Source organism: Methylicorpusculum sp. (assembly GCF_030651835.1).
GTDB lineage: Bacteria > Pseudomonadota > Gammaproteobacteria > Methylococcales > Methylomonadaceae > Methylicorpusculum.
Genome location: NZ_JAUSBX010000004.1, coordinates 1 through 95,584, shown reverse-complemented (window position 1 = coordinate 95,584; position 95,584 = coordinate 1). Strand labels below are relative to the sequence as shown.

The following is a 95,584-nucleotide window of genomic DNA, read 5'->3' as shown; positions in this document are numbered from 1 at the left end:
CCGTGGTATCCGCATCCAGAATCCAAGGCTCACTCAACACCGGTGTATAGACTCGCTGAAGGCTTCCTTGTAACCAAGGAATGACTTCCTCTTCCGGCGCTTTGCTGAAGCTGCGCCGCACCGAGTCTTCGCTGACCACCTTGCTCATGCCCAATAAACCGGGATTGACGCCGTCGCCGCGTAAGGCGTTGATGTGGGCATAACGCTGATGGCCCGACAGCACCGACAAGAGCACCGTACCTAAAACATCGGTTTTAGTCGGGGCATTCGGACTCGTCCACTGTAACGGACAGTTCGACACCCACTCGTCAAACAAGCCACTGACGTGCAGGTAGTCGATAAAAAACGGCAACTGCCCCAACGGCGTTACGGCCGCTTGCGGATTCCATTCGACATGAATCCGCCCGCCAAATGTGTCGACCGTTACGGGTTCGGCTAAGGGTATCAATGCTTTTGATTGGCCATCACCCAATGGGTGAGTCATGATCTCTTGCATAAGCGCCTCATTCTCAATTTATATCAATTACTTGAGATAGTTTAGCAAGTTTGAACTGCTCTTTTTAGGATGATGCAACAAGATATCTTGCATGATTGGCGGAATTTATAAAAATGACGAATTACTACCCCCCAAGAATCCTACGACTACCGGAAGCGCAGTATTACGCGGGTATGGGGCGGACCTTGTTTGATCGTGAAATTCGTCCTTATCTTCCCGAAATTCAAATGGGCAACCAAGGCATTGGTTTTGATCGACTTGACCTGGATCACGCTTTAGATGAATATAAAACCCGCAACGTGAGGGTTAAGGAGCAACCATCATGGCAAGAAACAAACTCCCAGGTTTGTACTGGGACAAAAAAACAGGAAAAGGTGCGGTTGACAAACGCATCGACGGGATCGGCAGAGTTCGCCACCGCTTTACAGCAAGCACGCAAGCAGAAGCAGAAACGGAATATCACAGGGCCATAGCCCAAGCAAAAGTTGTTGCTTCGACCCCTGATCGTAAATTATTTCGTGAAGCTGCAACGAAATATTTGATGGAGGAAACTAAGTCAAGCATTGATCGGGATGCTACATGTCTTGCCAACCTTGATCCTTGGATTGGACATTTGAGGGTGGACCAAGTGCATCAAGGTAGCCTTCAGCCGTACATTGATCATCGCAAGGCGTTGGGTATCAAGAGCAAAACAGTGACTCGAGAACTGGCGGTTGTCCGAAGAATATTGACCCTGGCTTCTCGAGTGTGGCGTGACATGGATAATCAATCTTGGTTGCCGAGCGCTCCATTGTTAAGGATGCCTGATTGGAAGGATGCCGCAAAACCCTATCCGCTTTCTATTGATGAGCAACATAAGTTTTTGCATGAACTGCCTAATCATCTTGCTGAAATGGCTCTATTTGCATTGCATGCTGGAGCGAGAGAAAACATTGTGGCAGAGTTGCGTTGGGAATGGGAAATTCGAATTCCAGAAATTGAATCATCAATTTTTCTGGTGCCTGGTGAATTTACCAAGAATGAAACTGCGTGCCTGATCGTGCTGAATAGTGTGGCCCAGAATGTCATCGAGAGTCGACGAGGCATGCAAAACACTCACGTATTTGGATATCGCGGCAAGCCAGTCGATCGGATGCACAATACTGCATGGAAAAAGGCTTGGGTAAGAGCAGAGTTGCCAGTCGGTTCAGATGTGCTGTCGGGACCACACAATTTGCGGCATACCTTTGCTAGGCGTTTGCGGTTGGCAGGGGTGCCATTAGAAACTCGAAAGGTATTGATGCACCATATAGACGGTGATATTACGATTCATTATTCACCAGCAGAGGTTGAGGAACTTCTGATCGCAGTGGAGAAATTGACTAAGATAGAAGGGGTGACCATGTTGCGGTTAGCATCATGATTTACCCATTGGGTAATTTGATAAATAGCAGACATAAAAAAACCAGCTTCCCGAAAAAGCTAACTGGTTGATTTATCTATGATTTGATGGTGGGTCGTGTGCGATTCGAACGCACGACCATCGCATTAAAAGTGCGGTGCTCTACCGGCTGAGCTAACGACCCAACAAAGATTGCCTATTATAATGATTTATTTTCTTCTTGCAACATTTTTTTACTACTATTGATAACGAGTCGGATCAGACACGCCTGCTTCTTCAAATCCTTTTTTTCGCAATCGGCAAGCATCGCATATTCCACAAGCTAATCCAGATTTTGATGCAGAATAGCATGAGACGGTTTGCTGATAATCCACACCTAATTCAATTCCTTTTTTGATTATATCGGCTTTGCTAAGCGTAATAAGTGGAGTATGGATTCGAATGGGATGCCCCTCTACGCCGGATTTAGTAGCCAGAGTAGCCAGCTTTTGGAAGGCTTCTATAAACTCGGGCCGACAATCCGGGTACCCTGAATAATCAACTGCATTCACACCGATAAAAATATCCGAGCAACCGAGCACCTCGGCCCATCCTAGAGCAAAGGATAAAAACAGGGTATTGCGTGCGGGGACATAGGTTACCGGGATGCCTTCCTGAAGCGAAGTGGGAACGGCAATATGTTCATCGGTCAATGCCGAGCCGCCAATGGCACCCAGATCGATATTAATTGTTTTGTGATCAACTACACCGTATTCAACAGCGATGGTTCGTGCAGCATTGAGTTCGGCATTATGCCTTTGTCCATATTCAAAACTCAGGGCATAACAGTGATAACCCTGTTTTTTAGCCATAGCTAAAACGGTGATTGAATCCAGTCCACCGGACAGTAGAATGATTGCTTTACGTTGCATGATTATTTTCCTTGCGCATCATTCCATAACAGTTTGTGAAGCTGTATTTGGAAGCGGACAGGCAATCGATCTTGTAGAATTTTTTCGGCGAGTTCGGTTGGGTTTTGTTCCCCCATAACCGGTGAAAAAAGCACGTCACAGCGTTCATTTAAGCGATATTGCATCATGATGTCTTTGGACCACTCGTAATCGGAATGGTCCCCAATGACAAACTTGACTTGGTCCGATGAACTCAAATAATCAATATTTTCATAACGATTTTTTGAGATTTCGCCGGAACTGGGGGTTTTAAGATCCATGACTTTCACAACTCGCGGATCCACGCCGGAAACATCAAGCGCCCCGCTTGTTTCAAGCGATACCACAAAGCCTCTATCAAGTAGTTTTGTCATCAACTTATTGCAATTCGCTTGAGCCAGCGGTTCCCCGCCGGTGACAGTGACAAAACGAGAGCTATAGCTTTCTACCTGACTGATGATGTCATCAATAGTCAGCCTTTCGCCTCCGGTAAAAGCATAAGCAGTATCACAATAAACACAACGCAGAGGACAGCCGGTCAGGCGAACAAATACGGTAGGCAAACCTACCGTATTTGATTCACCTTGCAGGGAATAAAAAATTTCAGTGATTTTTAATGAACTCACGCTTAGGGCGCACCGCTTTCAATTTGTTGCATTTTTTTAGCCGCTAAATGGGCTGCCGTGGTTCCGGGAAAACGCGTGGTAATTTGTGAAAAATACTCACCGGCTTTCGCTTTATTGTTTTGCTCAAACTCGATATAGCCTAATTTAAGCAGAGCATCACTCACTTTCGGACTGGCCGGATAGTTTGAAACGACTTTACTGAATGCTTCGCGAGCCAAACTGACTTCCTGGTTGACCTTGTAAGCCTCTCCCAACCAATATTGGGCATTATCAGAATACTCTCCGGCAGGATAGTCTTTTAGAAACGCATTAAGAGCGGTAATAGCCTGGCTGTAATGCCCGTCTTTCAGCGTATCGTAAGCTTCTTGATAGCGCTCTTTCCTGGATTTACCACTCACAGCTGCAGCGGAAGCAGCAGGTGCAGGAACCGCTTCAGTAGCTGATACTGCCGGCTTAACCGGTGCTTGCGCAGTAACTGCAGGCTGGGCAGGAATTACCGGAACAGCTGCTGGGGGAGTTGCACTGGCGGCAGGAGGCTGGGCTTCTGGTGCAGGAGCAGCCTTTTCCGCCGAACCCGCTGATCCTGAGGTTTCCAGCGACTGCATACGTTGATCAAGATCGTCATAGATCGTATTTTGCCGTTTTTTCAGCTCGGTAATAGTGAACGCCTGTTCTTCAACAATACCCCTTAATTGTTGCACTTCCGCCTGCAACTGCTCTACTCGACCGAGCACTTCGTAAAGCGTGTTGGTCGAAGAGGGTTTTGCTGTGCTTGCATTAGCCGCTGGATAAGCTGAATTATCATAGACAGACGGCAAAGGGCGCGATTGCGCCCATACAGCACCACTGTTAAAAAATAACAGAAAGAAGAACAGACGTAATTTCATTATTGCCCCTGATAAACCAATTCTACTCTACGGTTAAGTTGCCATGCCGACTCGTCACTTCCCATCGCAGAAGGTTTTTCTTCTCCATAGCTGACCACTTGAAGCTGACTTTCTGAAACACCTTGAACTTTCAGCATACGGGCAACCGATTTACCACGCTGTTCTCCTAAAGCGATGTTGTATTCCGGAGATCCACGCTCATCAGCATGCCCTTCCAAAACCAGACGTGCCCTGGGATGAGCGACTAAATATTTTGCATGGGCCGCAATGACGGGAATAAAATCCTGCTGAACGTCGCTGCTGTCATACATAAAGTAAATAGTGCTTTTTGATAGCGGATTGGAAGGATCGCTAAATTCAGGCCCCATAAACGAATTAGGAAATTGATTATTGTAGCTGCCACTCCCATAACCACCATCGGAACCACTCCCGTATCCGCCGATTTCAGAACCCGTTATACCGGTTCCTGCACCATAACCGGAACTTGACGCATCAGGTGTGCCGCCTTGAGTTGCATCCAATAAATCAGTGCCTTCTTCGGCATCGGAGCTACAACCCGACAACATCACCGAGGACACCGCTAAAGCAACAAGTAGTTTTGTAAATTTCATATCAATTGTTCTCCAAAAAAGTAAGTCATTAATTTTACTGCAAAATTCATTTCAACCCGGGCAAATTATTCCATTTGCTTAAGCTACTGAGGCGACCAGGCAGGCTCTCTAACCGCACCGCCTTCCAGTGTCAATTTTTGATGGGTACGACCGTCAACCGAAACCGCAGATAATACGCCTCGCCCACCCTGACGAGAGGCATAGAGCACCATACCTCCGCTGGGTGAAAAACTGGGCGACTCATCCAAGCGGCCAGCCGTCAAAACATTAATCGACTTGCTGCCCATATCCATTACAGCGACCCGGTAATCTCCGTGATTCCCATGAACCATCGCCAAGTTTCTGCCGTCACTGGAAAAAGCCGCTCCGGCGTTATAGTCACCTTGAAATGTCAAGCGCTTAGCTCCCCCACCATGGGCGGGCATCATATAAAGTTGCGGCTTTCCACCTCGATCGGAGGTAAACACGATACTACTACCGTCTGGCGACCAGACTGGCTCGGTGTCAATCGAGTATTCGCTGGTCAACTTAGTCAGTGAGCGCGTAGACAGGTTCAGAGTGTAGATGTCGGGACTACCGTCTTTAGATAAGGTCAAAGCCAGCTTGGAGCCATCGGGCGACCAACTGGGAGCTCCGTTGATTCCGGGAAATTCAGCCACACGAGAGCGATTACCCGTCGCCAGCACCTGTACATAAATCGCTGAAGATTTACGTTCAAAAGAAACATAGGCGAGCATTTTGCCGTCTGGCGACCAAGCGGGAGACATCAAAGGCTCATAGGACGCAGCAACCGTTTTGGGATTACTGCCATCGGCATCAGCAACCTGCAGCTTAAACTTTCTCCGTCCGTTGGGTTCTGTAACCGATGTAATGTAGGCGATACGGGTACCGAAATCGGATTTCTTGCCGGTTAATTTTTCGTAAATAAGATCGCTGATTCGATGTGCAGACCGGCGCAGCTCATTAGACGGTACGGTCATCTTATAGCCCATCAACGGCTCATTTTTATACACGTTAAACAATTGGAAATCGATATTATAACGTCCACTTTCCGGGGTGATCTGCCCTATCACCAGATATTCCTGCCCTAATACTTGCCAGTTTTTAAACACCACTTCTTCAGGGCGAGTTGGTTTTGTCAGCATTTGCTCTCTGGCTAGCGTGCGAAAATAGCCGGTACGATTTAAATCGGCATCAACAATAGAGGAGACGTCATCCGGCAAAGGAGTGGCGCCTTGCCAGCCGAACGGAACGATGGCAATAGGCACCGCTTTTTCAGAGCCTTGAGTAATCCTGATGGTTAACTCTTCGCTTTGAGCTGCAACAGCATAAACAGCCAGCAGCAGACCCAATAAAATTTTTCTGATCAATTCAATCACGTTTTACCTCTGTAAAATATTCGCCGCACATCAGGGCAGATTAATGGGGCTCAAATTCAAAAACAAAGTTCTTGAATTTACTGTTAAATAATTCTCTGTCGTTGGGCACTGGCAATGGTGAGGCCCTTTTTACTGCATTTTCAGCCGAACGGTCAAACATGTCATCCCCACTGCTTTTGACGATAGACACACTCATCACCTCGCCCGAAGAAAGCAAACTGACTCGCAAAGTGCATTTCAAATTACCATCAGATGAAGCCGGCCGAATCCAAACTCGCTCAACCTTTTGCTCGATCTCTTTTGCCGCTTTTGCCAGCATGTCTTCTCGTGCTTTCGCTAATTCCGCTTGACGGGCTTTTTCAGCGGCGGCTTTAGCTGCTTCTGCGGCTGCTTTTTCAGCTTCGGCTTTACGTAAGGCTTCAGCTTGTTGCTTGGCCAGTTCGGCTAAACGTACCTTTTCTGCTTCTGCTGCTTTTCGCTTCGCTTCTTCTTCCTGTTTACGCTTTTCTGCAGCTGCTTGTTCGGCTTTTTGCTGGGCTATTGCTTCCTGTTTTTTCTTCTCTGCCGCAGCCGCTTCTGCCGCTTTACGTTTGGCCTCCTCTTCTTGTTTACGTTTTTCTGCAGCAGCCTGTTCAGCTTTTTGCTGGGCTATTGCTTCCTGTTTTTTCTTTTCAGCTGCAGCTGCCTCTGCCGCTTTACGCTTGCCCTCTTCTTGTTTACGCTTTTCTGCGGCCGCCTGTTCAGCTTTTTGCTGGGCTATTGCTTCCTGTTTTTTCTTTTCAGCTGCAGCTGCCTCTGCCGCTTTACGCTTGCCCTCTTCTTCCTGTTTACGCTTTTCTGCGGCCGCCTGTTCGGCTTTTTGTTTAGCTAACGCTTCCTGCTTTTTCTTTTCAGATGCAGCAGCCTCTGCCGCTTTACGCTTGCCCTCTTCTTCCTGTTTACGTTTTTCTACTGCGGCCTGTTCAGCTTTTTGTTTTTTTACTTCAGCAGCTGCAGCGGCCGCTTGCTCAGCTTTCAGTTTGGACTGCTCTTGTTGTTTGCGTTGTTCCGCCACCAGTTGCTGAGCCTTCAGTTTTTCAGCTGCTGCATTTTGTTGCGCTGCTTTTTCCTGTTTTTGTTTTTCTGCCGCAACTTGAGCCGCTTTTTGTTTGGCATCCTGCTCTTGTTTACGTTTCTGTTCAGCTGCCTGCTCGGCTTTCTGCTTAGCCACTTCTTGCTGCTTGAGCTGTTCCGCCACCAGTTGCTGAGCCTTTATTTTTTCAGCTTCTGCTTTTTGTTGCGCTGCTTTTTCCTGTTTTTGCTTTTCAGCGGCAACTTGCGCCTCTTTTTGCTTGGCATCCTGCTCGGCTTTCTGCTTAGCCACTTCTTGCTGCTTGAGCTGTTCCGCCGCCAGTTGCTGAGCCTTTATTTTTTCAGATTCTGCTTTTTGTTGCGCTTCTTTTTCCTGTTTTTGTTTTTATGCGGCAACTTGCGCCGCTTTTTGCTTGGCATCCTGCTCTTGTTTACGTTTTTGTTCAGCCGCTTGCTCGGTTTTCTGCTTAGCCACTTCTTGCTGCTTGAGCTGTTCCGCCGCCAGTTGCTGAGCCTTTATTTTTTCAGCTTCTGCTTTTTGTTGCGCTGCTTTTTCCTGTTTTTGTTTTTCTGCGGCAACTTGCGCCGCTTTTTGCTTGGCATCCTGCTCTTGTTTACGTTTTTGTTCAGCCGCTTGCTCGGTTTTCTGCTTAGCCACTTCCTGCTGCTTGCGCTGTTCTGCTGCCAACTGTTCTGCCTTTAGTTTTTCAGCTTCTGCTTTTTGGGCAGCCTCTTCTAATTTTCTTTTTTCAGCGGTAATTTTCTCGGCACGCTGCTTTTCCTGTTCAGCCGTTTGCCGGGCTAAAGCCTGTGCCTGCTTGAGATTTTCTAACTCGATTTTTTTTAACCTTTCCGCTTCCGCTTGGATGACTGCATCATCAATAATAATTGCATCAATAGCTTCAGGCGCTGGATTTGACTCAGGCGTTACCTGGAAATCGAAACTGAATAAAAATACACTGAGCAGCAACAGATGCAGGGATAACGCCAGCGTAAACGGCCAACCGAATTTGCGTGTATTATTCATGCACTTTATTGCTGATGCTGATAAGGCTGCGTCATTAAACCGACTTTGGGAACACCCGCATTTTTCAGGGCCGCCATGGCCGTAATGACTTTGCCATAATCGACATCCTTATCGCCGCGAATAAATACTTGTATTTTCGGCTTGCTTTGCAAAACGTCTGTCACTTTGCTCAACAACTCTTCCGGTTCAACAGGAATACTGGTTTGGCCGCCTAAATCCACAAAATACTGACCATCCTTATCAATCGACACAATAATTGGCGGATCATTTTTTTGTTCGGTCGCTTCGGATTCGGCTTGCGGCAAATCAACATCCACCCCTGTCTGCAACATAGGCGCAGTGACCATAAAAATGATCAATAAAACCAGGGTAACGTCGATGTAAGGAACGACGTTTATTTCTGCCTTTGGCTTTCTTCTTCCATTTTGCCTGCTACTCATTGACTATGTGCCTGCCTCTGTAACAAAACAACAAACTCGTCGATAAACAATTCATACCGTCCGATCAAACGATCCAGATTGGTCGCAAAACGGTTATAGGCAACTACTGCAGGAATCGCGGCAAACAAACCGATGGCTGTCGCAATCAACGCTTCGGCGATGCCTGGCGCAACTTGAGCCAGCGTAGCCTGCTGCACATTACCTAAAGAGCGGAATGAATTCATAATGCCCCAAACAGTGCCGAACAAACCGATATAGGGACTGATAGAACCGACAGTGGCTAAGAACGGCAAATGCTCATCCAGTCGCTCCAGTTCACGGTTTAACTCAATTTTCATCGCCCGTTGCGCATTTTCCACCTGAAACTGAGGATTAATGCCGCCCATTTGGCGCATTCTGGAAAATTCTTTATAGCCCGCCATGAATAATTTTTCTATCCCTTCAGGCTCAAAGTCATCGGATGCCAGACGCTTGTATAACTCGGTCAAATCAACGCCTGACCAGAACTCTTCTTCAAATTCATCAGCAATGATCGCGGCGCGGTTGAATTCCTTGCGCTTGGTAAATATAAAAGTCCAGGAAATCAGCGATGCAACCACCAGGATCAGCATCACCATCTGAACCAAAAAGCTGGCTTCTTTTATTAGATGAAAAAGGGATAAATCAGCATTCATTCTTAAATTGCTCTATTAAAATTTTAGGTATGGCCTTAGGCCGCATAGTTTCCGGATCAACACAGGCGATGCGCACCAATCCCTTGCACAACACATCTTCACCTCGATAAATAAGCTGTTCAAACAACAAACTGGCTTTCTTTTCCTCAATGATCCCGGCAGTAACCGAGATTAATTCGTTAAAACGAGCCGGTTTCAGATAGTCGATTTGAACGGAACGCACAACGAAAATGATCCGTTCATTTCTAATGAGACTATCTTGCTCGAACCCCGCAGCACGGAGCATTTCAGTTCTGCATCGTTCAAAAAATTTCAGATAATTCGCATAAAACACCACACCACCCGCATCCGTGTCTTCATAATAAATACGAATTGGCCACTCAAATTTTTGTAGGGTCATTGTATAGGAACAATACTTGATTTTTCAATGACATCGGATAAAAACCGAACAAACCGCTTCACTCTTATTTTAGGTAAACACATCATCGGTTTCACCCAGGTGTTTCGGCGGTTTTAGACCAAAATGCAGATAAGCATTCTGAGTAACAACCCGTCCGCGCGGTGTACGCATAATAAAACCTTGCTGCAACAAATAGGGTTCCAAGACATCTTCTATGGTTCCCCGCTCCTCACTGATAGCCGCAGCCAGTGTATCCAGTCCTACCGGTCCGCCGTTGAAATTATCTATCATCATTAACAGCAATTTCCGGTCCAATGCATCAAATCCGTTGGCATCCACTTTCAGCATTAACAGCGCGAGATCAGCTACGGACTGGTTAATAATGCCGTCACCTTTAACCTGAGCATAATCGCGCACCCGGCGAAGCAAGCGGTTGGCGATACGCGGTGTTCCACGGGCACGGCGGGCGATTTCAGCAGCCCCGGCATTGTCGATGGCAATGCCCAACAATGAGGCGGAACGCACCACAATACTTGCCAACTCATCAACGGTATAAAACTCAAGCCTCTGCACAATTCCAAAACGATCACGCAAAGGCGAGGTCAATAAGCCAGCACGGGTGGTCGCGCCTACCAGGGTAAAAGGCGGCAAATCCAGCTTGATTGATCTGGCGGCGGGTCCTTCACCGATCATGATGTCAATCTGGTAATCTTCCATCGCCGGGTACAGCACTTCTTCGACCACCGGGCTCAAGCGGTGAATTTCATCAATAAACAGCACATCATGTGTCTGCAGATTGGTCAGCAAAGCCGCCAGGTCGCCTGCTTTATCAAGCACAGGGCCGGATGTGCAACGGATATTGACGCCCATTTCTGTTGCGATAATCATCGCCAGGGTCGTTTTTCCCAGGCCGGGCGGACCAAAAATCAGCACATGATCCAGCGCTTCCTGACGATTCGTTGCCGCTTGAATAAAAATATCCATTTGAGCGCGCAATTCGGGCTGACCGATATATTCACTGAGTTTTTTAGGCCGGATAGCCCTATCGACCCGCTCTTCGTCGCCACGCCCCCGAGAGCTGATTAAACGGTCTTCCTCAATCATCGGCTTGCGCCTTGCAGAGCCAACCGGATTATCGCTTCACAGGTCTTTCCCTCAACGGGAATGCTACGCACCATTTTTGCCGCATCAACCGGCTTATAACCCAATGCGCACAATGCGCTGATCGCTTCTTGCTGGGGTTTTAATTCGGGTAGTAAAACCGACGCGTCCTGACTATTGGCTGAACCGGGCTCATCACCCAAATCCGGCAAACGGTCACGCATTTCAATGATCAGCCGCTCGGCTGTTTTTTTGCCTACTCCGGGCAGTCGTACCAATGCTTGCGTATCGTTATTATGAATACAGCGATGAAAATCTTCGGCGCTTTGACCGGACAAAATCGTCAAAGCCAGCTTGGGCCCTACACCGTTGACCTTGATCAACGCTCTAAACATCAAGCGGTCGGTTTCGGTGGAAAAACCGAATAAAATATGTGCATCTTCTCGGACGACCAAATGAGTAAACAAGGTAACCGGCGCGCCCAAAGCAGGGAGATTATAAAATGTAGTCATCGGCGCTTCGACTTCGTAACCGACACCATTGACATCAATCACCAATTGAGGCGGGGCTTTGACGACCAGCTTGCCACTCAAAAAACCAATCATCGCCAAACTCCCGAACTTAACCGGCGCTCAGTCTGCTGATAATGAGCATGACAAAGACAGATACCTAACGCATCGCCGGCATCGATCTGAAGAGTACCCTGAATATTTAACAAGATTTTTACCATGTGCTGGACTTGCGCTTTCTCAGCATTACCCTTGCCGACCAAAGCCTGTTTGACTTGCCGTGCCGCATATTCAAAAACCGGCAAGCCTGCAGATTGAACGGCACAAATTGCGGCGCCTCGGGCTTGCCCCAGTTTTAGCGCTGAATCGGCATTTTTATGCATGAATACCGATTCAATCGCCATTTGATCGGGCTGATAATTTTCAACAACCTCAACCAAGCCCTTGAAGATCTGCTTCAATCGATCGGGAAAATAGTCCGCAGTGACTTTGATACTGCCACTGGCTATATACCTCGTTCCGTGCGGTAAATCTTCAATAACCCCGTAGCCGGTTATCCGGGAACCGGGGTCTATACCTAAAATTTTTGTCACGTTCGATTTAAACAGCCGGATAGGAAAGGGTTGATTATTTGTATCTGCTCACCCCCTCCAATTATAGTGGGTGTAGGTGGTTGATTGAAAAGGCTTCTGCAACAGGGGGATGTTGCAGAGAGCTACAGGGACGTATTGATGCGTCCTTTGAAATCAAGCACCTATACCCTTAATTCAAAGCGGGCGAGTAGTTACGATTATTTTATGACTCGAATGAATAAGCCCTTAATCAACAGACAGGTTATTCATTATTTCCTCGCTGATATCTGCATTCGAATACACATTTTGCACGTCATCCAAATCCTCTAGACGGTCAATCAGACGCAACAGTTTCTCGGCATCATTTTGATCCAGATCGGCTTGGGTGGCAGCCTGCATGGTCACTTCCGAATTCTCGGGAACGAAGCCCGAGGCAATCAATGATTCTTTAACTTCAAGATAATTTTCAGGGGTTGTCATCACATCGATGGAACCGTCTTCATTGGTCACAACATCATCGACACCCGCTTCCAGCGCCGCTTCGATAATGGCATCTTCGTCCACCGTATCGGGAAAACTGATAATGCCCACTTTAGTGAACAAATAAGCAACAGAACCATCCGTACCCAAATTACCGCCCGCCTTCGTAAATGCATGACGCACTTCACCTACGGTTCGATTACGGTTATCAGTTAAACAATCAACCATGATGGCCGCACCCCCGGGGCCATAGCCTTCGTAACGCACTTCCTCATAATTGGCGCCATCTTGAACACCCAACGCTTTTTTGATGGTGTTATCGATGGTGTCGCGCTTCATGTTTGCGCCCAGCGCCTTATCGATTGCGGTACGCAAGTTAGGATTGCTGGCAGGATCGCCGCCTCCCGATTTAGCCGCGACAGAAATTTCACGAATCATTTTTGTGAAAATCTTGCCGCGTTTGGCGTCTTGTCCGGCTTTTCTGTGTTTTATGTTAGCCCACTTACTATGTCCAGCCATGCTTCTCTCTAAATCTGTAATAAAAAACCGCGGATTCTACCATTCTGCCCGCAGCTTATCGAATTTAAGTCAATGAAAATTCAAGCGATTGATTCGGGGGTCGATCCGGGTAAATTCCGTAGCGAGGACTTTACCCGGATCAAAAGACAATTATCTCAAATAATCCAAAACAGCCAGCAAAGAGGACTCATTGATGAACAAATCCGCCTGCTCCTGGACAATCGGCCGGGCCACTACCCCGCCGAAACCTATAAAAAAAGCACCCGCCTGCTTGGATTCAAGATCGGTTTTTCCGTCGCCAACCATCGCCAGACGTTGGCCGTTTTGACTTAACTGTTTACAAACCTGGGCTTTTCCGCCGGCTCTGGCCAATGTTGATTCGCGATCAAAGTCGCGATAACTGCCATCTTCGTTAAAAAAGATATCCACCGCAAACACGTGGCTTTCAGGTAAATTGAGCAGTGACGCCATGGGCCATATCGCCTGACGGATTCCGCCACTGACAATATAGACAGACTTACCCAGTGCCGTTAACTCACTGAACAGTGTCTCAACACCGGCAACTTTTTCGCGGATATATTCATCCGCCAACCAGTCAATAGCTTGCTTATCCGGCTTTATCATTTCCAGTCGGTGACCGTAAACGGCCTCTAACGGCAGCTCGCCGTTCATTGCCTGATCGGTCAAACGGGCCATTTCTTCACCCATGCCCGCTCTTTTTGCCAATTCATCTATCCCTTCGATCTTGCTCAGCGTGCTGTCAAAATCAAAACAGATATTGTCAAAACTCATAGAATGACCTGGGCCGCGCGATGAACTGCTGGAATGTCACACAATTGAGCCAGTAAATCATCATTCAACGGCTCTGAAATACTGATTACCGCCATAGCCAGTTCATTATTGGCCCCGCCGACTTCCATCCGGCTAATATTGATGTTGGATTCGCCCAAAACGCTGCTGATAGATGAAATTACACCGGGCTTGTCATCATGGCGGGTAAAAATCAAAGTACCTTCAGGCACGACCTCAACTTCGAACTGATCTACCTGAACCAGACGAGGACGGCGCTCACCCAATAATGTGCCGGACAGACTGACAGATTCATTACCAAAAAATCCGGTCACTTTGACCAGTGATAAAAAGTCATGTGTTTCCTCGGTTTTCGATTCAACGAGCGAAATACCTTGACGCTTGGCTATTTTTTCAGCGTTGACTCGGTTTACCGGCGTTGAAACCTTGCCGGATAAAACGCCAACCAATGCTTCAATTGATACCGGCCTGACATCAACTTCAGCCGCTTTACCGAATAAAGCCACTTCGATACGTTCCAAAGGTTGAGTAGCAAGTCCGGCAAGCACTTTGCCGAGAATATTGGCCAAGCCCATGTACTGGCTTGCTTTTTTCAATTGTTCAGCGGATAGGCGCGGCAAGTTCAAGGCATTGACTGCCTCGCTGGTTTTAAGATAAATCACGGCTTGTCTGGCGATTTCAACACTGACGGCCACTTGAGCTTCTGCTGTAGACGCACCCAAATGCGGCGTAAAAACAATATTGTCCAACTCCAGCAGCGGTGAATTTACCGGTGGCTCGTGTTCAAACACATCCAGAGCGGCTCCAGCTATGCGATTGTTTTTCAAGGCATCATAAAGCGCCGCTTCATCTATCAATCCGCCTCTGGCACAATTGATGATCATCGCTTCTTTTTTCATCATGGCCATTTGTGCGCTGCCGATAATACCTTTTGTTTTTTCGATCAAAGGGCAGTGCAAAGTCAAATAATCGGCACGTTTAACCAGTTCTTCCAAATCGACGGATTGAACGCCGTAACGCTCAAAAATTTCAGGCGTCACAAACGGATCATAAGCAATCACTTCCATGCCCAAACCTAGACCACGCTGAGAAGCAATACGACCAATAGTGCCAAAACCGAGGATAGCCAGCGTTTTATGTGCGACTTCAGAACCCATCAGCTTCGAACGCTCCCATTTTCCGGCACGGATGGAGCGATCGGCAGCGGGTAAATGACGGCTCAGCGATAACATATGGGCAATGGCCAATTCTGCCGTTGTCGTTGCATTGGCATCAGGCGTGTTCATGACAATAATGCCCTGCTCAGTCGCAGCGGCGATATCGACGTTATCGACACCGATCCCGGCACGACCTACGACTTTGAGTTTCGTCGCCGCTTTCAGCACTTTTTCAGTTACTTTAGTATCGCTACGAATCAACAGCGCATCATACTCACCGATAATTTGACACAATTCGTCTTCTTTTAAACCCGTTTGAATATGAATATGGATTCCATCCTGATCATTCAGGTAATTGATGCCTGCTTCAGCTAATTTGTCGGATATGAGTATTTTGTACATGACCAGAAATTTGAAAGAAAGTGAAAGTTAAAGTGCATAGCTTAACAGTTTTGACGGCATTGCAGTAACTCGAAATTAATGTGAATTAGTAAAGCCCGTCTAATAGTCTGTTTACTAAAAAAATCAGTGCATAAGTCTTCATTGATAGTGAGCGCTGCTTAAACAGACGTAATGGCAACCTTCAGCAATTCCCAGTTTGATGATAATAAAGGGTAGGCGAGCTTTGCGGGGATGTCGGCAGCAGGGATGCTGCCGTTAAGCCTCCATGAATGGATCTACGGCCTTCCTCGCAAGGCTTTCGCCTACCCTCCAAGACACATTAAAAGTTCAAACTGGAAATTGCTGGGCAACCTTATCGGTCGTAATTTCTTCAATATTTTCGTGATAAGCTTTTATACTTTTGTTACTTCAAATTTTGGCACCCAATTTCCTTCTCTCTCCGGAAAATAGGGCTGAAGGATAGATACAACCGATTTCTCGTGCGAACACTATAACAATAATAAGCAGGCCTTCCTGGAAACAGATGCCTGCATTTTCACCGCCATACCAAATCCAGAGCAGAGGCACAGCCCTCAACACCAACAAAACGATAGCGTTGGCTGTGTTAAATGCGAAGCTTCTTTTGGATATTGGCGGTACAACTGATTAAGGAGTATGGCATTGCGAACCAAAAGCAGATTTTTTCTAGATTTTATCAAGCTTGCCGGACCTTTTTGGCAATCCGAAAATAAAAACACCATTATTGGTTTTTCGGTGGCATTGGTGGTCTTGACCATCCTGCAAATCGCTATTTCAGTCGTGATCACCATGTGGAGCGCCGCATTATTCGACGCACTGGACCAACAATCAATGACCAAGTTTTTTACCCAGGTCGGCCTTATCGTATTGATTTTTATCGCCAATATGGCGGTTACAGCGTCTCATGTCATGGTTAAACGCCGCTTGCAACTTGATTGGCGCGGCTGGTTGACTAATAAATTAATCGGCCAATGGATGCACAACGGCCGGCATTATCTGATTACCCATATTCCCGGCAAGCACGACAATCCTGACGGCAGGATCGCCGAAGATATTCGCATTTCTACCGAATTAGCCATTGATCTGACTCATAGTTTGCTGTACTGCGTATTGTTGCTGATCAGCTTCACCGAAATTCTTTGGGATTTATCCGGAACCATCACCCTTAACCTGTTTTTGGTCGAAATACCCATAGCCGGACATCTTGTCTGGTTATCCATAATCTATGCAGCCTGCGCATCAACTCTGGGTTGGTGGATAGGCCGCCCCCTTACCAAGGCAACTGACGACAGACAAACGGTGGAAGCTAATTTCCGTTTTGGCTTGGTTAAAGCCAGGGAAAACTCCATGGCCATCGCTTTGATCCACGGTGAACGGCATGAAAACCCTCACTTTCATGCCTTGTTTGGCGACATCATTACTGTCTGGCATCAGCAAACCAACGCATGGGCAAAAATATTGCTATTCAGTTCAGGTTATTCGGTTTTGTCCATGGCCTTTCCTATCCTGGTTTCAGCACCCCGTTATATCCTGGGCAACATCAGTCTCGGAGCCTTGATGCAATCAGCGCAAGCCTTTCAGCACATGGTTTCTGCCTTGTCATGGCCGGTTGACAACATGGGCAGGGTCGCCGAATGGCGGGCCTCGGTGGAACGGGTCTTGGGACTCAATGAAGTATTGGTTCAACTGGAGGAAGAAATAGCTAAACCCGATCCTCACCGCATCCTTATTAAAAAGAATGAACAGTCGATTTTGCGTTTCGACAAACTTTGCCTGTCACGTCTGGATGGCATAGTTTGTATCGAAGGACTGGATGAGGAAATCAACGCAGGCGAACGGATATTACTCGCCGGCAATCCCTATACCGGCAATAAACTGTTCAAAGCCATGGCACGTCTATGGCCTTGGGGCGAGGGAACGATTGAATTACCGGACGACGACCCGATGTTTTTTATGCCGCCCCGCCCTTACTTACCGACAGGTTCTTTGCGTATGGCAATCTGCTATCCTTCCGAAAGCGAAGCCTTCAATCAAGAAGCACTGGAATCAGCTCTGGAACGAGTAGGACTGACTGATCTGATTCCCCAGTTAGATGAAACCGGTGATTGGGAAAAGAACCTGGAGCGTGAGCAACAACAACGACTGGGCATGGTGCGCTTACTGTTGCACCGTCCAAAATGGATCATGATGCAGGAAGCCTTCAATTCGCTTAATCCGGAAGACGAGGTTGAAATGATACGCATGATCATGAGAGAGTTTCCAGACTCAACCCTACTGACGATAACCAAGCAACCGGCCGTCAGAGCATTACATAAACGGCAAATAATCCTGATTTGAAAGGCGTGTTAAGCCCGATTCTTTGAGGTTCACATTCCGCTTCTATCTCCCCTGTTGATTTGAGTCAACGCCAATTCAAATCAGGGGAGGCAGGCGGAATTATTATCAATTAGTCATTTTCACTATCGACCGGCAAGACTTGATAGACTAGTGATAACCCGCATTAACCCTAGGAGCCGCCACTTAACATGCCCTTTAACATCAGGATCATGGGCCTTGCTCTGGCTTTACTCATCACTGCCGCCGTTTTTTGGACATCCAAAAACCAATCTTTGCAGGCACCCGATGTCTCATTTTTGACCATCACCGGCCAAACCCTTCAGTTAAGCTCGTTTAAAGGTAAACCTGTCATTGTTACGTTTTGGGCGACAGACTGCGCTGTTTGCGTTAAAGAAATTCCGGATCTGATTGACCTTTATCAGACTTACCGGGATAAGGGACTTGAAATCATCGCAATTGCCATGTATTACGACCCGCCAAATCATGTGGTTGAAATGTCCAAAGCAAAACAGATACCCTATCATGTCGCTTTGGATTTACGCGCCGAACAGGCACGCGCATTCGGCGAGGTGCGATTGACGCCAACCACTTTCGTAATCGACGCTGACGGAATGATTGTTCAACACATCACCGGCGCATTTAAACCCGCCGAATTATCTCGGCTGATTGAAACCTTATTAGTAACGACTCGCCCGCTTTGACTTGAGGGTGTAGGCGATTGATGTCAAAGAACGCGTGAATACGTTCCTGACGCTCTCTACAACAACCCTGTTGCAGGGGCCTTTTCAATCAACCACCTACACCCAATAAAATTGAAGGGGGTTGAGCCGATACCCCTATTTAAAAGGATAAGCTTATGCTTTGGCTAAAAGCGTTACATTTGATTTTTATGGTGACCTGGTTTGCAGGACTGTTTTACCTGCCCCGTCTGTTCGTCTATCACGCCATGAGTTCCGATGAAATCAGTAACGAACGCTTTAAAGTCATGGAACGGAAATTGTTTTTCGGCATCATGACACCGGGCATGATTGTCACCTTTATATTCGGCATCTGGATGCTGGTTGATTATGCCTGGGTGATGTACTCACAAAACGGGTGGCTGCATGTAAAACTGACGATGCTCGCGCTAATGGTGATTTACCATGTTTATTGCGGCAAATGGCTGCTGGATTTTAAACATGACCGCAATACGCATTCCCATGTTTATTTCCGGTGGATGAACGAAGTGCCCGTGCTGTTTCTGATCGGCATTATCATTTTGGCTGTCGTCAAACCGTTCTGAGCCTGTGATGACCCGCGACAGACCGTCTGTTCTTTGTTTTTCCGGCCATGACCCCAGCGGCGGCGCCGGCATTCAGGCCGACATTGAAACGCTGATCAGTTTCAGCTGTCATGCCGCCAGTGTTATTACGGCACTCACCGAGCAAGACAGCCTCAATGTTAAAAAAATTATTCCGCAAAGACTTGAAGACATTATCAGTCAGGCAAGGACCGTCCTCGCTGATTTTCCGGTTCAAGCCTTTAAAATCGGTTTGATAGGACACCCTGAAACGGCTAAAGCCATTGCCGGGATTTTACAGGACCACCCCCATATACCTGTCGTTCTGGATCCGGTTTTAGCAGCAGGCGGTGGAACGGAACTGGCTACAGAACAACTGTTGGACACCATCAAAACCCGGTTGTTACCGCTAACCCATATCCTGACGCCCAACAGCATCGAAGCTCGGCGGCTATCCGGCGCTGAAGATCTGACTGATGCCGCCATGAAACTGATGAAGATGGGCTGTAAAGCCGTGTTGATTACCGGCACGCACGAAAACACCGATGCCGTATCCAATCAGTTGTATCAGGACGGTGAGATGATAAAATCATTTAATTGCACCAGGCTACCCTATAGCTACCACGGTTCGGGCTGCACACTGGCAGCCGCGCTAGCCGGCCTCATAGCACAAGGCTTGAAGCTTCCGGATGCCGTATCACGCGCCCAAGACTATACCTGGAACGCGCTGCATAACGCTTACCGTCCAGGCCAGGGCCAACACAATCCCGCACGATTATTTTGGACAACCACTTCCTTATGAAACTGCCGTCTAAAGGGCTTTATGCCATTACACAAACTGAACATAAAAGCGCGGAAACCGTAATCCAGGAAGTTGCGGCCGCCATTAGAGGCGGAGCCGTTATCGTTCAATACCGCGATAAACAGCCTACCGATGCCCTGGCGCTAGGTCATGCCTTGCTGGCTTTATGCAGAAGCCATAAAGTCCCGATGATTATCAACGACAGTATTGACTTGGCGGCTCAGCTAGACGCAGACGGCGTCCATTTGGGCAGAGAGGATGGACTGATTGCAAAAGCCCGTGAACGGCTGGGTGATACAGCGATTATCGGGGTCTCTTGTTATAACGACCTGGCACGCGCTAAAGCTGCTGAACAAGAGGGAGCGAACTATGTCGCATTCGGGCGGTTTTTCCCTTCCAATTCGAAACCTTTGGCCGCTCCGGCAGAATTGGCCACGCTTCGCCTAGCCAAACAACAACTGGCGCTTCCCATCGTTGCGATTGGCGGCATTCTCCCCGAAAACGGACGTCAGTTAGTGGCAGCCGGTGCTGATTTTCTGGCTGTGATTGGCGGACTGTTTGACCATGAACCGGAACAGGCTGCACGGACTTATCAGGCCCTGTTTGAATAATTTCCGGAAAAGAAAAAAAGTGATGATCCGATGAACGTTTTAGCGAGTATTTTGCTGCTGTTTTTATCCGCTTGCGCCCCATTAAACGAAGCAGCGCTCGCGCCAACGCAACAAGGCAAACAACTGGCATTTGACCGCAACAAGGGCAATTGCCTCGCTTGTCACGCCATTGAAGACGGAGAATCACCCGGCAACATTGGTCCGGCATTGACTAAACTGCCAACCCGCTTTAAAAACAAACAACAACTCAGGGAACAAATTCAGGATGCCACCGTTTTTAACACTGAAACCAGTATGCCGCCATACGGTCGAAACCGGATTTTAACGGAAGCGGAAATCGACGCCATTGTTGAATACCTTTGGCTCCTGAATTAATCTGTTTACGCGCTAAACAGACCATTGATCGACTCTTTGAGCACGCCAGCATTTTATTATCTTAGCTTACACCCAACCACCATGACTAAAACACCGACACCCAAAAAACCTCTGCTAATTGCTCTTTTGACCACTGCTGTTTTAGCAACCGCAGGGCTATCCTATTATTTTTCCACCTCTCAAGAAATCGGGACGGTGCCGGAACAAATAGTTGCAGATACTGCGAAAAAGTCAGTCGAAAAGCCGGATGTAGCAATGGCTTTAACCGATTTATTTGGTATTTCAGGCCCTGGCGACTCGATCAAAACTGCACCTGATGCATTAACCGGCCTCTGGTTCGAGCAAAGTTTTTCAGTCGAAAATCAACAATACCATGTCGTGTTTACCAAAACCCAGACGGTAGATCCTGAAATAAATGCACCTTTTGACAGTCATGTTCAAGGAGTTATTGTCGGTGCAGCAACCTATGTGTTGAAAGATGATGCATGGCAACTGGTTGGCAAACAAAAGGAAATCGGTGAAATCGGCTCATGGGGCGATGCACCGGAAGTAAAAAATGCAGCCATATTGACGCTATCGCCCTCACAAATCGCCTTTATGATCGACTTTGGCTACGGTATGGGCGGCTTTTTTGAGGAAGGAAAAGTGCTATTTGGTTTTAGCAATAACACGTGGCAGGATCTCGGTTTTATCCAAACCGGTTCAAATAATTCCGGCTCTTGCGACGATACCGAACAAGCGGAAGATCCCGATTCGCCGCTAATGGGGCCTTGCTGGGGCTATACCGGCACTATCACTGCGTTACCGGAAACACACAACAACTTCCCTGACTTATTAATCGTCAAGCAAGGCACCGAAATAACCGAAGAGCAAAAAAAGCCCGTTCCCGCTAAAGATTCGACCTACATTTTTGACGGACAGAAGTATGCAGATGCGACAGGCGACGAGTAAACAGGCATTAAGCCGATAAGGTCAGCATAAAAATCGGACGCGGGTTAGTTGGCAACAAGCATAGCGCTTGCTCCATACCTTTTCTACACACAAAAAAATGCGGCCGTAAAAAGCCGCATTTGGAGAAGGATATATTTGTTCCAGCACTGCTACTGGAACTGTTCTGAAGTTTATCGCCAAGTTAATATTTTCAAATGCGGCTAATTGTCGCAGGCAGTCGATTAACCGACTTGCCCATGATCCGGCTACAGCATGCTCCAGGTAGCTTAGCGACAAGACCATCGGCTAGAATAGCAGGCACTTAAGACGACAGGATTGTCATTACGTCTATCCATTTCACTGATCACAGGTTTGCCCATGCCCGGTAATCGCAGAAAATTCTTGAAACAGGCTTGCATCATCAGCATTTCCTCGCTGTCCGGAACCGGAAGCCTGTTAACTTCGCATGATGCCTATGCCGAATGGCTGGATGATCATTTTGCACCGGGTAAAATCGATAAGACCATTGAACGTCTCTATTCCGGCGCCAAGTTGGTTGAAACCGATAAAATCGAACTAAAAGTACCCCGTATTGCTGAAAATGGTGCTGTCGTTCCCGTTTCAGTAAGCAGCAGTTTGGAAAATGTTCAAAGCATCACGCTGCTGGCCGACAAAAATCCGGTGCCTTTGGTTGCCACATTCATACTGACCCCAGACATGACGCCCTTTATATCCGCTCGTATCAAAATGGCCGAAACCAGTCAAGTCATTGCGATAATCCAAACCGGCGACACGCTTTATATGGCGCAACAGCAAGTCAAGGTCACCATTGGCGGCTGCGGAGGTTAATATGTCCAGCATCAAAATTCGTAGTAAACGCAAAGACGGTAAAACCGAAATCAGAACCCTGATTGCTCATCCGATGGAACATGGCAGAAACCGCGATCCCGTCACCAAGGAATTGATTCCGGCTCATTTCATTAAAACCCTGATCGTTCGTCATAATGATAAAACGGTGGTTACCAGTCACATGGCAGGGAGTATTTCAAAAGACCCTTATTTTGCATTCCTGCTTAACAGCGGTGAAGCCGGAGATAAAATTGAGCTCAATTGGGTGGACAATTTGGGACAAACGGACAGCGAGACTCATATTCTCAAATAATCATGACCTCAACGTTAAAAATCATTGGCGCCGTTTACCTGTTGGTCATCCAGGTTTTTGCTGTTCAGGCTGGACCTGAAGAGGATAGACGCGCGTTTTTTGACCATTACCGGACAATTTATCCTGATTTACCGCTTGATGCTTATGCAGACGGCGTTTATGCCATCGATCAGGATGCACGGGAATCCTGGGAAGCGATTGAAGCATTTCCGCCTTACGAATTGGCGATAGAAAAAGGCAAAATCGCATTCGATCAACCGTTCAAGAATGGCAAAGCGTATGCCGATTGTTTTCCTCATCATAACCAAGGCATTGCGCATTTATACCCGCAATGGAATGCTATAAAAGGAAAAGTGATTACTTTAGCGCTGGCTCTCAACGAGTGCCGCGAGGCTAATGGTGAAGCCTCCCTGCCCTATAGCGATAGCCGTATTGCCGAGCTACTTGCCTATATGGCGGAGAGCAGCCGAGGTAAACCCGTTTCGATTGCCATCCCTGAAAATGATCCTCGTGCTCTGGCCGCTTATGAAGAAGGCAAACGCTATTATTACCAGCGACGCGGCCAGCTTAATTTTGCATGTGCCACCTGCCATGTTCAAAATGTAGGTAAGCAATTGCGCTCGGAAATACTCAGCCCTTCTTTGGGACACACCACCCACTGGCCGGTTTACCGGTTGAAGTGGGGGGAAATCGGCAACCTGCATCGACGGTTTGCTGAATGTCACGAACAAATCAGGGCGCCTAAACCAGCCGAACAAAGTGCTGAATTGCGTCACCTTGAATATTTTTTAAGTTTTATGAGCAACGGCATTCCCGTTAATGGGCCCAGCACACGAAAATGATTGAATCACAACCCAGCTGTACCGATATCTTTGAATCCGGGCTGATGCCTTGCAGCGAAGCTCTCGATCGAATTATGGCGCGCCTGCCCAAAATCTCCGGCTATGAACGCATCCCCCTTCAAAATGCGTGCGGACGAACACTGCACGAACCGGTTATTTCCCATATTAATGTGCCTCCCCATACCAATTCAGCTGTCGACGGCTATGCGTTTTATGCAGAGGACATTCCAAGCAGCAATACGACAGAATTAAACGTTATCGGCCAAGCGTTGGCCGGAAAACCATTTAGAGGCAGCGTTCAAAAAGGGGCTTGTGTGCGCATCATGACTGGCGCTGAATTACCGCCAGGCCTGGATGTCGTAGCAATGCAGGAGCATGTGGGCGTTTTCGAAAACCACATTGAAATAGATAGCCGCCACAAACGCGGACAAAATATTCGCTTGGCCGGGGAAGATTTAAAATGCGGCGAAACCGTTCTAAAACCGGGTAAATGGCTGACCCCAGCGGACATTGGCTTGATGGCCTCCCTTGGATTGACGGAAATCAATGTCAATCGCAAACTTAAAGTTGCGATTGCTTCAACCGGTGACGAGCTATGTGAACCGGGCGACCTGACTTCACCAGGAGGTATTTATGACAGCAATCGTTACAGCTTGATCGCCGCCTTGACCCGGCCGGATATAGAAATCGTCAATTTGGGCATCATCCCGGATAATGCTGAAAAATTATTAGACTGCTTCAATCAGACCGGACGTTTCGCCGATATGATTCTGTCTACAGGCGGTGTTTCGGTAGGTGAAGCCGACTTTACCAAAACGGTATTACAACATTCAGGCCAGGTCGAATTCTGGAAGGTCGCGATAAAACCAGGCCGACCACTGGCATTTGGTCAAATTGACAAAGCTGCCTTCTTCGGTTTGCCGGGCAATCCGGTCGCTGTTCTGGTTACCTTTTATTACTTTGTGTTGCCGGCCCTAGAACAGATGCTGGGCATTACCGACAAGCCTGTCGTGTCCAAATTAAGAGCCAAAGCAAGCGAAAACTTCCGCAAAAAACCAGGCCGGACAGAAATTCAGCGAGGCATTTTAAGCCGGGATGAAGAGGGAAACTGGCGTGTAGCCACCACCGGCAAGCAGGGATCCGGGATTTTACGTTCGATGAGTCTGGCCAATGCGTTTATTGTGCTTGAGCACGAGGCCGGTGATGTTAAAACCGGAGAATGGGTTACCGTTCAACCCTTTGCCGGTTTCTTATAATCAGCAGAAAAAACCGATTGCGAAAGGGGTTACGAATTTAATAATGCGGTTGTGATCAAGATTAGATGACACGTGAACGGTCAAAATGCAGGTGCTATTGAAGCCCATCAAAACAGTTCACACATCAGGCTGATTGACGACTGTCTCGACAGAACTCAGGGTTGACTGTTATTAACGAAATCCGGATCCATAAATATTACTTCGCTTTTATCCATCAGCATTTTGATATGATTATCGGCCCTATCTTTTGCCAAGTCGTCATAAATGATTTGCCTGACGGCATCATAAGAAGGAGGATCCTGAATTCTGGACGATTCACGGAAAAATATCTGCCAGCCCGCCAACGTGTTAACCGGGGTTTCTGTAAAAGTCCCATCATTAAGATTCATAACGGCCTGAGCCATCGGTAAATCCATATCCACTAAGCTCAACCAGGATAAATCTCCCCCCTGTTTAGCGTCAGGGGCAATAGAACTCAATTTGGCCAAATCGATAAACCCGGCTCCCATCTGCAAACTTGCAATCAGCTTTTTGGCATCCTCTTCGGTATTGACAAGAATACGCCGCAGTTTGTATTGCCGCCTATTTTCACCGGTATAACGTTTGGAATACTCCATCTCAATGTCTTGCTCGGTCAGTGGATGAGCCGATAAATAATGATCGAGTGCCAACTCAGCCAGCAGTTGTTTCTCCCTGACCAATCTTCTTTCAGCATACTCCGGCTCCTTTTGCAGCCCTATGTCTATTGCCTCCTGAGCAAGAATGTCCATACGCACCAAAGCATCGAAGGCCTCTTGGTCAGTTATTTTCCCTACCTTATTTTGCAAGGACAATTCTTGTTTTAATGCGGTCAACTCGGATTTCTTCAGCGTTCTGCCATTGATACGAACAAGCGATTCCTTGTCCGGACTAAGCAGGGATTTATAGTCTCTGGCCGGATTCCAATCTTCCTGACACCCGGTTAATAGCAAGAAACCAATGAGTGTTAATGTTTTATTTACTTTCATCCGCCATATTATGAATCAGTCCGAGCACAACTAAAAGTAGGGCTTTCAATTAACTTAAAAAGAACAGCCGAAATGAGCCTCAGACCTTTCGGAACCTCAGAATACACAAACACCTTATAACGCCTGGATCAAACCTTCCCGCCCACGCCTTTAAACTTCTCAACAAAATCGGCTATTTTTTGGAAAACACTCTGCTTTTTTGTCAGGTATTGCGGGTTCAGCGGGCTCATCTTGGGCAGAATGGCATTGAGCTCAGTGCCATTCTCACTGGCAAATTCCCGTTTTAGTGACGTGGTGATGTAACGTCTGGCCGCCTCTGCATTTAGGTTCTCGTCGCTAATCAGTTCTTGTGCCTCACGCAGTTGTTCCGCTTGGGCAAAGGTGAAGAAGGCATCTATCACACTAGCCTTATCGCCAATCTGGTCCAGGTCAGTTTGATTAATAAAATCCACCAGCAAACTCTCTTTGGCGCGGTTTCCGAGGCTGGCACGAATCACTCGCCGCACATCTTCAACCAATGCCGCTTTGTCTTTAACCTTTTTATTGTTCTCAAAAATCAATTCCAGAATGTAATCCAGATTGATTTCTTGCGACTTGAGCAAGTCCACCTCAAACACCACGTCATCCCAATCGATGGTGGATTGTTCTTTCTCAGAGGCTGATTTTTCCCGGCGTAACCAGTCGCGTATATCGTTATAGGTAGAGCGATAATCTTGAATTTTCCGCTCGGCGGGTATTTTGATGGCTTGCAGTGCGGCCAGATCGTCATCGCTTAGATAATGTTGGGCTTTGAATGCCTCAACTACTTCCGGGTCGCTCATATCGACGCTTTGCAAGGCTTTCAGGCTGACAAATTCATCGTAGTTTTGCAGTACGTTCTCAACCCGCAAATATTCGCCAAACAGTTTTGCGAAGGCTTTTTTGTCGGACTCTTTTTCAATGGACGCAGGGTCAGGAAAACGCTGCTCTAACTCCCTCACAACATCCACAAAGCCGCGCCGCGCCTCACCGGTCACTACATCGGTAAAGCCTTCCATGTATTCCTTGTAGCTTTTCTCCAGTACCACGTTTTTGGTGTTTTTATCCCCAAAAAGGGTGATGGCGTCGATGGTCGCCTGCTCCAGATCGCGGAAGGTGACGATGTTGCCAAAGGTCTTGGTTGCGTCATAAATACGATTGGTGCGCGAATAGGCCTGTAACAAGCTGTGGTAACGCAAGTTTTTATCAACAAACAAGGTATTTAGCGTGGGGGCATCAAAGCCGGTCAGGAACATGCCAACCACAATCAGCAAGTCGATTTCCTTAGTCTTAACTTGCTTGGCAAGATCGCGATAATAGTTTTGAAAACCGTTACCATCCAAGCCAAAGTTGGTTTTGAACAGCGCGTTGTAGTCAGCGATGGCCGCGCTCAAAAACTCTTTGGCGCTGCTATTCATGGCTGAAACATCAAAGCTTTCATCCACAATATCGCCCACCGCATCTTGTTCTTCATTAGCCGCAAACGAGAAGATGGTGGCCACTTTCAGCGGCTTGTCGCTGTCTTTTTGCAAATCCTTGAACGACTCGTAATACAGTTTGGCGGCTTCCACACTGCTCACGGCAAACATCGCATTGAATCCTTTGGCCCCAGCCTGCAGGCGATGGGTTTTTTGCCGGAAGTTACTCAGGATGTACTGTGAAATTTCCCGAATGCGCTCGGGATGCAACAAGGCTTGCTTGTTCTCCGCCGCGCTGAGCTTAAGCTCATCCTGCTCGCTTTCGATGGCTTTGAACTGCGGCCGCACATCGTTGTAGTCCACCTTGAACTTCAACACCTTCTCATCGCGGATGGCATCGGTAATCACGTAAGAATGCAGCTCGCGGCCAAACACACTGGCAGTGGTATCGGCACCCAAGGCGTTTTGCGGAAAAATCGGCGTGCCGGTAAAGCCAAACTGATAAAACTTTTTAAACTTCTTCTTTAGGTTAAGCTGCGCTTCGCCAAACTGGCTGCGGTGACACTCATCAAAAATAAACACCACTTGCTTGTTGTAAATGGCTAAGTCGCTCTCACTCTTCATCAGGTTGTTCAGCTTTTGGATTGTGGTGACGATGATTTTGTTGTCGTCCTTATCCAGATTGCGTTTCAACCCGGCGGTGCTGTCAGAGCCATTGACACTATCCGGCGAAAAGCGCTGGTATTCCTTCATGGTCTGGTAATCGAGGTCTTTACGATCCACCACAAAAAACACCTTATCGATAAAGTCCAGTTCCGTCGCCAATCGTGCCGCTTTGAAACTGGTTAAAGTTTTGCCGGAACCCGTGGTGTGCCAGATATAACCGCCGCTTTCGGTGTTGCTCCAGTTTTTGGCCTGATAAGCGCTGTTGATTTTCCACAAAATGCGCTCGGTGGCGGCGATCTGATAGGGGCGCATCACCAGCAAAGTATCACTCACATCAAACACCGAATAATGCAGTAGCACATTGAGTAAGGTATTTTTCTGGAAAAACGTGGCGGTAAAATCTTTTAAGTCTTTAATCAGACCATTATCGGATTTCGCCCAATTCATGGTGAAATCGAAGCTGTTTTTGTTACGCTGGGTGGTATTGGCAAAATAACGGCTATCCGTACCGTTAGTAATCACAAACAGCTGCAAATACTTGAACAGCGAATACTCACTGTTAAAGCTCTCCTTGCTGTAGCGGTGTACCTGATTAAACGCTTCACGAATCGCTACACCGCGTTTTTTCAGCTCGACTTGCACCAAAGGCAAGCCGTTGACCAGCAACGTGACATCGTAACGATTGGCGTGCGAGCCCGTTTGCTCAAACTGCTTGATGACTTGCACCTTATTGCGGGCAATGTTTTTTTTATCCAGCAGGTAGATGTTCTGGATATGGCCATCGTCAAACACAAAGTCGTGAATGTAGTCGTCATGAATCTTGCGGGTTTTATCGACGATGCTATCGCTGGGTCTATCCAGCCAGGTTTCCACAAAACGCAGCCACTCGCCGTCGAAAAACTGCATGTTATTCAAGGTTTGCAAAGCTATGCGTACATTGGCCAGCAGCTTCTCGGGCGTGTTTAAATCGGGCGCATATTCATAACCCTGATTCTGCAAATCCTGAATGAATTCTTGCTCCAAATCGTATTCGCTTTGGTAGCTTTCGTTGACTTTATAGTCCTTGGTGTATTTATCCAGAACGATAAAGTTATTTGATTCGGCAATGATTTTATAGTCGGTCACTGGTTTGATTCTCCATATCCCTGTGCGAGTTCGCTTTCAATCTCTTGCACCGTTGGCAACTGTGACTGCACCGACAAGGGAATATCTTTGGTGATGAACGAACTCACCCCCATGGGTTTGTTGATGTCGCGCAGAGCGTATTCCACATCCAGCTTGTCCTTATCCTTACACAAGATCAGGCCAATCGTGGGCTGGTCATCCTCGGCACGCAGTTGGTCGTCCACTGCGGACAAGTAAAAATTGAGCTTGCCAATGTACTCGGGCTTGAATTCGCCGGCCTTTAATTCGATCACCACATAGCACTTCAGGCGAGCGTGATAAAACAACAAATCCAGAAAGTAATCCTTGCCATTCAAGGCCAAGGGGTATTGCCGGCCAAGGAAGGCAAAGCCCTTGCCTAGCTCCAGCAAAAAGCGGGTGATCTGTGCCACCAGCTGGTTTTCGATATCGCGTTCGACTGCCTGCGGTGCGAGGGTCAAAAAATCAAATACATAAGGGTCTTTCAGGCTCTGTTGCACCAGCTCCGATTGGGGCGCTGGCAAAGTTTGAGCAAAATTGCCGACCGCCTTGCCCGCGCGCTCATGAAAACGCTGCTCAATTTGCCACGCCAGCACCGTGCGGCTCCAGCCATGCTCGATACAGGCCTGTGCATACAGCAAAACCAGCTCCACCGACTTGACCTTAGCCAACAAGGTGCGCACGTGCCCCCATGGCATTTGTCCCACAGGCTGTGGGACAAATTCAAACTGCGGGCTGAAGAAGGCATAAAACTGCCGCATGGCAAACAGGCTAGTACGCGAGAAACCCTTCATGCCGGGGTAAGTGGCCTGCAAGTCCAGCGCCATTTGCTCCACCACTGCCGAGCCCCAAGCGCGCTCGCGTTGCCACGCCTCCAACTGGCGACCGATGTCCCAATACAGGCTCAAAAGCTCAGTATTAACCGCCAACACCGCACGGGTTTGCGATGTTTGAATGCGCTGTTTAATGACTGCCAGCGCCTGACGGTAATCGCTGTGGTGGGTAATCTCGCTCATTGCTCTGTGTCCCTTGTTTGCTGTAGCTTTTTCACTTCACGGTCGAAATCGGAGTCGATGCGTTGCAGCTTGTTAAACTTTTCATATTCCGCAAAGGCTTGCCTGTGTCGAATTTCTCGGGTAGATGCTTTGACATAAGACGCCTTCCTTATGATGCGAGCATGTCGGAAAATTTAATCATTAGTTTCCTACCTGCTGCCAAAAGCCATAGTTGTCTTTCAAATGATCAAGCAACAATTTAACCATGGCTTTCTCTGCCGGCGTTGGTTCTGCAACGATTTCATTGGACAGCGTGCTATGGCTTGTAAAATTAATGATTCTGCTCAAATAGAGCTGCTTGTCATCGGGCAACAGTTCTGACCACTTCGGGTAACCCAGAAAACTGGCCGTTTTCTCGTAAAGATTACGCAGCAGCGTGAAGTGATACTTTTCAACCTTGTTTTCAGTAATCGCCTGCTCAAGGGTTTGCTTTAAATGCAGGTGATAGGAAAAGCTCTTGTTGGTGTCGCCATATTTAACATTCAGATCGAAGGTGCCATCCTCGAAGCGCTCCAGCAGGTAGCAGCCTTCCTTTTTGCCATTTTTAGAAAGGCCAAGTTCGTTATGGAGTACGTTGTAAAACAGCGGACTATGCGTCGTGACGATAAATTTCAGGTCGGATTGACTGGACTTAATCAAGCCCGCCAAATTGACCGCCAACTCAATCAAATGATCTTCATCCAGCGAGCTGACCGGGTCATCAATGAAAACGTATTCCAAATTATTGAAAACATCCGTTGATCGATTATTGACTTCGGCAATATTTAATTCAGAAATCATTTGCTCAATCAGCGAATGAAATACGCTCCAAATAAAATTACTTTCCTCACCCTTGGAAATCTTAATATTTGATTCTTGCTCAAGATTGCCACGCTCAAATGAAAAGCTGACTGCTGAAAAATCCGAACTAAAATGCGGCGTTAATTTTTCATTGGTGTAGTGCTGGAAAATAGCGGTAATGTTTTGATCTTGGCCTTGCTCTTCCAGAACCCATCGAGTGAAAGCATTTGTATGGATTTTTAATTTTGGTTCGGCATCAAGCTGCAAATCATTATCCCAAAAGAACAAATCTTCCGTAAAAGCACTGTAATAAAGGATTTTCTTTTGTGCCAACGCTGATTGCAGCACGTCTTCAGTATCAATTTTTGGCGCAATTAACTCTTTGAATTCGCGTGATAGTCGAGTTTTACCCGTGCCATTAAAGGCATAGATCAGCTGCACCTTTTTATTGGCGTCTTTCAGCTGCTGTGCTATTTCCGTTAGCGTCTTGCTCATGTTATGCCTCTACTTCTTCCGGCTTGGGAAAGTTCAACAGCAAATCGCGATAATACGCGTATTGCCTTTGGCGTAATTCGATTTCGCGAGGTAAGCCTTCGGTGATGGAATTGGTTAGGGCATCGAATTTGTCGAGGATGGCTACGATCCGTTGCTGTACTTCTAGCAAGGGAACGGGCATTTCTAATTTGACAAGGTCAGACTTGTTCACGGCAGGTACCCCGCCTTCTTTTTTCAAGCCCAACAACAATTCGCTTCTTGATTGAAGGAAATAGAAAAGGTACTTGTTTATCAAAACAGTCTTATCTATTGATTGCAATTTGTAGCACAAAGGACCCAGCCAAAATGACTCCCTTTGGTACCCCACGTAGCCAATTCCCCCTTGGCCTCGCGAAGGGGTTGTGACGGTGTCACCTACACAATTGCTTGCCGCGCTGTATCCCGATCTGGATGTTCCAGCATTGATGTAATCAAAGCTTGTCGCGATTTCAAGAATTTCAGGTGGCTTTGATCCGGTGTTTATGTCGACCAGATCCCCCAACGTCTTCCACACCACATCCCCTTCTTCAAAACTCAACAACTGGTCGCGATAGTAGTGGTACTGTTTTTTGCGGGCGGTCAGCTCGGCGGTCAGCTCGGCGGTCAGCACGGTGAAAGCATCCAAAATGCGGACGATTTCACCTTGGATTTCAAGCGATTTTTCTGGGTTTTCTTGGCAGGGGATTGGAACAAGGATTTTGTTCAAAATCGCCTGGGTCAGGCTTGGCCTTCCAGAACCCGTGTCAAGCGACATTAAGTCAATAGTTTTGACAAAGTGATATAGATACTTCGGGATAACCTTAGAAACATCAATATCTGTATAGTAAATCGTGTCAACATTCCAAAATGGAGTTTCGACGTAAAAAATATTCGTGATTGATCCCTTGCGAGGAATCAAAACGGTTGGCTTGTTATACGAATACTCATCGACATAACCCATGATACCGCCGGAGCCATAAACAGGAATATCACCAGAATTCAAACCCTTCCAATCTTTCCCATGTTTTATTTTGGCAATCTGTTCCAAAGGTTGCCATTCGACTCCCGAACCATCCAGCAGCTTGACCAAAAAATCCACGCCGCTCATGCCTTGCCGCCCTCCAGATTGTTAATGCGGCTGTCCTGGGTTAACAGGCGCATCTGCTGGATGGCCGTATTGTTGAGCAGCCGTAAGCGTTCATTCTGGGGAAGTGCCTGCTGGATAAAGTGGGCATTCAGGGTTTCCAGGTTGGCTAGGCAAACCAATTGCGAGACATTGGCATAATCGCGAATATTGCCGTCTTTATCGGGATTTTCATCCCGCCATTGTTTGGCGGTTTTGCCAAACAGCGCTACGTTTAATACGTCGGCTTCCGAGGCATAGACCAAGCTGATTTGCTGTTTGCTGAGTTGGGGCGGAATCAGGTTTTCTTTAATGGCATCGGTATGAATGCGGTAGTTGATCTTGGTAAGTTGGCGCTTAATATCCCAGCCTAGTTGCTGCTGCTCTTGTTCCTTGAGCCGCTGAAATTCTTTGATGAGGTAGATTTTAAATTCCGCGCTGATCCACATGCCGAATTCAAAGGCAATATCGGCGTGCGCATAAGTGCCGCCGTAGCGCCCCGCTTTGGCCTGTATGCCGATAGCCTGGGTTTTTGCCACCCATTCTTTAACGCTAATCTTGTAGCTGTTTAAACCGGCTTGGCTTTTAATTGTGGCGAATTCGCCCCAATTAAAATTTGGGTTGTGAACCCGCTCCCATATCCCAAGGTACTCCAATGTGTTGCGGTTTCTTAGCCAATCTGAAATGAAAAAATCGCCGTCTTTTGAGCGAAGCATGTCCGTCAAGGAAATGTAATGTTCTTGCGTCACCCGAATTTCTTCGTTGAGCACGATGATGGTTTTGGACTTTGACATTATTTACAACTCCTCAGTCTTGAATTCGCTATAGCCTTCATAGTAATAACTCACATCAATGCCCTTCATAAACAAGGCGCGGTCATCAATTTGGTCGGTTAAGGCTGACTTGAGTAATACTTTGATTTCAATGTCTTTGACCACACTGCGCTGCATGGCTGAGAGATAGTCATCTTTATCCACCAAGTTCCAATCGACAACCTGTTTAATTTCTTTTTTAAGCATCAGATCCAGCCAGATGCGGATGGCGCGGCCATTGCCTTCGCGGAAGGGGTGGGCAATATTCATTTCGACATATTTTTCGATGATTTCGTCAAAACTGCCTTGCGGCATGGCGTCGATATGTTTAAGCGAGGGTTCTAAATACATCAGTGGCGCGAAACGAAAATTACCTTTGGCGATATTTACGTCGCGGATAAGGCCGGCAAAGTCATAAATATCTTCAAACAAATAGGCATGGATAAAGCTAAGCCCGGCAAAGGTGCCGATTTCCACTTTGGCAATATCCCCAGAATCAAAAAGCTGCTTGGCTTTTTGTTTGCTGATTTTTTCTTCCGCCTTGGCGAGATCAACCTGATGGGTGATATTGAGTTTATTTTCTAAAATCATTGTTTGTCGCCTTGTTGTTCGATCGCGTTGATTGTCTTATCAAAATCGGATTCGTAGAGTCTATCCTGTACGATGCGGTATTTTTCAAATTCGCTGATTGCGTGCGCTTTGGCGATTTCGGCGGTCACTTTGCCAGCGTCTTGCAAAATCTCCCGATCCGTTGCCGCAATAAAACGATTCAGTCGCTCTTCCCAATCGACCATAGTCATCGGCATTTTTCTTAAAGCCATGTCTTCGGCGACATCCAGATAGGCATTGACCAACCGTTGTAGTTGAGCGATTTCATTGGTGGTCAGGTAATTTTTGGCAATGCTGACATCAAACTTTTGAATCTTACCTTTGGGAGCGTCTTTCCATGAGGTTAAGCCCATTTGGGGTTTTTCGGCATCGGCACGGGTGTAAACCACTTCAGCAGCGGTTTGACCGTGAATGGCCCAGTGCAATTTGTTTTGTACGGTTGCAAAGAATCGTTTGGTAGCTGAAGCTGTCACATCGTAGTCAATCGCGGTGGCGTAGATGTCGGTTATCTTTTGATAAAACTTGCGTTCGCTGAGTCGTATTTCACGAATACGCTCCAACTGCTCCTCAAAATATTTTTTTCCAAGGATAGAGCCATCATTTTTAAGGCGCTCATCGTCCATGACATAGGCTTTGATGGTGTATTCCTTGATGATGCCTGTGGCCCATTTGCGAAACTGCACTGCGCGCTCGGAATTGACTTTGTAACCCACTGCAATAATGGCCAATAGGTTGTAGTGATTGGTGTTGTAATTCTTGCCGTCGGAGGCAGTTATCCGGAAATTCCGGATAACTGCCTCCTCTTGTAGCTCGCTGTCGGCAAAGATTTTTTTCAAGTGCTCATTCACGGTGCGCACATTCACGTCGTACAACACCCCCATCATCTTCTGGCTTAACCATACATCTTCATCGGCATAAACAGCCTCAATTCCTCCTTCGCCGCTGGCGGCAATAAAGGTGAGATATTCCGCAGCTGATGACCGAATGGTGGGCATTTTTTGGTTGGCGTTCATGCTTGAAGCTCGCCACCTTCAATCTCTGCCACGATGGCATCAATATCTTTACGAAGCTTATCGATTTTGGCGACGGTGGTTTTCAGCTCGGCATTGAGCTGCACAATATCCACCACTTCGCGGTTGTCTTTGGCTTCGACATAGCTGCTGACCGACAGGTTGTAATCGTTCGCCGCGATGGCCTCAAAGTTCACCGATTTGGCAAAGTGTTCAACATCCGCTTTGCTATCGAACACATCCATAATTTTTTCGATGTGCTCGTCGGTGAGTACGTTGTTATTGGTTTCTTTCTTAAACAGGCCGCTGGCATCAATAAATTGGGTGGTGGTGTCGGTTTTGTGCTTAGACAGTACCAGAATATTCACGCCAATGGTGGTGCCGTAAAACAAGTTGGGCGCCAGCGAAATCACGGTTTCGACATAGTTGTTATCCACCAGGTACTTCCGGATTTTCTGCTCGGCTCCGCCCCGGTAAAAAATGCCGGGGAAGCAGACAATGGCCGCACGGCCTTTGCTGGACAGGTAACTGAGCGCATGCAGCACGAAGGCAAAGTCGGCTTTGGATTTGGGGGCTAATACGCCAGCCGGGGCAAAGCGTTCATCGTTGATCAGGGTGGGATCGTCTGAGCCTATCCAGTTCACCGAATACGGAGGGTTGGAAACAATGGCATCAAAAGGTTTTTCATCACCAAAATGCGGGTCTAACAAAGTGTTGCCCAGCGCTATATTAAACTTGTCGTAGTTGATGTTGTGCAAAAACATGTTCATACGCGCCAGGTTATAAGTGGTATGGTTAATTTCCTGGCCAAAAAACCCTTCTTCAATGATGTGGGCGTCAAAGTGTTTTTTGGCTTGCAGCAGCAGCGAGCCGGAACCGCAGGCTTGGTCGTAAATCTTGTTGACGCTGGTTTGCTTGTGCATGGCCAGTTGCGCAATCAGCTTCGAGACATTTTGCGGGGTGAAAAACTCGCCACCGGATTTACCGGCATTGGCGGCGTAGTTGGAAATCAGAAATTCGTAGGCATCGCCAAACAGGTCGATGTGGTTGCCTTCAAAGTCACCAAATTCCAGTCCGGCCACGCCTTTAAGCACGGCGGCTAAACGGGTGTTTTTGTCGACCACGGTATTGCCGAGGCGGTTGCTGGTGGTGTCGAAATCGGCAAACAGGCCTTTGATGTCGCGCTCTGAGGGGTAGCCGTTGGCGGAGCTTTCGATGGCGGCAAAGATGGCGGCCAGATCGGTATTCAGGCTGTCATTGGTGTTGGCACTGGCGGCGATGGTGGCAAAGAGCTGGCTTGGGTAGATGAAGTAGCCTTTGGTTTTGATGGCGTCGTCTTTGATGTCCGGGGTGATGACACTGTCGGAAAGCTCCGCATAGTGGATGCTGTCATCACCGCCTTCGATGTAGCTGGCAAAGTTTTCACTGATAAAGCGATAAAACAGCGTTCCAAGTACATACTGCTTGAAATCCCAGCCATCAACCGCACCGCGTACATCGTTGGCGATTTGCCAGATTTGGCGTTGCAGTGCGGCGCGTTGTTGGGTGCTTGTCATTGTAGAATCCTTTTGAAATACGTTTTAATAGCCATCCGGTCATATCAAGCGTGGCATTATAACGAGCAAAGACGCTTTATCTAATCACTTGTTGAAAACTGCAGCAATTCTCAATTTGAAGAGAAAAAAGGGCTGGGGGAAGCTTTTTGAGGATGTCGGCAGCAGGGATGCTGCTGTCAAGCCCCCATGGAAGGGTTTACGGCGTACCTCAAAAGGCTTTTCCCTGCCCAAAATGACGCCGCAAAGATCAAACTGAGAATTGCTGTGAAAAAGGAGTAGCCTAATACTCTGCGGACGCCATAGTTATTATATGAATTCAAGGAAACTTTAAATTTCAAATATCCCATTTCCGAATACCCGACATTTTTGCCTGTTTGTAAGTGGCATTAAGATCGTCATCCGGCTTGATCAACTCAGCAGCCAGTTCAAAATCCATCGCAATTCGCTTAGCGGCCTGCCTGGCTTCTGCCTTGGATTTGAAGGGTCCGGCAACAACCGGGTAACCCTGTTCAGAATAGACCGCACTTGAAGGAATGGGAGGGCCTTGATGATTTAGCATTGATGCTAAGCGGCGCGCTTGTTGAGGGTCGTTAAACGTTGCAACCAGCAAGCGCCAGGTTCCGGGACTCGAAGGCTCCTGTACCGGCTTGACACTGAAGGCAGAGATTCGTTTGGCTTTTATTGCAGCTGAAAACCCCTTATCCGCTAGAGTATCCGCCAAAATGGCCACCGGCACGCCGTCCAGGCGTTGCAAAGCCTTGTCCACCACATCCCAATTGATGGCGCGTCCGGATTGAGATTCTATCTTTTGCAACCGCGTCATTAATGCTTTGATCAGTTTCCTGGTAGCCGAGTCGCTCTTATGTACCGGTTGATAGGCTTGTAAAAATAGCTCATTGCTATCCCAAGCCGTTAAAAACGGCTGGTCGACCACGCGCACCGGGGTCCCAACCGAAGTTTGATTAAACAATTGCTCAACATCTTCGGGATACAACCTGATGCAGCCATGGCTGACCTCCATTCCGACACCGTAGGGTTTGTTCGTGCCATGGATCAAATAGCTCTGAAAGCCCAGTCTCAGTGCATATAAACCTAAGGGATTATTTTCACCCGCAGGAACCACTTTAGGTAATTTGTCGCCTTTTTTAGCATGTTCTTTTAATACCGACTCCGGCACCGTCCAGCTTGGCCGGGCTTTTTTTGAGACTATTTTAGTTTTCCCTGTCGGAGTTTCCCATCCTTCACGGCCGATACCCACGGGATAGGTCAACACTTTGGTGACAGTTTTACCTGGAAAATAAAACATCCGTTTTGCAGCGATATTAAGCACAATCCCCTGTTTCGGAGCATCAGGCAGAATAAAGCGCAAAGGCAAATTTACCGCTGCAGTCGGTTCAGGAATCCAAGGATCAAGATCAGGATTGGCTCGGGTTATTTCATCAAAACCCAAACCGAATTCACGCGCGATGACGGGCAAACTTTCATCTGCTATAACCTCAGACTGAGCTAACTGCCCAATCATCGTTTGCTCTCCGGCAATAGTAAACTCATGCCGGGGAATAAATTGCCATTCCTCTTCTTCCGGAATAGGCGCAATAGTCTGACAACCGCTAAGCACAATGCTGCAGAAAATCAAAAATAAAGGTACCGGTCTAGCCGATATGAAATTTTTAAATTGATTGATACGCATACCTTTTTTACCTAAAAAAATTTCTCAATCCGTATTATTGCAGTCTTATGTTGTTGAAATCTTAATTAAGGTTTTAATCAGGATGCTCATTGTTTTGAACAATCGAATAAACACCAAAAAAGTTTCTCAGTTTTCATAAGGCGATCCAGGCTTGTTAGAGAACTCTGTTTGCATTAATAGTTGCCGTCTTTCGGGCGGGGATGATGCCTCTTGCCTAACGATACTTGATTTTAGAGCGTCATTCCATGGATGAATGACTGCTGTTTAAACCGTATGTTTTTGAACCTATCTTATATTTCAATCACTCACAGCTGCTTTTTAGATTTAATTGAGCATTTTATTGGACAAAAAAATCATACTAACTTGACACATTCGCTTTCTACTGATATGAAGGGCGTCAACTTTAGAATAATAACAATAATCTATAAAGGGGAGAGACAATGGAAACGGGGGCCGATTTTGATACCCATCAGGTATTACTGAATAAACTAGGCAAACTTGAAGAGCAAATTAACTCATTGACTGATGAGCTCCAAAACAAACAATTAAGCAACTTCGAACTTCAAAGAAAAATTGAGGATCAGCATCAGCAAATCGCCGCGCTTGAAGCTCAACTCCAGTCCAATCTATCCCCTCTTTTTCTTAGATCTTACCGTCAAATTAATGGGCAACTGGCGCTCATTCCCAAACATATCGACTGGCACAAAATGAACGAAATCCTGGCACCGGTTGAAAGATTACTGACTGCTGCAAAATTACAGCTCATCCACCTCAAAGGAACATTCAATTCATCCGTAATGATGCCGATGATTTATGAATTGAAGCGTTTTCTGTTTAGCGTGAGCCGGTATTTAGATGAAATAAAACGCTATGTGCCAAATTGGATCAGAGATCCTCTGGAACAAATGATGGACAAATACGCTGAACAAGCGAAGTCAGCTTATGACAAATCGCTTCAGTTTATTGAAACCAGGCTGATCAAACCCCTAATGGAGCTGATAGATATTGCCCTTTTTCATTGCCAGGAATTTTATGCGCTGGCTAAGGAAACGGCCATCGAAACTCAAAAAAATCTGCTTGAAAAAACCCGGGCGTTAACCCGTCATCGCGATGACAGCTCTAAAGACGGTGGCACTATTTCCAGGCAACCGCTTACCCATTTACACGCCTGATTACTTTTACCTTGTCAGAGTCTCAAAAGTCCGCGTCATTCCGACAGGATTGCCAGCCATTCTCAATTTGAACAAAAAAAGGGCTGGGGAAGCTTTTTGAGGATGTCGGCAGCAGGGATGCTGCTGTTCAAGCCCCCATGGAAGGGTTTACGGCGTTCCTGATAAGGCTTTTCCCAGCCCAAAATGACGCCGAAAAGATCAAACTGAGAATTGCTGCGGGATTGCCGGAGCCGTTAGACCGCGTAAGCGAATCCAGGCACAATGGATGAATCGAGGCTGACCGCCCATGGCGTTAATCGTTGGGTTGCAAAAAGCATGCAACCCAACTTTGCCTTTAGCGGACTTAACGCTTATTTTTTGATGCTTTTGTAGCCTTCTTCGGTTTCGCGCATGATTTTTTGTCCTTCTTCAATCATACGACGGCCTTCTTCCATTTTCGCCTGTGCCTCTGCCTGAATTTGCTGGCCTTGATCAACCATTTGCTTGCCTTGTTGCCAGCGGCTACCCAATTGTGCGATGCCCTGACTTTCCCGCAACATCAGATCTCCTGACACAAGTTGGCCATTCACAGGCGGCGGCTGATCCGATGCGCAACCGGTCATCAATAAGGCCAAGCCCAGAATATGTTGACGTTGTATAAATTGAACTTGCTTGAACATGCTTACGACCTCTTAATTAAATATCTTTAAAAATCCGAACGTTGTTTTATTGATTGCTGATTCTAAATAAATTTACTTGAATGAATTATTAACGGCTGAATGAGGGATTCGTTCTACCTGGAATAAGGCAGCCAAATATTGCAAAATGATTCGCCGCTTGCAATCGTTTTTTAATCCAAACTCACTCAAAGCAGCGCTGAATCAGCAGCGGAATAACGTCTCAAAGCTTCTAAAATTGAGTCCGAAGACACATCATTTTCGGTATTGACGCGCAACGTATGCGCCAGCTCTTCTTGAGTCAAAGGCTCAAATGAATGCATCTGCAGACGCATCACTTCAGCGGTCGCCTCGGAAGGATCACTATGCTGACGGCTGCGATGATCAATTCTTTGACTCATCACAGACTCTGAAGCCTCGCACTGTAAAATCAGAAAGTCCGCATCCATAGCGTGGGCTAATTGATAAAAAAGCATGCGTTGTCGGCGTTTAAGAAAGGTGGCATCAACCATTAACGAAAAGCCTTCGGCAAGCACGGTTTCGCCAATCTGGAGAAGATGCTGATAAACCTGATCTCTGGACTGGTCGGAATAAAGTCCCTTACCGGGTTGGTACTGAAGGGTTGGATCAGAAAATGCTTGCATTCGTTTTCGCTCACTATCGGATCTCACCCACAGTGAACCCAGTTGCTCAGCCAAGGCTTTGCAGAGTGTTGACTTTCCGCTTCCTGAAAAACCGCAGGTAATTATTAATACGGGGCGCTTTTTATGACTGAACTGTCCGGCCAGCTTAAAATAACTATGAAACGCAGCCAATGCCTTCTCTTTTTCCAGCGCTGACTGAGCTTGTTGCCGTTTGAACAAGGCCACCTTGGCCAGGACCATGGCCCGGTAGACCAGATAATAACGGAAGAGCCTGATGCCTTGATAATCACCGGTCAGCTGTAAATAATGATTTACCAGCCTGATACCCTGTCTCATCAATCCTGAATGAGCGAGGTCCATGACGACGAAAGCCAGCTCGCTGATTACGTCGATCCACCGCAATAAGGGGTTAAATTCAAGGCAATCAAACACAATCAGCTGTCCTTTATGCAGGGTCATATTGCCCAAATGCCAATCGCCGTGACATTCGCGAACAAACCCTTGAGTTTTGCGAGCTTCGAACCAACTGCGTTTAATGGCTAATTCATTATCAGACCAGGAAGACAGCTCGGCCAGATCAGTCAAATCATGACCGGAACCGAGCAATAAGCGGACTTGCTGAAAATTCTCATCGCTGCGAAAAGCTATCTCCTCAATTTCGCCGTAAGGAGAGGCATTGTCTGCAACCGCAGCGGCAAGATGAAAACGCCCCATTTGTGCGGCCATGTCATCGACTTCCTCATGGCTTAAACACCCTTTTTCAACCCGTTGAGTCAGCACATCACCGCCGTTAAACTGAAGCATCTTAACGGCATATTCAATAGGTTCTCCGGTACCCTCCATTTCAGGCTTTTCAAAAGATCCGGTAATGGCAACTACGCCAAGATACACTTGCGGTGACAGGCGCTGATTGAGACGGAGCTCTTCCTTGCAATAAAAAGCCCGTTTTTCAAGGCTTGAAAAATCCAGGAATCCGAAATTGACCGGTTTTTTGATTTTGTAAGCAAAAGTACCGGTCAGAAAAACCCACGAAATATGGGTTTCTATCCGTTTTACCGATTCGACTTTATGCCGATAAGCGTGCGCTTGGGTCAAGCCATCGATCATCTGCATCAAGGACGTATCAAATTCGGGCAAAGTCATAACCGCTTCATTCAACTGATCCGCTTTTATTATTACGTTTCACGCTGGATCAGTAAAACACTCTGAACGAGCGTTGAATCTGCTCAAACTCATACAGGTAAGGCTGGGCTACGTCACGGTTATTGGCAATGACCAGTAAATCATGCGAAAACACCGACGTGTTATACCAATTGAAACTGCCTTCCAGCACGATGGAATCGTCAATAATGCAGTATTTGGAATGAATCGGCGAGTACGGGACGGCCAGATCATCCTGCCCATAAACCAGACCGACAGCAATTCCGACCGACTTTAGCCGCTGCACGGCAGGCAATAAAGGACGGTTCAACTCATCAGCCATTGACCTTTCGACACCCACTCGCCCCTGTCTCGCCAAGTGACCGTTAAACAAAACATGCACATAAACACCACGGTCATAAGCATGAATCAGCGCATCAACCACACTGTCGCCATGATCCCCCAACAGATCACCCATCAAAAACAGGCTGAGCTTAATGGAGTGTCTGGCGCGATGTATCTCGGCCAGAATAGCATGATGCGGCCGGTAATTTTTTCCGTTCAACATCGTGTGCCTGCCGAATGTATACAGCAAATTGAAATGGCTCAACGGATCAATCCCGTACCGCTGTATCACGCCGCCACGCTGGCTTTGGAAAATATTATCCAGCAAGCGGCAGACGCCCCTGGAATGGAACGTCATGCCCGATTCCCAGTTAGCCCACCAGCGATCAAAGGTAATATTGAACGAACCCAGTATTGCGTCTTCGTCATTAAAAATAACGAATTTGGTGTGCATATCCGGTTCTACTTCTATCAAGTGGTGCTTAGGCGTACAGAAAACGCCGACCAGCTCGATGCGCGAGCGCTTTAATCGCGCATAATTATCGCTGTGGGTTAAGGTCATTTTTCGCCAGTCAACGATGACCTGCACCCATACCCCTTGCTCGCGGGCATGAATCAGATGATTGATAAAGTCATAATCATCAATACAGTCAACGCTCACCTTGATCGTGCAAAACCGATCCGGTTGATGGCGCTTGGCCTGGATGACTTTATCGATATGATCGTGAATAAAGCGCTTGGGATGATAAGGGTGGTAAAGCTGTCCTTTCGTAAATTTAGGCGTGATATTGAGGGCTTCGAAATGGTGGTTGTACCAATCGACATCCGCTTGTAACTCGCCGGCATTCAGTTCGTAGGTACGAAAATGATTCGGGGTCGCCCATTCGTCCGATAGCGCACGGTATTGAGGCTGATCATTTCGTAACTGTTGCCAGTCCATGAAAATATATTCATTTTGCGACGCAATGGAACGCTCATCGATATGCACGACAAACGAGAATTTGACGCAGCTGATATAGCCGAAATGAGAGGAAAACGGCAGAACAACAAAATCCCGGGTCGCACGTCGATGGAAATTCCATTGAATATCATAAGGGTCCGTATCGACAATATAGGTCTCGCAAACATTGTCGCGCTCACGGTAGACTTTGATGATGACTTTAATATTGGCTTGAACACCGTGATACACATCAAAATCAATTTTCCCCCATCGAACGAAAAACTCGTCTTTAAAGTCATTGACGCGTGAGAAATACCCACCCAAATTGCCGTGAACAGGAATGGCGAAATGTTCGGCCAATTGCATATTTACCTCTTGAAATAACTGATCGATGGTTAATCGAAATCGGGTTATAGACCCTTGAAATAAAAAAATAGTCTTGCTTAAACTTTTACTTGGGTTCAAACGTCATGTAATAACCGCAATGATCCGAGACAAAGCCATAATCCTTATCGGTAAATACGGTCCGTCCCGAGGTCACTTTAAGTTCACTGACTTTGTTCATAAAGATATAGTCTATACGGTAATCATCGGCCATGTAATCATGCCAATAGGGATCATTGACCCTGAATACTTTCTCGAACACGCCGTGAGCCGTGGCTTCCAGATATTGATCTTCATACGCATTTGAGTTTACGACAAGATCGTAACCGCTGGATCCGGCCACAATATTAAAATCCCCGCATAACAAAGTCGCCTTGATACGGGCATTATGATTGTGCTGAGCCCAGTCGTTCAAACGATTAAACTGAGCTTCAAATCCATCCTCCAGCCAGCTCAAATGAGCAGAATAGACATTCACCAAGCCGATCAAGGGCACATTGAACTGGCCCATGACCACTTTTCTTGAATGGATGCTGTATGCATCATGACTGTCCGAAACATAACGGGCATCCTGCTTGATAAACGGATATCGGCTTAAAATTGCAACCCCTTCACGGTATTTATCAAAGCCCAAATGCGACCAGTCCGTATAAATATGAAAAGGTTCGGGAAGCCGTTCATTAATAATTTTTGCCGAGTTATTCTCCCAGTCGCCCATGCCGTCATTCCAGGGTTCGGCCACTTCCTGAAGGCAGACAATATCGGCTTTCATATCGTCAATTGCCTTGGCGATTTGTGATAACTTGTAATCCTGATTATCTTCCTGATAGCAATGCAAATTCAAAATCAGTATTTTTAACGGGTCATGGCTGAGAACATAATTGCGTCCGTGATTGTTATCCCAAATAATCTGGTGATCGGTTTCGAAGCTAACCGCATATTCAAGCCGGAAACACTGCCCCGCCCTGATCCAGCCTTTCCAGATCGCAATGCCGTATTGATTTGGATTTCTGGCATTACTTTGCGTCGTTTTATCCCAAAACATCGATTTAAAATGACAGGCGGTTTTTTGCGAATGTTTCCATCGGTCGGTAGACCAGTGAATATAAACTTGACCCTGACCCAATGACTGCCTGACTGCTACCGTGACCGGAATAAATTTCTGCCCGTCCTGAAATCCGCCGGGAAACTCAATATTTAAAACCGACGCATCGGTCAGCAATTGAACACCGGAATCGGCCTGACTCGAATAATTCAAGCCATGATTATTGTCCCAAAATTCCTGGCCTGCAACGCGATAGCGCACTGCAAATTCAATATTTCCGGGCAAAGGCCGCTTGAGTGTTCTTTTGAAATGAGTCTGAACATACCAAAACTCTTGATTTTCACCCGCTGCGCTATGAAACAAAACGGGCAATGTCTGCCACACACCGTCTTCACCGGCCCAAATGACTTCTACGGCTTTATCGTAACCGGCATTTTCAATGGTGATAAAAAACGACAGCGTTTGCTGTACCGTTTTTTTGCTTCGGCCGAAAACATTACTTACATAAATCAGCTTGATTTTGTCCATTGACTTGTCACTCGTTTTTTAAATGCTTAGCTTAAAGAAGCGCTGAAGCCATGATACAACAACACAGTAAGAGAAAAACTAAAAAAATGAGCTTAAATAATCAATGCTAAATTTCTATTAGGACCAACAAACGCTAAACTAACAGGCAACCAAGACCCGCTGGTTTATTTATTTATTCCTTACAACAAATCACTGAAAGCTATCGTGACAACCTTATTCCCACTGCCTCAAAATCATCCGCAACGCTTTGTACTGCATAACGAAGTACATGCCCGCGCCTCTCTGACCCTGGAATTACCGATCAGAGCCAGCCATCTCGCCTTGTTATTGACGAGTGAGGAAAAACAGCGTGAACGCGAACATTTGAGCAAACTGTGCCAGCGCTACGGCAAACCAAGCCCGGAAAAAGACGCCGATCACCTCAGTGCAACCTTCGATAATTTTCAAATCCGCTGGGAACAACACGGTGAATTCAGCACCTATACTTTTTATGTACAAAACATCCCCAGCGATCCGTTTTCAGAACCCGCACTTAAACAGGTCCCATTGGATTGGTTGTCCGGATTACCCGGTCAGCTAATGGTCGCCGCTCATGCGGCGATTAAATCGGCACCGGCTCCCGATAAGCATGAGGAAACTGATTTATCCCCGATTGCCGCGCATTTTTCCAATAACCCGGTCGTAGGATCCAAAGTGACTGGTGGAGCGGCACAGGTCTTCACTGACTTTAAAATTCATGTAGACGGATTCAGCCGCTTTCTGATTATCAACCATAGCCTCAGAACCGAACAGGCGGGACGCTTATTACACCGTTTGTTTGAGATTGAAGTTTACCGGGTCATGGCCTTACTGGCTTTCCCGATTGCCAGAAAACTGGCCCCGGATTTAAAACAAGCGGACCACAAACTCTACACTATCACCAATGCGATGGCGCAATCGGGCAACAGCAACGATGCCCAACTCTTGGATGAACTTACGGCATTGGCTGCAGAAATTGAAAATCATATTTCCAGCAATCATTTTCGCTTTGCCGCCGCCGGCGCTTATTATCAATTGGTCGGGCAGCGTCTTGAAGATTTGCGGGAAGTCAGGATACAAGGCATCCAAACCTTGGGTGAATTTATCAAACGGCGGATGGAACCGGCGATCAATACGTGTCAGTCGACCTCCAAACGGTTCAAATCGCTTTCGGAAAGAGTCGGCAATACCAGCCAACTGCTACGGACCCGCGTTGATATTGTCATCGAACGACAAAATCAAGGCCTGCTGACTTCCATGGCGTTACGGGCAAAAATGCAATTTCGAATGCAACAAACTGTTGAAGGAATTTCCATCGTCGCCATTACTTATTACGCCGCCGGCCTGATCGGTTCAATCGCCAAAGCCGTGCACGCGGCAGGCTGGCACGTCAGACCGGAAATAGCGGTGGGGGTCTCGATACCGGTTATCATGATAGCCGTTGCTCTGGGTCTTAAACGCATTCATAAAATTATTGAGAACACGACGGAGGAGTAAAATCCCTTCCTGCTTTTAAATCTTCAATCGCGCAGATCAAAGTATGAACGACTCGCCGAACAACTCACCGTTAAGCTATTTGATTCCCGTTACTTTATTGACTGGGCTTTTAATGCTCGCTTATTGGGTATTAAGCGAATTTTTCCAGACATTGACGTGGTCGTTTATTTTGGCCTACTCGACGTGGCCTATTTATCGCAGATTGCGGAAGCTGCTTAAAAATAATGCAACGGTGAGCGCACTACTGATGACCAGCGTCACCGCCGCCTTAATCTTTGTTGTTGTGTTCTGGATGGCTGCAGTGCTGCAGGACGAACTCAAAATAGCGTATCAGGCGATAGTGGTTGATTTATTGCAAGGTCCTTACGAATTGCCGGCATTCATCCGACATATCCCCTGGGTGGGTGATTATCTGCAGGAATGGCTGGACCTTGTGGTGAGCGACCGAGCGGGCGTCAAGGCCCAACTGTCGGAATGGGCCAAGCAATGGCTGGGTTATCTGGGTAAGATTTTAGGGGGTATCGGTCATTACATTATGAAGCTGGCGGTTGTGACCGTTACCGTCTTTTTCTGTTTTCGCGATGGCGAAAAAGTGGTTGAACAACTTCGCAAAGGCCTGGTCCGTTTTCTGGGCAAACATCAAAATATTTATCTGTCGGCTATTGCCAATACAACCAGCGCAGTGGTTTACGGACTGGTTCTTACCGCTCTAAGCCAGGGTGTTTTGGCTGGACTGGGTTTTTATTTCGCCGATGTTAACGCCCCTGTACTGTTCGCGGCAATTACCGCCCTGCTCGCTATGGTACCTATGATCGGCGCAGCCTTGATCTGGTTACCTATCGGCATCGCACTTATCATGATGGATCGGTTTACGGATGGCCTAGGCGTGCTTCTTTGGGGTGGATTGGTCGTCAGTACCGTCGACAATGTCATCAGGCCGCTCATCATCAGCGGTGCGGGAAAGGTGCCTTTTTTAGTTGTCTTCTTCGGCGTGTTGGGCGGCTTATCAGCATTCGGAGCCCTTGGTCTTTTCCTCGGGCCAATCATACTGGCGGTTTTGCTGGCGGTATGGCGAGCATGGCTGGAGCAACAAAACGAAGAACAATCGGGATAAGAACCCATCAAAAAAGCACCTCAAAATCAAAGCAGGCGGATCTTATCAAATCCTTGCCACTTGCGAACGTGAACCTCATCTCCCTAAAACAAGGCAGGGATGATAAAGGCTAGCTGACCTCATTTAACTATTACCGCTTTATCATCAGTCTAACAGCAAGGCCTCAATGCTTTGACACTCGTTGCTTGTCAGTTCAAAGTCGAAAATCTGTAAATCCTCTGACATATGTTCAACCGATGTGGTGCCGGTTAATGGAATGATGTCAATTTGGCTTAAATAGCGGAAAAAGATTTGCGCTTCCGTGCGACCGTGTTTTGCTGCCAGGTTTTTTAGAACCTCATGGGCCAGAACATGAGGGTTTGCCGTCAGTGTCCAAAAGCTTTGATAGATGATGTGCTGTTGCTTGCAATAGTCACGGATACAGCGGTCATAGTGTTTATCGGCATAAAACCGGTTTTGCAACACGGCCGGCTTGATCGCTGCCTGCCGATATAAATACTCAAGCTGTTTAAGATCATAGCAATTGCTGATGCCCAGTTGTTTAGCGCTGCCTTCTGTGAAAATCCGCTCCATTGCCTGCCAGACCTCCTGCAGTTGCTCAGTATCAGCCAAAGGCGAATGCAGCACCAGACAATCCAGATATTCGGTTTTGAGGTTAGTCAGCGACGTTTCAAACGATTGGGCCACCTGCTCACTGAGACTGGCTTTGACATCGTAAGGCACCCGCAAAGGATCTTGTCCGTCTAACGGCGTAAACTTGGTTTGCAAGTACAAATTGCTGCGTTCCAAACCCTTGTTGAGGGTCGCCGCCAAGCCTTCACCTACCCCGGCTTCGTTATAATGTTTGGGCTGGCAAGCCGTGTCGATGCCTCTGAATCCTTGTTGGATGGCTTGCTGCACCAAAGCTGCAGTGCGCTCTTTCTTCCAGGCCGTGCCGTAAATAATACGAGGCATTTTTACGTTATAGGCGGAAGTCAAATAGAGGTTTTGGTTCATGAGCAGCAATTCCCAGTTTGATGATAATAAAAGGTAGACGTAAGCTTTGCGGGGATGTCGGCAGCAGGGATGCTGTTGTCAAGCTCCCATGGATGGGTCGGCGGCGTTCCTCGCAAGGTTTACGCCTACCCTCGAAGCCACATTAAAAATTTCGAACTGGGAAGTGCTGGTTCATGAGAAGACAACCTGAAAAATGTCGTGTAAAAAGATAAACCCCAAAATGGTCCTTTGAAACAGGTTAAATGCCTTAGCCTGAGTTCAGGGTGAGCGGTAAGTCCAGCAGATCGTCGCGCCGGTTTATGACTATGGCTTAACCCTTATTACGGCTTGCCTTTTTAGCCTTAACTGTATTGAATATTTTGTAGCAGAGAATGGAACCGGACAGAACGAAAGTGATTAAGTTAGCCATGATAATGGCGTAGTCTTGTTTTAAAAGACCATAGACTAACCATAACAGAACACCCAGCGTAAACGCGCTGTACATCCCCAATGAAAGAGATTCGGTATTGCGGGTTTTGATCGTCAGTATAGCTTGGGGCAGAAATGAAGCAGTCGTCAAAGCAGCCGCTATATAGCCCACTAAATCAGGCATTAATGTCGTCATCATTTAATTCATTATTTTATAAGCGACGGCACCAATCACCACGATGGCAACCAAAGCCCAGCCTATGAGGTCCATGTATTTGCGTAAATTCGACTCCAGCTTTTTTCCACCAACCACTATAAGTAACGAAACCAGAAAAAACCGACCGCCACGGCCAATCAAAGAAGCCAGCACAAACGGAATAAACACCATATTCAACGCGCCGGCTGCAATGGTAAAGACTTTGTAAGGTATCGGCGAAAAACCGGCAACAAAAACAGCCCAAAAACCCCACTCGCCAAACCAGTCAATGGCTTTTGTATAACTTTCCCAATAATGCGTGGTTTTGAGCCACGGCTCGATATTATCAAACAGAAAATAACCTATTTCATAACCCAAAACACCACCCAACACCGACGCAATCGTAGTCCAAAGTGCGAACCGGAAAGCTTTGGAAGGCTGAGCCAAGGCCATGGGCGCCAGCATGACATCCGGTGGTATTGGAAAAAAAGAGGACTCGGCAAAACTTAAGATACACAGATAGGTTAATGCATTGCGGTGCCTTGACCAAAGCAAAACGCGGTCATAAAGTTTTTTAAACATTCGGTTTATTGCCTTCCTGGGAGTAAAGGGACAAAGCTGACAGGTTCCACCGCTTCAACTTTAAAATCATTTTCAGTGCGGGTGACGCGTTGCAAAACCTGCCCACCAGCCTTACCTATAGGTATCAGCATTGTCCCGCCAACCGCCATTTGCATTAATAAATTTTCAGGGATTTCCGGCGGCGCAGCTGTCACTATGATGCCGTCATAAGGCGCATGATCTTCCCAGCCCCAACCTCCGTCACTGTGCAAATAACTGACATTCTTTATTTTTATCGACCACAGCAGGTTCTTCGCCTTTTTTTGCAAAGGCTGGATCCGTTCCACGGTATAAACATGGTCAATCAATTGCGCCAGAATAGCTGTTTGGTAACCGCATCCGGTGCCGATTTCCAGCACCTTGGTCAACGGGCCGGGAGCCAGCAACAATTCGGTCATTTTTGCGACGATATAAGGCTGCGAAATCGTCTGGTTATAGCCTATCGGCAATGCTGTATCTTCATAAGCCCGGCTGGCCAATGCTTCATCCACAAACAAATGTCTGGGGGTATTGCGCATCGCATCCAAAATTTTACGATCAGTGATGCCCTGCTCTTCCAACCTGCTTATCATGCGCTCCCGGGTCCGCATGGAAGTCATGCCTATGCCGTTGACATTTTGTTTCATAACCAGGCTCCCTCCTGGGGTAACCAGTTTTTCAATCCGTCGATGCGTCCATGCCAGGTCAAATCCAATTGCAGCGGGGTTACGGAGACATAACCGGCTTTAATGGCATAAAAATCAGTGCCGGGGCCCGCATCCTGTTCAGGACCGGGAGGCCCCACCCAGTAAATAAGTCGGCCCCTGGGATCATGACTGCTGATCATGGCTTCAGCTTTATGCCGCTGACCCAGGCGGGTCGCCTGAAAGCCTTTTAATTCGTGCAAAGGCAGATCGGGAACATTAACATTCAGCAAAGTATCCTGAGGTAAAGGGGAAGCAATCAGCCGCTTCAGGATTGTCACAGCAACATGCGCCGCCGTATCAAAATGCACAGGATCACAGGACGCCAAAGAAATGGCAACGGCGGGCAAGCCCAAAAAACGCCCTTCTGTCGCAGCGGCTACCGTGCCCGAATATAAAACATCATCACCCAGATTAGCGCCGTGATTGATGCCTGCAAAAACCATATCCGGTTCCTTGTCCAGTAATCCGGTGATTGCCAAATGAACACAATCAGTTGGCGTACCGTCGACTTTGACAAAACCGTTCTCTCCGATTTGAGCACGCAACGGCATTTCAAGGGTCAGCGAGTTGCTCGCTGCGCTTCGATTTTTATCGGGGGCTACAACCGATATTTCTGCGTATTTGTTTAGTGCATTGGCTAATGCAGCTAAACCCGGCGCCAGATAACCGTCATCATTACTCAACAGAATGTGCATTTCAGTTCGCCCTGAACAACAATAAGCTATAAAATCAGCAATATTAGCAACTTATCAAAGCAAAATCAGCTCACGTGAGAAAAAAAAACATAACACCTGAAGACAGGGAGTTATTTAGACAATCGGTAGGCACCGTAAAATCGATTAAAAGCGACCGGATCACTGTGGATAACGGCAAAAAGCCCAAGCCCATACCGAGAACCCAAACAGCTGAAGTTGAAAACGTGTTGAACCATGAAGTGGGGGTAACAGAAATGTTGAGCCTGGAAGATACGCTCAGCTTCATCAGCCCCGGCCTGCAAAAAAATGTGTTGAAAAAATTGCGGCACGGCAATTACGGACTGGATGCTGAAATTGATCTGCATGGCTTAACCAGTCAAGAAGCTAAACGGCAATTGCTGGATTTTTTGCATCGCGCCGTCCAGGAAGGTTGCCGTTGTGTGTGTATCGTCCACGGCAAAGGCTACCGGTCGCCTGACAACCACCCGATCTTGAAAAACAATCTTAATCTCTGGCTAAGGCAGCATAAGGAGGTTCAGGCGTTTTGTTCTGCACCGCCCAGGCAAGGCGGCACAGGCGCCGTTTTTGTATTACTGCAACTGGCGGAAAAATTTAACCGCCAGGAAGAAACGAATGACCGTTAGTTAAGCGAGCAATCGAACCCGACTTCACGACATTAATATAGAGCAGTTATCAGTAACTCAACCTCATCAGTCGACTGTCCATTCAACTAAACCACTGTAAGCCGTGCCTATGACTAACAGGCCGAAGACAATGCGGTACCAGGCGAAAACGGTAAAATCGTGGTGACTGATGTAGCGAAGCAAGCCTCTTACTGCCAGTAAGGCACTGAAAAAAGCTGCAAGAAGACCGATACCGAAGATGGGTAAATCGCTACTGTTTAAGAGTTCATGGTGTTTGTATAAATCGTAGAGACTGGCAATGATCAGCGTGGGTATCGCCAAAAAGAATGAAAACTCAGTTGCCGCTTTGCGTGATAAACCAAAAAACAAGCCCCCGATAATCGTAGCACCCGATCGGGAGGTTCCCGGAATGAGCGCTAGCGCTTGAGCAAAGCCCAGTTTTAAAGCATCCGTCCAGCTCAAATCTTCAACCTCGTTAATGCGGACGGTATGCTCTCTTTTTTCAGCCCAGAAAATAACGAAAGCGCCAACAATAAAAGCGGTTGCAACCGGTATCGGTTTAAACAAATAGGCTTTGATCAAACTGCCGAATGATAAGCCGAGAATGGCAAGAGGCATGAACGCAATCGCCAGATTCAACGTAAATTTAAGCGCAGCCGCTTCCCATTTAAACAGGCCCCGGATCACCGAACCGATTTTAACCCGGTATTCCCAGCAAATAGCGAAAATGGCGCCCGTTTGAATGACTATCGAAAAAACCTTACTGGTTTCGCCGGTATAGTTGAGCAAATCACCGGCCAAGATAAGATGACCGGTACTGGAAATGGGCAAAAACTCGGTCAAGCCTTCGACAATACCCAATATGATCGCTTTTACCGCTAAAATTAAATCCATTCTTTCCTCGTTTTAATGCTTGATAATTTCTCGTAATACCGCCGTGGCATAACTTCCCGCCGGTAAAGTAAAACTCAGTTCCAACTCATTTTCAGTTAAATACTGCCAACTCAAAGATTCAATATTGATGCGAAGCGGCCGGATATCGGGTTCAAGACCGGCATCGCTCAAGCCCTGAGCTAATTCAGCCAAACAGGAAGGTAAGGTTGAATCCAGGTAATCATCCAACTTCATACCTTTGCCCCACAAAAAAAATGCAGGATGAATCTGTTTTGCCGATATGCGCTGCATGATCGATTCATCCGGCTGCTCCATTGTAAAAAAACTGTGTGACAAATCGAATACATACGTATCTCCTGGTAGCGGCTGATTCCAGGTATTTTGTTCCACACGCCGGGCCAGCAAGCAATTGAACAAATAGGATCTTGCTGCCGACAAGTAAATACTGCGCTGTTCGCGCTTGCATTTCATGCCTTTGAACATCGCCAAGGCTTTAGTCACATTTTGCCCACCATGCCCAAAACGCTGTTCGCCAAAGTAATTGGCAATGCCTTCCTTTTGCAGGGTTTCCAGTTGGCTTTGCGTCAAGGCTTTATCGCCTTGCCACTGACGAATAATAATTTTAAAACGATTGCCTGAGAGTACGCCGCGTTTTAATTTTCGGGCATGACGCACTTCCTGAAGCACTCGCATCGTATCGGTTTCTATTAATGACCAATCCGGAGCCTGTTTACCGGGCAACCAGACACTGAACCATTGCGTGGTTACGGCATGCCGGTCTTTTAATCCGGCATAGCTCACATCCTGTTGCCTGACGCCTGCGAAACGGGCGAGACAGCGGGCCACATATTCGGTATTTTCGCCTCTTTTTTCGATCTGCAAAAAGACGTGCTCACCGTCACCGGAGGGTAAAAAAGACAGATTTTCATACACGGAAAAATCTTCAGGCACACTCCGAATAGCACCCTGCGCAGCAGGACCGCCAAATACATAGGGCCAATCAGGCAATTCAATTGGAGTTAGAGCTTTATTGTTTGAGTCTTGGGTCAAGGCGAAACCATTAAGGTTTGAAATGTTCAAAGGAATTATAGACAAACTCTAGCCAGATAATCAGTGAGCTAAAGTGCAGCTGATTTTTGCCCGGCTTCCTATGTGATCTGTTCACATAATAACACGGCCATGGGCTTAACTGGACAATAGCGCCTTCGCTGTCTATTATGCAGGTCCTGATTATGAAGAAGAAAAATTAGGCCTTCCTTATCTTTCGGTTACAAAATAGCGATGGCTGATGTTTATACGGCATGGGTATTAATATGGATCATTCGAACCAGTTTAAACAATTCAACATCGCTCACCAACACAAAAACCGGCTTCGCATTATTGCTCATTGCCTGATTAAAGACGGCGAACGCGCATTGATTCTGCGCATCCTGTTACTCAAACGCGAAGCGATCAAAGACGTAAAGATTGTTCCTGACATCGGATCAGTCACCATTCGCTATGATGCGGCGCAACTTCCGACAGCGAATCTGCTGATGCTGCTTGAGGCCATCCTGACAAATGTCGGATTAAAACCCAAACAAGTTATTGATGCGCTGGGGATCAAAAAAACGGCGCTCCAGGGTTCTGCAAAAACCATCAATTTTGCGATCCAGGGCATGAGTTGTTCCTCTTGTGCTTTATATATCGAAATGATGTTAAAGCGAGACCCAAAAGTCTCTCATGCCGCCGTTAATTTCATCACTGAAACAGCCAGTGTAACCGGCACCCTATCTAAAAAGGAACTGTTCGCCCTCATCAATGCCAACGGCTATCAGGCCGTTTCGATGGACACGCTCAGTGAACGCAAGGAAATGTTCAAGCTGGAAAACCGGCATCGCCAAGAAGCCAAAAAGCAACTGATCATCGCCGGCGCATTAGGCTTGCCTATTCCGTTACTGAGCATTTTCGCCAAACGCTCCCTGCCCGTTATTTTGATTCAGGCAACACTCAGTTCAATTGTAGTGTTTTGGAGTGGCAGAGATTTTTTCAAGAATGCCGCCCGACACGCTAAACTGCGCAGCGCAGATATGGATACGCTTATAGCACTGGGTGTTGGTGCAGCCTACACGTACAGCCTGCCCAGTTTGTTCAGACGCAGCAGTCACGTCTATTTTGAAGCCGCTTCAGGCATTATCGCCTTTGTGTTACTGGGCCGGTTTCTGGAAGAAGTCGCCAAAGGCGAAGTCCTGAGAGACATTCGTAAACTGGTCAACCAACAACCACAGGAAGCAACTCTGCTAAAGGGAACTATCGAAATCCGGATTCCGGTGGAAGATATTGTAGTGGGCGACATTCTGCTGATTCGTCCCGGCGAAAAAATTCCTGCCGACGGCGAGGTTATCAAAGGCTTATCCATGGTCAATGAAGCTCCGGTGACCGGTGCCGGAGCGCCTTGCATTAAAGAGGCCGGCCATCAGGTACTGGACGGCAGTATGAACGGCAGCGGCGTTCTGCATGTGCGGGCTACGGCGACCGGAACCAACACCGTCTTATCGGGGTTGGTTCATATGGTTGATCAGGCACAAACCTCCAAATTACCGATTCAAAAAACAGTGGACAAAATTTCAGCCGTGTTCGTGCCTGCCGTTATTGTTCTCGCCGGAGTGACTTTCGGTGGCTGGTTGTTTAAGGGAGAAAAACTCGCTCATGCGCTGGCCAATGCCATATCGGTACTGCTGATTTCATGTCCCTGCGCGCTGGGCCTGGCAACGCCTGCCGCGACGATGGTCGGTACAGGCCAGGCTGCCAGAAAAGGTATCTATATCAGAAACGGGGTTGCTCTTGAAACCGCCGCTAATTTACAAATCATTATCTTTGATAAAACCGGCACGATTACAGAAGGCAAGCCGAAAATCAGCGATCTGTTAAATGTGTCGGCATGGGATGATGACACGTTAATACAACTGGCTGCCTCCGCTGAATTCAACTCTGAACATTTTTTAGCCAAAGCCATAGTCGAGTATGCTAACGGCAAGGACTTGGCTATTCTGGAATCCTCACATTTTCACAGCATTGCTGACCGGGGCATTCGCGCCACAGTAGGTGAACATGAAGTATTACTGGGTAATGAAGCCTGGTTAAATGAAAAAAATATCGACCTCGGCGCTTTAGCTTCAACAGCAAAAAGACTGAGTTTGTTGGGAAGAACGCTTGTTTTCTTGGCGATCGATAATCAACCTTGCGCCCTATTCGCCTTTATAGATCCTATTCGACCCCATGCCCGGGAGGTTATCAAGCACCTGCATGATATGGGCATTCAAACCCTGATGGTAACCGGGGATACGGAACAGGCCGCCAATCAGATTGCCGGACAGGTCGGCATTACCACGGTCATTGCTGACGCCAGTCCGGCCAGAAAACTGAAAATAATTCGCGATTTTCAGAATCAGGGCAAGCGCGTTGCGATGGTTGGCGACGGAATCAATGATGCGCCTGCTCTTGCTGCCGCCGACGTGGGCATGTCAATTGGCAAAGCCACGGGTATTGCGATTGAAACCTCCGACCTGATTCTGATTAACGGTGATATCGCTCAAGTCGCTGAATCAATAGAATTAAGCCGCAGAACATTGGCTGTCATCAAACAAAATCTCTTCTGGGCCTTCAGCTATAACGCTCTGGCTATTCCGGTTGCAATGGCCGGGCGGCTCAATCCGCTGATAGCATCTGGCGCGATGGCTTTAAGCTCGGTTTCGGTAATAGCCAATTCACTGCGACTGAAAGACAAATAGACACTTAAAAGCATTTAATGTGTCTGAATTTAACTTCTTTATGTTTTAAACCTTGTGCAATAAAGTCTTAGCCAGCAGGGCAGATTGTTTCTCTGTGCATAATCCGCCTCTTTACCCGCCCTAATAGCAAGCTACTGTGGTTATGACTTTATGAAAATATCTGCTAGTTGAGGCGATACCTGACTAATAAAGTATCGCCCATTCACGGCATGACTAAAGTCTAACCCGCCTAAAAGGATGGCTGCTATGCATAACTCTAAAATCACGATTGACGGCAATGAAGCGGCGGCCCATGTCGCTTATTTAACCAACGAAGTCATTGCCATTTACCCCATTACTCCCGCATCACCCATGGGCGAATTGGCCGACAAATGGGCATCAGAAAATCGCAAAAACATCTGGGGCACGACACCCAGTGTCATAGAAATGCAAAGCGAAGGCGGTGCTGCCGGTGCCATACACGGCGCATTGCAGAATGGCGCGCTGGCAACTACGTTTACCGCCTCCCAGGGCTTGCTGCTGATGATTCCCAACATGTATAAGATTGCCGGAGAACTCACGCCGGCCGTTTTTCATATCGCGGCGCGGTCTATAGCCAATCAGGCTTTGTCCATTTTTGGTGACCACAGCGATGTGATGTCGGCACGAGCGACAGGCTTTGCCTTCCTGGCCTCCAATTCCGTTCAGGAGGTCATGGATTTTGCATTGATTGCTCAAGCAGCGACACTTAAAGCCCGCATTCCTATCCTCCATTTCTTTGACGGATTTAGAACTTCGCACGAGGTTGCCAGTATAGAGCCGGTCAGTACCGAAACCGTGCGGGCGCTAATCGATGACGATCTTGTTCAGGCACACCGCCTGCGGGCATTATCGCCGGAACATCCGGTGTTACGCGGCAGCACACAAAATCCTGATGTGTTTTTTCAGGCGAGGGAGACGGTGACGCCTTTCTATCAAGCCATGCCGGGTATCGTTCAAGAAATCATGGATCGCTTCGGAGCATTAACCGGTCGTCACTATCATATTTTTGACTATACCGGCCCTGCAGATGCGAACAAAGTTATCATTCTCATGGGCTCAGGCGCAGAAACTGTTGAAGAAACGCTAAATCACCTGAACGACAGCGGCGAAAAAAACGGGCTGTTGAAAGTCCGGCTGTATCGGCCATTTTGCCCTGAAACCCTTCTGGCTGCCCTTCCTGAAACTGTTCGCAGCATCGCGGTTTTGGATAGAACCAAGGAACCCGGGGCCGATGGAGAGCCCCTGTATAAAGATGTAATCACCGCTTTGGCGCAGGATCAGATGAGCGATCATCCGCGTTTTAGCCGCCTGCCCCGGGTCATCGGCGGCCGCTACGGCTTGTCATCCAAAGAACTTACGCCGGGCATGGTCAAAGCAATTTATGATGAATTGAACCAGGCTCAGCCCAAACAACCGTTCACGATCGGTATCATCGATGATATCAGTCATACCAGCCTGTCCTGGGACTCCTCATTTAGAAGCGAAGCCTCCAAACGAACGTTCAGTGCCATTTTTTATGGCTTAGGCAGTGACGGCACGGTCAGCGCGAATAAAAATTCAATTAAAATTATCGGCGATAAAACCCAAGGCTACGCTCAAGGTTATTTTGTCTACGATTCCAAAAAAGCCGGCGCGGTGACTGTTTCACATTTGCGCTTTGGCAGCGAAAAGATTCGCTCCAGTTATCTGATTGAAGATCACGAAGCCCGCTTTGTCGCCTGTCATCAGCCCGTTTTTCTTGAACGTTACCCGATGCTGGATAAAGCCGCTTTTGGCAGTGTTTTTTTGCTAAACACCGCTTTACCGGTTGATGAAGTGTGGTCTTCATTGCCTCGTTCCATGCAAACCACGCTGATAGGAAAGCAAATCGAGTTTTATGTGATCGATGCTTATGCCATCGCTCAATCCTGCGGCATGGGCCGCTTGATCAATACCGTTATGCAAAGCTGTTTTTTTGCCTTGGTCAGTATTATTCCTAAAACTGAAGCGATTGACGCAATCAAGAATGCGGTGCAAAAAACCTATGCAAAAGCCGGAAAACGGATTCTGGATGCCAATTTAAAAGCCATTGATGCAGCAGTGGCCGGACTCCACAAAGTAGCCGTTCCGGCTCAAGTGACTAGCACTCATGAAATACCGCATTCTGTCTCGGACGATGCGCCGTCTTTCATACGTGAAGTTACCGGCGAAATCATGTCCGGTCGGGGTGACGCCATTCCGGTCAGCCGCTTATCCGCTGACGGCACATTTCCTACCGGCACATCCCGCCTGGATAAACGCAATCTGGCATTGCAGATTCCGGTTTGGGAGCCGGATATTTGTACGCAATGCGGCAAGTGTGTCTTCGTTTGCCCTCATTCGGTGATCCGCAGCAAATTATTTACCGATGACAGCGTTGCCAATGCACCCGAGACGTTCAAGCATGTTCCGTTGCTAAGCAAAGCATTTGGCAACGGCCTTCAGATCAGTTATCAGGTCTCTCCTGAAGACTGTACCGGGTGTAATCTTTGCGTTGAAGTCTGCCCGATTCGCGACCGGGAAAATCCCGCTCGCAAAGCCTTGAATATGGCAGCCCAACCGCCCTTGCGTGAACAGGAAAGCATCAACTGGGATTTTTTCGAGCAGTTGCCCGAATACGCCCGTGCCGGATTGCATCACAACAAAATCCCTGAAGCCATGCATCTGCAACCGTTGTTTGAGTTTTCAAGTGCCTGCGTCGGCTGTGGTGAAACGCCTTATATCCGTCTCGCGACCCAGTTATTCGGCGACCGCATGGTCGTCGCCAATGCGACCGGTTGTTCATCTATTTACGGCGGCAACCTGCCGACAACGCCGTGGACAAAAAATGCACAAGGCCGGGGACCAGCCTGGTCTAACTCGCTCTTCGAAGACAACGCTGAATTTGGCTTGGGCATGCGCGTAGCCATCGATAAACAAAGAGAGTATGCGGCCGAATTACTGTTGTCATTACGCGAAATGGCCGGTTCGGAACTGGTAGATGCCACCCTCCACGCTGATCAAAATGATGAGGCGGGCATTTATGAGCAACGTGAGCGGGTCGAACAATTAAAACACAGACTGGCCGAATTACCGGGAGACCCGCCCAAATACCTGCTGAGCGTCATCGACACGTTGATTAAACGCAGTGCCTGGATCATAGGGGGCGACGGCTGGGGATACGATATCGGTTTTGGCGGTTTGGATCATGTATTCGCGGCGGGTCGCGATGTGAATATTCTGTTATTGGACACCGAAGTTTATTCCAACACCGGCGGCCAAACATCCAAATCGACACCGCGCGGCGCTATTGCAAAGTATTCTGCCGGAGGCAAAAGTACGCCGAAAAAAGATCTGGCCAGACTGGCTATAGATTATGAACAGGTCTATGTCGCGCAAGTAGCGTTTGGAGCAAAAGACACCCAGACCCTGCGCGCTTTTCTTGAAGCCGAATCCTATCCAGGCACTTCATTGATCATTGCTTACAGTCCGTGTATTGCTCATGGTGTCGACCTATCGAACAATCTGCGACAACAGGATATGGCCGTTCGCTCCGGACACTGGCCGCTGTTACGATACGACCCCCGGATCATCGACTCAGGCCGCAACCCCTTGCAATTGGACAGTCAGAAACCGTCCATTCCATTCCGGGATTATGCGATGACGGAAGCCCGGTTCAGCATGCTCAGCCGAACCCATCCGGACGAATCTGAAAAATTCATGCGCCAATCACAACAGGATGTGAATAAACGTTACCAGTATTACCGGGACTTGGCGGATAAGCGCTTTGAAAAGAAAGCCGATACCAAAGGAGAAAAATCATGAACAGCATCGATCTGAGCACCGACTATTTAGGCTTGAAACTGGCTAATCCGCTGATCGCCTCGGCTTCGCCGCTATCGCGCAGCATTGGCAGCGCCAGACAACTGGAGGACGCGGGCGCGGCGGCAATTGTCATGTATTCGTTGTTTGAGGAAGAACTGCGCCATCAAGAAGAGGAAACCGCACGCTTCATGATCCATCAAGACATTGGCTTTGGTGAAGCTGATAGTTTTCTGCCCTTTGATGACCGGTTTGAGCACGGCTTGGATCAGTACCTTAATCAGTTGAGCGCATTAAAAAAAGCGCTGGATATCCCGGTTATTGCCAGCCTCAATGGCGTCTCGCTGGATGGCTGGATTGACCACGGCAAATTACTTCAGGAAGCGGGCGCGGATGCTCTGGAGTTAAATGTCTATTATCTGAGCAGTAGCATTGAGGAATCCGGAGAAGCGATAGAATCGCGGTATGTGGAATTACTTAAAGCCTTGCGCCGGAAAGTATCCATTCCAATTGCGATGAAAATATCGCCCTATTTCAGCAGTCCGGCGCATTTTATTAGGCGACTCGATCAGGCCGGTGCTGATGGCGTGGTTTTGTTTAACCGCTTTTACCAACCCGATATCGATCTGGATACGCTACAAGTCATCTCGCAACTGCAATGGTCTCGCTCAGCGGACATTCAACTGTCATTACGCTGGGTCGCGTTATTGTATGGAAAACTCAATTTGTCCCTGGCGACAACCAGCGGCGCGCACAATGCTAACGATGTGTTGAAATTACTGCTCGCCGGAGCCGATGCCGTTCAGTTATGTTCAGTCCTGCTCGAGCACGGCCCTGCCTATCTGAGCATCATCAAAGAGGATCTGACTCGCTGGCTTGAAACGAAAGAATATGGGGCCGTATCCGAAATCAAAGGATTATTGAGCCAAAAACAGATCGCAAACCCGCAGATTTTTGAAAGGTCAAATTACATCAACCTGCTTGACGGTTACAGCCGTTCGGAAGGGGTTAGAAGCTAACTGTCAACTGAATGGATAGCCAAAGGCCGGATGTCGCTCTCTACTTTTTATCGATGGGATAAAGTGAGGAGACATTTCCCGCCGGAGAGGCTGGTGATTCTCCGGCGAATATTTTGGCCGGTCCACGCTTTTTGACCTGATCTATCCGGATTATTTTGTGCATCGGTATAAAGGAGCGATTAACGTTTTCAAACTCTGACCGCAATTTTTCCTCGGTAGGATCAATCAAAATGGAGCTTTTCTCACCAAAAACGAAATCTTCTACCGTCACGAAACCATAAATATCACTTTGATAGACATTTTTAGCGTAGATTTCATAGATCTGATCTTGATTGACAAAAACAACCTTGTATGAGTGTTTATCCGACATTTCAAAAAGTAGTTAAAAAAGGGAGTCTAACTCGACTGTTTTACACGCATTGAATACTGAGCTTTACCAGGTATCCAAAAGTGAATCCGGGGTTCATTTCATTTCCTGATTATAAAGATGCTTCAGCAACAACGTCTTTCCGGCAGGGATTGCCGGAATCCAGAGCACAAGGAGGTGTTCGGCGCTCGCCATCCCAGGCATCCGGATATCGGCAATCCCTGCCGAGATGACGATTTTTGACTGAACTGATTGATCTTTATAATCAGGCTTCATTTTGACACAGATAAATCACATGTATTGGACTGTGATCTTGCAAGATAATACCGGTCTTGAGCTGACAAAGCGAGTTTGATCATGGTCATGAAAATATAAACACCACATATGGTCAGGTCCAAAAATAAAGAAGTCATAGGTTGGTGAACAATAACTTCAGTCGCAGCCATTGGGGGGTGTTTAAGAACGTTAAGATTCAGCAATATTGAGCTTGGCTATCGGCCTCATATGAACCGAGGCTTCACGTCGAAAGTGACCGCACAAAGGCATCGATACTCAATGGATGGCGCATTTTTGACATAGGGAATGCCGCTCGCAACAACGCAGGGTTTTTCGGTTCGAACAGAATTTTGCGCCGCCGGAAAATCGCAACCGTAAATAATAGATAGCACTCGGCGTTTTGGCGCGGCGATATCGCATATCAACAATCCAAGTGTAGGTTGGCAACAGTTTTATCGTTGCCCGACATTGCTGTGTTCAATGATAAAATGCCAGTAGTAAAACCACAATTCGTTGCTACATTGAAGTATTGAAATCTCAGGCACGAAAAGCATGTGCCCGACCTACTGGGCTGCGCAGCACCGGTTAGCTCTCCGTTATGCATAAATTAGGAAAACCAAATCTTGTGACGATTCCAGACTACCAAACGCTAATGCTACCAGTATTGAAATTGGCGTCAGACGGTAAAGAACATAAATTCAGTCAGGCAGTTGAAGAACTAGCTGATAAGTTCAATCTTTCGACAGAAGAAAGAAATGAACTCCTTCCAAGTGGCAGTCAAGCCGTTTTTAACAATCGTGTAGGCTGGGCTCGTTCTTACCTAAAACAGGCAGGCTTGTTAGCGTCACCAAGACGTGGATTATTTACAATTACAAAAACAGGGAATGAATTACTCGCAACCAACCCTTCGCGCATTGATGTTTCGACTCTTGAGCAATTTCCTGAATTTATCGAATTCAAAAACCGAAAAAAGGAAAAAGGCGACCAAGATGAAGCAGGGGTAACGCCCGCCCCAGAGAAAGAATCGACATTGACGCCAGAGGATGCCCTCGCATCTGCATACAATATGCTTCGGTTAACGCTCGAATCTGAGATTCTAATCGCAGTCAAAGAATCTTCACCTTCATTCTTTGAGCGCGTAGTTGTCGATTTGCTCGTCAAAATGGGGTATGGCGGCAATCGACAAGATGCAGGAAGAGCACTTGGTAAAAGCGGTGACGGTGGAATAGATGGGATCATTAACGAAGATCGACTTGGCTTAGATGTTATTTATATACAAGCCAAACGATGGGAAGGTGTGGTTGGACGCCCAGAAATACAGAAATTCGCCGGGGCGTTACAAGGACAGCGCGCAAGAAAAGGCGTATTCATAACAACATCATCATTTACAAAAGAGGCAAGAGAATATGCCTCGGTTATTGAAACTAAAATAATTTTAATTGATGGAGGACATCTTTCAAAATTAATGGCTGAACATAATGTTGGTGTTTCAACGGTTGGTCAGTACGAAGTTAAAAAACTGGACTCTGACTATTTTGATAGCGAGTAATGCATAGCCGAAATTTTACGCAGCGCCGTAGAATGCGGTGAAGATAGGAACCGCATCCTGCAGAGCAGCTATTCAGAGTTGGCCCAAAACTATTCGCGGTAGTCATATCGCGAATCAATATAAATAAAGACGGAGAGCATGCGTTCATGTCTTGCAATCAAGCATTTTGAGTCTTACGCATAGATGCACATATTTAAATTTGATTAGCAATGACCCATCGCTATAATGGCCGAAATGACTTAATCACTTTAGGTAAGTTGCTATGACCGATGACGAATTGCGTGAAATTGTTGCTAATTTAGCGCTGTCGCAGGCCAAAACGGATGCACAGCTAGCTAAAACGGATGCTAAATTAAGCAAACTGGCCGACATGTATGGGGGCGTCGGTAATAATCAAGGTAAAGTTGCCGAAGAGTTTTATTACAACTCGCTCAAACATAAGCTGGAATTAAACGGTATTCAGTTTGATTTTATTGAGAAAAATATCACCCGAAGCAAAGGCGCCATTGAAGAGGAATACGATTTATTGCTGGTCAACGGCAAGGATGTATTTATTGTGGAAGTTAAATACCGCGTACATCCTAAAGATATCGATTGTTTATTAGGCCGTAAACTGGCTAATTTTATAAAATTATTTCCTGAATACCAGAACTATAAGATTCATTTAGCATTAGCGACTTTTGCCCTAGAAGACGATGTTAAGCAAATGGCATTAGAACAAGGCATTACCGTCTTGCAGCGTCGGGGCAATATTGTAGAAACATTGGCGGCATAAAAGCAGGTTCTGGCTCAGACCTTATATTTTCCCCGCTGTTTTACCACCATACTCCTGAAAACAAAAAAAGCCCTTCCGGGCTTTTTCTGTTTTGGCCTAACTCGGCTAAAGTCGCCTTTAGCTAGCCGAGTTTATCCAATATGGCTTGAGCCTGCTTTTTCTGTTCAGGATTTCCGTTCAGAACAACTTCGTTTGCCAGTCCCATCGCGGCTTCGGCATCACCCATATCAATATAGGCTCTTGCCAAATCAATTTTAGTTTCAAATTCATCCATATCCGTGAGATCTGAAACACCGAAATCCAGGTCTAGCGAAACAGATTCATCCTCGCTCACCTTATTCGGCTTTTTATCCTCATCGAAATCAAAGTTGAAATTAAAATCAAATTGTTCATTTTCATTCGCAACGCTATCGTCAGATAAATTTAGACCGTTTGATTCTTCCGGGCTTTCTTTCTTGCTAAAATCAGGCGTGTCGAATAAATCAAAGTCTAAGTCAGGCGGAAGTTTAACATCCACCTTTGGTTCCGGACTCTTCGCATCACTGCTATCGAGCTCTGGAATACTAAAATCAAAATCAAAACTTTCTATATCTTCCGCATAAGATGCATCATCTTTGGCTGAATCACTCTCAGATGAATCGTTAATTGCCGTAAAATCAAATTCAATTGAATTATCTTGAATCTCAGTTTTATCCTGACTTTTCTTGGCTACTGAAATCGAGTCAATCTCTTCAAATTCACTCAAGTTAAAGTCAAAATCCAGGCCCTCATCAGCATCGGTTACATTTTCAACTTTTAAGGTATCCGGTGTTTTCAAGTCTGTTTTATCGAAAACCGGCAGGTCAAAGTCAAAAGCATCGTCTTCTTTACTCTCAACCGGACTGAACGAGACATCGTCCGGCTCTATTTCAGCTAGCGCTTCTAGTTCAGAGGTAAAATCTGTGCCGAAATCAAGATCCGCTACCGTTTCATTTCTGCTTGGTGAGCCGGATGCGGGGATTCCGTTGTCGGGGCTTATTTCATTGGACATCTCATTGACTTTAGCCCAAAAATCTTGGTCTTGCTGTTTGCCGGACCGCTTTAACTCACTGACGTATTGTTCAAATGCCTCTTTGTTTTCATTGGCATAGAAAATTTCCAGCAACTTTAATTTCAGTACATTATTGTCCGGAGCATCAGAAATAGCATGGCGAATCAATTCTTCAGCTTGCTGATAACGGCCGTAAGCCAGGTAAACATCCGCCTCGGAGATTGGGTCAACTTCGTGTTGATCCGTGTCAAAAGCATCGAAATCACTGGGCGTGAATTCACTTAAAAATGAACTCTCTCCCACGGTACCTACGTCATAACTTGAGGCATCTTCTATCGAAGGCACATTAAGCTGCTCTTCAAGATCAGGCAAACTGATCTCGGATGAGGCGGCGAACATGCTATGAATTTCTTCTTCAGCCTGCGCTTGACGTTTTCTTAAAGCGTACCAGCCAACCCCGCCCAACACGCCCAATCCAAGTAGCGAGAGCAGTTCGTAATAATAGTCCGAGAAAAAGCTCGATTCAGGTTCAGGCGCCTTAACAGGGACCGGTAAAGGTTTGGGTTTAACCGGAGCCGGTTTAACAGTGGGTATAGGTTGCGGCTGAATCGGAGTTACAGGAACCACAACAACCGGTTCGATGATTTTATTCGGTTCAACAGGGACAGTTTGGAGATCTGAAGCCTTTTCCTTATTTTGTAGGGCCGCAAGCTGCTCATCCTTCAATGCCAACAGCTGCTGCATAACCGCCAATTGTTGTTCAAGCTTCTCCATTCTGACTTGCAGATCTGACTGAGCCTTGTTCTGCGCATCAGGTGCCTGGCCTGTTGCTGACGGAGAAACGCTGCCCTTGAGGCTTCCGTCCTCCTGATTGCCACTGACGACATTGTCCGTATCGGCAACGTCGGCAGCCGTTGGAGCAACCAGTTTTAACTCGTTCTCAACAGTTTCCTGCACCGGTTTTTCAACTTCAGCGCGTTGCCTGCTTAATCCGCTTTTCCATGCCTGATTATGTTTTTGAAACTCAGCAATCGCATCCTGCCTGCTCAGTTTCAATATGACGTCTTTACTGGGAATTTTAAGCCGGGTTCCGGCCGTCAACGCATTGACGTTGTCCTTAAAGAAAGCCTGGGGGTTGGCTTCAAACAACGCCATCATGACCTGCTCTACCGAAGCATCTTTAGCCCGGTTTATTTTTGATGCGACGGTCCATAAGGTATCGGAACGACCTACAGGTCCATAAACATTCGGATCGGCAGGTTTGGAAGTACGTCTTGGTCTTGGCGTGTAGTCATAACTTTCGGCTGATCTTGCAGACGGCTCAAAACGGGATTCTGGAGCGGAAAATACAGGAACTACGGGCTGTTGATAGGTTGCAGGAGGATCAACCAAAACAGTAAATTCCCGATAAATATTGCCTTTAGGCCACGTGACCTGAAGCAGGAAATCCAAAAAAGGCTCTCTCAATGCCTCGGAGGAAGTTAACCTGACAACGACAGCCCCATTAGGCTTGGTAATCAGATCAAACCTGATTTTGGAAAGAAAGCCCGCCCAAGATAAACCGGCCTCATCGAACTTGTCGGGAGAGGCCAGTCTGACTTGAATATCAGATGCATTTTCATCACCTGAAAGCTGCAGTGCAATTTCAGCGTTTAAATTCTGATTCAGAGCCGAGTGCAATTTGATCTCCCCTAACCCTAATGGGAGCGCGCTCGTAGGTGTCAGCAACGATACAAGCGCTAAAGTTCTAGTCAAATTGCGCACATTGTTCTCCTTCTATACACATTTACCACTGTCTAAACTCGGATCAGCCAAATACAGAAATAAGCTTAGCTTAGATGTAATTTTTTACCAGCTCTTCGGCTATTTGCACACTGTTCAAGGCCGCACCTTTCCTAACGTTATCCCCTACAACCCAAAGATCCAAGCCTAATGGATGCGAAATGTCTTCTCTGATGCGACCGACAAAAACATTATCATGCCCGGAAGATTCGGTTACTGCCGTGGGGTAGCCGCCATCCTTGCGCGCGTCCATTACCGTAACACCAGGCGCACGGGCCAGTAACTTTCTTGCGGTTTCCGCATCTATTTTTTTGCGCGTCTCAATATGGACCGCTTCGGAATGCCCATAGAACACAGGAACCCGGACAGCAGTAGGATTGACCTGAATGCTATCATCCTCCATGATTTTTCGCGTTTCCCAGACCATTTTCATTTCTTCTTTGGTGTAGCCATTATCCATAAACACATCAATTTGCGGCAACACGTTAAATGCAATCTGTTTAGGATAAACCGACGACTGAGCCGGCTTGCCGTTTAATAACGCAGCTGTCTGCTGAACCAATTCTTCGATGGCCTCTTTGCCCGTTCCTGAGACAGCCTGATACGTGCACACATTGATGCGATCAATGCCCACCGCGTCATAAATGGGTTTTAACGCGACCAGCATTTGAATCGTTGAGCAATTTGGGTTGGCAATGATGCCTCTGTTTTTATAATCGGCAATTCGATGAGGATTGACTTCAGGGACCACCAAAGGAATGTCATCGTCGTATCGAAACTGTGATGTGTTATCTATCACGATACAGCCGGCGGCTGCGGCTTTGGGCGCATATTCTGCCGATACCGATGCGCCGGGAGAAAATAAACCGATTTGTACTTTGGAAAAATCAAAATCGGCTAAATCCTGTACTTTTAGATAGGAGCCTTTAAAGTGGATTCGTTTTCCTTCGGAACGACTGCTGGCCAGCGCATAGACCTCACCCACCGGAAAATTGCGTTCTTCTAATATCGATAGCATCGCTTCACCGACAGCGCCTGTTGCACCTACGACTGCGACGTTATAAAGTTTTGTCATTGTTTATTTCTCGTGTGTTAATGCTGATTTAACGGCATCGCCCGTTCGGTGATGCTGATTCTTATTGTGCCTTTAGAATATCTATCTGCTATAGGCGCCCAGGAAACTAAAGCAGTGATTTCTGATCTATAAAGCGTCTGTTATGGCCTGATTTTTAACAGGCCAAGTTTTTTTCAATGCTTACAAGCTCGTTGAGCAATCTTATAAGGTATCAATCTGCAAATAACCAAGGAGCCCGTTTTGCACGCTCAACTTCATAAGCTTTGATTGAATCAGCGTGAAGCAGGGTTAAGGCTATATCATCCAGACCATTTAAAAGTCGGTATTTTCGGGCTGAATCGATCTCGAATGATATTGTATTAGCGCTTGGCGTTGTTATTGTCTGAGTTTCAAGATCAATGGTCAGTTGATAACCCTTACCCTGTTCATGAAACAAGTCATCAACGATGGCGCTATCGAGCACAATCGGCAATAGTCCATTTTTAAAGCAGTTGTTATAAAAAATATCGGCAAAACTGGTTGCGATGATCGCTCTAAAACCAAAGTCCTCGAGTGCCCAAGGAGCATGTTCCCGTGAAGATCCACAGCCGAAATTCTCACGCGTCAACAATATCTCAACACCTTGGTACTCCGGCTTGTTTAAAACAAAATCCGGATTTATAGGGCGATGAGTACAATCCATCTCTGGCTCGCCTCTATCCAGATAACGCCATTCATCGAAAAGAAAAGGCCCAAAACCTGAACGACGAATAGATTTTAAAAACTGTTTGGGAATTATCGCGTCGGTATCGACATTTGCCCGATCTAGCGGAGCCACTAATGCAGTTAGTCTGGTAAATGGTTTCATGGTTAATTACCGCTCAGTTTGCTGACATCAACGAAATGGCCTGCGATTGCTGCAGCTGCAGCCATTGCGGGACTGACCAGATGTGTTCTGCCTCCGTATCCCTGCCGGCCTTCAAAGTTTCGATTGGAAGTTGAGGCACAACGCTCGCCGGGGTCCAGTTTATCGGCATTCATCGCCAGGCACATTGAGCAACCCGGATCGCGCCATTCAAAACCAGCTTCTATAAACACCTTATCCAAGCCTTCGGCTTCAGCCTGCTGCTTGACCAGACCGGACCCAGGAACGACCATGGCCAGTTTGATATTGGCTGCAATCTTTTTCCCTTTTGCCACTTCAGCCGCTGCTCGCAAATCTTCAATACGCGAGTTTGTGCAAGATCCAATGAATATTTTATCGAGATAAATGCCGGTTATAGCCTGACCGGCTTTAAGATCCATGTATTGCAAGGCACGCAGCATGCTCTCCTTTTTGACCGGATCGGTTTCAAGGCTTGGATCAGGCACTGATGCATCAACCGGCACGACTAATTCAGGCGAGGTTCCCCAGGTCACTTGCGGCTTGATTTGCGTTGCATCCAGTTCAACCACTTTATCGAACACCGCATCGGCATCCGAATGAAGCAAACGCCACAAGCGTTCAGCCATAAACCAGTCGCTTCCTTTCGGAGCAAAAGGTCTATCGCGGTAATAGTCAATGGTAATCTCATCAACGCCGATCAAACCGGCTCGCGCACCTGCTTCAATCGCCATATTACAGACGGTCATGCGCCCTTCCATGGACAAGGCTCTGATGGCTGAACCGGCAAACTCAATGGTGTAACCGTTACCGCCTGCAGTGCCGATTTTACCGATGATTGCCAGCACGATATCTTTTGCCGTGACACCCGGTCCGACTTGACCTTCAACCTTAATCAGCAGGTTCTTGGCTTTTTTCTGCACCAGACATTGCGTTGCTAAAACATGTTCGACTTCGGAAGTTCCGATACCGAACGCCAACGCCCCCGAAGCACCGTGTGTCGAGGTATGAGAGTCACCACAGACCACGGTCATTCCGGGCAAGGTCGCCCCTTGCTCGGGCCCGACAACATGCACGATACCTTGCCTGATATCCGTCATATTAAATTCGGTTATTCCAAATTCCGTGCAATTTTGATCCAGCGTCTCAACCTGTAAGCGTGAGATCGGATCGGCAATCCCCTTATCCCTATCGGTCGTTGGTACGTTATGGTCGGCGACGGCCAGATTTCTGGATCTGCGCCAAGGCTGACGCCCTGCCAAACGAAGTCCTTCAAAGGCTTGAGGCGAAGTGACCTCATGGACCAATTGGCGATCGATATAAATCAACGCGGAACCGTCTTCGTCCGTATAAACCACATGATCGTCCCATAATTTGTCGTATAAAGTTTTACCTGGCATAGCTTTATCAATGAATTACGCCGGACTGCCGGCAATGAAGAAAAAACCGGCAAGCCGTTTAGCGGTTAAACCGGAAACAATTTAATCAGCTCAATATGGCAAATACTTTCTGAGTGATTTCATCTACGGTGCCTACTCCCTCAATGGAAGCAAACCGGTTAGAACGCTCCGGTGCCGAGTAGAAGCCCACCAAAGGCTTGGTTTGTTCATGGTAGACACTCAAACGTTTTCGAACGGTTTCTTCTTTGTCATCATCACGCTGAATCAAGGGTTCCCCTGTCACATCATCAACACCCTCATTTTTGGGCGGATTATATTCGATATGATAGGTTCGTCCGGAACCCGGGTGAACCCGTCTGCCACTCATTCGTTTGACGATGTCTTCATCTTCAACAACGATCTCTATGACCTGATCGATCACCACACCCATGCTCATTAAGCCTTCCGCCTGAGCGATGGTCCGGGGAAAACCATCCAGTAAAAAACCATTGCTACAATCGGGCAACGTAATACGTTCTTTGATAAGGCCCAAAATGATATCGTCGGAAACCAAGCCGCCCGCATCCATTACCTTTTTGGCCTCAATCCCCAGTGGGGTTCCCTCGCGCACTGCTGCACGCAGCATGTCACCGGTCGATATTTGAGGAATCTTGAATCGTTCGGTAATAAACTGGGCCTGAGTTCCCTTGCCGGAACCTGGACTGCCCAAAAGAATGATGCGCATAACTAACTCCAATGTGGTTATTATTGTATTTGGAAACGTTCAGACTGGTGTAAAGTAAAAATACCGCGTCGATACACCAGCAGAAAGTCAATAGAATTAAACACTCCATTTTATATCAGAACATCTATTAACTCTTGTAAAAATATGATTATTTCCCTATTCTTAGCCGGTTTTATAAAACTTAGGAGTAAAGTTACATGCGCGTTGCAGATTTAATGACAACTAAAGTATTCACGGTTGACCAGCATGACATGGTTGATCGCGTCTTTTTCTTGATCCATTACGAAAAAGTCAGGCATTTACCCGTGACTGAAAAAGGTAAAGTGATTGGCATTGTCTCTGATAGGGATTTATACAAAGCGCTGGGGCCTAAAAGCAATTCCAAATCGATTGAACCGGTTGAAGGATCAACTTTACTCCATGTCATTCCCCAAAAAGTTCAACACATTATGCGCCGGGGCGTATTAACCGTTAACCCTGAAACCTATGCGTCAGAAGCGGCCGGAATTATGGCTGAAAACAAAGTTGGCGCATTACCAGTGGTTGACCAGAATCATAAATTAGTCGGCATTGTCTCGGCCACCGATATTCTGAGGGTTTTTGCAAAGATTCAAAAAGCCAATGAAGCACGAGAAGAACGTATCTCTGACGGCGTCAGCCATACTTAAGCTTTAAAACAAAAAGCCCTTCGGGGCTTTTTTATTTATCTTTAAAAATAAAAATACGTGTCGCCTGAAGAAATAACCGAACAGACCCGGTATTGGCTGGAAACCGTCGTCATCGACTTAAATCTGTGCCCTTTCGCGCGTAAAGTTCATGAACAAAAGCGTATCCGTTACAGCATCTGCTTTGAGCTTAATACCGCATATTGCCTGGACCTGCTGCTTGATGAGTTTAAACGACTGGATAAAAACCCCGATATCGCAACAACTTTGTTGATTTATGCCGAGGCTTTCTCTGAATTCGATGACTATCTGGAACTACTTGGATTAGCCGAGGACTTGCTGCTCGATAACGGTTATGAAGGCATTTATCAGCTGGCAAGCTTTCATCCTGATTACCGGTTTGATAGTTGTGATGACAGCGACCCCGCCAACTTCACTAACCGGTCACCTTATCCCATGCTGCACCTGCTGAGAGAGAGCGACCTGGAAATGGCGATAGCGCAACACCCTGATGCGAGCTTAATCCCCGAAAACAATATAGCTTTGACCAGAAAATTAGGTTTGGAGCAAATGCAAAAACGTCTCGCAGCCTGTTACACGAAAAATAATAACGCTTAAAAATAAAAAGCCCGCCCTTGTATTCAAGGGCGGGCTTTTTAGTCACACGTGGAATCTTTTCTTATCAGCGAATTTTATTAAGCAGCAACAGCCGTTTTACGTGCACGGGCAAAGCCTAACAATCCCAATAACCCCGTACCCATGAACCAAACAGCTGCTGGAACAGGAACAGGCGCGCCTTCAAAAGTAGAGAACGAGGCAATATCTTTTGAACTACCATTGCCATTGAGTCCAACTGTCTGAGCTCTGATTCCGAATACAGTTTCAGAAAAAGCTGCGTCTAAAGCATTACCCAAGCTGGCGATGGTAAAACTGGTTTGAGTGATAAAATCAAAACCCGAGCCTGATCTGCCAATAGTCAACAGTACATCAGGCGTGCCACCGGAAAACAAATTAGCGCCTGAACCATTGAAATTGTTGCCACCTTGATTATTCAAAGTATTAAAACCGATTTTGGTAATATCGCTACCTTTTATATTTAAATTTTTGTCTGTGAACTCATAATTCAAGTCAAATGCGATACCCAGAATGTCGCCGCTATTTGGACTGTTCTCAGCAATTTTTACATTGACAGTAAAAACATTTTCAGTCAAATCGTCAATAGTAACAACATAATTAACAAAGTCAGAACCGTATTGGTCAAAAGAATTAAATGTCACGGTGCCTGCACTTGCAGAGCCGGCACTTGCCATTAATAAGCCCGCGAGCATCGCGCTACTGGGGGTAATTTTTCTCATACACTTTCTCCGACTGGTTAAAAAATCAAAAACAACTTACTTACTGCCCGCTAGTATAAACTAAATTAAATATTGTGACCAATATCACATAATGGACAAATTTCTTTATAACCATGCAACAAAAGAATTCCGTTCATTCTCCGTCAACAAGAGCTTTTTGTGGATGCTGCCGTAAAGTCAGCATCTATGAGTCAACAGCGTTTCTCGCCAAACGTTTAGCCAAAAATATCGAACAGCATCAGTAAAACTTAAAAACTTTCATAACAAGATAGCTTTACAATAGCCACGTCAATTCCGGTTTTCAAACACATTGAACTAAAAAAGACCTTAACTAGCCATGAATACAATTGAGATAGAACAGATAAAGACTTATCTTCTAAACCTGCAAGACCGTATCTGCAGCGCGTTGGAAACTCAAGAACCCGGCACAGGTTTCACCGAAGATAGCTGGGTCCGGCCGGAAGGTGGCGGCGGAAGAACGCGCGTGCTGACCGACGGAAAAGTTATCGAACAGGGCGGCGTCAACTTTTCTCATGTTTACGGCGCTCATCTACCTCCTTCTGCCACAGCAGCCCGTCCGGAACTGGCCAACCGGCAATTTCAGGCCATGGGCGTTTCGTTAGTCATTCATCCGCTCAACCCGTTCGTTCCCACATCCCACGCAAACGTCAGATTTTTTGTTGCCGAAAAAGCCGGTGAAGATCCTATCTGGTGGTTTGGTGGCGGCTTTGACCTGACACCTTTTTATCCGGTCGAAGAGGATGTCATTCACTGGCACCGGACCGCACAAGCCGCTTGCGCACCTTTTGGCAAGGATGTTTACTCAAACTATAAAACCTGGTGTGACAACTATTTCTATTTAAAGCACAGAAACGAAACCCGTGGCGTGGGGGGGCTATTCTTCGATGATTTAAATGAATGGGGCTTTGAGCGCAGTTTTGCCTTCATGCGAAGCGTTGCTGATCATTATATTGATGCCTATCTGCCCATTGTCGAAAAACGCAAAAATACGCCTTACGGTGAACGGGAACGGGAATTTCAACTCTATAGGCGCGGACGATATGTCGAGTTTAATCTGGTTTACGACCGCGGCACGCTGTTTGGCCTGCAGTCTGGGGGAAGAACGGAATCCATACTCATGTCGATGCCGCCTGTTGCGCATTGGAAGTACAACTGGCACCCTGAACCCGAAAGCCCCGAGTCGGTGCTTTACGACCGCTATCTTAAGCCGCAAGCCTGGCTGGATTAACCTGTTACCTATTTTTGATAGTACTCTGAGCGCTGAATGAAAAGGGTTGCCTGCCCTTTTCAACTCACACGCATCACATCGACCGAAACCAACAAAGTATGCTGACCGCCCCCGTATGCGACGCCTTTTAAAGGCGTCACATCACTGTAATCGCGTCCCCAGGCTAAAGTAATATGCTGGTCTGTCGGCATCTTGTTATTGGTAGGATCGAACTCGCACCACCCGGTACCGGGAATATACACCGCAAACCAGGCATGTGAGGCATCAGCCCCTACCAGCCTTTGCACGCCCGGCATCGGTGTCGATTCAATGTAGCCACTCACATAGCGGGCTGCAAGTCCGTATGAGCGCAGACAGCCGATTGCCAAATGAGCAAAATCCTGACACACCCCCCGCCTGTGCAATAAAACATCGGATAGCGGTGTTGCAATCGTCGTAAACGCAGGATCGTAAGTAAAGTCGTTGTAAATCCTGCGCATTAAATCGGCGACCGCATCGATCAGCGGCCTATTCGGTAAAAATGAAGCTCCGGCATATCCGGCCAGATCACCACTGCTGACGACCATAGGCGAATCCAGTAAATATTGCCTGGCGTCCATCAGCTCAAAATTGTCCTCAGCCCAATAGGCCTGAGCTAAAGACCTTACCTGCGACTGAGCCTGAATGAACGGCGACTGCAATATTGACCTCGCCTCTTCCCACGTAATTGAACTGATGGCATTTTGCTGCTGAAGTCCGGAGTGGATAATCACATCGCTCAATGCCGTCACCGTCAATTTGGCATGAGACTGCTGGATTGCAAAGTAAGCGACTCTATTACCGAAAAAGTCGGTACGTTCTTTAAAATCACTGGGTTCAGGACTTAACTCAAACCGACTGGAAACACATTGCTGCCGCCAAAATTCCCGAGGTTGAAGACGTGCTTCGTTCTGACACAAGCCTACCGGCTGACTGTAGTGGTAGGTTGTCGTGTGAGTGATATTGAACCTCAAAGCTCCTCCTCGGATTGGGTCGGCGTCAACTGATGGATATCCTGAGCATGACTGAAATAAGCTTGCGCTATCATGTCGGATGCTCGCCATAATCGTTCAGTGACACTGACCAACAATGAGTCCAGCTGACTGTAAACCCCTTCATTCTGTTTGACTTTGGTCAACTCAACCAGATTGACCAAGCGTATGTCCGTATAGGCCTTAAAAATATCGCGCTCTTGAGGACTTAATTTTCCAGTGTGCCGTTCAGAAGGCATGGCGGTAATATTTGAGCACAACTGCTGAAGCTGGTAAGCCAGGGAGCGAGGATGCGTCTCGTCCATTAACAAAAGCTCCAGCACCATGGGCAACTTGATAAACGACCGGTAGCGGCGCTGATAAACACTCAAACTGTCGGTTGAAATGAGCACCGCTTCCAGCAGCCGGTTTTGCACGGCTTCCTCATGACGCAGCACCACGGTGGAACGTAACAAGGCAATCAGCATCAAGGCTCTTTCCAGTCTTCGCCCGCTATCCAGCATTAACCAACCCGATTCACGCGCCATACTCTCACTGGTTAAACCCGTGAATGCGACAATGCCGGTTATCAATTCATTAAGATGATCCAGTAATGTCTCGATAGAGATAGGCTGCGCAATGACATGAAGCTGCCAGCGCTGCTGAATATCATCGACACATCGCCAGGTATCCAGCGACCAAAGGTCTCGAATATTGAACGCAGAATGACGAAATGCGTTCAACGAATACGGCAACGCCCCTATCCGGTTTTGATCGCGCGCCAAAGACAGTAATTCGGTTTCAGGTTTATTCAATAAGCTTTCATCGCCTCGGATAAAGCCCGGATAGGTCACGGTAACCTGAGTCAGCGCTTTAAGCAAAACATGACGGCATTTGAAGTTTACGTCGGTGGTATCTAAATTTTCGAGTATATTTTGCAACACGGTGCGCATCAGCCGGGCAGCGGATTCAGAGCGTTCCAGATTCCGGCCCACCCAGTAAAGATTATCGGCCGCCCGGCTTGGCAAAGGCTCAAATACCGGCTCAACCAACTGATTACGGCGCGGCTTCAGCCATAAACTGACTTCATGCTCGGGCTTATCCGCCAATACCCAGGTATCCTTACTCAAGCCGCCTTCCTGGTTGGATACGACAAACGTGTCGCGTTCCTTGGCAATCCGGGTCAAACCGCCCGGCATGGCTTCATAACCGTTATCACCCGCAATGACAAAATTCCTTAAAATCGCATTGCGAGGCTCTATATGTCCGTCAACAAATGCCGGCACGGTTGAAAACCCTACTTTTTCCTGACCCACAAAAAGGTGAGGTTTAGCCAAAATCATCGCACGAAGATTTTCTTTTTCCTGGCGGCTTAATTGAGAACCAAAGACGGTCCTTTTCATGGCGCTGCGGTTAACCGCCTTAATTACCATTCTGTCCAGATTTTGCAGGACAAAATCACATTCTCTTTTTTGTCCGCACCACCAGGTCGCGACAGAGGGCAGCAGTAATTCCTGATTTAAAAAGTAGCGGGCCAGACGCGGCAAAAAGGCCAGCAAGCCATTGTTTTCCAAGACACTGCTTCCCAACGGATTGGCGATAGTGACATTGCCCCTTCTGACCGCCTCCAGAATTCCCGCCACACCAAGGCGCGAACTTGAACGAAGCTCCAACGGATCGCAAAATGAATCATCCACACGCCTGAGAATCACATCGACCTGATGCAGACCTTGAAGCGATTTTAACCAGACCCGCCCATCCCTGACCGTGAGATCATCACCCTGAACCAGCGTATATCCCAGATGCGACGAAAGATAAGCGTGCTCAAAATAGGTTTCGTTGAGTGAGCCCGGAGTCAACACGACGATGCGGGGAAAATCTTTGTTATGTGCCGCCAGATTCGCCAATCCACTGCGGAATGAACGAAAAAATCCGGATAAGCGATGAACATGGGCATCGCGAAACAGATCCGGCAAAACCCGGGTCATCACTATCCGGTTCTCCAGGGCGTAACCGGCACCTGACGGTGCCTGGGTCCGGTTCCCCAAAGCCCACATCCGCCCATCAGGCCCTCTTGCAAGATCGGCCGAGTAAATGAATAACTTTTGATGACTGGCCTTTAATGAGCCGACACAGGGACGTAAAAATCCTTCATGGCCATAAATCAGTTCGATCGGTACCAAACGTTTTTTCAGTAAATTCTGTTCGCCGTAAACATCCTGCAATATCAGATTGAACAGTTCAGCCCGCTGAACCAAACCGGCGGCAATTTTATCCCATTCCTCGCTGCTGATGAGAAGCGGCACGGGATCCAACTGCCAAGGTCGTGCCTGGGTTTTTGAGTCGGCATAAACGTTGTAAGTGACGCCATTATCCCTAAGAATTCTTTGCGCTTCCTGTCGACGTCGTGCCAATTCCTCGCCGCCCATTTTTTCGAGCGAGGCCATGAAGTTTTCCCAATAGGGCTGAACTTTACCCCGGGAAGCATACATTTCATCATAGCTGCCGAGCTGCGTCGCATAGTGTTGCGTCCCCAGATCACAGTTCATTTGATTGGCATTGCTTGAGCTGATCTGTTCCGAATCCATTGAATTAATACATTATGAGAAAGAAACCCTGGTTTCATTGTTCCGAATTTAAGCCGTGAGCTTTAAACCTAAAAAAACGTATCCGCTCACCTCCTCCAATTCTATTGGGTGTTGGTGGTTGATTGAAAAGGTTTCTGCAACAGGGATGCTGCAGAGAGTCACATGGACCCATTTAGGCATCCTTTGAAATCAAGCTCCTACGCCCTCAATTCAAAGTGGACAAGTAGTAAAAAAAACACAATCAGCCCACGAAAAGCTCAAAAGATACAAAAACTCAGTCTGTTGCCGTATCAACCATTAACCTTTTAGGTAAAGGTCGACAACCGGGCATCTCATTGATTGTTTTCGTGCTTTAAATGTTTTTCCTGAACCCAAATAGTTTTCAAAATTAATAGCAGACTATTATCCTAAAAAGCCAATGTCCAGGTAGATACTGAAAAATACCCACCCGCGTTTTAATCAACAAAAGCATCTTCAGGATTATAGCTTTGTCTTTTTTTATTACTTCAATTTTCTATTCGACCAGCAATGACCAATTCGATTATATAAGAGGGGGACGCAAGATTAGTTGGGATGACCACAGCCGAAATGCTGCCGCCATCGCCCGACAAACCTTGCAGCACGTTATTATCAGTTCCGGTACCTCAAGTCCAAGGTATAAGGAAAGTCTTTATTTGGCTCCTCTTGCGGTGGCGCCATAGGTCTGGGCTCCGCACCGGCAACAACAAATCGACCTTCCATCGGCTTATCGGAAGGCGCGACAGGTGAAGTAGCCATAGGCGGGCGAATAATCGTTCCCGGCGTATGACCATAGTCCCAGAAGCGCGTAATCCGGCGCGCCTCCGCCTCATACGCATTCACCGGGAAAGCATCGTAACTGCGGCCTCCAGGGTGCGCGACAAAATAGGTGCAGCCGCCAATCGCATGTCCGTTCCAGGTATCAATTACGTCAAACACCAGCGGCGTATGCGGACTGATCGTTGGATGCAGCGCTGAAGGCGGCTGCCATGCACGATAACGTACGCCGGCCACATACTCACCTTTGCGACCGGTATTACGCAACTGCAAGCGTCTGCCGTTACAGGATAAAACGTAACGCCCTTCAGTAAAGCCGGTTACCTTAACCTGCAAGCGCTCTACTGACGAATCGACATAACGCGCGGTGCCCGCCCTGCTGACTTCCTCACCCAATACATGCCAAGGCTCAATCGCAAAACGCAATTCCAGATCCATATCATCAATCATGGTATTACCGTAACGCGGAAAGCGGAATTCAAAAAACGGATCCAGCCATTCCAATTCAAACGGATAGCCCGCCCGTTGCAAATCCTTGACTACATGCTTCATATCCTCCTTAACGTAATGAGGCAGCATGAACCGGTCATGCAATTCAGTCCCCCAGCGGACAAGTTCATGCTTGTAAGGCTCACGCCAGAACCAAGCGATCAATGACCGCAACAGCACCATCTGCACCAACGACATACGAGCATGCGGCGGCATTTCAAAAGCGCGCAATTCTAAAATACCGAGGCGGCCGGTTGAACTGTCCGGCGAATAGAGCTTGTCGATACAGAACTCGGAACGATGGGTATTTCCGGTAATATCGGTCAGTAAGTGACGCAACAAACGGTCAACCAGCCAGGGTGCGGGTGATTCCCCTTCCGGCATTTGTTGAAAGGCAATTTCCAGCTCGTATAACTTCTCGTCGCGTCCTTCATCGACACGCGGCGCCTGACTCGTGGGACCGATAAACATACCGGAAAACAGGTAGGACAAACCGGGATGATGCTGCCAATAAGTAATCAGACTTCGCAACAAATCAGGCCGTCTCAGTAATGGACTGTCAATGGGTGATTCTGCTCCCATCGTAATATGATTTCCGCCTCCGGTTCCGGTATGTCTTCCGTCCAACATGAATTTTTCAGTGCCTAAGCGAACCAAATGCGCTTGCTCATACAACACGGTCGTTTTATCAACCAGTTCCTGCCAGGTTTTGGAAGGATGGATATTCACCTCAATCACACCCGGATCGGGCGTTATCATCAACCGCTCTATACGATAATCGCGGGGCGGTTCATAGCCTTCCAGCACGACAGGAATCTTGAGCGATTCAGCCGTCGCTTCAACGCCAGCCACTATTTCCAGATAATGTTCCAATAAGGTCATCGGTGGCAGAAAGACATGCATCATGCCATTTCTGACTTCTACGCAAATGGACGTATGCGGCACACCCACTTGCACTGTTTCTTCATCCCCTGCGGCTTGTTCAACTATTTCAGGATGGTCTTTGGCCCGCTTTTCGAGATGACTGTAACGGCGAGTCACCTCGCCATAGTAATCGCCCAGTTCCGGCAAATCCTGGAATAAGCTTTGTGGCTCGCCACTGTCGCGCTTATCGGGGGCAACCCAGGGCAAACTGTCCAGAGGCTGCCGCATGCCCATCGGAGAGTTTCCGGGAATCAGAAACATAGACCCGCGACGGAAATTCCAGGGTCCGCTTTGCCAGCGCTGACCTGACCAGTCCCATTGTATCGGCAGGGAAAAACCAACCGGCTCGCTTAAATCGTTTTCCAGAACAGCTGCCAATGTCCGGCGATCCAGAGAATCTTTCAAATTGACTTTGAATGGATCCAGGTTTTCCGGAATATTGCCTTCCTGCCAGACATAATAAAAAGTATCTTCAAATGCCGTCACGATGTATCGCGGCTTCAAACCCAGACGCTGAGTCAGCTGGCGCATAAAGGCGTAAGCGTCTTTGACGGTAAATGTATGCTCTTTGGTGATATCGGCAAGTAAATCGGGATTGCGCCAGACTGGAAAGCCGTCTTTTCGCCAAAAGCACCCGTATTGCCAGCGGGGCAGAGGCTCACCGGGATACCATTTACCCTGGCCATAATGCAGCATCGCACCGGCGGCAAAGGTATCACGCAAACGAAGCGTCAGGGCATGGGCCCTTTCCCTTTTGTGATCGCCATCAGCCAGGGTATTCCATTCGGCACCTTCCATATCGTCGACAGATACAAAAGTGGGCTCACCGCCCATGGTCAATCTGACATCATCCGCTATCAGTTGCCGGTCGACCTGTTGCCCTAATGCATCGATGTAATACCATTGCTCATCAGTGTAAGGCTTGGTCACCCTGGGATCTTCATGCAGGCGGGTTACCGAATTATCAAATTCGAAAGATACTTCACATTTATCCGTCGCGCCCGATACAGGTGCAGCACTCGCAGGATCCGGCGTACAAGCCAACGGAATATGGCCTTCTCCCGCCAATAGTCCCGACGTAGGATCCAAACCAATCCAACCTGCACCTGGAATATAGACTTCCGTCCAGGCATGTAAATCGGTAAAGTCATGTTCAGGTCCTGACGGGCCGTCCAGCGATTTGACATCGGCCGTCAATTGCACCAGATAACCCGACACAAAACGCGCAGCAAGACCCAAATGGCGCATGATCTGGACTAACAACCAAGCGGAATCACGACAGGAACCGCTGCGTTTGGTCAGTGTTTCCTCACAGGACTGGATACCGACTTCCATGCGAATGTTGTAACCGATATCCTGAAAGACCTGACGGTTAACATCGACTAAAAAATCATTTATCGAGCGTTTATCCTTTTTAAAGTTTTTAAGCCATTTTGTGAGTAAAGGCCCGTCTTCTGTAATCGCAAGATTAGGCTCCAGTTCTTTAAACAATTGGGCATCGTATTTAAAGGGATAGTCGACAGCATATTCTTCAACAAAGAAATCAAATGGATTGATCACCGTCAAATCGGCAATCACTTCCACCTCGACACTGAGCCTTTGGCATTTATCAGGAAACACAACACGCGCCAAAATGTTACCAAATGGATCTTGCTGCCAATTGATAAAATGTTCTTTAGGTTCGATCCGAAGCGCATAACCTTTTATCGGTGTTCTGCAATGAACAGCCGGCCGCAGTCTAAAGACATGAGGTGATAGAGAAACGGCGCGATCGAATTGATAGCTAGTCTTGTGGTTAATAGCCACCCGAATGGTCATATACTTTTCCTATTTTGGCACGTTAGATGAACGATCTACTGATGACTGACAAACAAGGCAAAACCGGGCATGACCCAGAAACAACACCTCTTTGGTGCAACCTCCTCACTTTGGTGCAAAAAAGCCCGTCGATTTTTTAAAAATCAACCGCACAGTTACTGATTGCCCCGTTTTAAAGCGTATTTAATGCCCGCATCATCAGCCACAAATTACACAAAATTAAATTAGCAATTTTCGAGCCCAAATAAATTAAACGCTTGGAACAACTTGAATAACCTAAACAGATGGGACTGGATCAGAATTATCTGACATCAAGACAAGACGCCAAGCATGATGTTCAACAAGAGAATAACCGCAGTCATAAATACGGCAGAGGGGTTCACCGCTGAAAAATCATCCCGGTCTTCAGCGGTATTACAGGTGGAAATATATGAAAATAAAACCGTTTTATTCGGCTTTTTCTTTTGAGTCCACTGAATCCTTGGATGGCTCGACGACGGGTACGGAAGCTTGCGCTTCTTCCTTATCGGCCTTCTCTGCATCTAAAGCGGCTTCTGTTTTATAAACCGCATCTTCTGCAGCTTCCGCTTCCTTGACTTTCAAACCCTCGATAAAATCCGTAAACCACTGATGTGACTTCATATTATTGAGATCCGGATCATTCAAAATGTCTTCAATGCTGGGCAGACTGCCGTGCTCATCTGAATCATCCAGGGCTTTCAGACATTCTTCATTTTCATCTCTTAAGGCATAGATGCAAGCCAGATTATAAGAAGCCGTACCTTTCTGGATTCTGTTGGCATTCAAAAAACTTTGCTTTGCCAGTTCATAGAGATCATCCGAGGGCGGCACACCTTTACTGCGGGCTAATTCCATGTAGGTAAAACCGCCATCAATCGCCGCGCCGAGAAAATCCGGGTCTACGGTTAAACAAAAATTAAACTTGGAAAGCGCTTCTTCAAAAATACTTATCGCTTCATCACCTGATTTGGTTTTTCCTTGATGGAGTAAGGCAAAACCCCAGTTATAGAGTGTTTCACTGAACAATAAATCTTTTGCCAGAACTTCGGCAAAGCCTTTGTAAGCCGTGCTGTACAATTGATCAGCTTTAGCACCTTCATTTTTTCTAGCTTGCTTGACATGCTTGATCGCAGCGTCAAGTTTTGATTTTTTAAAGAACGAGCCTAAAAAAGACATCTTTGCTCCTGAGTGATTGAGTTAATTATTATTAGATTGAACAGCATATCATCCTCATACAGGCGGTCAATGCTTATAAAATCCTGACAGCAATTCCCAGTTTGATAGCTTCAGTCTCATATTGGGCAGGAAAAAGCCTTTCGAGGAACGTCGTAAACCCTTCCATGAGGGCTTGACAGCAGCATCGCTGTTGCCGACATCCTGAAAAAGCTTCCACCAGCTCTTTTCCTTTCAAATGGAGAGTTACTCCTGAAAAGCTTGAACTATCATCGCTTGCCGGCGCTAAAGCGTTTTTTCTCCGGCTTGCGTTGAAGTTTGGCGGGCTTTTTGAATGAGGCCGGTTTTGACATCGGTTTTTTTTCAGGCCGTGAAGGCTTGACCTCTTTTTTGGCCTCCAAATTGACCGGCTCATAACCGGTATCCAGCACTCTTGGAATCGGTTGTTTCAACAACTTTTCAATAGCTTTTAGTGCCATCCCTTCTTCAGGACAAACCAGCGACACCGAATTCCCGGGCAGCCCCGCTCTCCCGGTACGTCCGATACGGTGTATGTAATCTTCAGCCACTGAAGGCAAATCAAAATTAACCACGTAAGGCAACTGATCGATATCCAAGCCCCTGGCCGCAATATCGGTAGCCACAAGAACCTGAACTTTACCCAGCTTAAAAGCATCCAGCGCTCTACTTCTTGCGCCTTGCGTTTTATCGCCGTGCAAAACAGCGCATTTGATACCGTCCTTGAGCAATTGCAAACCCAGACGATCGGCACCGTGTTTCGTTCTTACAAATACCAGAACGCCACGCCACTGACCGTGGCCAATCAAATAGGAAAGTAATTCCCGTTTGTACTCTCTTTTTATCGGATAAAGGGATTGAATGACGGTATCGGCAGCCACACTGGATGCGGCAATTTCTATATCAACCGGCTTTTTCAACCACTGCGTCGCCAAATGCTTGATATCGCCGGACAAAGTGGCTGAAAACAGCAGGCTTTGCTTATCAGATGGCAGCATCGCCAATATTGCGTTGATCTCCTGACTAAACCCCATATCCAGCATCCGATCCGCTTCGTCCAGGACCAAAATGGACAGCGCATCAAAGGTCACATGACCTTGCCGGATATGATCCAGCAAACGGCCCGGCGTCGCGACAACAATATCACAGCCTCTGCGTAGCCTTTGGGTCTGGCTGTTCATGCTCACGCCCCCGTATATCAGCTCGGCAAACAAATTGACATGCTTGCCATAACTGGTGACATTTTCATGCACCTGTGCAGCCAATTCTCGAGTAGGTGTCAATATCAAAGCCCTGACCGGACGCGGCTTGTTATAGGCCGTTTTGGATAAATGCTGCAGCATGGGCAAAGCAAATGCGGCCGTTTTACCGGTCCCGGTTTGTGCTTTTGCCATGACATCGCAGCCCTTGAGAATCAGCGGAATGGCTTTAAATTGAATGGGCGTAGGAACTAGATAGCCCTGCTCTGTCACAGCCTGGACAAGTTCATCAGCAAGCCCTAGTGATTTAAAAGAAGTAGTTGACTCAGCGTTCATTAATTTTGGTATCCAATTGACGGATTAAAGGGAAAGTGGGCGTTGCCATTATGCTAAAAATCATGACAAGCCTTTTGGCTAATCCGGGATAACAACTTGCAACAACAATAGGCTTTGTATACTTATATTGTATCTGCTCACCCCCTCCAATTTTAGTGGGTGTAGGTGGTTGATTGAAAAGGCTTCTGCAACAGGGATGTTGCAGAGAGCTACAGGGACGTATTAATGCGTCCTTTGAAATCAAGCACCTACACCCTTAATTCAAAGCGGGCGAGTAGTTACCTTATATTTTTGGGTTGACCGGATTTTATTCAAGCACTAAAAAACAAAATCCGTAAACAAGTATCTTAACTGGTTTAGCTGAAATTTGAGCGCATCCAGATTATTCAGCGCAGGTTGGATTGCATGATTTTCGCAACCCAAAAATTAATGCCCTGACCTTGAAGCGTTGGATTGTCGGGCGCCAACCGCAACTTAAGTTGTATCCTTTTGAGATTATTACAGCAACGCCAAAACAGTCTTGAATGCACTATTTTTGCGCCCTATGCTCATTTTTTAAGGTTATATAATGTAAATAGGAATATTCGAGAAACGCCTTTTCTTTGTCAGTTAATAATCTGACGGCTTTAGCCGGTGATCCCACATAGAGATAACCACTGTCCAATTTTTTTCCGGGCGGCACCAAAGCGCCGGCACCCAACATGACATAATCTTGCAAAACAGCACCGTCCATGACAATGGTCCCGATACCAATCAAACAATAACTGCCAATCTGACAGGCATGCACAACGGCTCGATGGCCTATTGTCACCCCTTTTCCTATCACGAGTGGATAGCCCTGAGGGTTATAAGGCCCGGCATGAGAAACGTGCAAAACTGAACCGTCCTGGACATTGGTTCCGGCACCGATGAAAATTGATTCTACATCGCCTCTGATTACCGTTGTCGGCCATACCGAGACATCGTCCTCCAATGTCACATCGCCTATGACTATTGCTGACTCGTCAATATAGACGGATGCCCCGAGCTTGGGCTGTTTACCATTAAAAGTACGAATTGCCATAGTCTGCCTCTGTTTATACAGCATTAACAATAATCACAGTTGACGTTGATTATAAAACCAGCCATTCCCGGTTTGAACATTTAATGTGGCTTTGAAGGTTGGCGTCAGCCTTAAAAGCCTGAGACCTCATCCATGAAGTCTTGACGGCAGACTCAGGCAGCGAAACATCAAAACCTTGACCATTAAGGTTCAAGGGTCTTTTGAGCGGTTCTTCTTTAAAAGGCGGTTACTACTTATATCAATGCCGGGACTTAAGATGCGGTTAAGTTTATCACTGTTTAATTCCGGCCGATTGTATATACTGGGCGCAAGATTCGAAAACGAACGCCTAATAAGACAGATGAGCTATAATTTCGCACGTTAGTGCTGACAGATGCATTTCACCTTACTCCCCAATTGTCGGCTATAATTTTTGTAAAAAAGGTTCAGCTGTGCATGTCGATGCGTTTAAGCAGTCAATATCATCGATAATTAGTCCCTTTCCATTGAAAACTGAGGCTACCCGTTTCAAGTAAGTGAATGGCAAATTGATTATGCTCAACAGAACCGCTGCCCTTCAACTGGAAATAATAGGATGTTTAATTAAATCAATTGCATGAATACCAATTGGTTTGCTAGAGAACAATCATGTATACAAAATACTTCGGACTCAACAAAAAACCTTTTTCCCTGATTCCCGACCCGGAATTTTTATTTCTCAGTCCTCAGCATCGAAAAGCACTCAGTACCTTGCAATACGGATTGATGAGTCATGCAGGATTTACTGTGATTACCGGTGAAATTGGATCTGGAAAAACCACTTTGATCCGGAGCATGCTGGGCAAAATTAAAGATCAATGCACCGTTGGCGTCATTACGAACACGCATAGCGCATTTGGAGATCTGCTGACCTGGGTTCTTGGGGCTTTTAACATCACCCACGACACCAAAAACAAGGCGGAACGCTACGAATTGTTCGTCCGGTTTATCAATGAGCAAAATAAGAAAAAACGCCGAGTCGTGCTGATCGTAGACGAAGCGCAAAACATGGAACTTGAAACACTGGAAGAATTACGTCTGCTCTCCAATATCAATGTTCATCACGAGATCATGCTGCAGCTTATCCTGGTTGGACAACCTGAACTCGTAGATAAATTGAATGACCCCCAATTAGTCCAGTTTGCTCAGCGTATTTCCATCGAATACCATCTGACCCCGCTTAATTTTGAAGAAACTGAACAGTACATAGAACACCGCTTAGCGACCGCCGGTTGCACCAAGAAAGTTTTCAACAGATCAGCCTGTGCCGCCATTTTTTATTACACGGCTGGCGTTCCCAGATTAATCAACAATATCTGCGATTTGGCCATGGTTTTTGCTTTCGCAAACGATGCTACGGAAATTGGCTGGAAAACCATCATTGAAGTGATCAACGAAAGAAAAACCGGAGGCATTAAACGTTTCAGAGGCAAGTACTGCCCTGAACCGGACTTAATGCAAAAAGTAGCGGAAGCAGAAAAATTACGCCGTGCAATTTTAGAGAAAACCGGGGTTGACATCTCTAAAATCCATTAAAGATCAGCAGGATTTAAACCTGTTTCAAACCCTCTTTAGTAAATCTCAACTAATTTCAAATCAAGTGCAGGCGGATGAGTAAGAGCCAATAACTGACATTATTTGCCTGTAAATTCTTAAGCCGCATTTAAAACGGCATGTCCCTATGCCTGAGTATCAAACGCTTTAATAAACGGTTATTGAGTCGGTTTAGTTTCGTCAACTGGTGCAGGCTTCAGCTCATCAAGCGCTTTTGAAGTCGCATCAAGTGCACTGGATGCTGCATCTTTGGATGCATCAACGGCCTGAGCTGCACTCTCGTTTACTGCTGCAGCAGAGTCCTGCGCGCCTTCAACTACCTGAGATTGAACCTCGGCAGCCTGTTCAACGGCACCTTGAGCTGACGTCACGGCTTCATCATTAACTTCTTTAACCGTTTCTACGGCTTCGCTTATGATTTCACTGGGGGCAGGAGCTGGAACGACTTCTGTGACACTTTTAACCTCAGCAGGCGCTTGTAGAACCGCTTCAGTCTTTGCCGCTTCGGTATCTTCAGATTTTTCACAGCCAGCCAATGCCATTAAACCGGTCACACCAATAATAAGTAGCTTTTTAGATTTCATAATATCCTCTATTGTTAAAGTTATGGTTATTAATCAGATTTCATCAAATTTTCAAACACTCTTTCGCTATGCGATCGAATGAGCGATGTAAATGACACGCCAGCATTTGTCCACACTTTCCGACAGATCAGTACCCCTTACACAAACTAAACCATCGTCATCTCTTATTTCAAATTACATTAAACCAACTCAAAATGATCACCCGCTGAAGTTTTATGCATCAGCCTGCCCAACTTAAATGTCATCAATTGACCTTTTCTCTCAAAACTAACAGTCTGGCCAGTTCTCATGATTCCGGATGACAAAAGTAAACTGTCTCTGACCCGTAGGGCTGTAATTTTAGGTATGAATACAGCCCAAAAACCTTCTTTAAGGACTGAGGAAGAACTGGTTGACCATACCGCTTCGGATTCCAGCGCAATCAATTCAATGCCCAATCGAATGGACTGGTTATCCAGCTTATTGATTCTTTTGAGAAGACCAATTTCCAGCCTTTTACCCTGATTCTGTTTAATGCCTAAAAGTTCGCCGACTTTTACACGTCCCTCTTGCGGCTTCATTATGAAACCGTATCCTTTTATACTGGTATCAATAAATTCAAAATCAACCTCGGGACTTCCCGCAGCGGCCGGATTATCCGCTTCCGCTTTATCACCCGCGCCTGATACCGGTGTCTTATTACCATGATCTTTTCCTAAGTCAGGCCATGGGATTTTAGGCTTGGATTTTGAAAATTGCGGTTGCTTTTTTTGGTAATCGAATTCTGTATCTAAAGGCACTAAATCCAAATCCGGCACTTTCCAAAAACCCAGCATTTCTTCTTGCTCGACAAGAGGCAAAGGTAATTTTTTGCTAATCGTTTTCTCATGCCCGGCCGCCAGATAATTAACAATGCTGCCTAACCCTAAATAGGCACTTATCTCGCCGTGAGCGACAAGCCTTTTGTATTTTCGACTATGCACCAGACTTAAAGAATTTACGGCCTTAACTAAAAGCGTCCCTATTGCTTTTTGCTGAGCTGTTTTCACTCCCGGCTCTAAAGGCAGCATCTTATTGATTTGCATGGCGACAGGAAAAACATCTAAATACCGGCTAAAAGAATCATGCTCCGCTATCCTTTTAGGTGCAGTCTCATTTTCAAAATTAAAGCCGTAAGTATTTTGTAAAACATCCACTTCAACGGTGTCCTCGACATGAGCATAATCAACATAAGCCTCCAACAACTCCTTGAGCCCTTTCATTTCTCGTGGACTCAAACTTTGGCAGTCACAGGCTTCAAAAATAAGAATATTCTTGAAAACCGCATCAATTGTCCTGGTTTTATAAGTTAAGTCAGTTAACATCACATCAATCAGGGCCAATTCTTCAGCCCATTTGAAAACGCGATAGCATTCCGCCCAAAAATGATCCTCCAATTCGGCATACATCATCTTCGTTAGTAACTGAATTTGAGCTGAAGCGTGCAACGCCAGATATAAAACAAGCACCTGTTCCTGACGCGTAAATACACTTTTAGCCTTGTTATCCAGTTCCGATCCTATTGCCAGCAAACCTGTAAACAAAGCCCTGAAAATATTGACTGCGACCTCCATTTGAGCGGCTTCATCATTCGTTACCGGAAACTTTGTATCCAGTAATACTCTGTCAATCTTATCAACCAGATTATCCGCAACCGGACTGATTTGTTCGTATAACTGGCACTTAAATTTAATCGGCAGAGACAAGCCGTTTAGCTGATTCAAGACAGCATTAAGCATACAGCAAGCCTTTTCAGGATCTTGTAAATTTAATCCGTTCAACCAATCAAGCAATGACGGCTTGGTGAGGTCGAATGGTAAATCCGAGATTGAACCCGCACTGGAATCTTTTAAATTACCGTTCATTATTTCCTGTTCTACAGCATAAGTTGCCGATTAAAGCGCTTAATAAAGCAATATTACAAGCAACGTAAAAACAGCTGTTAATCGTTCTTTTTCAGATGCAACCCGGGTTGAGCATTGACATCTGTATCAACAAAGAAAAACAGACTCCTAAAACATCAGCAATTATCAATTTGAAGGAAAAAGGGGTTGGGCGAAACTTTACGAGGATGTCGGCATCAGGGATGCTGCCGTCAAACCCCAAAGAGGGGTTTACGGCGTTCCTCGAAAGGCTTTCCCCAGCCCAAAATGACGCTGAAAATATCAAACAGGGAATTGCTGCCTGAAACATTGACTTGAGTAAAGTTAGCCCATCATTCTGCTATACTCCAACAATATTTTTTAGCTACCGACTTTTGAGACTCACTCAATGAAGGGGTTAAATTAAAGTTAGCCTGCAAAAATTGCTCCCTGTATATTAACCTCATCTCAGTGTTTCCAAGGCAATCCGCATGTCGTTAAAGAATTTTTTTTCCAAAGGCGATAAAACAAAACATCCTCAATCGATTGAGGCGGAAAATATAACTGTTGAAATCCTCAAGACCTTAATTCCCATCAGAAGTCTGAGTATTGAAAAACTCGAGTCCTTCGCTACTGATAGAAAAGCCGAGAGATATCCTGCCAAGTCCATTTTATTTAATCAGGGTGATCAAGCCGATTGCGCCTACTATCTGTTATCCGGCAAAGTCTCTATTTCAGATGATGCCGGAAAAAATTATGAAGTTGAGGCTCACACTGCAAAAGCCAAGTTTCCGCTGTCCAGCGGAATCAAGCATACGTTGAAAGCAGAAGCAAAAACCGATGTCAGCATACTCAGAGTGTCTCAAAAAATCATGAGCATGCAACCGTCCGAACCCCACCATTCATTAAGTTTGAATTTTCCGGCCCAGTTAAGCAACAGCCACCTGATACAAACGTTTTCTCAAAACTACATGGAAGAGGATATCCCGGTACCCTCCATGCCGGATGTAGCCTTAAAACTACGCAAAGCCATGGAGAAAGACATCGGCATTGCAGAGGCTGTCAAGATTATTCAGTTCGATCCTGTGATTGCTGCAAAACTCATACAAGTGGCCAATTGCCCTCTTTACGTGACGGTCAATCCCGCTAAAACCTGCCTGGAAGCCGTCAACCGCATAGGGCTTAAAGCCACACAAAACCTGGTTATTTCACTCTGCATTAAAGACATATTCCAAGCCAAAAATAGCGCCATCAAAAAACTGCTGGAAAGCATCTGGCGGCAAAGTGTTTATGTGTCGTGTATCAGTTATGTTCTTGCCGCAGAAACCAAAATAGTCAACCCTGAAGAAGCCTTGTTGGCAGGATTAATCTGCGATATCGGTTTAGTCCCTTTTTTGACCTACGCTGCGAATCTGCCTGACAATTATTACACCAAACAAGAACTGATTGACGCTATCCCTTATATTAGAGGACCGGTCGGAATGAATATTTTACGCGAATGGGATTTCCCCGAAGAACTTGTTGTGATTCCTTCATTTGCCGAAAACTGGTATCAACATACTCAGGATAAACTGAGCCTGATTGATATCGTCGTGCTATCCAGACTGCACAGTAAAATCGGTACCGCTGACATGGCCCAACTTCCCGCCATCACCTCTATACCCGCAGCCAGTAAACTGGATCATGTTCAACTTTCACCGGAAAATTCATTACACATACTGCATAACGCGCAAAACAAAATCAACGAAGCAAAACGCGCTTTTTCTATCTAGCTTTAGCAAACTCACCGCTTATGGATTGGTCATTTTTCAAAAAAAAGCCCCTACCCCCACCATCAAACAAGACTGAACCTTCCTCGCAGGAAGAAATCCAAGACATGACGTTATCCGGCACTCAAGTTTCAGTGCCTGTCAGTTTCTTGAAGCGTTTAATTCCGGTTGGCCAGTATCTGGATGACGCAGCCCTTAAGCAGCTGAAAATAAAGAGCTGTCAGTTTAATCCCGGCATGGTTATTTTCAGCAGTGGCAAAGAGACCGATTCGATTGTCTATTTAGCCAGCGGAGAGGCCTATCTTGAAGTGAATAACGGCAATGCTCAAATGGTCTCGTCAGACACCATGAAAGCTTTATATCCATTATCGAGTGAACGGTTTCATCACTTGACCGCCATTGCCAAATCCCAGGTCACGGTTCTTTACCTTCCCCGAACACTTTTAAAACAACCGCAATCTGCTAACAAGCTACCGGCAAAACTCAAAATAAATGAGACGCTGGGACAAAATGTTTTTGCCCATCAGTTTATGGATAATTTGACCCAGGGGAAACTCAATATTCCTAATCTACCCGACGTCGCGGTTAAGATCCGGCAAGCGAATACGGACACCATAGGCATCGCCGAATTTGTCAAACTCATCAATCTCGACCCGGTCATCGCCGCCAAATTAATCCAGGTAGTCAACAGCCCGGTTTATCGCCCTATTAGCCCGATAACCAACTGCCTGGATGCCGTCAACCGGCTGGGAATAAGTGCTACACGCAATCTGATTACAGCGCTCACCATGAAGAACCTGATCAGAAGCCGCACGCCCTTAATGAAAAAACGCATGCAGGAGGCGTGGGTTCAAAGCGTCAAAGTATCAAGCTTGAGCTACATATTGGCCAAACACATCAATAAAGTCGATCCTGAAGAAGCGCTGCTTGCCGGACTGGTGCATAACATCGGTATATTACCCATTTTGATTTACGCAGACAGTTTACCGGCAGAAAGCTATCTCATCAGTGAACTTGACGAAGCGATTCCGGAAATACAGGGCCAATTGGGCTCGTACATGCTTGAGAAATGGCAATTTCCTGATAGTTTAAAAAAGGTTCCGGTCAGTACTGAAAATTGGTTTAATAACACCAGTGAGTCATTGGATATCAACGATATCGTCGTTCTGGCAAAATTTCACAATATTCTGGCAAGTCAAAAAAAAGGCGAATTACCGTTGATCAACACACTACCGGCTTTTCAGAAGCTCGAAAAGAAGATACTTTCGCCCGACTTGTCACTGCAGATTTTGTTGGACGCCAAACAGCAAATCAGCGAGACAATGAAGCTGTTTACAGGCTGATTCGATGAAGTATTTAAAACAGTTTTTTAACGCGAAAGCGGTTGCGGTAAAACACTCATTAGTCACAAAATCGGTGGTGGACAGTCCCTGTTTTATCGAACAAACAGAGCAACCTTTGCCTGTTCTTCAACGATTTGTCCCGATAAGAGGACTGGATACCAGGACAGTGAAGCTATTACCCCATAAAACGCTTCATTATGCTGCCGGTGACACGCTGTTTCTCATTCATCAAGCCACGTCATCGGTCTGGTACCTTTTTGAAGGAACCCTGACGATGCTGCCGGACGGCGCAGCTCCTTTTGAAATTCAGGCGGATTCTCTTAGAGCCCACCTGCCGATTAACAGCGGTAAAAAATTCGGCGCTTCCGGTGTAGCCCAATCCTACGTGAAGATTCTTGAAGTTTCGGCAGATCTGATCGCCCATTGGACAAGCCAGAGTAAACAAGAGGAAGAATATGTCGTCATTCAGGACCTGGAACTGCCTGAACAAATCAACGAATCACTGTTTTTCGCCAAGTTTGCCAAGGCTTACCGGGAAAATAAACTGACCTTGCCTACCTTGCCGGATGTGGCCTTAAAGCTGAAACAGGCCATGGCCAAGGAAATAGACATCGCCACGGCCGCGCGCATCATTCAGGTTGACCCGGCCATCACGGGCAGTTTGATTCAAATTGCCAATAGCCCTTTGTACTCACCCATATCGCCGGTGACAAACTGCCATGATGCAGTAACGCGACTAGGACTGAACGCAACGCGCAGTTTAGTCTTGGGCATCAGTCTCAAGCAACTGTTCAAGAGCAACAATCCAAAACTGATGAAAGCGATGCAAAGCTTATGGAAAAAAAGCCTTTATTTATCCAGTTTGAGTTTTGTTTTAGCCCAGCAAACCCATGATGTTAATCCGGAGGATGCACTTTTAGCCGGCCTGATTAGCGATATCGGCATCATTCCCCTGCTGTATTTCGCAGAACGACAAGGAGAAGACGACATCGACTTTACGTTGCTTGAAGAAACGATCCCCTTGCTGCGCATAAGTATCTACACAACTTTTCGTAAATTTTGGCATGATGCCGCATGATTTTAAAAAAGCCTATCCGGCGTGGACTCACGCCTAAACGACCGCTACCAGCGCTTGGTGATTGAACACATGAATTCAAGTGAACGCCTGAGTGCTGGATTAAAAGCGTTGCCTGACAAAATCAGCAGCTTTGCCAGCACTCAAGCGGCGTGGCGCTTCTACCAAAACGAATCGGTCAGTCTCTCGAAGCGCCAAGAACCGCTCACGGTCGCCGCGCACCACGGCATCTTGGCTCATTGCATGAACTTCGCTTTATGCGTCCATGACTGGTCCCGCTTAAGTTACAAACATGCCAACAAACCGGACACTTACGCGATCACCCATGACACCGACATCGGCTACGATCTGCAAACCAGCCTCATTATTAGCGACCAAACGGGACAGCCCTTGGCGCCGGTAGCGCAGCGACTGGTTAGCAGCGAAGGGAGTTTCTCGACCTATCAGGAAGCCACCCCTCAACCCATCGTCCAAAATCATTTGGATGAAGTCAGCGACTGCATTCAGTTTTTGGACGGACAAGGTTTTGCCAAGCCATTAGTCCACCTGATTGATCGAGAAGGCGATTCCATCGGCCATATCCGCCGCTGGGAAGCGACGGATAGCCACTGGCTGGTACGCGTCAAGGATAATCCCAAAGTGGACTGCCAGGCTAAGCCCATGGCTTGTAAAGCCGTGGCGCAAGGGCTGGCGTTCAGCAAGACTCGGGAAGTCCGTTATCAGGGTCAGACTTATTGGCAGTGGGTGGCAGAAACCGATGTGACGCTAACCCGTCCCGCCAAACCCAGTCAGCAGAAAAGCAAAAAGCCGGCTGTGCCTGGCATTCCTGTAGCGGCAAGGCTGGTGGTCAGTCGCGTCTTGTCCGACGAAGGTGATGTGTTGGCGGAATGGTTGCTATTGACCAATGTAAAAGATGTCGATGCTTCGACTATTGCGCTATGGTACTACTGGCGCTGGCAAATCGAAATCGACCAGCCATATTGCCTCCATAAGAGTGTTTTTAGAAAATTATTGTATCGGTTCTGCAACTGGTTTTATCCAGGTACGATTAACAGTCCGCAATTTACGTAATTCCTCCAATTCCTGTTGATTTGCCGTAATGAT

84 protein-coding genes and 1 tRNA gene are annotated in these 95,584 nt (G+C 46.9%); 30 read left to right on the top strand and 55 right to left on the bottom strand.

Translation table 11 applies throughout. The features are described from left to right. A partial coding sequence (locus Q7V32_RS00665; protein WP_304895062.1) for a hypothetical protein occupies positions 1-496 on the bottom strand: 496 nt, incomplete at its 3' end. Between the two features lie 322 nt (positions 497-818). Between Q7V32_RS00665 and Q7V32_RS00660 the strand changes: the two genes are divergently transcribed. Beyond that, positions 819-1,898 (top strand): tyrosine-type recombinase/integrase, encoded by a 1,080-nt coding sequence (locus Q7V32_RS00660; RefSeq protein ID WP_304895061.1) that lies wholly within the window; start codon positions 819-821, stop codon positions 1,896-1,898. Positions 1,899-1,985: 87 nt separating this feature from the next. Here the strand turns inward: Q7V32_RS00660 and Q7V32_RS00655 are convergent. The 17 genes from Q7V32_RS00655 to serA form a co-directional block, all read right to left on the bottom strand. Continuing rightward, positions 1,986-2,061: transfer RNA gene (locus Q7V32_RS00655), tRNA-Lys, on the bottom strand. A 55-nt stretch (positions 2,062-2,116) separates the two neighbouring features. Beyond that, complete coding sequence (gene queC / locus Q7V32_RS00650; protein ID WP_304895060.1) at positions 2,117-2,788, bottom strand: 7-cyano-7-deazaguanine synthase QueC; 672 nt, start codon at positions 2,786-2,788, stop codon at positions 2,117-2,119. A 2-nt stretch (positions 2,789-2,790) separates the two neighbouring features. Beyond that, positions 2,791-3,432 (bottom strand): 7-carboxy-7-deazaguanine synthase QueE, encoded by a 642-nt coding sequence (queE, locus tag Q7V32_RS00645; protein ID WP_304895059.1) that lies wholly within the window; start codon positions 3,430-3,432, stop codon positions 2,791-2,793. Between the two features lie 2 nt (positions 3,433-3,434). Next, the gene (gene ybgF / locus Q7V32_RS00640; RefSeq protein ID WP_304895058.1) at positions 3,435-4,319 is read right to left on the bottom strand and encodes a tol-pal system protein YbgF; all 885 of its coding nucleotides are present in this window, start codon (positions 4,317-4,319) and stop codon (positions 3,435-3,437) included. After that, the gene (pal, locus tag Q7V32_RS00635; RefSeq protein ID WP_304895057.1) at positions 4,319-4,930 is read right to left on the bottom strand and encodes a peptidoglycan-associated lipoprotein Pal; all 612 of its coding nucleotides are present in this window, start codon (positions 4,928-4,930) and stop codon (positions 4,319-4,321) included. Before pal ends, ybgF begins: the two co-directional genes overlap by 1 nt. Positions 4,931-5,013: 83 nt before the next feature. Further along, positions 5,014-6,306: a Tol-Pal system beta propeller repeat protein TolB gene (gene tolB / locus Q7V32_RS00630; protein WP_304895064.1), complete on the bottom strand. Its 1,293-nt coding sequence runs from the start codon at positions 6,304-6,306 to the stop codon at positions 5,014-5,016. Between the two features lie 43 nt (positions 6,307-6,349). Next, on the bottom strand, positions 6,350-7,672 hold the full coding sequence (locus Q7V32_RS00625; protein WP_304895056.1) for an energy transducer TonB: 1,323 nt from the start codon (positions 7,670-7,672) through the stop codon (positions 6,350-6,352). A gap of 93 nt (positions 7,673-7,765) precedes the next feature. Continuing rightward, positions 7,766-8,407 (bottom strand): cell envelope integrity protein TolA, encoded by a 642-nt coding sequence (tolA, locus tag Q7V32_RS00620; protein ID WP_304895055.1) that lies wholly within the window; start codon positions 8,405-8,407, stop codon positions 7,766-7,768. A gap of 5 nt (positions 8,408-8,412) precedes the next feature. Next, positions 8,413-8,847 carry a protein TolR gene (gene tolR / locus Q7V32_RS00615; protein WP_304895054.1) on the bottom strand — a complete coding sequence of 145 codons (435 nt, stop codon included), beginning with the start codon at positions 8,845-8,847 and terminating at the stop codon, positions 8,413-8,415. Then, complete coding sequence (tolQ, locus tag Q7V32_RS00610; RefSeq protein ID WP_159655225.1) at positions 8,844-9,521, bottom strand: protein TolQ; 678 nt, start codon at positions 9,519-9,521, stop codon at positions 8,844-8,846. Before tolQ ends, tolR begins: the two co-directional genes overlap by 4 nt. After that, positions 9,511-9,921, bottom strand: a complete 411-nt coding sequence (gene ybgC / locus Q7V32_RS00605) for a tol-pal system-associated acyl-CoA thioesterase (RefSeq protein ID WP_304895053.1) — start codon at positions 9,919-9,921, stop codon at positions 9,511-9,513. The genes tolQ and ybgC overlap by 11 nt, the downstream gene beginning before the upstream one ends. 69 nt (positions 9,922-9,990) lie before the next feature. Continuing rightward, entirely contained in the window at positions 9,991-11,025 is a 1,035-nt protein-coding gene (gene ruvB / locus Q7V32_RS00600; protein WP_370690795.1) for a Holliday junction branch migration DNA helicase RuvB, read from the bottom strand. Next, entirely contained in the window at positions 11,022-11,627 is a 606-nt protein-coding gene (gene ruvA / locus Q7V32_RS00595; protein ID WP_304895052.1) for a Holliday junction branch migration protein RuvA, read from the bottom strand. The genes ruvB and ruvA overlap by 4 nt, the downstream gene beginning before the upstream one ends. Continuing rightward, positions 11,624-12,124, bottom strand: a complete 501-nt coding sequence (gene ruvC, locus Q7V32_RS00590; protein ID WP_159655217.1) for a crossover junction endodeoxyribonuclease RuvC — start codon at positions 12,122-12,124, stop codon at positions 11,624-11,626. Before ruvC ends, ruvA begins: the two co-directional genes overlap by 4 nt. Positions 12,125-12,349: 225 nt before the next feature. Continuing rightward, positions 12,350-13,102, bottom strand: a complete 753-nt coding sequence (locus tag Q7V32_RS00585; RefSeq protein ID WP_304895051.1) for a YebC/PmpR family DNA-binding transcriptional regulator — start codon at positions 13,100-13,102, stop codon at positions 12,350-12,352. Positions 13,103-13,252: 150 nt separating this feature from the next. Continuing rightward, positions 13,253-13,894: an HAD-IB family phosphatase gene (locus Q7V32_RS00580; protein ID WP_304895050.1), complete on the bottom strand. Its 642-nt coding sequence runs from the start codon at positions 13,892-13,894 to the stop codon at positions 13,253-13,255. After that, a complete protein-coding gene (gene serA, locus Q7V32_RS00575; RefSeq protein WP_304895049.1) occupies positions 13,891-15,471 on the bottom strand; it encodes a phosphoglycerate dehydrogenase in 1,581 nt (526 codons plus the stop codon). The genes Q7V32_RS00580 and serA overlap by 4 nt, the downstream gene beginning before the upstream one ends. A gap of 654 nt (positions 15,472-16,125) precedes the next feature. Here serA and Q7V32_RS00570 point away from each other — a divergent pair. The 11 genes from Q7V32_RS00570 (at position 16,126) to glp (ending at position 25,083) form a co-directional block, all read left to right on the top strand. After that, positions 16,126-17,826 carry an ABC transporter ATP-binding protein/permease gene (locus tag Q7V32_RS00570; protein ID WP_304895048.1) on the top strand — a complete coding sequence of 567 codons (1,701 nt, stop codon included), beginning with the start codon at positions 16,126-16,128 and terminating at the stop codon, positions 17,824-17,826. A 188-nt stretch (positions 17,827-18,014) separates the two neighbouring features. Next, on the top strand, positions 18,015-18,527 hold the full coding sequence (locus tag Q7V32_RS00565) for a peroxiredoxin (protein WP_304895047.1): 513 nt from the start codon (positions 18,015-18,017) through the stop codon (positions 18,525-18,527). Positions 18,528-18,682: 155 nt separating this feature from the next. Beyond that, positions 18,683-19,108, top strand: a complete 426-nt coding sequence (gene hemJ, locus Q7V32_RS00560; protein ID WP_304895046.1) for a protoporphyrinogen oxidase HemJ — start codon at positions 18,683-18,685, stop codon at positions 19,106-19,108. A 7-nt stretch (positions 19,109-19,115) separates the two neighbouring features. Beyond that, on the top strand, positions 19,116-19,907 hold the full coding sequence (locus tag Q7V32_RS00555) for a hydroxymethylpyrimidine/phosphomethylpyrimidine kinase (protein ID WP_304895045.1): 792 nt from the start codon (positions 19,116-19,118) through the stop codon (positions 19,905-19,907). Then, on the top strand, positions 19,904-20,518 hold the full coding sequence (gene thiE / locus Q7V32_RS00550; RefSeq protein WP_304895044.1) for a thiamine phosphate synthase: 615 nt from the start codon (positions 19,904-19,906) through the stop codon (positions 20,516-20,518). The genes Q7V32_RS00555 and thiE overlap by 4 nt, the downstream gene beginning before the upstream one ends. Before the next feature lie 30 nt (positions 20,519-20,548). Further along, positions 20,549-20,893: a sulfur oxidation c-type cytochrome SoxX gene (soxX, locus tag Q7V32_RS00545; RefSeq protein WP_304895043.1), complete on the top strand. Its 345-nt coding sequence runs from the start codon at positions 20,549-20,551 to the stop codon at positions 20,891-20,893. An 81-nt stretch (positions 20,894-20,974) separates the two neighbouring features. Further along, complete coding sequence (locus Q7V32_RS00540; RefSeq protein WP_304895042.1) at positions 20,975-21,844, top strand: hypothetical protein; 870 nt, start codon at positions 20,975-20,977, stop codon at positions 21,842-21,844. Between the two features lie 357 nt (positions 21,845-22,201). Next, on the top strand, positions 22,202-22,672 hold the full coding sequence (gene soxY / locus Q7V32_RS00535) for a thiosulfate oxidation carrier protein SoxY (RefSeq protein WP_304895041.1): 471 nt from the start codon (positions 22,202-22,204) through the stop codon (positions 22,670-22,672). A 1-nt stretch (position 22,673) separates the two neighbouring features. After that, positions 22,674-22,985 (top strand): thiosulfate oxidation carrier complex protein SoxZ, encoded by a 312-nt coding sequence (gene soxZ / locus Q7V32_RS00530; protein WP_304895040.1) that lies wholly within the window; start codon positions 22,674-22,676, stop codon positions 22,983-22,985. Positions 22,986-22,987: 2 nt separating this feature from the next. Beyond that, the gene (gene soxA, locus Q7V32_RS00525) at positions 22,988-23,827 is read left to right on the top strand and encodes a sulfur oxidation c-type cytochrome SoxA (protein WP_304895039.1); all 840 of its coding nucleotides are present in this window, start codon (positions 22,988-22,990) and stop codon (positions 23,825-23,827) included. Beyond that, positions 23,824-25,083 (top strand): gephyrin-like molybdotransferase Glp, encoded by a 1,260-nt coding sequence (gene glp, locus Q7V32_RS00520; RefSeq protein WP_304895038.1) that lies wholly within the window; start codon positions 23,824-23,826, stop codon positions 25,081-25,083. The genes soxA and glp overlap by 4 nt, the downstream gene beginning before the upstream one ends. Positions 25,084-25,238: 155 nt before the next feature. Here the strand turns inward: glp and Q7V32_RS00515 are convergent, their stop codons facing one another. From Q7V32_RS00515 to Q7V32_RS00470, 10 genes are all read right to left on the bottom strand, one after another. Then, positions 25,239-26,090, bottom strand: a complete 852-nt coding sequence (locus Q7V32_RS00515; RefSeq protein WP_304895037.1) for a peptidylprolyl isomerase — start codon at positions 26,088-26,090, stop codon at positions 25,239-25,241. Between the two features lie 128 nt (positions 26,091-26,218). Continuing rightward, positions 26,219-29,317, bottom strand: coding sequence for an HsdR family type I site-specific deoxyribonuclease (locus Q7V32_RS00510; protein ID WP_304895036.1), 3,099 nt, complete (start codon positions 29,315-29,317; stop codon positions 26,219-26,221). Further along, positions 29,314-30,351 (bottom strand): YhcG family protein, encoded by a 1,038-nt coding sequence (locus Q7V32_RS00505; RefSeq protein WP_304895035.1) that lies wholly within the window; start codon positions 30,349-30,351, stop codon positions 29,314-29,316. Before Q7V32_RS00505 ends, Q7V32_RS00510 begins: the two co-directional genes overlap by 4 nt. A 180-nt stretch (positions 30,352-30,531) precedes the next feature. Further along, the gene (locus Q7V32_RS00500) at positions 30,532-31,665 is read right to left on the bottom strand and encodes an AAA family ATPase (protein ID WP_304895034.1); all 1,134 of its coding nucleotides are present in this window, start codon (positions 31,663-31,665) and stop codon (positions 30,532-30,534) included. A 1-nt stretch (position 31,666) separates the two neighbouring features. Further along, the gene (locus Q7V32_RS00495) at positions 31,667-32,791 is read right to left on the bottom strand and encodes a restriction endonuclease subunit S (RefSeq protein WP_304895033.1); all 1,125 of its coding nucleotides are present in this window, start codon (positions 32,789-32,791) and stop codon (positions 31,667-31,669) included. After that, positions 32,788-33,600: a KilA-N domain-containing protein gene (locus tag Q7V32_RS00490; RefSeq protein WP_304895032.1), complete on the bottom strand. Its 813-nt coding sequence runs from the start codon at positions 33,598-33,600 to the stop codon at positions 32,788-32,790. The genes Q7V32_RS00495 and Q7V32_RS00490 overlap by 4 nt, the downstream gene beginning before the upstream one ends. A 3-nt stretch (positions 33,601-33,603) precedes the next feature. Further along, positions 33,604-34,209 (bottom strand): protein adenylyltransferase Fic, encoded by a 606-nt coding sequence (gene fic / locus Q7V32_RS00485; RefSeq protein WP_304895031.1) that lies wholly within the window; start codon positions 34,207-34,209, stop codon positions 33,604-33,606. After that, complete coding sequence (locus Q7V32_RS00480; protein ID WP_304895030.1) at positions 34,206-35,240, bottom strand: virulence RhuM family protein; 1,035 nt, start codon at positions 35,238-35,240, stop codon at positions 34,206-34,208. Before Q7V32_RS00480 ends, fic begins: the two co-directional genes overlap by 4 nt. Beyond that, positions 35,237-36,793, bottom strand: coding sequence for a type I restriction-modification system subunit M (locus tag Q7V32_RS00475; protein WP_304895029.1), 1,557 nt, complete (start codon positions 36,791-36,793; stop codon positions 35,237-35,239). Before Q7V32_RS00475 ends, Q7V32_RS00480 begins: the two co-directional genes overlap by 4 nt. Positions 36,794-37,127: 334 nt before the next feature. Further along, a complete protein-coding gene (locus Q7V32_RS00470; protein ID WP_304895028.1) occupies positions 37,128-38,483 on the bottom strand; it encodes a L,D-transpeptidase family protein in 1,356 nt (451 codons plus the stop codon). 440 nt (positions 38,484-38,923) lie between these two features. Here Q7V32_RS00470 and Q7V32_RS00465 point away from each other — a divergent pair, with 440 nt between their 5' ends. Further along, the gene (locus Q7V32_RS00465; RefSeq protein ID WP_304895027.1) at positions 38,924-39,655 is read left to right on the top strand and encodes a hypothetical protein; all 732 of its coding nucleotides are present in this window, start codon (positions 38,924-38,926) and stop codon (positions 39,653-39,655) included. Between the two features lie 350 nt (positions 39,656-40,005). On the opposite strand, the gene Q7V32_RS00460 is transcribed toward Q7V32_RS00465, so the two are convergent. From Q7V32_RS00460 to Q7V32_RS00445, 4 genes are all read right to left on the bottom strand, one after another. Continuing rightward, positions 40,006-40,314: a hypothetical protein gene (locus tag Q7V32_RS00460; protein ID WP_304895026.1), complete on the bottom strand. Its 309-nt coding sequence runs from the start codon at positions 40,312-40,314 to the stop codon at positions 40,006-40,008. 185 nt (positions 40,315-40,499) lie between these two features. Further along, on the bottom strand, positions 40,500-42,098 hold the full coding sequence (locus Q7V32_RS00455; RefSeq protein WP_304895025.1) for a bifunctional aminoglycoside phosphotransferase/ATP-binding protein: 1,599 nt from the start codon (positions 42,096-42,098) through the stop codon (positions 40,500-40,502). A gap of 49 nt (positions 42,099-42,147) precedes the next feature. Continuing rightward, positions 42,148-43,746: a phosphatidylserine/phosphatidylglycerophosphate/cardiolipin synthase family protein gene (locus tag Q7V32_RS00450; protein WP_304895024.1), complete on the bottom strand. Its 1,599-nt coding sequence runs from the start codon at positions 43,744-43,746 to the stop codon at positions 42,148-42,150. Positions 43,747-43,831: 85 nt separating this feature from the next. Beyond that, a complete protein-coding gene (locus Q7V32_RS00445; protein WP_304895023.1) occupies positions 43,832-45,337 on the bottom strand; it encodes an endonuclease/exonuclease/phosphatase family protein in 1,506 nt (501 codons plus the stop codon). 204 nt (positions 45,338-45,541) lie between these two features. On the opposite strand from Q7V32_RS00445, the gene Q7V32_RS00440 reads away from it, so the two are divergent. Further along, the gene (locus Q7V32_RS00440; RefSeq protein WP_304895022.1) at positions 45,542-46,852 is read left to right on the top strand and encodes a DUF3422 family protein; all 1,311 of its coding nucleotides are present in this window, start codon (positions 45,542-45,544) and stop codon (positions 46,850-46,852) included. Positions 46,853-46,895: 43 nt separating this feature from the next. After that, positions 46,896-47,966: an AI-2E family transporter gene (locus Q7V32_RS00435; RefSeq protein WP_304895021.1), complete on the top strand. Its 1,071-nt coding sequence runs from the start codon at positions 46,896-46,898 to the stop codon at positions 47,964-47,966. Between the two features lie 144 nt (positions 47,967-48,110). Here the strand turns inward: Q7V32_RS00435 and Q7V32_RS00430 are convergent, their stop codons facing one another. From Q7V32_RS00430 to surE, 5 genes are all read right to left on the bottom strand, one after another. Further along, positions 48,111-48,962 carry an aldo/keto reductase gene (locus Q7V32_RS00430; protein WP_304895020.1) on the bottom strand — a complete coding sequence of 284 codons (852 nt, stop codon included), beginning with the start codon at positions 48,960-48,962 and terminating at the stop codon, positions 48,111-48,113. 310 nt (positions 48,963-49,272) lie between these two features. After that, the gene (locus Q7V32_RS00425) at positions 49,273-49,569 is read right to left on the bottom strand and encodes a SemiSWEET transporter (protein WP_304895019.1); all 297 of its coding nucleotides are present in this window, start codon (positions 49,567-49,569) and stop codon (positions 49,273-49,275) included. Further along, a complete protein-coding gene (locus Q7V32_RS00420) occupies positions 49,570-50,148 on the bottom strand; it encodes a YqaA family protein (RefSeq protein ID WP_304895018.1) in 579 nt (192 codons plus the stop codon). Positions 50,149-50,153: 5 nt separating this feature from the next. After that, a complete protein-coding gene (locus tag Q7V32_RS00415) occupies positions 50,154-50,813 on the bottom strand; it encodes a protein-L-isoaspartate(D-aspartate) O-methyltransferase (protein ID WP_304895017.1) in 660 nt (219 codons plus the stop codon). Beyond that, on the bottom strand, positions 50,810-51,568 hold the full coding sequence (surE, locus tag Q7V32_RS00410) for a 5'/3'-nucleotidase SurE (RefSeq protein WP_304895016.1): 759 nt from the start codon (positions 51,566-51,568) through the stop codon (positions 50,810-50,812). The genes Q7V32_RS00415 and surE overlap by 4 nt, the downstream gene beginning before the upstream one ends. A gap of 74 nt (positions 51,569-51,642) precedes the next feature. Between surE and Q7V32_RS00405 the strand changes: the two genes are divergently transcribed. Continuing rightward, entirely contained in the window at positions 51,643-52,212 is a 570-nt protein-coding gene (locus tag Q7V32_RS00405; protein ID WP_304895015.1) for a Smr/MutS family protein, read from the top strand. A gap of 66 nt (positions 52,213-52,278) precedes the next feature. Here Q7V32_RS00405 and Q7V32_RS00400 read toward each other — a convergent pair whose 3' ends face one another. After that, the gene (locus Q7V32_RS00400; protein ID WP_304895014.1) at positions 52,279-53,106 is read right to left on the bottom strand and encodes an undecaprenyl-diphosphate phosphatase; all 828 of its coding nucleotides are present in this window, start codon (positions 53,104-53,106) and stop codon (positions 52,279-52,281) included. A 12-nt stretch (positions 53,107-53,118) separates the two neighbouring features. Next, positions 53,119-54,156, bottom strand: a complete 1,038-nt coding sequence (gene truD, locus Q7V32_RS00395; protein WP_304895013.1) for a tRNA pseudouridine(13) synthase TruD — start codon at positions 54,154-54,156, stop codon at positions 53,119-53,121. Positions 54,157-54,419: 263 nt separating this feature from the next. On the opposite strand from truD, the gene Q7V32_RS00390 reads away from it, so the two are divergent. The 3 genes from Q7V32_RS00390 (at position 54,420) to Q7V32_RS00380 (ending at position 61,735) form a co-directional block, all read left to right on the top strand. Continuing rightward, positions 54,420-56,876, top strand: a complete 2,457-nt coding sequence (locus tag Q7V32_RS00390) for a cation-translocating P-type ATPase (protein ID WP_304895012.1) — start codon at positions 54,420-54,422, stop codon at positions 56,874-56,876. Between the two features lie 246 nt (positions 56,877-57,122). After that, entirely contained in the window at positions 57,123-60,719 is a 3,597-nt protein-coding gene (gene nifJ / locus Q7V32_RS00385; RefSeq protein WP_304895011.1) for a pyruvate:ferredoxin (flavodoxin) oxidoreductase, read from the top strand. Beyond that, positions 60,716-61,735 (top strand): dihydroorotate dehydrogenase-like protein, encoded by a 1,020-nt coding sequence (locus Q7V32_RS00380; protein ID WP_304895010.1) that lies wholly within the window; start codon positions 60,716-60,718, stop codon positions 61,733-61,735. The genes nifJ and Q7V32_RS00380 overlap by 4 nt, the downstream gene beginning before the upstream one ends. 40 nt (positions 61,736-61,775) lie before the next feature. On the opposite strand, the gene Q7V32_RS00375 is transcribed toward Q7V32_RS00380, so the two are convergent. Further along, the gene (locus tag Q7V32_RS00375; RefSeq protein WP_304895009.1) at positions 61,776-62,105 is read right to left on the bottom strand and encodes a DUF1820 family protein; all 330 of its coding nucleotides are present in this window, start codon (positions 62,103-62,105) and stop codon (positions 61,776-61,778) included. Positions 62,106-62,198: 93 nt separating this feature from the next. Continuing rightward, positions 62,199-62,378 carry a hypothetical protein gene (locus tag Q7V32_RS00370; RefSeq protein ID WP_304895008.1) on the bottom strand — a complete coding sequence of 60 codons (180 nt, stop codon included), beginning with the start codon at positions 62,376-62,378 and terminating at the stop codon, positions 62,199-62,201. A 598-nt stretch (positions 62,379-62,976) separates the two neighbouring features. On the opposite strand from Q7V32_RS00370, the gene Q7V32_RS00365 reads away from it, so the two are divergent. Together Q7V32_RS00365 and Q7V32_RS00360 are read left to right on the top strand one after the other, a co-directional pair. Further along, a complete protein-coding gene (locus Q7V32_RS00365; RefSeq protein ID WP_304895007.1) occupies positions 62,977-63,927 on the top strand; it encodes a restriction endonuclease in 951 nt (316 codons plus the stop codon). A 262-nt stretch (positions 63,928-64,189) separates the two neighbouring features. After that, positions 64,190-64,702, top strand: coding sequence for a hypothetical protein (locus Q7V32_RS00360; protein ID WP_304895006.1), 513 nt, complete (start codon positions 64,190-64,192; stop codon positions 64,700-64,702). A gap of 121 nt (positions 64,703-64,823) precedes the next feature. Here the strand turns inward: Q7V32_RS00360 and Q7V32_RS00355 are convergent, their stop codons facing one another. The 5 genes from Q7V32_RS00355 to adk form a co-directional block, all read right to left on the bottom strand. Then, complete coding sequence (locus tag Q7V32_RS00355) at positions 64,824-67,412, bottom strand: FimV/HubP family polar landmark protein (protein ID WP_304895005.1); 2,589 nt, start codon at positions 67,410-67,412, stop codon at positions 64,824-64,826. A 154-nt stretch (positions 67,413-67,566) separates the two neighbouring features. Continuing rightward, positions 67,567-68,589, bottom strand: a complete 1,023-nt coding sequence (locus tag Q7V32_RS00350) for an aspartate-semialdehyde dehydrogenase (RefSeq protein ID WP_304895004.1) — start codon at positions 68,587-68,589, stop codon at positions 67,567-67,569. Between the two features lie 211 nt (positions 68,590-68,800). Then, positions 68,801-69,436 carry a 3-isopropylmalate dehydratase small subunit gene (gene leuD, locus Q7V32_RS00345; RefSeq protein WP_304895003.1) on the bottom strand — a complete coding sequence of 212 codons (636 nt, stop codon included), beginning with the start codon at positions 69,434-69,436 and terminating at the stop codon, positions 68,801-68,803. 2 nt (positions 69,437-69,438) lie between these two features. Then, positions 69,439-70,851 (bottom strand): 3-isopropylmalate dehydratase large subunit, encoded by a 1,413-nt coding sequence (leuC, locus tag Q7V32_RS00340; RefSeq protein WP_304895002.1) that lies wholly within the window; start codon positions 70,849-70,851, stop codon positions 69,439-69,441. Between the two features lie 85 nt (positions 70,852-70,936). Further along, on the bottom strand, positions 70,937-71,575 hold the full coding sequence (adk, locus tag Q7V32_RS00335) for an adenylate kinase (protein ID WP_304895001.1): 639 nt from the start codon (positions 71,573-71,575) through the stop codon (positions 70,937-70,939). 215 nt (positions 71,576-71,790) lie between these two features. On the opposite strand from adk, the gene Q7V32_RS00330 reads away from it, so the two are divergent. Together Q7V32_RS00330 and Q7V32_RS00325 are read left to right on the top strand one after the other, a co-directional pair. Next, complete coding sequence (locus Q7V32_RS00330; RefSeq protein WP_304895000.1) at positions 71,791-72,243, top strand: CBS domain-containing protein; 453 nt, start codon at positions 71,791-71,793, stop codon at positions 72,241-72,243. A 57-nt stretch (positions 72,244-72,300) separates the two neighbouring features. After that, positions 72,301-72,858 carry a DUF1415 domain-containing protein gene (locus tag Q7V32_RS00325; RefSeq protein WP_304894999.1) on the top strand — a complete coding sequence of 186 codons (558 nt, stop codon included), beginning with the start codon at positions 72,301-72,303 and terminating at the stop codon, positions 72,856-72,858. Positions 72,859-72,935: 77 nt separating this feature from the next. Here the strand turns inward: Q7V32_RS00325 and Q7V32_RS00320 are convergent, their stop codons facing one another. Beyond that, positions 72,936-73,595 carry a hypothetical protein gene (locus tag Q7V32_RS00320; RefSeq protein WP_304894998.1) on the bottom strand — a complete coding sequence of 220 codons (660 nt, stop codon included), beginning with the start codon at positions 73,593-73,595 and terminating at the stop codon, positions 72,936-72,938. Positions 73,596-73,932: 337 nt separating this feature from the next. Here Q7V32_RS00320 and hemF point away from each other — a divergent pair, with 337 nt between their 5' ends. Then, positions 73,933-74,844: an oxygen-dependent coproporphyrinogen oxidase gene (gene hemF, locus Q7V32_RS00315; protein ID WP_304894997.1), complete on the top strand. Its 912-nt coding sequence runs from the start codon at positions 73,933-73,935 to the stop codon at positions 74,842-74,844. Positions 74,845-74,903: 59 nt separating this feature from the next. Here the strand turns inward: hemF and Q7V32_RS00310 are convergent, their stop codons facing one another. From Q7V32_RS00310 to Q7V32_RS00285, 6 genes are all read right to left on the bottom strand, one after another. Continuing rightward, positions 74,904-75,836 (bottom strand): transglutaminase family protein, encoded by a 933-nt coding sequence (locus Q7V32_RS00310; protein WP_304894996.1) that lies wholly within the window; start codon positions 75,834-75,836, stop codon positions 74,904-74,906. Continuing rightward, positions 75,833-78,421, bottom strand: coding sequence for a circularly permuted type 2 ATP-grasp protein (locus Q7V32_RS00305; RefSeq protein ID WP_304894995.1), 2,589 nt, complete (start codon positions 78,419-78,421; stop codon positions 75,833-75,835). The genes Q7V32_RS00310 and Q7V32_RS00305 overlap by 4 nt, the downstream gene beginning before the upstream one ends. A 630-nt stretch (positions 78,422-79,051) precedes the next feature. Beyond that, positions 79,052-82,447, bottom strand: coding sequence for a DUF2126 domain-containing protein (locus Q7V32_RS00300; protein ID WP_304894994.1), 3,396 nt, complete (start codon positions 82,445-82,447; stop codon positions 79,052-79,054). A gap of 447 nt (positions 82,448-82,894) precedes the next feature. Beyond that, entirely contained in the window at positions 82,895-83,644 is a 750-nt protein-coding gene (locus Q7V32_RS00295; RefSeq protein WP_304894993.1) for a hypothetical protein, read from the bottom strand. A gap of 266 nt (positions 83,645-83,910) precedes the next feature. Beyond that, complete coding sequence (locus Q7V32_RS00290; protein WP_304894992.1) at positions 83,911-85,194, bottom strand: DEAD/DEAH box helicase; 1,284 nt, start codon at positions 85,192-85,194, stop codon at positions 83,911-83,913. Positions 85,195-85,723: 529 nt separating this feature from the next. Next, complete coding sequence (locus Q7V32_RS00285) at positions 85,724-86,257, bottom strand: gamma carbonic anhydrase family protein (RefSeq protein WP_304894991.1); 534 nt, start codon at positions 86,255-86,257, stop codon at positions 85,724-85,726. Between the two features lie 627 nt (positions 86,258-86,884). Between Q7V32_RS00285 and Q7V32_RS00280 the strand changes: the two genes are divergently transcribed. Next, positions 86,885-87,811 (top strand): ExeA family protein, encoded by a 927-nt coding sequence (locus Q7V32_RS00280; protein ID WP_159655105.1) that lies wholly within the window; start codon positions 86,885-86,887, stop codon positions 87,809-87,811. Positions 87,812-87,987: 176 nt separating this feature from the next. Here Q7V32_RS00280 and Q7V32_RS00275 read toward each other — a convergent pair whose 3' ends face one another. Then, the gene (locus Q7V32_RS00275) at positions 87,988-88,413 is read right to left on the bottom strand and encodes a hypothetical protein (protein WP_304894990.1); all 426 of its coding nucleotides are present in this window, start codon (positions 88,411-88,413) and stop codon (positions 87,988-87,990) included. A gap of 179 nt (positions 88,414-88,592) precedes the next feature. Next, complete coding sequence (locus Q7V32_RS00270; RefSeq protein WP_304894989.1) at positions 88,593-90,296, bottom strand: hypothetical protein; 1,704 nt, start codon at positions 90,294-90,296, stop codon at positions 88,593-88,595. A 107-nt stretch (positions 90,297-90,403) separates the two neighbouring features. Between Q7V32_RS00270 and Q7V32_RS00265 the strand changes: the two genes are divergently transcribed. The 5 genes from Q7V32_RS00265 (at position 90,404) to Q7V32_RS00245 (ending at position 95,551) form a co-directional block, all read left to right on the top strand. Further along, entirely contained in the window at positions 90,404-90,619 is a 216-nt protein-coding gene (locus Q7V32_RS00265; RefSeq protein WP_304894988.1) for a hypothetical protein, read from the top strand. 165 nt (positions 90,620-90,784) lie between these two features. Then, complete coding sequence (locus Q7V32_RS00260; RefSeq protein ID WP_304894987.1) at positions 90,785-92,065, top strand: HDOD domain-containing protein; 1,281 nt, start codon at positions 90,785-90,787, stop codon at positions 92,063-92,065. A gap of 104 nt (positions 92,066-92,169) precedes the next feature. Then, entirely contained in the window at positions 92,170-93,405 is a 1,236-nt protein-coding gene (locus Q7V32_RS00255) for an HDOD domain-containing protein (RefSeq protein WP_304894986.1), read from the top strand. 4 nt (positions 93,406-93,409) lie between these two features. After that, positions 93,410-94,483 (top strand): HDOD domain-containing protein, encoded by a 1,074-nt coding sequence (locus Q7V32_RS00250; protein WP_304894985.1) that lies wholly within the window; start codon positions 93,410-93,412, stop codon positions 94,481-94,483. Positions 94,484-94,504: 21 nt separating this feature from the next. After that, positions 94,505-95,551 carry a hypothetical protein gene (locus Q7V32_RS00245; protein ID WP_304894984.1) on the top strand — a complete coding sequence of 349 codons (1,047 nt, stop codon included), beginning with the start codon at positions 94,505-94,507 and terminating at the stop codon, positions 95,549-95,551. Positions 95,552-95,584: the final 33 nt, after the last annotated feature.

Bases quoted from the DNA above. Each gene is read 5' to 3' on its own strand.
- Q7V32_RS00660 (WP_304895061.1), top strand. From the start codon at position 819: ATGGCAAGAAACAAACTCCCAGGTTTGTACTGGGACAAAAAAACAGGA.
- queC (WP_304895060.1), bottom strand. From the start codon at position 2,788: ATGCAACGTAAAGCAATCATTCTACTGTCCGGTGGACTGGATTCAATC.
- ybgF (WP_304895058.1), bottom strand. From the start codon at position 4,319: ATGAAATTACGTCTGTTCTTCTTTCTGTTATTTTTTAACAGTGGTGCT.
- pal (WP_304895057.1), bottom strand. From the start codon at position 4,930: ATGAAATTTACAAAACTACTTGTTGCTTTAGCGGTGTCCTCGGTGATG.
- tolA (WP_304895055.1), bottom strand. From the start codon at position 8,407: ATGAATAATACACGCAAATTCGGTTGGCCGTTTACGCTGGCGTTATCC.
- tolR (WP_304895054.1), bottom strand. From the start codon at position 8,847: ATGAGTAGCAGGCAAAATGGAAGAAGAAAGCCAAAGGCAGAAATAAAC.
- tolQ (WP_159655225.1), bottom strand. From the start codon at position 9,521: ATGAATGCTGATTTATCCCTTTTTCATCTAATAAAAGAAGCCAGCTTT.
- ybgC (WP_304895053.1), bottom strand. From the start codon at position 9,921: ATGACCCTACAAAAATTTGAGTGGCCAATTCGTATTTATTATGAAGAC.
- ruvB (WP_370690795.1), bottom strand. From the start codon at position 11,025: ATGATTGAGGAAGACCGTTTAATCAGCTCTCGGGGGCGTGGCGACGAA.
- ruvA (WP_304895052.1), bottom strand. From the start codon at position 11,627: ATGATTGGTTTTTTGAGTGGCAAGCTGGTCGTCAAAGCCCCGCCTCAA.
- Q7V32_RS00585 (WP_304895051.1), bottom strand. From the start codon at position 13,102: ATGGCTGGACATAGTAAGTGGGCTAACATAAAACACAGAAAAGCCGGA.
- Q7V32_RS00580 (WP_304895050.1), bottom strand. From the start codon at position 13,894: ATGAGTTTTGACAATATCTGTTTTGATTTTGACAGCACGCTGAGCAAG.
- serA (WP_304895049.1), bottom strand. From the start codon at position 15,471: ATGTACAAAATACTCATATCCGACAAATTAGCTGAAGCAGGCATCAAT.
- Q7V32_RS00570 (WP_304895048.1), top strand. From the start codon at position 16,126: ATGGCATTGCGAACCAAAAGCAGATTTTTTCTAGATTTTATCAAGCTT.
- Q7V32_RS00565 (WP_304895047.1), top strand. From the start codon at position 18,015: ATGCCCTTTAACATCAGGATCATGGGCCTTGCTCTGGCTTTACTCATC.
- hemJ (WP_304895046.1), top strand. From the start codon at position 18,683: ATGCTTTGGCTAAAAGCGTTACATTTGATTTTTATGGTGACCTGGTTT.
- Q7V32_RS00555 (WP_304895045.1), top strand. From the start codon at position 19,116: ATGACCCGCGACAGACCGTCTGTTCTTTGTTTTTCCGGCCATGACCCC.
- thiE (WP_304895044.1), top strand. From the start codon at position 19,904: ATGAAACTGCCGTCTAAAGGGCTTTATGCCATTACACAAACTGAACAT.
- soxX (WP_304895043.1), top strand. From the start codon at position 20,549: ATGAACGTTTTAGCGAGTATTTTGCTGCTGTTTTTATCCGCTTGCGCC.
- Q7V32_RS00540 (WP_304895042.1), top strand. From the start codon at position 20,975: ATGACTAAAACACCGACACCCAAAAAACCTCTGCTAATTGCTCTTTTG.
- soxY (WP_304895041.1), top strand. From the start codon at position 22,202: ATGCCCGGTAATCGCAGAAAATTCTTGAAACAGGCTTGCATCATCAGC.
- soxZ (WP_304895040.1), top strand. From the start codon at position 22,674: ATGTCCAGCATCAAAATTCGTAGTAAACGCAAAGACGGTAAAACCGAA.
- soxA (WP_304895039.1), top strand. From the start codon at position 22,988: ATGACCTCAACGTTAAAAATCATTGGCGCCGTTTACCTGTTGGTCATC.
- glp (WP_304895038.1), top strand. From the start codon at position 23,824: ATGATTGAATCACAACCCAGCTGTACCGATATCTTTGAATCCGGGCTG.
- Q7V32_RS00515 (WP_304895037.1), bottom strand. From the start codon at position 26,090: ATGAAAGTAAATAAAACATTAACACTCATTGGTTTCTTGCTATTAACC.
- Q7V32_RS00505 (WP_304895035.1), bottom strand. From the start codon at position 30,351: ATGAGCGAGATTACCCACCACAGCGATTACCGTCAGGCGCTGGCAGTC.
- Q7V32_RS00500 (WP_304895034.1), bottom strand. From the start codon at position 31,665: ATGAGCAAGACGCTAACGGAAATAGCACAGCAGCTGAAAGACGCCAAT.
- Q7V32_RS00495 (WP_304895033.1), bottom strand. From the start codon at position 32,791: ATGAGCGGCGTGGATTTTTTGGTCAAGCTGCTGGATGGTTCGGGAGTC.
- Q7V32_RS00490 (WP_304895032.1), bottom strand. From the start codon at position 33,600: ATGTCAAAGTCCAAAACCATCATCGTGCTCAACGAAGAAATTCGGGTG.
- fic (WP_304895031.1), bottom strand. From the start codon at position 34,209: ATGATTTTAGAAAATAAACTCAATATCACCCATCAGGTTGATCTCGCC.
- Q7V32_RS00480 (WP_304895030.1), bottom strand. From the start codon at position 35,240: ATGAACGCCAACCAAAAAATGCCCACCATTCGGTCATCAGCTGCGGAA.
- Q7V32_RS00475 (WP_304895029.1), bottom strand. From the start codon at position 36,793: ATGACAAGCACCCAACAACGCGCCGCACTGCAACGCCAAATCTGGCAA.
- Q7V32_RS00470 (WP_304895028.1), bottom strand. From the start codon at position 38,483: ATGCGTATCAATCAATTTAAAAATTTCATATCGGCTAGACCGGTACCT.
- Q7V32_RS00465 (WP_304895027.1), top strand. From the start codon at position 38,924: ATGGAAACGGGGGCCGATTTTGATACCCATCAGGTATTACTGAATAAA.
- Q7V32_RS00460 (WP_304895026.1), bottom strand. From the start codon at position 40,314: ATGTTCAAGCAAGTTCAATTTATACAACGTCAACATATTCTGGGCTTG.
- Q7V32_RS00455 (WP_304895025.1), bottom strand. From the start codon at position 42,098: ATGACTTTGCCCGAATTTGATACGTCCTTGATGCAGATGATCGATGGC.
- Q7V32_RS00450 (WP_304895024.1), bottom strand. From the start codon at position 43,746: ATGCAATTGGCCGAACATTTCGCCATTCCTGTTCACGGCAATTTGGGT.
- Q7V32_RS00445 (WP_304895023.1), bottom strand. From the start codon at position 45,337: ATGGACAAAATCAAGCTGATTTATGTAAGTAATGTTTTCGGCCGAAGC.
- Q7V32_RS00435 (WP_304895021.1), top strand. From the start codon at position 46,896: ATGAACGACTCGCCGAACAACTCACCGTTAAGCTATTTGATTCCCGTT.
- Q7V32_RS00430 (WP_304895020.1), bottom strand. From the start codon at position 48,962: ATGAACCAAAACCTCTATTTGACTTCCGCCTATAACGTAAAAATGCCT.
- Q7V32_RS00425 (WP_304895019.1), bottom strand. From the start codon at position 49,569: ATGATGACGACATTAATGCCTGATTTAGTGGGCTATATAGCGGCTGCT.
- Q7V32_RS00420 (WP_304895018.1), bottom strand. From the start codon at position 50,148: ATGTTTAAAAAACTTTATGACCGCGTTTTGCTTTGGTCAAGGCACCGC.
- Q7V32_RS00415 (WP_304895017.1), bottom strand. From the start codon at position 50,813: ATGAAACAAAATGTCAACGGCATAGGCATGACTTCCATGCGGACCCGG.
- surE (WP_304895016.1), bottom strand. From the start codon at position 51,568: ATGCACATTCTGTTGAGTAATGATGACGGTTATCTGGCGCCGGGTTTA.
- Q7V32_RS00400 (WP_304895014.1), bottom strand. From the start codon at position 53,106: ATGGATTTAATTTTAGCGGTAAAAGCGATCATATTGGGTATTGTCGAA.
- Q7V32_RS00390 (WP_304895012.1), top strand. From the start codon at position 54,420: ATGGATCATTCGAACCAGTTTAAACAATTCAACATCGCTCACCAACAC.
- nifJ (WP_304895011.1), top strand. From the start codon at position 57,123: ATGCATAACTCTAAAATCACGATTGACGGCAATGAAGCGGCGGCCCAT.
- Q7V32_RS00380 (WP_304895010.1), top strand. From the start codon at position 60,716: ATGAACAGCATCGATCTGAGCACCGACTATTTAGGCTTGAAACTGGCT.
- Q7V32_RS00375 (WP_304895009.1), bottom strand. From the start codon at position 62,105: ATGTCGGATAAACACTCATACAAGGTTGTTTTTGTCAATCAAGATCAG.
- Q7V32_RS00370 (WP_304895008.1), bottom strand. From the start codon at position 62,378: ATGAAGCCTGATTATAAAGATCAATCAGTTCAGTCAAAAATCGTCATC.
- Q7V32_RS00365 (WP_304895007.1), top strand. From the start codon at position 62,977: ATGCATAAATTAGGAAAACCAAATCTTGTGACGATTCCAGACTACCAA.
- Q7V32_RS00360 (WP_304895006.1), top strand. From the start codon at position 64,190: ATGACCGATGACGAATTGCGTGAAATTGTTGCTAATTTAGCGCTGTCG.
- Q7V32_RS00350 (WP_304895004.1), bottom strand. From the start codon at position 68,589: ATGACAAAACTTTATAACGTCGCAGTCGTAGGTGCAACAGGCGCTGTC.
- leuD (WP_304895003.1), bottom strand. From the start codon at position 69,436: ATGAAACCATTTACCAGACTAACTGCATTAGTGGCTCCGCTAGATCGG.
- leuC (WP_304895002.1), bottom strand. From the start codon at position 70,851: ATGCCAGGTAAAACTTTATACGACAAATTATGGGACGATCATGTGGTT.
- adk (WP_304895001.1), bottom strand. From the start codon at position 71,575: ATGCGCATCATTCTTTTGGGCAGTCCAGGTTCCGGCAAGGGAACTCAG.
- Q7V32_RS00330 (WP_304895000.1), top strand. From the start codon at position 71,791: ATGACAACTAAAGTATTCACGGTTGACCAGCATGACATGGTTGATCGC.
- Q7V32_RS00320 (WP_304894998.1), bottom strand. From the start codon at position 73,595: ATGAGAAAAATTACCCCCAGTAGCGCGATGCTCGCGGGCTTATTAATG.
- hemF (WP_304894997.1), top strand. From the start codon at position 73,933: ATGAATACAATTGAGATAGAACAGATAAAGACTTATCTTCTAAACCTG.
- Q7V32_RS00305 (WP_304894995.1), bottom strand. From the start codon at position 78,421: ATGGATTCGGAACAGATCAGCTCAAGCAATGCCAATCAAATGAACTGT.
- Q7V32_RS00300 (WP_304894994.1), bottom strand. From the start codon at position 82,447: ATGACCATTCGGGTGGCTATTAACCACAAGACTAGCTATCAATTCGAT.
- Q7V32_RS00295 (WP_304894993.1), bottom strand. From the start codon at position 83,644: ATGTCTTTTTTAGGCTCGTTCTTTAAAAAATCAAAACTTGACGCTGCG.
- Q7V32_RS00290 (WP_304894992.1), bottom strand. From the start codon at position 85,194: ATGAACGCTGAGTCAACTACTTCTTTTAAATCACTAGGGCTTGCTGAT.
- Q7V32_RS00285 (WP_304894991.1), bottom strand. From the start codon at position 86,257: ATGGCAATTCGTACTTTTAATGGTAAACAGCCCAAGCTCGGGGCATCC.
- Q7V32_RS00280 (WP_159655105.1), top strand. From the start codon at position 86,885: ATGTATACAAAATACTTCGGACTCAACAAAAAACCTTTTTCCCTGATT.
- Q7V32_RS00275 (WP_304894990.1), bottom strand. From the start codon at position 88,413: ATGAAATCTAAAAAGCTACTTATTATTGGTGTGACCGGTTTAATGGCA.
- Q7V32_RS00270 (WP_304894989.1), bottom strand. From the start codon at position 90,296: ATGAACGGTAATTTAAAAGATTCCAGTGCGGGTTCAATCTCGGATTTA.
- Q7V32_RS00260 (WP_304894987.1), top strand. From the start codon at position 90,785: ATGTCGTTAAAGAATTTTTTTTCCAAAGGCGATAAAACAAAACATCCT.
- Q7V32_RS00255 (WP_304894986.1), top strand. From the start codon at position 92,170: ATGACGTTATCCGGCACTCAAGTTTCAGTGCCTGTCAGTTTCTTGAAG.
- Q7V32_RS00250 (WP_304894985.1), top strand. From the start codon at position 93,410: ATGAAGTATTTAAAACAGTTTTTTAACGCGAAAGCGGTTGCGGTAAAA.